This is a genomic window from Pseudoxanthomonas sp. (assembly GCF_002863005.1).
Classification (GTDB): domain Bacteria; phylum Pseudomonadota; class Gammaproteobacteria; order Xanthomonadales; family Xanthomonadaceae; genus Pseudoxanthomonas_A.
Genome location: NZ_PKDG01000015.1, coordinates 57,672 through 173,014 on the forward strand (window position 1 = coordinate 57,672; position 115,343 = coordinate 173,014).

Here is a 115,343-nt window from a genome sequence, read left to right on the forward strand (position 1 = left end):
GAAGAAGGAGGGCGCTCTCGTTGAATTGCCGGAAGAGCTTCTGCCGCATGCCGAGCAGGTATTTCAGCTGATCGACAGCGTGTTTACGGAAGGCCAGATTCCCACGCCGGAGAATGGGCGCAACCTGAAGCAGCTATCGCCCAACCAGAACTTCGAGAAGCAGGAGTTCAAGGCGCTCTGGCAGCGCATCAATCGCAAAGCAGCCTATAGCGTGCACTTCAACGGCGACGAGCTGGTTCGCAAAGCCGTGGACATAATCAACCACAAGGACGAAGGCCTGCGGGTCACGCCCTTGCAGTACGTCATCCAGGCGGGCGAACAGGAAGACGAAATCACCTACGACAAGCTGGACGATGGAAAGAGCTTCCGCATCTCCGAGAACAAGACGGAGAACCACCGCAGTTCAATTCACTCAGCCGTGCCCTACGACCTGATCGGCAAGATCGCAGAGGGTACGCAGCTCACCCGTCGCACGGTAGCGGAGATCATCAAAGGGATGAACGTGGCGGTATTCGCCCAGTTCAGGACCAACCCGGAGAGCTTCATCGCCGAGGCTGTTCGTCTTATCAACGAGCAAAAGGCCGCGGTGATCGTCGAACACCTCGCCTACGACCCGGTGGATGACAGCTACGACTTGGACATCTTCACTGCCGGGCAGACAAAGCAGGACTTGAGCAAGGCCGGCGACAAGCTCCAGCACCACATCTACGACTACGTCCTGACCGACTCCAATATTGAGCGTCAATTCGTCAAGGAGCTGGACGCTAGCACCGACGTGGTGGTCTATGCCAAGTTGCCGAAGGGATTCTTCATCCCCACCCCAGTCGGCAACTACAACCCCGACTGGGCGATCAGCTTCAAGGAAGGGCAGGTCAAGCATATCTATTTCGTCGCCGAGACCAAGGGATCCATGTCCTCAATGGACCTGCGGGAGATCGAGAAGACCAAGATCACATGCGCTCGTAAGTTCTTTGCAGACATGAACGAGCGGCTTGCCCCGAGCAATGTTCGGTACGACGTCGTGGACAGTTTTGGAAAGATGATGGAAGTGGTGAAATAGAGAACTATGCGTCCGTCGAGTGGTTTGAATTGCCCCATCGGGGGGGTGCGGTGTCATCTAGACCGAGCTTACTAACTTCGTCATTGAATTAGATTTCCGCTCTTTGAGCTGACTCCAATATCAGCTCGAATGCCGGAGTTGAACTCAAGGAAGTCACTCTCGACGCCATCACTAAAGATCACCCCATAGTCTGGCATCGCTGATGTCAGCTGCAGCGATGTCCCTCTTTCGATTCGCCCGAACACGAGTTCTGCTTGCGAGCTACGGCTCGGAAACGGCTCTCGAACAGTGAAGTACAAGTGGTTCGATTCCCAAGGGAACCCGGCGTGCTGGAGGAGCTTGAGCTCCTCCGAGCTGGCAGGTCCGGCCATTGCCAGGGCGCCGGTCAGAAGGCTGCGGAACCAACCGGTCGAACCCATGCCGGTGGAGACGATGATGCCGCTGGATGAGTGGGCTTCCCGCCGGCCGTCCATCTCTATCGTGTAACGCGCGGACACGTGCGATCGCGGACCGATGAACAGGTCATTGACCGCGTGCAGCTCCTGGCCATCACTGAGTCTGACGCGCGCCATGGTGACGGAGCGGGTAGGTCGCTTGCCTGATTGCGCTTCCGGGATCAGCGCCTTCAGGTCCTGAACCTTGAACGGAAGAAGCACGCCGTCCCAACGTTGGGGTTCGGGATTCACCCCGATGACGGGTTGGCCGTTGAGGTACTTCAGCGTGTTGGCCACCAGGCCGTCCTGCCCAATCACCACGACCAGGCAGTCCGGCGGGAACAGGAAGTTCGGTACCAGGCCGCGTTCCAACCGCTGGACGCGGCCATACAGGCGGAGCGTGGACTCTGCCGACTCCACGGCGCGGTGGTAGACGGCATGTTCGGTTTCGTAGTCGGAGAAGTCGGCACCCAAGTGTTCGACATAGAACTTGGCTTGCTCGACGGTGTTCAGTCGAGCAACCAGATCCTCAAGCCGTGTGCGCCGCGTCACCAGGATGATCCGGTTCTGCAGGGCGTCCATGGCTTACTTCCTCGCAGTGTGGGCTGCCGGGTGGGTGAGCTGCTGCAACAGGTCTGGCGAGATGTTCAGCTCGCCAATCTTGCCGGCGTTCTGAGCCAGTTCTTGGAAGGCCGCCGCGATGATCGTGCCGGGCTCGGCACTTCCCAGCGCCAACGCCTGCAGCACCTTCGGATCGACGGCGCTGACCGTCTTGACCAAGGCGCCCATCGCATAGGCTTTGGCATCGGCCTCGCGGCGGGCATTGGCGGCGCGTAGTTCGGTGAGCGTCTCGTTCTCCTTCTCGTGCGAGATCTGGCCCTGCATCTCCTGGGCCTGGATCTGCTGGCGCTTGTCCAGCAGGGCACGTTCGGCTTCCATCTGGGTTTCCCGAATCTGCCGCTTCTTGGCTTCCACGGCGATCTCGGTGTTGAGCTCGTTCTCCTTGACTGCGCGCTCCTGCTCGATCGCAGCATTGCGACGGACATACAAAGCATCGTCAGCGTCCTTGAGGATCTGTTCCCGGACGGTAGCTTCCAGCGCTCGCGCCGTATCTGGCGTCGGCTTGATGGCCAGAACGGCCAAGCTGACCAATTCCAGGCCCAGGCTGGGCAGCCCATCGGGTTGGCGCAGGCCGTCGCGCACGGCTTGTACCAGCCCCTCGGACTCGCGCAGCAGTGCCTGCAGGTTCTGGCCTTGCAGGGCGGCGCGCAGCTGGACCTGGACGGCATTGACCACACGCTGGGGCAGCTTGCCCGGATCCTCCGATACGTACTCGTTGCCGTTGGCCTTGAGCGTGAAGTTCATCAGCGATGCCAACAGCTTCGGATCGGCCACGCGGTAGGTGACCTGCCCTTGGACCGTGACCTCCTGAAAGTCCGCACTGACCTCGCGGAACATGAAGGGCACGTCCACGCTTTCCATGGGAATGGAGACCAGCGAGGCACTGGGGGCAAAGTAGAAGAAGGCTAGGCCCGTGCCTTCGCGGACCGGCTGACCGTTGCGGTACTGGATCAGGTAGGTGGTGGGGCTGACCTTGGCGTAGCGGATACCAAACATGATGTGCTCCTCGGAAGGTCCTTCCAGGGGTGACGGATCCGGTCTTTCCGGTTCCGGCGCGGAGGGTCGCGACCGCGCAACGCGTGTTGCCTAGAGCGTGCCGATGAAGCGCTCGATGATGTAGAAGTGGTCTTCGTAGATCTGCGACTCCATGGCTCGCAATTCTGATAGCGGGAACCAGCGAGCCTTAGCCGCGTCGTCTCCACCCTTTACGGGGGGGAGTTCGCCTGCCTGGAACTCGAAATGGAATGCGTGGGTGATCGTGCGGCCGCGCAACGAGCGCTCGGGATGGTCGAAGGCTTCCTGGGCGCGGAGCGATCCCCGCAAGACCGGTGCCGGCAGCTTCAGCCGGGTCTCTTCGCGAAGTTCACGTATGACGGCATCGAGCAGACGCTCGTCGCCTCGTACGAAGCCTCCGGGAAGTGCCCATTGCCCCTTGCCCGGCTGGGCGCCGCGCTCGACCAGTAACACATGGCCGGAATGGACGACGACGCCGTCGACCGTCACGAAGGTGGGGGGATAGGGAGAAGACTCCCAGCCTTGGCGGTAGCGCTCTACGAAGCGTCGCTCTTCTACCAGGCTGCGATACGCCGGTGTCTCTCGGAAGCTGGTCAGTAGATCGGCGACGGCCGTAGGGATGTGGGCGCGGATCATGGCCATGCCTTCGGCCGAGTCCTCCAGGAAGCTGTCGAGCAGTTCGCCGGCCCGTGGGCCGTCGACAAAGGGGGCTTCCTCGCGGGGCCACTGCGGAAAGGCGCGCAGGTAGTCCACACCTGCGTTCTCTGGGCCGCCGATCAGACCAATGCGCTGGGATCCCGAACCGTCGGCACCTAGGGCATCCCGGGCAGCCGACTGGACGGCAGCGATCCAGGCGTTCTCGTTATAGAGGTGATCCCGAAGCGGACGGACCAGAATGCGGGCCGACTCGGTCGGCAGCGCGGAGCGGATCATCTGCTCGCGCTCGGCGGCGGTCCATGGGTGGCGGCTGTTCCGGGCGCGTCCAGCGGACCCTATCAGGACGATGGCGCGATCAGCGCGCTCAAGCGCGCGGCGGAGCAAGGCGATATGGCCGTTGTGCAACGGCGCGAACTGTCCTATCAGGACCAGGCTATCAAGACGCATGAGGCTCCCTCATGGCAGTGGCTGTGTCGGTCTTTCCGGCACAGGTAAAGCCTACGCCTGCCAATCCAGGTCTTCAAGGGGAGGGTGTCAATCCTCTCCGGGCCATCTGAGCCTTGTGGAGTGCCGTAAAGGAGTGAAGTCCCGATCGGCTTCTTCAAGCAGGGCGTTCTCTGGTGACGCCATCCCAATGCTAAGAACCGAATCGCGTAGGGACCCGACTATCCAGGCGACGTCCTCGATCGTTGGGAAATGCCTGGCAATCGTCACGGCCCTTCGCCGAAGAGACAGCGGAAGGGACTGGTCTTGGGCGATGTCGATAAGGAAGCTTCCCGCCCAAAGCAAAGCCCTGGTTCTCTCGTCTGGCATGGTCATGACTGATCCCCGTTCTGGACTGCTCCGAAGACAATCTCTCATCCTTGTCGCGCAAGCTGAGACTGCTAAACGCCAACCGGTTGGGCAGTGATTGCCGAACACGCCGGACACTCCCGCGACCCATTCTGGGCAGCGGCGCCAAAAGAACTGGTCACAGGGACCCGCCTTTGGAGCATCTTCCAGTTAGTGGACCGCATCCGATGCAAAACGCATAGCTGGGCAGGCTTCAAGCCACTTCATCACTGAAGTCATGTGGCTATGGTAGGAGTTGATGTCAGCTTCCGGTCTATTCCGTTGAAAAACTCGGTGGTTCCGGAAATGCCTCGGCGAATGAGCCACGAGAGCAGGATATACACAGGATCAGAGCTACAAGCCGTACTGAAACCCAGCAGCTTTCGACTTGGTTGGAAGCAGTAAAGAGTTTTTCAACAGAATAGACCTGGGTTCTACCCCGCTAACACGGACACTTCAGTTAAGCCCCATGATGGGGCAGGAGGAGTGTCATGCAGCAGAGAAAGCGTTACAGCGAGGAGTTCAAGCGTGAGGCTGTCGGCCTAGCCCGCTTGCCAGGCGCGAACGTATCGCAGATCGCCCGGGACTTGGGCATCCGTGCTAACCAGATCCACCGATGGCGCCGTGATCTTGAGACAGGCGGCAAGAAGGCGTTCCCGGGTAATGGCGTGGCCCGCGATCAGGAGTTGCTCGCGCTCAAGCTCGAACTGGCGCGGGTGAAGAAGGAGCGGGATTTTTTGCGCGATGCGGCGGCGTTCTTCGCCAAGGAATCGTCTTGAGGTACGAGGCGATCCGACGCCACCGCGACCAGTACCCGATCCGCCTCATGTGTCGTTGCCTGAAGGTCTCGCCCAGCGGTTTCCATGGCTGGGCGTCGCGTTCGCCCAGTGCCCGCGATCAGGACAATGCCCGGTTGCTTGTGAAGATCCGCGAGCATCATGTGGCCAGCGACGGCGTGTTGGGCGCACCGCGCATGCACGAAGTGCTGGGCTACGAGGGCGAGACAGCCAGCCTCAACCGGATCGCCAGGTTGATGGCCGGTGCCGACCTGTCGGGCGTGCCGCAGAAGCGGCGCTGGCGGCACAAGCGCTCGGGCGTGCGCCCGACCTTCGTGCGTAACCATCTGGCCCGCGACTTCACCGCCAACGAGCCCAACACCAAGTGGGTCGTGGACATCACCTACATCCGCACAGGGGAAGGCTGGCTATACCTGTGCGCCGTGCTGGATCTGTACTCCGGCAAGGTCGTCGGCTGGTCGATGGCACCGGTGCAGGATCGGCACTTGGTGCTCAAGGCGGTGATGATGGCGAGCTGGCAGCGATCGGATCGCAACTCGGTGATCCTGCACTCCGACCGCGGTACGCAGTTCACCAGTGCTGAGTACCAGCAGTTCCTGAAGGACCACCACATCATCAGCAGCATGAGCGAGGTGGGTCACTGTGGGGACAACGCGGCGGCTGAAGGCTTCTTCGGCAAGCTCAAGCGCGAACGGGTTCACCGCCGGCGCTACCTGACCTTGGCAGAGGCCAGGAGCGATGTGTTCGACTACATCGAGCGGTTCCACAATCCGCTCATCCAGCGAAGGCTCGACGCCAAGGATCAGGCCTTTAGACTCTTAACCCAACAGTCCGTGGAGACGGGGTAGAACCCCTATGCATTGGCTTGCCAGGCTAACCTAGTGACCCTAAGATCGAGCTTTCTCAAGGGGATAGCCCACTACATGATGGGCTGTGGATAAGCCACATAGCCGGGCCTAGTGTTCGGCCACTAGGTAGTTGAAGGTCACTATGGAAGGTAACTCGGAATACTTGGAAGAACTGGTGCGCCTCACGGCTAAGATCGGCAGCCTTCAATTGGCGCGAGCCAAGATTGTGGCAGCGTTAGACTCCTCTTATCAGACCAATCTCTTGAGTATTCTCAAGCCGCTTGATGAGACTATTCAGCTTTTGGACAAGCAGGCGGATGCTGCTGAGTCAGCTGCAAAGCTTTCCACGGCTTTGCAAATGCCATATACGGGCCGCAAGCGACCTCGGCTGTGACGGGTGGCCAAACTTGCCCGGACTGCACCGGCCAAACTATCTTGGATCGCGCACCTTGTCGTGCCTCGCATGCCGAAGCAGGGCTTCGCCTCTGGTGGGTCGTGACGACCGTCGTGACAGCGAACTTCCTTCGCGGGAAGGCGTCGACGTCGACAACCCGGTACGCGTGCGCAGTCCGGGTACGGTGTGCGGCAGCGTCGGCGAGATCCGGGCCGGCCGTGTTTGCAGTGAATCCCTTTCCCTTGGATCGAACATGCGCCTGCTGGCCGGATGCGAATTGACCGTCGAATGCCTCGAAGACTGCGCGGTGGTCGCGATGCTGCGGCCGCGCAGCGGCGAGTCGCAGTGGTTGGTCAGCGAATCCTATTCCTTCGATCCCCATGTTCGGCCGACGGAGTACGTCGATGTGTTCGGCAATCTGTGCCAGCGCTTCGTGGTGCCGCGCGGGCGCATGCGGATACGCGCGGAGCTCGAGGTCGAGACCGAGCGGGACATCGCCATCGCGCCTTGGGTGGCGCCGACACCTGCGGCACGGCTGCCCGATCACGCGCTGCAATACCTGCTGCCGAGCCGCTACTGCCCGAGCGATCGTGCGTTCGAGCAGGCGCAGGCCATTGTGGACGCAGCGGACCCGCGCAACGGCCAGGTCGGGGCCATCGTGGAATGGATCCGCACCCATATCGCCTACCGGTACGGGGTCAGCGATGCCACCACGGATGCGCTCGGCACGCTCGAGGCGGGTGCCGGCGTCTGCCGCGACTACGCGCATGTCGGGATCACCTTGTGCAGGAGCCTGCGAATTCCGGCCCGCATGGTGGTGGGCTATCTGCATGGCCTGGAGCCCATGGACCTGCACGCGTGGTTCGAGGCGTTCCTGGATGGCCGTTGGTACACGTTCGACCCGACCCAGTCCGCCCCCCGCGGTGGCCGGATCGTGGTCGCGCACGGGCGCGACGCCGCCGACGTGGCGTTCCTGACGAACTACGGTTGGCTGCAGACCGTGGACATGCAGGTGTGGGTGGGTGAGCGGATGGGCGAGGCGCCTGCTTCGTCGTCGAGCGGATAGCGTTCGGTCGCCGTCCACCTGCTTCCGCGGAGTGGTAGGGCTTCTGGTCTCTGATGCACGCGCGCTGTCGACCGATCGCCGCAACCGTGTGTCGGTGCCGCGCTTCCCATGACTCCTGGCGTCGCGTTGACCATGCCTGCACATGCGATCGGACAGCATGCGCGCTCGCCGCGGCCGCTGCGGAACGCCGGAGGCGCATGCTGTGATGTTTCGCCGTGCCGGGCGGCACCCGCGCCGGCTCGTATAGACTGCGCCGAGGCTGCGGGACGCTCGGTCCCGTCCCGGGTTCGCCCACCGTTTGCCGGTCCGTCCCGAGGAACCCTCCGATGCCGCATCGATCCCCCGATCTTTCTCTGGACACCCTGGACAGCGAGCGCGTCCGCGTTGCGTTGGCCGCAGGCGCCATCATCGGAACCTGGTTCTGGGACGTGCAGTCCGACACCGTGACGGTGGATCCGGCCCTGGAGCGCAGCTTCGGCCTGGAACCGTCGGGAGACCGATGGAAGCTGCACGACCTGATCCAGTCCGTCCATCCCGAGGATCAGGGCGGCCTGGAAGCCGCCATCGGCGACGCGATGGCTCGGGGCGGCCAGTACCTGCACCGGTATCGGACCCGCGGTGGCGAGGAGGGGTGGCGGTGGGTGGAGGCGCGGGGCTGGGTGGATCTCGACGCGCACGGCGCCGCCGTCCGCTTCCCCGGCGTGCTGATCGACATCAGCGAGGCGCGCCGCGTCGAGGACGCGCGCGACCGCGCGGAGAGCCTGCTCAACACGTTCGTGGAGGCGGTGCCGGGCGTCGTCTACGCCAAGGACAGGCAGGGTCGATTGCTGATCGGCAACCGCGGCACGACCGAGCTGATCGGCAGGCCGCCCGAAGAGTACCTGGGCCGCACGGATGCCGAACTGCTGGATGACCCGGCGCAGGCCGCCGCGATCATGGCGGCGGACGCGCGCATCATGGCCTCCGGCAGGATCGAGCAGCTGGAAGAGGAAGTGAGCTACCCCGACGGCCGGCGCGCGTTCTGGCTGTCGACCAAGGCGCCGTTGCGGGACGCGCAAGGCGAGATCGTCGGCCTGATCGGTGCCTCGCTCGACATCACCGACCGGAAGGCGGTCGAAGCCAGCCATCGGGAGATCGAGGAGCGCTACCGCCTTGCCGCGCTTGCCACCAGCGACGCCATCTGGGACTGGCGGATGGTGGACGGGCATGTGATCTGGAACGAAGCGCTGGCGACGCTGTTCGGCCACGATCGGCTGGAGAGCAGTGCGCAATGGTGGCTGGACAACATCCATCCCGACGATCGCGAGCGGGTCAGCGAGGGCATCCATGCGGTGATCGATCACGGCGGCGATGCATGGACGGATGAGTACCGGTTCCGTCGGGCCGATGGCGGGTACGCCGACATTCTCGACCGCGGCACGGTGCTGCGCGGATCCGCCGGCGAGCCGGTACGCATGATCGGCGCGATGCTGGATCTCAGCGCCCGCAAGGCCGCCCAGGCCGCGCTCGCGGAGAGCGAAGAGCGGCTTCGCCTTGCCACCGAGGCATCCGACATCGGCTTCTGGGATGTGGACCTGGTCAACGACCTGCTCATCTGGCCGCCGCGGACGAAGGCCATGTTCGGCATTTCGCCGCACGTGCCTTGTTCGCTGGAGGACTTCTACGCAGGCCTGCATCCGGAAGACCTGGAACGGACCAGCGTGGCCTTCGCCGCCGCGGCCGATCCCGCGCAGCGGGCGCTCTACGACGTCGAGTACCGCACGGTCGGCAAGGAGGACGGGGTGACGCGCTGGGTGGCCGCGAAGGGCCGGGGCCTGTTCGATGGCGACCGTTGCACGCGGGTGGTGGGCGTGGCGATCGACGTCACGGGCCGCAAAGCCGCCGAAACGCAACTCAGGGAACTCAACGAACGACTCGAGAGCCGCGTCGCCGAGGAAGTGGCCGAGCGCACGCGCGTGGAGGATGCCCTGCGCCAGAGCCAGAAGATGGAGGCGGTGGGCCAGCTGACCGGCGGCATCGCCCACGACTTCAACAACATGCTGGCGGCGATCATCGGCCCGCTCGATCTGCTTGCCGGCCGGCTCGATCCGGAGGATGCGCGTGCCAGGCGCTACGTGGACATCGCGATGGAAGCGGCGCGTCGTGCGGCCCAGCTGACCCAGCGGTTGCTCGCGTTCTCGCGTCAGCAGCCCCTGCAACCCGAGTCGCTGGACGCGAACAAGCTGGTGGCCGGCATGTCGGATCTGCTGACCCATTCGCTGGGGGGCGACGTGCAGCTGGAAACCGTGCTCGCCGGCGGTCTCTGGCGAACCCACGCCGATCCCAACCAGCTGGAAAACGTGATCCTCAATCTCGCCGTGAATGCGCGCGACGCGATGCCGGAAGGCGGCCGCGTCACGGTGGAGACCGCCAACTGCTACCTCGACCATGGGTACGTGGAAGCGAACCCCGGTATCGCGCCGGGTCAGTACGTGCTGGTCGCGGTATCCGATACGGGCGGCGGCATGCCGGCCGACGTCATCGCGAAGGCCTTCGATCCATTCTTCACGACCAAGGAGGTGGGGCGTGGCACCGGTCTGGGCCTGTCCCAGGTCTATGGCTTCGTGAAGCAGTCCGGCGGACACGTGAAGATCTATTCGGAAGTCGGCAGCGGCACCACCGTCAAGGTGTACCTGCCGCGCCAGCTCGGCGCGCATGCGGTGACAGAGAGCGTGCCGAGCGCGCACCCGATGCCCCGCGGCGAGTTGCAGGAGGTCATCCTGGTCGTGGAGGACGAACCGGCGGTACGGCAGTTCTCCGTCGATGCGTTGACCGAGCTGGGGTACCGCGTCTTCTCCGCAGACAGCGCCGCGGCGGCACTGCGCATCCTCGAAGCGGAGCCGTCCATCAGCCTCCTGTTCACCGACGTGGTGATGCCGGAGACCAACGGACGCAAACTGGCGAACGAAGCCTGCAGGCGCTGGCCGCACCTGAAGGTCCTCTTCACCACCGGCTACAGCCGCAACGCCGTCGTCCACAACGGCGTGCTGGACCCCGGCGTCAACCTGATCGGAAAGCCCTTCACGCTGCAGGAGCTCGCGGCACGCGTGCGCGAGGTACTGGAGAAGCCGGCCTAGGGATCCACCAGGCGGCGTGGTCGCAGGAGCTCGCGACCGCCACGCGCGCGATCACCACCACGGTCGGCCACGCGCGGGGCACGCCGTGCTTCCGCGGGCTAGGCGGCGGCGCCCTGGCTCACGCCGGCGCTGCCGGCAGACTTGCGGGGAGGCGACATGTCCGCCATGCGGTAACCGGCGCTCTGGACGGTATGGAGCAGCGGATTGTCGAAACCGCGATCGATGACCCGCCGCAGGTTGTACAGATGGCTGCGCAGGGAGTCGGAATCGGGGAGGTCGTCTCCCCACAACTCGCGTTCGATTTCCCGCCGGCTCACGACGCGCGGCGACTCGCGCATCAGGATGTTGAGCAGCTTCGTGGCGACGGGCGACACCTCGATCTCCTTGCCGGCGCGATGGATGCGATGGCAGGCGGGATCGAAGGACAGATCGCCGACCTTCAGCACTTCGCGCCCCAGTTCCCGGCGGTTGCGGCGGATCACGGCGCGAAGGCGCGCCTCGAGCTCCGGCGTGGCGAAGGGCTTGGTCAGGTAATCGTCGACCCCGCGTTCGAGCCCGGTGATCTTGTCCTCCAGGCGGTCGCGTCCGGTGACCATGATGATCGGCGTCGAGAGGCGCGCCTCGGTGCGGAGCCTGTTGACGATGTCCAGCCCATCCAGTCGGGGAAGATGCCCGTCCAGCACGATGGCGTCGTATCGCGTCTCGGTGGCCAGGCGATAGCCTTCCGCGCCGTCGTGGGCGTAGTCGACCTCCATGCCTCGTGCTTCCAGGTAGGCACCGACCGATTCCGCGATGAGCCTGTCGTCCTCGATGATGAGAACAAGTGCATTCGTAGGCATGGCTGCATTCCGTGTCATGACGTCATCGTGATGAAGGGTGCGCCGTCCATCGTCATGGTGCCGTGAAGCCGGCAAGGCGGCGCGCGTTATCACCGTCCGGACCGTTGCGCATTCGAGTCCGCGGTCCGCCTGCATCGTCGCGCGCAGCAGGAACCCGCGGCCATGCGGGCCTTCACGCGTCGCGGGTGGGGCCGGGTGAGACGATGCCGGCATTCCTGCCCCCACAGGTTCTTCATGACCAACTTCAGGCGCACCTTCGGACGCTGGCTACGCCTGCGCCGGCGGCTCAAGCGATTCCGCCGTACCCGCTTCCCCGTCGATCCCGTCGCCAAGGGCGAAGAGCCCCTCCGGGCGCAACTGCTCAGCGTCGAGCAGATGGAGGCGTACGGCCGGTCGCTTGCGCATGCGCACAAGGTGAAGATGGAGCCGACGGAAGAGCGGCTGTTGGCGCGGCTGCAGTCGAACCAGAAATTGCTCGGCGAGGCGAACGACCTGCTCAACGATCTCGTTCGCGAGGAACTGAGGATCTCGCCGGCCGGCGAATGGCTGCTGGACAACTACCACGTCATCGAAGAGCAGATCCAGCTGGCGCGGCGCCACCTGCCCACGGGTTACAGCCGCCAGCTGCCTTCGCTGTCGCAGGGCGCCCTGCGCGGCCTGCCGCGGGTGTATGCGCTGACGATCGAGGCGGTCTCCCACGGTGACGGACGCATCGATGGAGAGACGCTGCGTCGCTTCATCGCAGGCTACCAAATCGTTGCGCCCCTCAAGATGGGGGAACTATGGGCCGTGCCCATCATGCTGCGCCTCGCGCTGATCGAGAACCTGCGCCGCATGGCCTCGCATGTGATGCGCGACGGCGCGCATCGTCGTTTGGCCAGTACGTGGGCAAGGCGGCTGAACCGGGCGGCGATCGACGCGCCCGGTGACGTGGTGCTGATCGTGGCGGACATGGCGCGTTCCACGCCGCCGCTGACGGGCGCATTCGTCGCCGAGCTGATCCGCCGGCTCGATAGCCGCACCGGGCCGCTGGCGCTGCCGGGCGCCTGGCTCGAACAATGGGTCGCAGCCGCGGGCTACCGGATCGATGAGCTGGTCACTGCCGAAAGCCAGCAGCAGGCCGCCGACCAGGTGTCCATCGGCAACAGCATCGGCAGCCTGCGCTTCCTCGCCACGATGGACTGGAAACGCTTCGTGGAAGACATGAGCGTCGTGGACCGGCGCCTGCAGGAAGACCCGGCAGGCATCTACGGCCTGATGGATTTCGGCACGCGCGACGCCTACCGGCACGTGATCGAGAAGATCGCACGTTCCAGTGGTGCGTCCGAGGAGGACGTGGCCGGCGTGGTGGTCACGCTCGCGCGCGACCATGCCGGGCCCGATGGGCCGGACATGCCTGACATGCCGCGCCCGCAGACCGGGCATGTGGGGTACTGGCTGCTGGACGACGGACTGGATCGCACCCGCGAGGTCGTGGCCAGGGCAGCGCCGGGCTACCGTCGCGCGCGACTCCGCCCACGGCACTATCCGCTGCTGGCGTATCTGATCCCGATCGCCGCGATCATCGCGCTGGCGACGTGGGCGCTCGTGGCCAGCGGCTATGGCGATGTTCCCCTGTGGATCGTCGTGGCGCTGTCCATCGTGGTCTTCAGCGAGCTGGGCATCGCGCTGGTCAACTGGCTGGCGACGCTGCTCGTCGCGCCCCGTCCGCTGCCACGGATGGACTTCAGCACCGGCATACCGGACACCTGTCGCTCCGTCGTCGCCGTGCCGACCATGCTGTCGAGCGAAAAAGGCATCGACAGCCTGGTCGAAGGGATGGAGGTGCGCTTCCTCGCCAATCGCGATGCGCAGCTCAGGTTCGTGTTGCTCACGGATTTCCTGGATGCGCCCAGCCAGTCGATGCCCGGCGATGAGGCGCTCGTCGCGTACGCGGCAGCGCAGATCGAACGGCTCAACCGGCGGTACGCCCCCGAGACGCTGGACCGGTTCTTCCTGCTGCACAGGCCGCGGCAATGGAACGCCTCCGAAGGCGTCTGGATGGGGTATGAGCGCAAGCGCGGGAAACTGTCCGCGCTCAACGCGCTGATCCTGGAAGGGGAGCAGGCGCCCTTCATGCGCATCGTGGGCGATGCCTCGGCGCTCCGGCACGCGAAATACGTCATCACGCTCGATACCGACACCCGGTTGCCGCGGGACGCAGCCCGGGAATTCGTGGCGACGCTGGCGCATCCGCTCAACCGTCCCGTGATCGATCCGCGACGCAACGTGGTGATCCGCGGCTACGGCATCCTGCAACCCAGTGTCGGCAGCAGCCTGAGCGGGCGCAGGCCGTCGCGCTTCGCCACGGTCTTCGGCAGCGAGCCGGGCATCGATCCGTACACGCGGACGGTCTCGGACGTCTACCAGGACCTGTTCGGCGAGGGCTCTTTCGTGGGCAAGGGCATCTACGACGTGGCGGCCTTCGAGCACGTGCTGGCGGAACGCCTGCCGGAGAACCGCATCCTCAGCCATGACCTGCTCGAAGGCTGCTTCGCCCGCGCGGGCCTGGTGAGCGACGTACGCCTGTACGAGGACTATCCGGACCGCTATGCGGCCGACACCAAGCGGCGGGCACGCTGGATGCGCGGCGACTGGCAGCTGCTGCCGTGGCTGCTGCCGCGCATCCCGACCGCCGACGGGACGTGGGAACGCAATCCGCTCAGCTGGCTCTCGCGCGGCAAGCTGCTGGACAACCTCCGGCGCAGCCTGGTGTCGATGGCGGCACTGGCGCTGTTCGTCATCGGATGGGTCCACGCGCCCCAGCCGCTGGCGTGGACGCTCATCGTGCTCGCGCTGTGGTTCGCGCCGGTGATCCTCTCGGCGCTGAAGGACGGGATGACATTGCCCGACGACACGCCGGCGGAGTCGCACTGGGTGCAGGTCGGGCGCGCGACGGCGCGTTCCCTCCAGCGCGCCGCGCTCAACGTGGCGTGCCTCGCCCATGAAGCGTGGCTGGCCGGCGGCGCCATCGTGCGCACGCTGTGGCGGCTCGGCATCAGCCGCCGCCACCTGCTGCAATGGAACCCCTCCAGCGAAGTGGAGCGATCGCTGGCCGGCGACCGGAGCGCCGACTGGCGCGGCATGTTGCCGGGCTCGGTGATCGCGGTCGGCATCGCATTCCTGCTGCTGTGGCTGCGGCCCGACGTGCTGGCGATCGCGGGACCGTTGCTGCTCGCATGGATGTGGGCCCCTGCCGTGATGACCTGGCTGAGCCATCCGCCAGAACGCGAGGATGCGGCACTCAGTCCGCCCCAGCGCGCTTTCCTTGGAAAGCTGTCGCGCCGCACGTGGTCGTTCTTCGAGACGTGGATCCGGCAAGAGGACCATTGGCTGCCGCCCGACAACATCCAGGAACATCCCTCGCTGGTCGTGGCCCGGCGCACGTCGCCGACGAACATCGGCTTGTCCCTGCTCGCGAATCTCGCCGCCTGGGACTTCGGCTACCTGCAGGCGGGCGCAGTCGCGGAGCGCACGCGGAACGTCTTCGACACGCTGGAGCAGCTGCCCCGGCACCGCGGTCACTTCCTCAACTGGTACGACACCTCGAACCTGCAGCCGCTTCCGCCGCGTTACGTTTCCACGGTGGACAGCGGCAACCTGGCCGGGCATCTGCTGACGTTGAGGCAGGGACTGCTGGCGATGGTCGATGCGCCGATCCTGGCGCCCACGACGTTCGGCGGCATCGCGGATACCTTCGGTATCGTCGAGGAAGAAGCGGCTTCGCTGCCTGCGCGGAGCGCCGCCGTCACCCTCGAACTGGCGGCCTTCAGGGGCGGCCTTGCAGCCATCGACACGGATAGCACCCTCTCGTTGGAGCAGGCGATGTCCTCGCTCACCGGCCTGCAGACGCATGCCGCGAATCTGCTGGCCGCCTGGCCGGCCCCATCCGACATGGCGCCCGGCGATCGCCACTGGCCGCAGGCGTTGAGCGATGCCTGCACCGGTGCTGTGGAGGCGCTGGCGCTCTTCTTTCCGGACGCGGCCCTGCCGCGCACCGGCGCGTCGCCCGGCCGGACCATCCCGAGCCTGCGGCAACTCGCCACCTCGGGCGAGGATGCGAGGGCGTCGCGGCTGGCGCGGGAACGCATCCGTGAGCTGGAGCGGCTTGCGCACCTGGCCGGGCAGTTCTCGTTGATGGAATACGGCTTCCTGTACGACCGCTCGAGGAACCTCCTGGCGATCGGCTTCAACGTGGACGATCACCGCCTGGACAACAGCTTCTACGACCTGCTCGCGTCGGAAGTGCGCCTGGGCGTGTTCGTCGCCATTGCGCAGGGGCAGCTGCCCCAGGAGAGCTGGTTCGCGCTCGGTCGCCTGCTGACCGAAGTCAATGGAATGCCCGCGCTGCTTTCCTGGAGCGGCTCGATGTTCGAGTACCTGATGCCGCAACTGGTGATGCCGGATTACCCGGACACGTTGCTCGACCAGACCATGCACAACGCGGTGGAGGCGCACATCCAGCATGGCAGGAACGTGGGACTGCCGTGGGGTGTGTCGGAGTCGGGATACAACGCGGTCGATACGCGCATGAACTACCAGTATCGGGCGTTCGGCGTGCCCGGCCTCGGCCTCAAGCGCGGACTGAGCCAGGACAGCGTGGTCGCGCCGTACGCCAGCATGATGGCGCTGATGGTCAACCCCGAAGCGGCCTGCGAGAACCTGCAGCGCCTGCAGGCGCTGGGATTTTCCGGACGCTTCGGCCTGTACGAGGCGATCGACTACACGCCGTCGCGCGTGCCGCCGGGGCAGGAGTGCGTCCTGCTGCGCTCGTTCATGGCGCATCACCAGGGCATGGGCTTCCTGTCGCTGGTGCACCTGCTCGGCAACCAGCCGATGCAACGGCGTTTCGTCGCCGATGCGGAGTTCCAGGCGACCTTGCTCCTGCTGCAGGAACGCATTCCGCGCGTGGGCGTGTTCCATCCCCACGAGGTGGAAACGCTGGAGACCCGGACGCCGGTGGGCGAGGGCGAAGCGGTGCTGCGGGTCATCCGCGATCCGGAAGGCCCGCGTCCTGAAGTGCAACTCCTGTCCAACGGACGCTATCACGGACTTCTGAGCCATGCGGGGGGTGGTTACAGCCGCCACCACGACATGGCGACCACGCGCTGGCGCGAGGACGGCACCACCGATGCCTGGGGCACCTTCTGCTATCTGCGCGACATCGAGAGCGGGGAATTCTGGTCGGCGGCGCACCAGCCGACCTGCGTGCAGGTGGACCAGTACGAAGCCATCTTCTCCGATGCCAAGGCCGAATTCCGGGGCCGCAAGCACGGCTACGAAAGCCACCTCGAAATCGCTATCTCGCCCGAGGACGACATGGAGCTTAGGCGGCTGAAGATCGCCAATCGCAGCCGCCGCGCGCGCACCATCGAGATCACTACCTACGCGGAAGTCGTGCTTGCGCCGCCCGCGTCGGACGACGCGCACCCGGCGTTCAGCAACCTCTTCGTGCAGACCGAGATCGTGCGCGAGAAGCAGGCGCTGTTGTGCACGCGGCGGCCGCGCGCGCACGATGAAGTGCCGCCGTGGCTGGTTCACCTGGTCGCCGTGCACGATGCCGACGTCGCCACGATCTCCTACGAGACGGACCGGTCGGCATTCCTCGGTCGCGGCAATACCCCGCGTGCGCCGAAGGCCTTGACGGGCGCAGTGGCGCTGTCCGACAGCGAAGGTTCCGTCCTGGACCCGATCGTGGCGATCCGCGTGCGGGTGACGCTGGAACCGGAGCAGGTGGTGCAGGTCGACATGGTCTACGGCGTGGCGGCGAGTCGCGAGGCCAGCGAGACGCTGATCGACCGCTATCGCGACCGTCGCTTGGCCGACCGCGTCTTCGATCTCGCATGGACGCACAGCCAGGTCGTGCGTCGCCAGATCAACGCCACCGTCGCCGAGGCGCAGTTGTACGAGCGGCTCGCCAGCCTGGTGGTCTACGCCAATCCGCATCTGCGTGCGCCCGCGGATGTCCTGCAGCAGAACCAGCGCGGCCAGTCGGGGCTGTGGGGGCATGCGATTTCCGGCGACCTGCCGATCGTGCTGCTCAAGGTTCACGACGCCGACAACATCGAGGTGGTGCGGCAACTGGTGCAGGCGCATGCGTACTGGCGGCTCAAGGGACTGCGCGCCGATCTGGTCATCTGGAACGACAGCAAGGCCGGTTATCGGCAGCAGTTGCAGGACCAGATCCTGGGTATGATCTCGGCCGACGCGGAGGCCTCCGTCCTCGATCGGCCGGGCGGCATCTTCGTGCGGCCCGCGCAGAACATGTCGCAGGAAGATCGGACGCTGCTGCAGGCGGTCGCCCGCGTGCTCATCGACGATCGGGAAGGCACGTTGGCCGCGCAGCTCGGACGGCTGGTCCCGCCGAAGCCCTGGCCGGCCGCATTCGCGCCGCGACCGGCTGCCGACGATGCGTCGAGCATCCCTGCGTCGGACGCGGGCGACGAGAACGAAGGGGTCGATCCGCGCAGCGGGCTTCCCGCGCCATGGGAAGGCGACGAAGAGCAGCGGGAAGCGCTGTGGCCGTTCCTTCCGGTGGAAGCGGAGCGCATGTTCGACAACGGGATCGGCGCGTTCACCGGCGACGGCCGCGAGTACGTCGTGGTGTCGCGCGAAGGCATGCCGACGCCTGCCCCCTGGTGCAACGTGCTGGCCAACGACGCGTTCGGCTGCGTCGTCAGCGAGAGTTCGCCGGGCTACACTTGGTTCGAGAACGCGCACGAGTACCGCCTGAGTCCCTGGCACAACGACCCCGTCTCCGATCTGGGCGGCGAGGCGTTCTACCTGCGCGACGATGCAAGTGGCGAGATCTGGTCGCCCACGCCGCTTCCTTGCCGGGGCAGCGGCGACTACCGGACGCGCCACGGGTTCGGCTATACCGTCTACGAACACCAGGAACGCGGCATCCACACCGAGTTGTGGATCTATGTGGGGGTCGACGAGGCGGTCAAGCACTCGATGCTCCGCATCCGCAACGTGTCGGGCCGCATGCGCACGCTGTCGGCGTTCGGTTACGTCGAATGGGTGCTGGGCGACCTCCGCCACAAGTCCAGGATGCACGTGGTGACCGAAGTGGATCCGGTCAGCGGTGCGTTGATGGCGCACAATCCTTTCAACACCGAGTTCGCCGGCAGGACGGTGTTCTTCGACACCGACGCCAGCGGCTGCAGCTGGACGTCCGACCGCATCGAATTCGTGGGGCGCAACGGAGGTCTGCACCGTCCCGCCGCCCTGAGCCGCGAACGGTTGAGCGGACGTGTCGGCGTCGGGCTCGATCCCTGCGCCGCGATACAGGTGCCGATGACGCTGGGCCCGGGCGAGGAACGCGAGGTGGCTTTCCGGCTGGGCGCGGCGAAGGACCGCGACAGCGCGCTGGCGATGGCGCGTCGCCCGCAGGGCATGCACGACGCGCACGATGCACTGGACGCGGCGCGCATCCATTGGCGGGGCCTGCTGGACTCGGTCCAGGTCCGTACGCCGGATGCCGCCTTCGACGCGCTCGCCAATGGCTGGCTGCTCTACCAGACGCTGGGATGCCGCTATCTGGCGCGCAGCGGCTATTACCAGTCCGGAGGCGCGTTCGGCTTCCGGGACCAGCTGCAGGACACGATGGCGACCATCCATGCGCGTCCCGACCTGAGCCGCCGGCACCTGCTCACCAGCGCTGCGCACCAGTTCCCGCAGGGCGACGTCATGCACTGGTGGCATCCGCCGCAGGGACGCGGTGTCAGGACGCGCTGCTCGGACGACTATCTCTGGTTGCCGCTGGCCACCAGCCGCTACCTCGACGTGACCGCGGACCGTACCGTGCTCGACGAGATCGTCGGTTTCGTCGAGGGCAGGGAGGTCAATCCCGATGAGGAAGGCTATTACGACATGCCGGCAGCCTCTGCACTCCGGAAGACGCTCTACGACCATTGCGTCCTGGCGTTGCGGCGCGGCTGCCGTCTGCTGGGCGAGCGCGGGCTGCCGTTGATCGCCACGGGCGACTGGAACGACGGCATGAATCGCGTGGGCGAAGGCGGGCGCGGCGAGAGCGTCTGGCTGGGTTTCTTCCTGGTGGACACGCTGCGGAAATTCATTCCCGTGGCCGAGGCGCGCGGCGATGCGGAGGTCGCGCGCTGGTGCGCCGAGCAGGCGGATGCGCTCGGCGTCGCGCTGGAGACGCACGCCTGGGATGGCGAGTGGTATCGCCGTGCATGGTTCGACGATGGCACCCCGATCGGTTCGTCCAGCAGCGACGAGTGCAGGATCGATTCGATCTCGCAGAGCTGGTCGGTGCTCTCCGGCGTGGCCGACGCCACGCGTGGCCAGCGTGCCCTCGATGCGCTCTACACGAAGCTGGTGAAGCGCGAGGCCGGCCTGGTGCAGCTTCTCGATCCGCCTTTCGACCGGACGACGCATGATCCGGGCTACATCCGCGGCTATGTCCCGGGGGTGCGCGAGAATGGTGGGCAGTACACGCATGCGGCGGTATGGGCGGCGATGGCGTTCGCGCATGCCGGCGACCCCGAGCGTGCGTGGGAACTGGCCCGCATGATCAATCCCGTCAACCACGCGCTGGATGCCGACGCCGTCCAGGTATACAAGGCGGAGCCGTACGTCATGGCCGCCGATGTCTACGCGGTGGCGCCCCACACCGGCCGCGGCGGCTGGACCTGGTACACCGGATCCGCCGGCTGGATGTATCGGTTGATGATCGAATCGGTGCTGGGCGTGCGACGCAAGGGCGATGTCCTGACGCTGGATCCGCGTACGCCGTCGGCATGGGAGGCATTCGAAGTGCGATACCGCTTCGGCAGCGCGACCTACCGTATCAGCGTCACCCGGGGAACGTCGGGTGACCCGACGGTGATGCTGGATGGCATAGCGCGCGACGCTCTCGACATCCCACTGGTAGACGATGGAAAGCTGCATCGTGTCGTCTACACGACGTGAGACCAGGCATGGAACTACGACCCACCACCGAAGCGAAGTGGCGCAACCTGGTCGACGCGCTTCCCGAGTGGACGAGCCGCGTGCGTCATCCAGCGCAGTTCTGGCCCCAGTTCCACGCGCTGGTCCAAGAAATGGAGCGCGAATGCGGTCCGCGCGAATTGGCGGAGCTGCGCGATCGGGTAAGGGCGCTTGTTGCCAGCCTTGGTGAGGCGGAATGATGGGTGGCTGCTGGTCGACATCCGACACGCCAGTCCCATGGTTTGACTAAGCGCGTGTACCTCTACAGCCTGCCTGCTACGCATGCGGATCATCGAAGGTGGGCAGCGTGAAAAGCATCGTCAAAGCGTCATCGACACGATCGGCTTGCCGACGTGCGTTGTGCCTTCTGTTCTGCACCGCATTCACGGTCGCCGCGGCACCCGCACCTGCGCCGGCAGCAGCGCTAGCACCCACCGCTGCCATGATGCCGACGGCCGATCGCCTCGAGATCGAGCGGCAGCTGACCGAAGAGGTGCAGGCGCGAGTCAACCGGCAGAAGCGGATCGAGGGACAGGGCAAGGACGTATCCGTGCATGTTGAATTCGACCGCGCCAGCAGCAGAGTGATCGTGGATCTGGGTCGCGGCTATGTCCCCAGGTATGCCGGAGGCGAACTGGAAGACCTGGAAGCGCAACTGAGGACCGTCGTCGAGGAACTGCTGATGGGCCTGGTGGACTTCAGCGGCGTCCAGTTCCGCTACGACGGAAAATCGATCCAGCACTTCCATCCCGATCCGCCGTGGCCGACGTTCCGCTCATCCACCCAGAGCCCAATGGGGTCCCCGCACTGAGACGGTATCCCGTCGGCACGTCCGCCTTCGATCGGAAGCGGACGTCGGCGGATAGCGACGTGCTTTCGCGCAGCCATGGAATGGAATCCACGTCGGAACAGTAGGCCTGCATCGGCCTATTCCCGGTTTCGTCGCCTGTCGGTGTGCGCTGCGCCTGGTGGATGCCAGGATCGCCGCGTCTCAAGTGTGGCGGGGAGCAGGGCTTGCGCGTATTGACGGAGGACTTGCCCGTTCGAGAAGAACGGACCGGTACTGAAGGTGTCGCGCTTCCGGCGGGTCAGTTGCCTGCTCGCCGTGCCGGCTGCGCGGGCACTGGAGAGATCCTCGTGCTACCCAGTGGCGTGCAGCTGGCGCGACTTGTACCTACGATCCCCGCCAGAGAGTTGCCCAGGCATTCGCACGAAGAGGCGCACTTGGTTCTGGTGTTGAGCGGGAAGTACATCACGTCCGCCCAGCGTGGTCCTTCTGCCTGTCCGGAAGGCGCTCTCATCTACAACGCGCCCGGTACCACCCATCGCGACAGGTTTCATGACCTGGAGGGTGAGTTCGTCACGATGATGATCCCGGAGTCATTGAGGTTGCAGTGGGGGGATCGCCTGGATCGTGGCGCGCGCCATGTCGGCCGAACGGGCCAGGCGCTGGCTTCGGGAATTGCCACCGCCATGATGTCGTGGCAGGACGACGATGTCAGCCTGGCCCAGGTCCTGCTGGACGAACTGCTGGCCGGGATCAGTGGACCGGAGGACGACGTGCGGCGCACGCCAGGATGGATGCTCTTGGCAGAGGCCTACCTGCGGGATCTGCACGACAGGCCTGCCGACATGGCCCGGCTCGCCAGTATCTGCGATGTCCATCCCGTCCATCTCGCTCGTGTGTTCCGGATGCGGCACGGATGCACGCCTGTCGAATACTCGAGGAAACTTCGCCTTGAGCGCGCCGCCGCAGAACTGCTCCGAGGCAGTGACTCCATCGCGGAGGTCGCGTCGGCCTTCGGGTTCTCCGACCAGAGCCACTTCCATCGTCTCTTCAAGCGCGCATACGGCCGCTCCCCCTCCCTCTATCGACGGTTTGGCTGAATAGCCATGTTGTCGCCGTGCAAGCCATGCGGCACTGAGCAGACCATCATCCACCCAGTCCCTTCGGCCCTACCTTCAGGATTTCCGCATGTACGCACGCCTTTGTAGCGCAGTCATTCTTCTCGCCCTTCCCATGGTAGTCATCGCCAAGGACAACACGTCGCAGGACTGGCCCATGGCCGATCCGGCCAAGGCCGGCCTGGATCCGACCGCGCTTGCCGAACTGGAGCGCGCGGTCGGCGCCGGTGAGTTCAAGCAGATCACGAGCATCCTCGTCGCCAGGGATGGAGCCTTGGTCTACGAACGCTACTTCGACGAAGGTGGGCGCGATGCGAGACGCAACACGCGTTCCGCCACCAAGACGGTGGCCGGCATCCTGGCAGGCATTGCGATCGCCGAAGGAAAGATGGCCGGGCCCGATGCTCCTGTACTTCCGATACTGAACCGAGCACCTCCCGCCAATCCAGATGCGCGCAAGCAGGCGATTACGGTCGGAGACCTGATGACCATGTCGTCGCTGCTCGAGTGCGACGACTGGAACCAGTGGTCGCGCGGCAATGAGGAGCGCATGTACCTGATAGAGGACTGGGTAGGGTTCTACCTGGACTTGCCCATGCAGGGGTTTGCCGCCTGGATGACGCCTCCCGAACGGGCGCCCTACGGTCGTAGCTTCCGCTACTGCACCGCCGGCGTCACGACATTGGGTGCCGCCATTCAGGGCGCTACCGGCATCCCGCTTCAGGACTATGCAAAAGACAGGTTGTTCGGTCCCTTGGGCATCGATGCGCCCGAGTGGCAGTTCTCGCCTTTGGGTCTGGCCCAGGCGGGCGGCGGCCTCGGCTTGCGCAGCCGAGACCTCCTGAAACTGGGCGAGCTTTATCGTCGCGGAGGGCAGTGGGAGGGCCGTCAACTCGTGCCCGCCAATTGGGTGGCGGAATCCTTAAGGCCGCATGCACGCATCGAAGAAGGGATCGACTATGGATACCTTTGGTGGCTCCATCATGAGACCAGCGCCGGCCGGTCGTTCGACTCCTATGCCATGAATGGCACGGGAGGAAACACGGTGCGCGTATTCCCGAAGGAGCGGATGGTCGTGGTCATCACGACGACCAACTATCAGGTGCAGAACGCACCGAGGCTCACATTCCAGCTTCTCAACCAGAAGCTCTTGCCCGCGATAAGGTAGAGGTGACGTCCGCTCCTGGCCGGAAACGGACATCCGCGAGATGGGACTGGCACAGCAGATAAGGGATCACCGCGACCCAGTCAACGTGTGCCCACACCAGAATGAGACCAATGAAGTCCTCAAGCAGCCGCCGCTACCGTCCGACGGCCTGTGCGCCCATTGAGATCAATGTAAAGAAATAGCCATCGGCATCCAGTATCGAGCGTAGCCTCTGCTCCACTGGGATCCGGTTGAAGTCATATCTTGCCCACAGGCCGTAACTGGGGCGAATCGCGTAACCGGCATCGTTCTGCGTCCGGCGGCTGACGCCAACGTCTGGCGAGTCGCAAGCCGTAGCCCATATCGACCTCAGTGCGAGCGGGCCAATTGACTGGCCAAGGCCAAGACGAAGAACGAAGACCTGCCTTCTTTCGTTCTGAGCCTTCGTTCGATAGGCACGTAGTGGCATGAGTCCTGATCGCTCCTATGACAACTAATGGAACATTCCAGGCCACAGAGAATGGTGTGTAGATGCATGCCACTGCTCTGCGCGGGAAAGGGCCTCTGGCTTCGTCAGGTCGGCCTTGGCGAAGAAGAACCAGCAGGCGTCCCCGCCATGATTTCTCTGCTCATGAACGAGGCGAAATGAATTCAATCGGGAATCCATCTCCGGATCGAGGCGCCCTTCAATGCACTCAACGCTCTGCAACGAAATAACCAACGAGATGCTATCCATGACTGCGATGCTGTGTGCCCGAGGTCACGAGCGCCAAGCCGCGTCGCGTGCTCGGTCCTATACGACGAGGCGCAGGCGTTCTCCAAGACCAGAAGAACGCTTCCTCTTCGATAGACTGGTCGCGTGGCCGCGCGATGCGTTGAGCAAGATTGGACTGGGCTACTACGAAAGAGGGTTCGATCACGTCATCAAGGACGGGCCATCCCTCATTCTCGGCACACTGCAACGCGCAATCCCTCAACGCATGAGTGACGCTCTGGAAAGGGGATTCGGTCGATACGACACGATGTCGTTTGATAGTCATGGCAGCTCCGGCACATTGTGCGAACCGGCACACTGCGGGCGCGAAAGCTAACCAAGCATCGGAATTCCGCGTCGCATGACGCTACCACGTTTCTTCACGTGGCGGCAGACTATTCCTGCCAGCGTCACGCCAGACTAACAACCAAAGGCGCAGGGTGCAAAGGTTGCGGTGCAATACCGTATCGGCTGCTCAGCCGCGTTCCACCCCTCCTACTCTCCGCATTGAGCTCGTGCCTGGCATTTCGCCTGGCCACGGCTTTGGCCGTCCGCTTGACCCTGATACGGGTCCACTTCGTAGGAAATTCCCATGGAAATGCAACAGAAAGAAGGCCTCGCCCAGCAGAACCTTTTGGGCACGCTGAAGACCAACAAATCCTTCTCGACCTTTATCAATGCCGTCGACAAGGCAGGCCTTACGGCCTCGCTGGCAGGTGATGAGCAATACACGCTCTTCGCCCCCACCGACGAAGCGTTCTCTGGCCTGCCGGCAGGCGCGCTTGACCGGTTGCTCGAGCCTGCCAACAAGGATGAGTTGGCTTCATTGATCAACTATCACCTGGTCAGTGGCCGTAAGACGACGACCGACGTCGGGAAGTGGCAATCGGCCCGCACGGTGCAAGGCCAGGCTGCGCCGATCAAGGTCACTGAAGGCAAGCTCAGCATTGGCGCCGCTCGCGTCACGCTTCCGGACATTCTTGCCAAGAACGGCGTGATCCACGGTATCGACAAGGTCAACCTTCCGGAATCCAAACCCAACTAAGGTGCGGATGCAAAGGACTGCTTGCGGCGGGAGGAAATTCCCGCCGCATCGCTTCTTCGGCGACAGAACTTCCCATGGGCCCACCCATCAAACCCCACGCATCAACCTCGATCGGCGTCGGTACGGACCGGCCCAAGGCGGCTGCCGCCCTTATGAACAAGATCGCATATCAGCTGAGACCGGCAAGCAAGACGACCATGTCGCCCTGCGTGCGATGCTGTAGGCCAAGTCCAGGCGGCCAGCCTTGTGCGAAGTGTCTGACAGACGAGTTGGGCACCCTCATCAACAATTTTGGTGCGGCGTCGCGCTGGCTCGAATCGACCAAACAAGCAAGCCAGGACGAAGGTACGGTACTCCGCTATGCGGGACTCGCAGAAGCGAACTGATTGCCTCGAGTCCTCGTGCAGAGTCCTGTCCGGTTTCCAGTCATTCGGAAATGTTTCTGCGTCATACGGGGAAGTGGGATCTACCGCGACGTCGCTGCATGCGAACAACTCCTGATCCCCGGAATGCCGGTTAGCACGAGGCTGCGCCAACCGATGAAACTCTCTGCAGAATCACGCCGGTGTACTGCCTCCGATTTCGGAGCACTCCCGGTGCGCGACAGCCATCGTACTAACCGGAGGTTATGGAGATGCGAACAGTTTCCGAACTCAGCACTATTCTAAGCGAGAGCATGGCAAGGCTTCGCGACGGCCAAGTAGGGCCTGACGCACGAGAGTTCGTACGGAAATTGCGTATCCAATTGCGTGATGACGCTTCCCAAGATGCGCGACTGACCGTGTTCGTGAGTCTCGTCGCAATGGAAACAATGCTGGACAAGAGAGAGGCAGCGTTGCGCCACTCTGCAACGAGAGCTACGCCCGCCGTGGTCTAAGCGCTTTGGCATCAATCCACATGCGCCTCTTTATAGATCCTCTTCCTGCGCGTCATCTGCAACACTCCCGCTGCCTATGCAGTTATCCGTGTGTTGCATCGATCATATGAATCCGCGACCTAAACCGGACATCCTGCAGTGGCAGTAGTTGCGGTCAGTTCACCCGATGAGGTTAGCTTGAGAGGAGGTCGAATGAGGCATCGCCCGCTCGCTCCACGTCATCGGGTCGCTTGTCAGCCCACCCCAGTCGCCTCAAGGTCAAATCGTGCCAGTCCATCGTGCTACCGGGTGGTACCAGGGGGAATGCCTGCGGGTCCATTCGGAAGCGTAGATGAGGATGGGGTCGCCATGATTGGCATCCTGCTGGATGGGTCGGTAGCGTATGGCGACCGGCTGGACTGCGCCAATCACCTGGGTGAATACATCGATGATGATGTAGAGAGCGCGCTGTGTCATATCGCATGTAATCTAGCGGAGGATGAGGATCTGGTTGAACACTGTGGCGAGGCTTTGGCAAGTATTCGGTTGAAGAGAGGTCGTGTTAATCACGAGCTTCTTTCCAGGCTTCCCCGTCGCGTGCAATTGATGGCGCAAGCCGTACTGGATTCTTAGAAGAGTTCGGTAGTTGGAGGGGCTACAACCAGGGCCATCGAGGAATACGCCCAGCGTGTTTTTTCTTATGCGGCTTCTGAGATGCCCGTTTTTGGCCGGAAGCGGTCGCTATCCGCGGGCACCTGTCCAGCGCATGTGCTTCCGTAAGGTTCAGTACTTTCGTTTACTGAGAATATTCCGATGTGCGGCTGCCTGTTTCACCCACCAGTACCGTTAGAACCCGCAAAGTGCTCGCCTGAGTGAGTGCCGGAGAGGGAGTGCGTGGCGGACATTCGACTGCTGGATGGTGGCCACGCACGGCGGCTGGAGCTGTTGACGGGCATTGCGGATGATCTGGACCGATCGGTCGCCAGCGTCGATCGGGTTCTCGGCGGTGGCCCCAAAGAGGATCTGGAGTTGGCGTGGACGGATGCGCTTGTCCGCTACGGACGGTGCTTCGGGAAGGGTGTGCCCGCATGGGGTGCGTCCCGGATACTCGGAGGTCTGACCGAGATACTCCTTGTCCGGCACCGTCACTTCCGGCGTCTGAGAGATACGCTCGTCAGCCACCCTGGTGGGATTGGACGCACTTACAGAAGCGAAGCGCTGCTGGATGCGGGCGATGTTCCGCACGTACGCTGCGAGCCGATCCCCATGTTCGTACTGGGGCAGCTGGAAGCCATGGACTTTGCAGAGCTGTTGTCCACGGTTCGCGAGCTGGTCGGACGACTGCGGTCCGAAGTCGAGAACGAGCTTCGCTTCGACCTGGCAGAGATGTCCGACGAACAGTTCCGACAACTGCCTTTGCCGGCTCGCTTGGACGGCAATCAAGGATAGTGTTGGTGGGAATCTATCGGGTTCCAACCCTGAGCGGATGTTCGCATGAGTGCGCTCGCCCACTTGCCGGACAGGATTTGTGGCTCGTCATTCCTCAGCAACCAGTGCTCGGGTCCACGCCGTAGCACAGGGCACAGTGGTGCACGAACGCTGGGTGGTTCTCCCGCCGTATCGGCGCCATCTATGGCGTGCCTTCCGATGCACGTCCGGATAGCCCTTCTCCGGATCCGGGCGTCCGCTGCGCGGCGGCTTTGGGCTATTCGATTCTTCGCTGTGCACGTCACAGTTGCGGTACTTGTCGTGGGTACTGGCATCCTGAGCATCGCTGCCGGGATTCAGTGGGGACACGGATTGCCTGTCGGGATCGCCGTGGTCTTGTGATCGGCTCGATGGCAGGCATGCGTGGTGATGGAAGCGTGATGTGGCGGCCTCGACATTCACCCGATGCTCACCGGCTGCGCGAACAATCCGTCATGGATCGACACGAGGCACATGCATGACTACCGCCCCCCTACCGCCGAGCGAGGGCAAGCTTTCCCGTCGCGCGGCCATCCTGCATTTCCTGTTCCGTTACCGGAAATCCGGCGTCTTCCACGGACTGACGCTTGAGCCGGCGATGCTGGAAGCCGACGCGGTGGAAGAGGGCAGTCCGGAACGCTTCGCCGACGAACTTGAAGCATTGGGACCTACGTTCGTGAAGCTGGGCCAGATGCTGTCCACGCGTCCGGACCTGGTGCCGCCCGCGTACGCGTCCGCACTGGAGCGGATGCAGGAGAAAGTGTCGCCGGTGCCGTTCGAGGTGATCCGTGAACAGGTAGAGGAATCGCTGGGCGTGCGCATCAGCAAGGCCTACGCCAGCTTCGACGAAACCCCGCTGGTATGCGCCTCGCTGGCGCAGGTGCATCGCGCCACGCTGCGCGACGGCCGCGAGGTGGCGGTGAAGGTGCAACGGCCCGGCGTGGCGCAGCAGCTGATGAGCGATCTCGAGCTGCTGCGCGGCATCACCGATACGGCGGACCGATTCACCAGCGTCGGCCGCAACGTGCGCTTCTCCGAATGGCTGGGCGAGTTCTCCCGCTCGCTGACCGCCGAACTCGATTACGTGGCAGAAGCCGAGAACCTGGACCGCTTCAGGCTGCATCTGGCGCCATTCCGACAACTCTGGGTGCCCGCGCCGATCTGGGACTACACGGGCAAGCGCGTGCTGACGATGGAGCTGGCCGATGGCCGCCGCGTGGATGAAATCTCCGGACTGCGCCGGACCGAGCAGGGCATGACGCCGCTGGCCGAGGATCTGCTGCGCGGCTATCTGGACCAGATTTTCGTACATGGCGAGATCCATGCCGATCCGCATCCCGGCAATCTGCGCGTCACCGAAGACGGGCGGTTGGCGATCTTCGATCTGGGCATGGTGGCCAACCTGCCGCCGCGCCAGCGCGACCGCCTGCTGAAGCTTCTGTTCGCCGCAGTGGACGGTCGCGGGGAACAGGTGGCGGAGGAGTGCATCGCACTCGGCATCCGCCTGGAAGACTACGATGAGCCGCGCTTCCTGCGCGAAGTGGGACAACTGGTGGCCCGCTACGGTGCGCACCAGACGTCGATGTCGGAAGGTCGGGTGGTGCTGGAGCTGGTACGCATTGCGACCCATTGCGGCCTGCGGCCCCCGCCCGAGCTGAGCCTGCTCGGGAAGACGTTGTTGAACCTCGATGCGGTCTGCCACCTTCTGTCGCCCGAACTCGACACCCAGGGCGTGGTGGAGGACCAGCTGCAGCACGTCATGCGTGCCCGCCTGCGCAAGTCGCTTTCCTCGCCCAACGTGGCCAGCGAGATGATGGAAGTACAGGCCTTGCTGCGCGACGGTCCACGCAAGCTGTCGGACATCCTGTCGCTGGTGGCCGAGAACCGGTTCCAGCTTCGGGTCACCGGGCTGGAAGAGTCGCGGCTGATGGAAAACCTGCAGAAGATCGCCAACCGCATTGCGGTAGGGGTGATCACAGCCTCGCTGATCCTGGCGTCGGCGATGATGATGCGGGTGTCGTCGACGCACACGTTGTGGGGATATCCGGTCGTGGCGCTGGTCCTGTTCCTGCTCGGCGTGGCGCTGGGTGCCGGCATCATCGTCAGTTCGCTGATGAGCGACCACCGCGCGCGTTCGCGGGAGGAGCGCGGCCCGCGCTGATGCGTCCCGCCTCCGCGTTGCCTCCGTCATCACGAAGCCGGCGCTAGGCTCGACCCATAGACGACGGAGCACGCCCATGGCGAAGAAGACGGCGAGTAAGGTCACAAAGACAGTGGTTAACGAAGCCGACGCGACCTCGTCGCGCCAGCGTGCCCTGCAGCGAGAGGCATTGAAGAAGGCAGCCGCCGTGCCCAAGCCGAAGAGGAAGGCAGTGCAGGCTGGCGTACGCGCGCAGCCCAAGCCGCCGCTGCCGAAACAGCACCTCGACAAGCCGGGCAACGAGGGCGACCTGCAGCTGCAACCGAAATTCCTGGCGCCCGATTATGCCGGCAGCGGCAAGCTGCAGGGCATGACCGCGATCGTGACGGGCGGCGATTCCGGCATAGGGCGTGCAGTCGCGGTGCTGTTCGCCCGTGAAGGCGCCGACGTTGCCGTGCTGTATCTGGACGAACACGAAGATGCGCGTGTCACCGCCGGGCGTGTCGAGGCCGAGGGGCGCCGTTGTCTGGTGATCGCCGGCGATGTCCGCGATCCCGGGTTCTGCGAGACGGCCGTGGCGAAGACGCTGGAGGCATTCGGGCGACTCGACGTGCTGGTCAACAACGCCGCATTCCAGCAGCACGCGATGCGGCTGGAGGACATCAGCGATGCCCAGCTCCAGGAAACGCTGCAGACCAACATCGGTGGCTACTTCAACATGGCGCGCGCCGCGCTACCGCACATGCAGGAAGGCGGTTGCATCATCAATTCAGGCTCCGAAACCGGCATCTTCGGTAGCCAACACCTGCTCGACTACTCGGCGACGAAGGGCGCAATCCATGCGTTCACCCAATCGCTGGCCAGCAACCTGCTCCCGCGCGGCATCCGCGTGAATGCGGTGGCGCCGGGCCCGGTGTGGACGCCGCTGAATCCCGCCGACAAGAAAGCAGAGGATGTGGCAACGTTCGGAAAGGACAGCGACATGGGGCGCCCCGCGCAGCCGGAAGAAATCTCGCCAGCCTATGTGTTCCTCGCTTCGCCGATCACCGCGTCGTATGTCAACGGCGTGATCCTGCCCGTGATGGGTGGCCCACGCGGCTGAACCAGCGGGTTCTCCCTGCGGCCTTCGATGCAGGGCGATGCCGGTCCAGGATCCTCCGGTGCAGGCGGAAACCGGACCGGGACAGCGTGGTCCAAGCGGTTGCTGTGCGACCCTCTTCACTTCGGGTGTTGGCGCAGTTCCGCGTTTTCGCAGAAGCTGGCACAACGCGATCCCTCAGGTCCGATGCTTCGCCTGGATGATCTCCGTCGTCCGCTCACCGAAGACGACGCGCGGCGCTCGTGTTGCCTCTGGGCACGTCGGCATGATCGATGCGTCCGCGTTACGCAGTTGCTCGACGCCATAGACCTGCACGTTGCTGGTGACGTCGTAGATCAGGTCTTGCCCCCTCTTTGGGGTGCATGCCGGATGCCAGAAGGTCACCGGCGGCAGGAACATGGCGGGATCTCCATGCGCACATCCGTGGCACCGTCGCCGACGCTCGTGCGTCATGCTGTCCGCTTTCGGTCGCGACACGCGCGGCTCGCTGGCACACGCAGCTATGCCGGCGCCTACGACGACGCATGGTGCGGGTCAATCAGCGTCGCGCAACACGTTGGCGCTGCGCGTGGACTTCTGCCCGGCAGGCGGCGTCGCCGCTGGCAGAATTCAGCTACGACGATCCGGGCCTCCTGTTCGAGCCGACGAAACAGGAAGGGAATCTGGAGTGCGGATGCCGCTAGTGATATGTCGAGAGATTACGCAACCCTTTCCGCGTTCTTCCTCTTGACGATGACCACGCCCGTGTCAGTGCGACAGCGATCCCAGCAACAGTCCTGCCCCGAACAGCGTCCAGTCATTGAGCACATGCGCGCCGGTCGACACCCACAGATTCCGCGAGAACAGGTACGCCAGACTCAGTACCAGCCGGGCGCTGCCGATGATCACCAGGCACTGCACCAGGTCCCACTGGTAGGTAGGCAGGTGCGCCAGCGCGAATGGGATGGCCGACAGTAGCCACGCCAGCACCAAGGCAGTGCGTCGCGCCAGCCTCATGCGGGTATGCAGCCACCACAGCAGTGCGAGCAAGGGCAGGATGGTCAGCAGCTCCTCGCCCAACAGCTGCGGCACCATCGCCGCGAACGCCATGACACGGGTGGCCGTATCCGCTTCGCCCATCGATTTGAACGCGGGATTGGCCGACCCATGGTCCAGGCCGTTCAGCAGCAGCCCGATCAGCAGGGTGACCACCAGGTTCAAAGCGGCGATGCCGACCATCAGCAACAGGTCGCGGCCGCTGGGGCGATGGAACAAGGCCGTCCAGGCGCGACCGACAACGAGGGCCAGGGCGCACAGCGGCACGCCGCAGAAAAGCAGCACGGGAATCCACATGCCCCATGGCTGGGGAGGGCGTGTCCACGGTGCCACCAGCAGCCAGAACGCCAGCGCCACGCTCGCCATCACGACAAGCCATTGCGGACCGGAAAGGCTGACGGGCCTGCCGGCGTAAAAAGGAAAGTCGGGGCGATGCTGCAGACCGGGAGAATGCACGGGCGACTCCGGGAGTGAACGGCTGCATTTAAGCATGGGTCCATGCAATATGTGACACCACCTGATGCTCGTGCCATCTCGACAAGGACACCGCGATGATCCGGACCACACTGATCGCATGGCTGGGGCTCCTGCTGCTTCCCCTCTGTGCGCATGCCGTGCCGTCATGGGGGGCGAAGACTTCCAGCCCTGCCGGCACACCGCCGGCCGCACTCAAGCCCGGCGAATGGGTCTGGGGCGGCGATGCCAAGGACATGGGGCCTATGGCGGTGGTGGTCAGCCTGACCGAACAGCGCGCCTACGTGTACCGCAATGGCCTGTTGGTCGCGGTGTCGACGGTCAGCAGCGGCAAGCCCGGACATGAGACGCCGACCGGGGTGTTCACCATCCTGCAGAAGGACAAGGATCATCACTCCAGCAAGTACAACGATGCCCCCATGCCCTATCAGGAGCGCCTGACATGGGATGGCGTGGCGCTGCATGCCGGCGGCTTGCCGGGCTATCCCGAGTCGCACGGCTGCGTGCATCTTCCCACCGAGTTCGCACGACTGCTGTTCGACGCCACCAGCATGGGGATGGTCGTGGTGATCGCGAAGGAAGGGATGGCCCCTGAAGATCTCGTGCATCCTCCCGTCGCCAGCCCGATCGATCCCAGGACGGGGGCGGAGAACGCCGCCCCGCTGCTGGGCGCGGCCGAATCCTTCCGCTGGGAGCCACAGAAATCGCCGACCGGTCCGCTGTCGATGGTGATGAGTACCGCGGACCGCCGCCTGTTCGTCTTCCGTAACGGCATCGAGATCGGACGCGCGCGTGTGGATTTCCGGGATGGTCCCGCGCCGCAAGGTACACACGCTTACCTCGTATCCGGTGCCACGCCGGGTCAGGCGCCGACATGGCGCCGCATCGGCATTCCCGGCCGTGAGGACGAGGCCGGCCAGGAGGTCGCCGAGAAGGATGCGGCACGCATCGTGGTGCCGGCGGCTTTCACCGCCGCGGTCTCGCCGCTGCTGCGGCCGGGCGTCGTGCTGTTGCAGACCGACCTGCATGTGCTGCCGGAGACCACCGGCGCGACGGTACAGGTGCTCAATGGGGATGTGCCGACCCTGTAGCCGCGCGTTCGGAGATGGGTCTTCACGCTGCCGTGGTAATCAGGAGGTGATGCTCGACCACGGTGGACGGCGAGCCTCGCACCCGCTGCCCAGCTGGTGTGGCGCATCGACGGGGACACGCACGTCAGGTGCGCCGCACGCAAGGAAACACAACTCTGGCACGACCGTTGATCCAGGCATGTATATCCCGAAGTCGAACCCCCTCAGGAGAATCGCCATGCGTAGTCGCCTTTCGCGTTCCGTCACTCTCTTCACCCTGCTGGCAGCGCCTTTCGTCGTATCCGCGCAGACGCCGCCCGATGTGGAAGACCTGGTCGGCGCGCGCGGTGCCGGCGGCGAAACCCAGCTGCAGTCGCGGGGCTATGAGCAGCGCGATTCCAACACCGTGCGCGACCAGCGTTTTACCTTCTGGTGGAACGCGAAGCGCAGCCAGTGCATCTCCGTCTCCACCATGGATGGCCGCTATGCCTCGATCCAGTCCGTGCCGGCCGCCAACTGTGGTGCGTCCGGGAGTGGATCAGGCGGCGCATCGTCACGTCCGTATCCGTCCAGCGAGCGCGATCCCAATTCGCTCGTGCTGGTCTGCTACGGCGCCGGCACGCGTCCGACGGTGACCAGCGAGCCGAACTACAGCTGGGACGACAAGCGCAACAAGTGGCACGAAGCCGATACCGTGCGCGCTACCACCGAAGGCTTCAGCAGCGACGTGCAGATCGAACTGTATGGCGACCACGGCCGGATCCACCTGGGTGCGCCGCTGATTCCGCCGATCAACTCGCACGGCGATCATGGCTGGTGGGATCTCGACAACCTGCAGGTCGGTTCCGACCGCATCACCGCGAGCTATCGCCTCAATGGCATGAACAAGCCGCGCCTGACCGTCGACCGCCGTTCCGGCCGCATCAACATCGAGGGTGGCACGACGTTCTCGGGCCAGTGCGACATCGGCAACTATGGGGGGGGTCAACGCCGGTTCTGAATGAGCTCGACATGGCGGCGCCAAGGGAGTGGCGTTCGGTGCCGACACCGGCTGGCACTGGAACCACGTCGTGAGGTGTCAGCAGCACGTGCTGCGGTCGCTGTTGATCGGGATTGAAAAAGAGGAGTGCGAGAAAGGGGGGATGCAACCCGCATCGCCCTCTCGCGTGAGAATGACGGAAGCCAGGCAGGGCCTGCATCTGCCGCGTGAGGCCATGCGTATGTACGGCAGCCCTCACGGAACGACGCAATGCGTGCCGATGCGACACGTTTGATCCTCAATCTGCTCGGAAACCAGGTGGTGTGGTTCGTTGCCGTGATCGCCGCCGGGCGGGGACAGGCATGGCCCGGGGTGCTCGCGGCGCTCGCCTTTGTCGCGTTGCATCTGCGAAGCGCACCGCGGCCCGGGGACGAGATTCGCCTGGTGGTACTCGCGGTGCTGTGCGGGGTGGTCGTCGACGGCGTGGCGGCGTGGCAGGGTTGGGTCGTCTATCGCGCCGCCACCTTCGGTAGCGCGATGGCGCCACCGTGGATCCTGGCGCTGTGGGCATCGCTGGCGGTCACGGCCCATACGGGCATGCGGTCGCTGCAACCGCGTCCTTGGGCCGCCGCGCTGCTGGGGGGTATCGGCGGTCCCTTGGCCTACCTGGCAGCGGCCCGCGGATGGGACGCCGCGCAGTTCCCCGTGCCTGCGTGGCGGGGCGTGTGCTGGCTCGCCATTGCGTGGGCGATGGCACTGCCTTTGTTGCTGGGTGTCGCGAGACGGCAGGTGACGCGCAGCGCGCTGCGTTGAGCGGCACGGGCCCGCGCGGTCAGCGTTCGGCTTTCTCCCGCAAGCCGTCTTCGTTCTTGTCAGTCGCGTATCCCGAAGGTCAGGCAGCTGCTGCCCTGCCACTGGATCTCGAGAGGCTCGCCGGCGTCTTCAACGGTTTCGACGGAAGGATCCTTGCCGCTGCCCAGGTTGAGTTGGCGGTCGGCTTGCTTGCTCACGCCGATCGTCACCACCAGCCGGCTGCCGGCGGCCAGCTTGCGTCCGATCACGCGCGTGTCCTTCACGACAAGGCGTTGGAGCTCGCCCGGCTGCAACAGGCGCCGCTGCCGCCGGTCTTCGCTGTAGCTCGCGCGTTGTAGCCACCATGCAAGATCGAGGTATTCGCCGTCGGCATTCCGTTCGTAGACGCCGATGGTCAGGTCGACATCTCGCTTGTTGACGGTGAAGTCGAGCACGCCACCGAACGGGCCCGCGAGTTCGATCTCCTGCATCACGGCGTCGCCCACGAATGCCAGGCCCAGGTGCGGATCCAGTCCGGTCGTGACAACCTGCTGCGGCGGTGCCCAGTCCGCGTCTCGGCGGTCGCTGAAGTCAACGCGTTGCGACGCCACAACGCCTGGACGCGATCGCGGGGAAAGCGTGTAGGTGTCGATCGTCGCGCCAGGCGCCAGACACCACGACTGCGTGCGTGTGGCCATCGTCTCCAGCGTGTCAGCATGGCGCCACGCATCGGCACCCATGACCTGCCAATTCACGCGGCCGGCGAGCAGGTCGGGTTTCGGTGCACCTTTGAAGACATGATCGAACCAGGCTAACCGCAGGGCCTGGAGGTTGATGCGCGCAGCGGCATCCGGTGCATAGCCCTGCACGCTCGGAGGCACGCCCGCCTGCATGGTGATGTGTTCGTAGGGACCGATGACCAGCGTGTGGTCGGCGTCCGCGCGGTGGCGCAGGTGCTGGCGGAAATAGTGCAGAACGCCCGCCTGCGCACCATCGAAGTAGCCCGTCGTCGCCAACACCGGGACCCCGATACGGGCGTACTCCTCGCCCTGGGGGATCATCGACTGCCAATACGCGTCGTAATCCGGATGCTGCAGCCATTCCAGGAACAACGGATTCGCGCTGCCATCGACCTGTGGCCGATCCCGGTACGCGAGACCGCGGGCATAGGCCTCGCGGTCGAGCTTGAGCCAGCGTTCGCCATCGCCATACCGTGCGTTGTCCAGCCAACGGTTGCTCGCGGTGTACAGCGGCCAGGGATACATGAAGTTGAGGAAGACGTTGCCTTCCATGGGAATGTCGATGCCGGGCGCCGCCGAGGCGGACGTGGCGATGGCCTTCAATGCCGGCGGCAGGTGCTTCAGTGCCGCCCACTGCGCGAAGCTGTTGTAGCTGCCGCCGAACATGCCCACGCGTCCATCGCTCCAGGGCTGTGTTGCGATCCAGCCGATGACCGCGGCGGCATCGGTTCCGTCGTGCTTGAACGGGGCGATGGCATCCGGACTGCGGCCCTTGCCGCGACTGTACGCCACCGCGCCGACATAACCGTGCGCGGCCATCGTCTTGGCATCGCCCCAAGCCACGTCATCGTCGGCGTAGACGGTGAACTGCAGCAAGGTGGGCAGTCGAGGGGCCGCCGCCGGGCGTACGACGAGGGTGGCGATGCGTGCGCCGTCCGGCGTGGGCACCAGGACATCACGATCAATGCGGTAGCGAAGGGCGTCGTCTTCCCGCAGCGCATCCGCGAACAGCGGTTGCAGCGCCACGTAGACCCGATGGACTTGGTACGCACGGATGAGGTCGATAGCGTCCGGCAGCGGCACGCGTCGTTTCCCCGCGATCTTCGCCAGTGCCGCATCCAGATCGCCGCGGACGCGCGTCACCGATGTTCCGAAGGCGAACTCCGCCTGCAGGGCTCTCCTGTCGTCGAGCGCACCGAACCGTTGCGCGAACGCCTGGCGCCACGCGTTCGTGAAAGACATTCCCTGCTGCGCCTGCAGGACGTTCGCGCGCGCGTGGATCTCGTACTGGAGGAAGACCGGCGGCTGCGACGGCGGATCGTTGCGCAGCAGGCGGAGTGCATCGATGCTTTCGATCGCCTGCGCGTACTGGCCGGCGACCATCTGCAGCCGGAATTGCGTGCCGAGATAGCGCGCCCGGTCCTCCTCCTGGTGCAGGCTGAGTACGTCCCGCGCAAGGCCGGGCATCGCTTGGTCGATGTCGCCACCTTGGAGTCCTGCAGGAACCGGCACTTCCGGTACCTGTGCGAACGACGGCAGACAGAGGATCGTAAGGATAAGTCCCAGCAGTCGTTTCATATCGGCCGGAGTCAGGCATACAGGCATGCAGCTTGGCATGCTGCCCTTGCAGCAGGGAAGTGACCAAGGCATGCCGGCGCGAGGCGATGCATCTCGTAACCTAGTGCGGTGCCGACCCAGTGCCTCCGGCATACTGATGGCCTACCGCCCGGATAGCGAAGCATGACGGTGTTGAGCAGAAGCATGGACATTGAAGTGCAGGCGATGGGAGGGTGCCGTGCAGCCAGCGGCGCTGTCGCCCCGGATCTGATTCGTACTGTTTCGCAGGAAGAGCGCGCTGGCAGCGGACCGTCGACCAGCCGTGCACTCGTCGTCAGTGTTGGAAGGCAACGCCGCGTAGACGTGCCTCGCCCGGGATTCGGAACGATGCGCGCATGCCGTTGAAGTCGCGCTTCTGGCCGCTGGTGTGCGCCGCCTTGTGGGCACGGGCCGCGGGGGCTGAGCCGGCCGAACAGCCCGTCTTGCCGGCGGAAACGCTCGATCGTGTCGTCGTGACCGCGACACGGCTGGAGTCGGTCACCGCCTTCGACACGCCCGCATCCGCCGGTGTCGTGGCACTGGGCGATGGCGGTGCGCGTCCGCAGGCAGCGTTGTCGGAGGTGCTCGAGGGCATTCCCGGCGTATTCGCGCGCGAACGGCAGAACCTCGCCCAGGACACGCAGTTGTCGATTCGTGGATTCGGCGCGCGGTCGACGTTCGGTGTGCGCGGCTTGCGCCTGTATGCGGACGGCGTGCCGGCGACGATGCCGGACGGGCAAGGCCAGGTGTCGCACTTCAACCTGCTGGGCGCGGATCGCGTGGAGGTGTTGCGCGGGCCCTTTTCCGCCCTGCATGGCAACTCGTCCGGTGGCGTGATCCAGTTGTGGAGCGACATTCCTGACGACGGGCGCGAAGCGCGTGCGCAGGCCAGCGTCGGCAGCCACGACAGCACCGTGATCGGTGCGCGCGTGCGCGGCGCGGGCGACGTGCTCGGCTACTCGCTGTCGGCTTCCGTACTGGATACGCAGGGCTATCGGGACCACAGCGCCGCACGGCGGGAATCGCTCAATGCCCGACTGCGCTTGAAGCCGGGCGACGGCACGCTGGATCTGTTGCTCAACCATTTCGACGCGCCCGACGCCCAGGACCCACTGGGCCTGACGCGGGCGCAGGCATGGCAGGCACCGCGCCAGGCGGCGCCCGTCGCAGTGCAGTACGACACGCGGAAGTCCGTGCGCCAGGATCAACTGGGCGCGGTCTACGAACGGCCCCTCGCCGCCGGCCACCGGTTGCGCGCGATGGCCTACGGCGGCCGTCGCGATGTCGAGCAGTACCTCGCGCTGCCGATCGCGGCGCAGGGCAATCCGCTCAATTCGGGGGGTGTGATCGACCTGGCCAACGATTACGGCGGGGCCGATCTCCGCTGGTCATGGACAGGCGACCTGGCGGGCCGACCGTTCGAGCTGGCGGCCGGTATCAACGCGGACCGCCAGCGCCAGCATCGGCGTGGCTACGAGAACTTCATCGGCACCTCGCTGGGCGTGCGCGGTACGCTGCGGCGGGACGAACGCAACCAGGTCGGCAACGCGGACCAGTATGCACAGGCGTGGTGGCGCCTGGCGCCGCGCTGGTCGCTGCTGGTCGGTGTCCGCCACAGCCGTGTCGACTTCCGTTCCGACGACGCTTACGTCACGGCCACCAATCCTGACGACAGCGGTCGCGTGGTGTACGAACGGACCATGCCCGTCGCGGGCGTGGTGTTCGCGCCCACCGATGCCTTCCGCGTATATGCGTCCACGGGGCGCGGCTTCGAGACGCCGACCTTCAACGAGGTCGGCTACCGTGCCGACGGCGGTGCGGGCCTTGCGTTCGACCTGCGCCCGGCGACCAGCCGCAACACCGAACTGGGCGTGAAGTGGCGGGGCAGGCAAGGCGCGCGCGTCGAGGCGGCGGTGTTCCGCGCCGACACCGACGACGAGCTCGCGGTCGCGCGCAATGTCGGCGGGCGCAGCAGCTTCCGCAATGTCGGCGCCGCGCGTCGCGAAGGTGTCGAGCTCCAGGCGGACCTGCCACTCCATGATGCGTGGCAGCTGCAACTCGCCTATACGTGGCTGGATGCGACATTCCGCGACAGCTTCCCCATCTGCACCGCGAGCGGTTGCACCTCGCCTGTCGTGCAGGTCGTGGCCGGCACCCGCATTCCCGGCATCGCCCGCCAGCAGGCATCGGCACGCTTGCGTTGGCAGGGTGCGCAATGGAGCGTCGCTGCCCAGCTGTCGGCGATCGGCAACGTCACGGTGAACGATACCGGCAGCGAACGCGCGCCGGGCTACAGCGTGCTGAACCTGGAACTGGTGCGCGACTGGACGCTGCGGCAGGGCCGGCTGCAGGCATTCGCGCGCGTCGACAACGCACTGGACCGGTTCCATATCGGTTCGGTCATCGTCAACGAAGGCAATGGACGCTTCTACGAACCGGGCACCGACCGCACGTTCACACTCGGGCTGCGCTGGCTGTGGGCGGAGAACTGATGCGTTGGATGTCAGCGCGTCGGCGTGGGTGCACCTGATCGGTGGGAGGCGACGTATTTCATGATGTCGATGAAGGGCGCCACCCAGTAGTCGTCGGGGTGCGCGGCGAGATAGCGCAGCAGTTGTTCGTGCGCTTCGCGCGACACGGCAAGGTGATCGCCGCCGATGCCGTGGAAGGTGAAGCTGACCATGGTGCCCTGGCGCGCCGCCTGCTCGACGCGTGCGATCAGCTGGTCGCCGGTGACGCCTGCAGGTACATCCACCGGCACGGCGGCCAGGTCGATCGCCGCCATGTCGTCGATGACGCCCCCTTGCCCGAGCTTGATCGCGACGAACTCCGATGCGACGGCATCGACGTAGTTGCCATCGCTCGCCTGCGTATCGCCGCACGGGACGGTCATCGTCCGCTCGGTCCTGCCATCGAGCATGGCCAGCATCGCGTTGGCCAGCCGCACCTGGTCGACCATCTGGGCGATCGTGGTGGTATCCAGATTGCGATGCGGGACGACCCAGCCGCGATCGGGCAGCGACGCCGAGCACGCATGGAACAGCGTGTGGTTGCCGAGCTCGTGTCCGTTGCGCGCAGCGGCCGCCCATTCGCGCTTGCGCGTGCGGAGCGTGTCCGACGCCAGGGTCAGATAGAAGCTCCCCTTCAGGCCGTAGCGATCGAGCGCCGGAATGGCGTGGTCGAGCTGCGAAGGGACGGCATCGTCGTAGGCCAGGCTCACCGCCGCCTTGCGTCCGCCGGGCCAGGGATACGGTTCGCCGGCCTGCGCGGCAGTGGCGGCCCCCGCCAGCGCCAGCAGGGCGAGCCGGGCGATCCCCCGCCGGAACGCGGACATCCCTACTGCACCAGCGTCTGGATCGCGCGCGCGGGAATCGTCACCACGCCCGAGGCCTGGCCGACGTAGAAGTTGTATGCGATGTCCTTGTCGGTCGGATTCATCACCACCGTCGCCAGGCGTCCGTCCGGGTTCACGAAGGACGTCGCCAGCAGCGTGCTGCGGCTGGTGGCGGTGCTGACGCGGCGCGCGTCGGGCCGGATGAACTTCGAGAAGTGGCCGATGTAGTAGTAGCTGGGCGTGTAAATGAGTTCCCCCGTGCGGGTGTCGGCGTGCAGCGGCGCGAAGCAGTAGTTGCCCACGTGGTTGGGGCCGCCTTTCTCGTCGAGCAGCATGTTCCAGTCGGTCCAGCCCACGGCGCCGTTGTTGAAGTCGTTGATCATCGACGTGCCGTAGCGTTCGGCGTTCGGCCAGTGCTGGTAGCGCGCAGGGTCGAACTTCTCCACGGCGGCTTCGGTCAGCAGCACCGGCTTGTCGGGGAAGGCTTCCGTCACCGCGGCCACGTTGCGGAACATGGGATCGAAGCCGGCCCATGTCTCGTACCAGTGGAAGCCCAGTCCCCATGCGTACTTCGCCGCTTCCGGGTCGCCCAGGATCACCTGCGCGCGGTACAGCATCATGTCGCGGTTGTGGTCCCACACGATGATCTTCTTGTCGGCGTAGCCCGCCGCGTGCATCGTCGGGCCCAGGTGCAGCTTGAGGAAGTCGCGCTCCTCTTCGGCCGTGTACAGCATCGATTCCCATGTCTGGGTGGCCATCGGCTCGTTCTGCACCGTGATGCCCCAGACCGGAATCCCTTCCTTCTCGTAGGCCTGGATGAACTTCACGTAGTAGTTCGCCCACGCCTGCCGGTACTCGGGCAGCAGCGCGCCCCCCTTGAGCATGTGCCCGTTGGTCTTCATGAAGGCCGGTGCGCTCCACGGGCTGGCGTACAGCGGCAACGCGCCACCCGCGGCGGCGATCGCCTGCTTGATCATCGGGATGCGCGCCTTCCGGTCATGGTCGACGGAGAACGTCGCCAGCGCCTTGTCGCCCTCCTCGATGTACGTGTAACTGGCGGAGCTGAAGTCGGAACTGTGGATGGTGGTGCGCGCCAGCGAGTAGCCGATGCCGTCCTTCCCGTCGTAGTACGCGCGCATGAACTCGGCCTGCTTCGCCGGCGACAGCGTCGCGTAGACCTCGGCCGTGGAATCGGTGATGGCACCCCCGATCCCCAGCAGGGGCTGGAATGTCTTCGTGGGATCGACGAAGACCGAGTTCTCGACCTCCGTCAGTCGGTGCCCCGCCGTCAGGGTGACGGTCCCGGTCTGGCTCAACCGGTGCGCGGTGCCCTGCGCCGTCGTGTAGAGGGTCACGGTGGCAGGTCGCATGGGCGTCTCCTTGGGTTCGGCGGCGCTGGCGCCTGTCCATGTGGCGGCGAGTGCCATGCCGATCGCGGCAGCGGAAGAGAGTCGCGTGTAGCGCATGCAGGAACCTCGCAGGGGTGGGAACGGTCCGATCCCGCGTCGCCGCGTCGGACGCGTGGTAGTTGACAGCGCTGTCATACCGTTGCTACATCTCGCTGTCAATCGATGGCTCGGGGTAGCGCGGGAAGCGTGCGTGCGCCGTGCTTTCCGTGCGCGTCGTACGCAGGCGCGTGTTGCCGTGCAGCACGTGTTTGCGTGCAAGGCGCCGAGGGTCGAGTCGCCGGTCGGATGGCGTCGATGGCGAAGGGTGATGGGGGGCGGCGATGTGTATCCAAGCGATGGTCATCGCTGTCAGAATCCGGCGTCGTGCCGGGAGGGTGGTCGGAATGGAGTGGGAGCAACCCCATGCGTAGTCGGATCGAGGACGTGGCCGCCGCCGCCGGCGTGTCCATGAAGACCGTGTCGCGGGTGCTCAACAACGAACCCAACGTGCGCGAGGAAATGCGCCAGCGGGTGATGAAGGCGGTCGAGAAGCTGCAGTACCGGCCCAACCTCTCCGCGCGGAGCCTCGCCGGCCAGCGCTCTTACGTGGTCGCCCTGGTATACAACAATCCATCGCGCAACTACCTGATGGAAATCCAGAGCGGCATGCTGGATGCCTGCCGGGACCACCACTACAACCTGGTGCTGGCGCCGGTCGCTTCACCGAAGCAGCGCAAGGCCGACGACCTGAAGGTGGTGTTCGAGCATTTCGCGCCGGATGGCGTGGTGCTCATTCCCCCGCTGACCGACGACCCGGTGGTACTCGCGTTCCTCGAAGAACACCAGGTGCCCTATGCCAGCATCGCGCCCAAGCATCCGGAAGGCAGGATCGGCGTGATGATGGACGAAACCGCGGCGGTACTCGAACTGATGGCCGGCCTGGTGGCGCAGGGTCACCGCCGCATCGCGCACATCAAGGGTCCGCCCGCGCATGGTGCCTGCCAGTGGCGCTACAAGGGCTATCGCGACGCGTTGAAGCAGGCCGGCCTGGCCTACGACGCGGATCTGGTCGTGCAGGGCGCGTTCTCGTTCGAGTCGGGCATCGAGGCGGGCAATGCGCTGCTCGATCTCCAGCAGCCGCCCACGGCGATCTTCGCCGCGAACGACGACATGGCGGCCGGCGTGATCCGCGCCGCCTGCGAGCGCGGCCTGGTGGTGCCGCGCGACATATCCGTCTGCGGCTTCGATGACACGCCCATCGCACGGCACATCTATCCCGCCCTCACCACCGTGCGCCAGCCCACCTCCGAGATGGGCAAGCTCGCGACGCTGCAGTTGCTTTCGCGCATCCGCACGGCCGGTGGCGGCGGCATGGTGCACGTCGAGCACGAAGTGCTGTTCCGCGAGTCGACGCAAAGCCCCGCCAGGCGCTGATCCCCGCGTGCCCGTCGCCGTGGCGTGGCTGGGTCGCGGCTCATGCTGCGTGCGTGCGATGGTTGGCGCACATGCCATACCAATAGAAAACCTTACGTACGTTCCGGTTGAAATTCTTTCGCCGATCAATGGATGTGTGAGTTTCGAGAAAACGATTTCAGCTGCGTCGCACCATCAATTTCGTAGCTGAAAACAAGGGGTTTTCTTTAAAACGAAAGCGGATTTCCGGAAAGTTGACAACGCTGTCAATCGCGCGTCCAATGCGCCCCAATGTAGGGGGAGGCGACAACCCGCGTTCCAGTCCAAAACATCGTTCGTGAATTTCCGGAGAGGGGAAAGTCCATGAAGCAAGTGCAATCCGTTCCAAGAAAGCGGGTGCTGACATCCGCATTGCTGTTGGTCATCGCAGGTCCCGCGTGGGCCCAGCAGTCCGAGCCGCAAGGCACCGCCACGCCGGCGCCGGCCACCGCCGAGCCCACCGAACTCGACACCATCGTTGTCACCGGCATCCGCGCCAGTCTCGAATCGTCGATGAACCTCAAGCGCGATGCGCAGGGCGTCGTCGATGGCATCGTGGCCGAGGACATCGGCAAGTTCCCCGATACCAACCTGGCAGAATCCCTGCAGCGCATCAGTGGCGTGTCGATCGATCGCACGCCCAGCGGCGAGGGCTCGAAGGTCACGGTGCGCGGCATCGGTCCCGATCACAACCTGGTGCTCCTCAACGGCCGCCAGATGCCCGGCGCGCTGTTGAACGGGTTCTCGGCATCCAATTCGCGTGCATTCGATTTCGCGAACCTGGCGTCCGAAGCGGTATCGGCCATCGAGGTCTACAAGACCGGCCTGGCCTCCAATCCGACCGGCGGCATCGGTGCGACGATCAACATCAAGACGGCCCGGCCGCTGGAAAGCGCACCGCTCCTGAACCTGGGCGTCAAGACCGTCCACGACACGTCCAACGGCAACCTGCCCAAGATCATGCAGGGCGACGACTGGACCGGCGAGATGTCGGGCATCTTCAGCCAGACCTTCGCCGACGGAAAGTTCGGCATCGCCGTCAACGGCAGCTACCAGGAACGCGACAGCGGCTTCAGCCAGGTCGGCGTGACCGCCGGCTGGCGTACCCATTTCGGTGGCGAAGGCGGTTGGGGCGCGATCGCACCCGGCACGCCGGGCAACGACAACCTGCCGGGCCCGACCGATCTGTACTCGGTACCGCAGAACCTCAACTACAGCGTCAACGGCATCCAGCGCCAGCGCACCAACGGACAGGTCACGCTGCAGTGGGCGCCGTCGGATCGCGTCACCACGACGCTGGACTACACGTACTCCGAAAACAAGATCCAGCAGCGCCGCAACGAGATGTCGGTGTGGTTCAACTTCGTCGGCCAGGAAAGCGCCTGGACCGACGGTCCGGCCGCAGGCCCGGTGTTCTACCGCGAACTCATCCCGTGCACCGGCACGCAGAATCCGAACGGCACCTACGAAGGGTGCAGCGACCTGGCGATGGCGGGCGGCATCAGCGCGACCAAGGCGGAGAACGAGTCGGTCGGCTTCAACGTCGAGTGGGCCGTCTCCGACGCGCTGGACCTGGCGTTCGATTACCACCGCTCCACCGCCGAACTCTCGCCGGACAGCGACTGGGGTTCGCAGGGCAACATCGGTACGGCCGCGTGGATCCGTGGCGATACCACCGTCTATTTCGACGGTGAGCTGCCGATCCTGAACTACACGCTGGCGCCGGGCGTCACCGGTGTCGATCCGTCGCAGGCGCGCGTCACCGGCCGCCAGTTCGTCAACGGCTATTCGCGCGGCGAAGTCGACCAGGGCCAGCTGAGCGGCACCTTCAAGTTCGGCGACTACTCCGACCTCAAGTTCGGCGTGGCCAACACGGAGGTCAAGAACCGTACCGCGTGGGGCATCAACGAAGCGGCCGACTGGGGCGGCATCGGGCTCGCGTCGGACTTCGACAACAGCCTGTGGCAGATCGACGACATGGCGCGTTACTTCGACGCGTTCCCGGGTTACAAGGATCCGCGTTTCAGCAGCCAGTTCCTGGTCTTCGACTACGAACGCATGCGCCAGGCCGTGGGCGACTTCACCGGGAGGCCCGACCTGGCCCGCCGCCCGGACGACTTCAATCGCGCCGACCTGCGGACGACCGAAAAGACCCGCAGCGCCTATCTGCAGTACAGCACCAGCTGGCAGACGCGCATCCCGATCAACCTGGCCATGGGCGTGCGCTACGAGAAGACCGAGATCGAATCCGCGGCGCAGGTGGACACGCCGGTGCTCGTGCGCTGGGTGGCGGACAACGAGTTCTTCACCGACATGGGCGAGAAGACGTTCACCACCATGACCGGTGAGTACGACTATTTCCTGCCGAGCATCGACACCAGCTTCGAGATCACCGAGGACATGGTGCTGCGCGCCAGCTATGGCCACTCGCTCGGCCGTCCGGGCTGGCAGGACATCCAGGGCGGACAGACCGTCAGCCCGCTGCTGCGCGTCAACGGCGGCAGCGGCAACTCCGGCAATCCCAACCTGAAGCCGCTGCTCTCCAAGAACATCGACCTGTCGTACGAGTGGTACTACGCCGACGCCAGTTACTTCTCGGTGGGCTACTACCGCAAGAACATCTCGAACTACATCGACAGCGGCGCCGGCTCGTTCCAGGACACGCTCTTCAGCCTGCCCACGCCCGTCGGCGGCGCTTACTGGAACGCGGCGATCGCCGGCGGTTGCGGCAGCGCCGACGTGGGATGCATCCGGCAGTACATCTTCGCCAACTTCGATGGCCAGCCGGGCGTGGACAGCACCGCGGGCTCCAACGGCGAGATCACCGGCGTCCCCGGTGATCCGCTGACGGTGTACAACGTCACCATCCCGGGCAATGCGGGCTCGCACAAGCTCAACGGATTCGAGCTCGCCCTGCAGCACATGTTCGGCGACAGCGGTTTCGGCGTGGCGGCGAACTACACCATCGTCGACAGCGACAGCCTGTCCTACGACAACAATGCGAAGGGCCCGCAGCAGGTGCTCATCGGCCTGAGCGATTCGGCCAACCTGGTGGGCTTCTACGACAAGGGACCGTGGCAGGTGCGCCTGGCGTACAACTGGCGCGACAAGTTCCTCAACGGCCAGTACGACGGCGATGCCGCGGACCCTGCGAAGAACAACCCGGTGTACGTGGAAGCATACGGCCAGTGGGACCTGAGCGTGGGTTACAAGTTCAGCGACCGCTTCACCGTGCAGTTCGAGGGCGTCAACCTGACGGACGAGACCGCGCGGCTCAGCGAGCGCAACGAGAACATCCTGTTCTACGGCACCCAGACCGGCCCGCGCTACATGCTCGGTTTCCGCTACAACTTCCGCTGACGTTCGACGACATGCCCGGGTCCGGCCAGGACCCGGGCAGCATCGCCCAAGCCGCTGGTCTCCAGCGGCTTTGGTTTTGGGGGCGGACCGTCCGGGTTCCGCCCGTCGGTTGCCAAGACGAGGTAGCGGCGTGGATTCTCCTGTCAGACATGTAGTCATTCTCGGCGGCGGTTCGGCCGGCTGGCTCACCGCCGCCGTGCTGGCCGCCGAACACCAGGCCGCGTCGGACGCCGGACTGCGGATCACCTTGATCGAATCGCCCGACGTGGCGACGGTGGGCGTGGGCGAGGGAACATGGCCCACCATGCGCGATACCCTGCGCAGGACGGGCGTCAGCGAAACGGACTTCATCCGTGAGTGCGACGCGGCATTCAAGCAGGGCTCGAAGTTCGTCCGCTGGCGCGAAGAGGTCGAAGGCGACTACTACCACCATCCGTTCGTGCTGCCCCCGGGCTTCCTGGAAACCCATCTGGCCGCCGGCTGGATGGCGCACCGCGACGTGCCCTTCAGCCTGCTGACCTGCTTCCAGGCGCACCTGTGCGAGGCGGGCAAGTCGCCCAAACAGTTTTCCACACCGGAATGGGCGTCCGTGGCCAACTACGCCTACCACCTGGATGCGGCGAAACTGGGCGTCTTCATGCGGCGGCACTGCGTGGAGAAGCTCGGCGTGCGCCATGTGTCCGACCACATGGTCGAGGTGGTGGCGCACGAGAACGGCGACATCGCGGGATTGCTCACGCGCGAGCATGGCCTGATCGAAGGCGACCTGTTCGTGGACTGCAGCGGCATGCGCGCGCTGCTGATCGGCCAGCACTACGGTGTCGGGATCGAGTCGCAGAAGGACGTGCTGTTCAACGACCGGGCCATCGCCACGCGGGTGCCCTATGCCGACCCCACCGTCGAGATCGCCTGCCAGACGATCTCGACGGCGCAGGAGGCAGGCTGGATCTGGGACATCGGCTTGCAGAGCCGTCGCGGTATCGGCCACGTCTACTCCAGCACCCATACCAGCGACGAGGCCGCCGAGGCCGCATTGCGACGCTACATCGTGGCGACCGGTGGCCGCGAGCAGGACATCGACACGCTGCCGAAGATCGTGATCCGACCCGGCTTCCGCCGGGGGGCGTGGCACCGCAACTGCGTGGCGGTCGGACTCTCCAGCGGTTTCATGGAGCCCCTGGAAGCATCTTCGCTGGTGATGGTCGAGCTGGCCGCGGGCCTGCTCGCCGACCAGATGCCCGCCACGCGCGCGGCCATGGACATCGTGGCCAGGCGCTACAACGATACCTTCAGCTACCGCTGGGACCGCATCGTCGATTTCCTGAAACTGCACTACGTACTGAGCAAACGGGACGACAGCGCCTACTGGCGCGACAACCGCCGGCCCGAGACGATACCCGAGCGCCTGCGCGACCTGCTCGCGTTCTGGCGCCACCAGCCCCCGTCGCGCTACGACCTCAACCGGGTCGAAGAGGTGTTCCCCTCCGCGAGCTACCAGTTCATCCTCTACGGCATGGGGTTCACGCCGGAGGCGCGGCCCACCACGCGTCGCATGGACGACGTGCGCCGTTCCGAAGAGTATTTCCGCCAGTCCGCCGACATCGCGAGGAAGATGCTGTCGGCGTTGCCCGGGCATCGCGAGATGCTCGATCATGTGATGACGCGCGGAATGCCGCGCATCTAGGACGAATGCCCGCATGCCACGACACGCCCAGGTCAACAACATCGACCACAGGGACCTGCGAATCGATACCCGGCGCGGCGCGCACCTGGGCGATGACGTCGGTTTCGCAGCCACGTTCCCCGCCGAGTTCCGCGACCTGCAGGCCTGCTATCCCATCGTGTTCCGCAAGGACGCACGGGGTGCGTTCTCGCCCGTCGCCCTGCTGGGGTTCGAGGAGGGACGCAACCTGTTCCTCGACGGCGAACGCTGGGACGCCCACTACCTGCCGCTGGCGATCGAGCGGCAGCCGTTCCTGATCGGCCGCGCCGGCGACGAGATGACGGTGCACATCGACCTCGACCATCCCCGGGTGGGCAGTGCCGACGGCCAGCCGCTGTTCCGCGAACACGGCGGCAACACCGAGTACCTGGACCGCATCGCCTCGGTGCTGCTCACGCTGCACAACGGCCTGGAGCGCGTGCCGGCCTTCGTCGATGCGCTGCTCGCGCTCGACCTGCTGGAATCGTTCGCGCTCGATGTCGAACTGGACGATGGGTCGCTCAACCGCCTGGCCGGCTACTACACCATCAACGAAGACCGCCTCCGCGACCTGGACGCGGCGGCGCTCGGCGGGCTGCATGCCGCCGGCCACCTGGAGCCGGTGTTCATGGCGGTGGCGTCGATCTCGAACTTCCGCGGGCTGATCGACAGGATGAACCGGAGCCGTGCTCGCGGACGCTGAGCCCATCCGGGAGTTCCGCGGCGACGCGCGCGACGCCCTTTCCTTGCCCGCATCGTCGGGACCCGTGGTCCTGCGGGGCCTGGTGGACCACTGGCCGATGGTGGCGGCTGCACGCGAATCCATGCGTGCGGCCGTGGCCTACCTGCATGGCTTCGTGCGCGCGGACGCACCCCCCGTGGTCGCGACGGTCGCGGCCCCCGCGACCGGTGGCCGGGTGTTCTACAACGAGGATCTGAGCGGCATGGACTTCCGCCAGGAGCAGATCCCGTTGCCCACGGTGCTCGACACGCTGGTCAAGTACGCCGACCACGCCGCGCCGCCGATGATCTACGTGGCGTCGACGACCCTCGACACGTGGCTGCCGGGCTTCCGGCGCGACAACGACCTGCCGTTGCCCGGGCGTGATCCGCTCGCGAGCATCTGGATCGGCAATCGCACGCGCATCGCGGCGCACCAGGACGTGCCGGACAACCTCGCCTGCGTGGTGGCCGGGCGCCGCCGCGTGACGCTGTTTCCCCCCGACCAGCTGCGCAACCTGTACATCGGTCCGCTCGACTTCACGCCGGCGGGGCAGGCGATCAGCCTGGTCGATTTCGCCGCGCCGGACCTGGTGCGCTTCCCGCGCTTCGCCGAGGCGATGCGGCATGCGCAGGTGGCCGACCTCGGGCCCGGCGACGCCGTGCTGATCCCCAGCCTGTGGTGGCACCACATGGAGGGTCTGGAGCCGTTCAACGTTCTGGTCAACTACTGGTGGCGCGACGTGCCCGACTGGATGGACACGCCGATGAACGCCCTGATGTACGCGCTGATGACGGTGCGCGACCTTCCGCGGCACGAGCGCGACGCGTGGAAGGACGTCTTCCGCCACTACGTGTTCGAGGCCGACGACGACACCGCCGCCCATATTCCCGAGCAGGCCCGCCGCCTGCTGTCCCCGCTGGACGAGGCACGTGCGCGCGAACTGCGCGCACGCCTGCTCAAGCGCATCAACCGCTGACCGCAATCCCAGGAACCTGCCCGTGAGCAACGAGATCCACGATTCCAGCAACCGACCCGTGAAGCGCGTGGTCATCGCCGGCGGCGGCACGGCCGGATGGATGGCCGCGGCGGCGATATCGCGCGTACTGGGCAAGACGCTGGACATCACGCTGGTCGAGTCCGAGGAAATCGGCACCGTGGGGGTGGGCGAAGCCACCATCCCCACCTTGCTGAGCTTCCACCGGATGATCGACATCAACGAGCAGGCGTACATGTCGGCGGTGCAGGGCACCATCAAGCTCGGCATATCGTTCGAGAACTGGCTGGACAACGGGCACCGCTACATCCACTCCTTCGGCTTCAGCGGCAAGGAGCGCGGAACCACGGGGTTCCAGCACTTCTGGCTGCGTGGCCGCCAGGAAGGCATGGCCAGCGGCTACGAGGACTACTGCCTCGAGCTGAAGGCGGCCCTCGGCGATCGCTTCGCGCATCTCCCCCATGGGGGGCTGCACTATGCGTACCACATGGATGCCAGCCTGTACGCGAAATTCCTGCGGGAATTCAGCGAGCGCCACGGCGCCCGGCGCGTGGAGGGCAAGATCGCCGAGGTGCTGACCGAGGCCGGCTCGGGTTTCGTCACCGCGCTGAAGATGGAGAACGGCGACATCCTCGAAGGCGATCTCTTCATCGACTGCACCGGCTTCCGTGCACTGCTGATCGGCAAGACGCTGGGCGTGGGCTTCACCGACTGGTCGCACTGGCTGTTCAACGACAGCGCCCTGGCCACCCAGACCACGGCGGTGCGCGACGCGGTCCCCTACACCCGTGCCATCGCCGGCAAGGCCGGATGGCAGTGGCGCATTCCGTTGCAGCACCGGGTGGGCAACGGCATCGTCTATTCCAGCCGGCACATGAGCGACGACGAGGCGCGCGAAGAGTTCCTCGGCAGTGTCGAGGGCGAGGTCATCAAGCAGCCGTGGCCGATCCGCTTCCGGCCCGGGCAACGGCAGCAGTGCTGGTCGAAGAACTGCGTGGCGCTCGGCCTGGCCGGCAGCTTCATCGAGCCGCTGGAATCGACCACGATCCACCTGATCCAGCGCGGCATCGTGCACCTGCTGCAGAACTTCCCGCAGGTGGTCACCCAGCCGGCGATCGATGAGTACAACGCGCGCCTGGACGAGGAGCTGCAACACGTCCGCGACTTCGTGGTGATGCATTACCATCTCACCGACCGGCGTGATTCGCCGTACTGGCGGGAGATCGCGGAGATGGACATCCCCGCCACGCTGCGCCACCGCATCGAGCTGTTCCGCGAGACCGGCACCGTCTTCCACGTGCCGGGCGAACTGTTCGGCGAGAACTCCTGGATCCAGGTGATGATGGGCCAGGGTATCGTGCCCAAGCGCTACCACCCGACGGCGGACGCGATCCCGCCGGACGAGCTGCGCAGCTTCCTCGACGACATCCGCAGCCGCGTGGTGGGCACTGCCCAGCGGATGCCGGCGCACATGGATTACCTGCGCAGCTACTGCCCCGCGCCCCGGCCCTGAGCACGCCAGCCTGCGCATCGCCTATGCTGCGGGCATGAGCGATACGCGACTCGAGGATTTCGTGGCGGCGCACCGCCGGCTGTTCGTCCTGACAGGGGCGGGGTGCAGCACCGCGTCCGGCATTCCCGACTATCGGGACGAGCAGGGCGCGTGGAAGCGCACGCCGCCGGTGACCTACCAGGCCTTCACCGGCGACACCGCCACGCGCCATCGCTACTGGGCGCGCAGCATGATCGGCTGGCCGCGCGTGGCGACGGCACGGCCGAACGATGCGCATCGCGCGCTGGCGTCGCTGGAAGCCCAGGGGCGCTGCGAAGTACTGCTGACGCAGAACGTCGATGGCCTGCACCAGGCCGCCGGCAGCCACGCGGTGATCGACCTGCACGGGCGGCTCGATGGCGTCGTCTGCCTCGCCTGCGGCGAGGTGACGCCGCGCGCCGCACTGCAGGCCCGGTTGATGCAGGCCAATCCCGGATGGATCGACCTGCAGGCGGGCACGGCACCCGACGGCGATGCCGACCTGGAGGAAAAGGATTTCGAGCGCTTCCACGTGCCTGCATGCGAAGCGTGCGGAGGCATGCTGAAGCCGCACGTGGTGTTCTTCGGCGAGAACGTGCCGCGCCCGCGCGTGGAAACGGCGATGGCCCACGTCGACCGGGCCGATGCGCTGCTGGTGGTCGGTTCGTCGCTGATGGTCTATTCGGGGCTGCGCTTCGTGCACGCGGCCGTGCGCAGGCGGATCCCGGTGGTGGCAGTCAGCCTGGGCCGTACGCGCGCCGACGATCTGCTGCAGTTCCGCATCGCCGCGCCCTGTGGGGACGCGCTCGCCTTCCTGCTCGAACGCGAGGGCGGCGCAGCGGTCAGGCCTCCGGTGGTTGCAGGCTGACCCAACGTTCCAGCGAGTGCGGTGAAAGCGGGCGCGAGACGTAGTAGCCCTGCAGCAGATCGCAATTGAGCGAAGCCAGCACCGCGCGCTGCGCCGCATTCTCCACGCCCTCCGCCACCACCTTCAACGACAGGCTGTCGCCTATGCGCAGGATGGACGTCGTCAGCGCGCGTGCGGACTCGCTGTGCTCCAGGTCGCGCACGAAGCTCATGTCCAGCTTCAGTTCGCTGATCGGAAGGCGATGCAAATGGCTGAGGCTGGAGTAGCCGGTGCCGAAGTCGTCGATGGACAGGCTGACGCCCATCCGGTGGATCGCATCGATGTTGGCCAGCACTTCCGGCTTCTCCGCCAGCATCACGCTCTCGGTCACTTCCACCATCAGTTCGTCCGGCGACAGTCCGCACTTTCCCAGCACGTTGCCGATGAAGGCCGGCAGGTCCTGCTGCTCGAAATTGATCGCCGACAGGTTGACCGAAACGCGCGGTACCGGCACGCCGCGACGGCGCCAGTCCGCCATCTGCGTGCAGGCCTCCTCCAGCGTCCACCGGCCCAGTTCGTCGATCAGTCCGCACTCCTCGGCCATCGGAACGAAGGTGGCGGGCGATATCTCGCCGATCTCCGGGTGTCGCCACCGCAGCAGGGCCTCCACGCCATGCAGGGTCGCGTCCTCGTCGAGTGCGACCTGCGGCTGGTAGTGCAGGCGCAGCTGGCCGCTGCGGACCGCCTCGCGCAGCGCATTTTCCAGCGCCAGGCGCTCCTGCATGGCCTGGTTCATTTCCAGGCTGTAGAACACGATGCGCGCGCCGCCTTCGGACTTGGCGCGGTACATCGCGATATCGGCGTGCCGCACGAGCGAATCGACGTCCCACCCGTCGGCGGGAAACATCGCCACGCCCACGCTGGCCTGCGGCGTCAGCATCATCCGCCCTGCGTTGAGCGGCTCGGACAGGCGCGCCATCAGCCGGTCCGCGAGATTGGCGGCTTCCTCGGCCGTGCGACCGGGGACGGCCAGGACGAATTCATCGCCCGCCAGCCGGGCCACCACGTCGCCGTCGCGGAGTTCGCCGCCGAGCCGTTTCGCCAGCTCGCGCAGCAGGGTGTCGCCGGCCGTATGGCCCTGGGTGTCGTTGACGATCTTGAAGCGGTCGATGTCGACGAACAGCAACGCCACGGGACTGTCGCTGCGTGCCGCGGCCAGCAGCATCTGCTCGACCTTGCTGTTGAACAGCGCGCGGTTGGGCAGGCCGGTCAGTGCGTCGAAGAAGGACAGCTGGTGCATGCGTACGCGGGCGCGCTCGCGTTCCATCGCCAGCGCGCACAGGTGCAGGCACACGTCGACCACGCGCTGGTGGAAGTCGTCCGGCGCGCGGTTTTCCCAGTAGTAGAGGGCGAACGTGCCCAGGACGCGTCCGTCGTTGCCCTTGATGGGGCTGGACCAGCAGGCGCGGATGCCGACGGCGAGGAAGGGCGCGTTGTAGGCCTGCCAGCGCGGGTCGCGTTCGATGTCGCTGCATTCGACCGGTTGTCCGCTCCAGGCCGCCGATCCGCAGGCACCGACCATCGGCCCGGCGAGTTCGCCATCGATCATCGCCCCGATGGTCTCGGGCAGGCTGGGTGCCGCCAGCGGACGCAGGCGGCCGTAGTCGTCCAGGCCGATCACCGAGGCCACCGCTTCCGGCATGACCTTCTCGACCTCGCGGCAGACCAGGGTCAGCACGTCGTGCACGGGCTGTTCGCGGACGATCGCCCCCAGCACCTTGCGGTGCAGTTCCTCGTGCAGCTTGCTGTGGGTGATGTCGGTGTAGACGCCGAGCAGATAGCGGCTGTCGCGGTCCGCATCGAACACCGGGTTCACCACCGCGGAAATCCACAAGGGCACGCCGTTCTTGGCGTACACCAGCAGTTCGGTGCGGTAGCCCTGCTGCGTGTGCAGCTGCCCGCGGACCCATTCGACCGTTTCGGGGTCGGTGTGCGGCCCTGCGAGGAAGTCGCTCGGGCGCCTTCCCACGACTTCTTCCTGCGTGTAGCCGAGCATGCGCGTGAAGCCCTGGTTGATCCAGGTGATGCGCGCGCTGTCGTCGCACACGACGATGGCGTTGTCGCTGTGGTCGATGACCCAGGACACATCGGGCTCGCCATCGGCGAGACGGGACGGCATGGCGATGGCAGTGGGCCTCACGGTCGGTTCTTCCCCAAGAACGGTTGCCGCCTGATGGACCGGGTTCGCCACCGTATTCCCTGTGCAGTCGTTCCCGAGAGGGACGATATACCGCGTTATCGGCCCGAGATCGCCGCACTTTACCTGAAGTCCCGCGTGCTGCGGACCGCGGCGGCGCGTGCAAACGGTTCCAGCGATGGCCCGGCATCGGGCAGCCCGGCAATGACCTCTCCGTGCACCCCTTTTCCGTCAGGGTCCCGGAGCAGGACGCAGGGTGCGGGCACGGCTGACGCACCCCGGTCATGAACGCCACCTAGGCTTGCCGGCCGCGAAAGGGGGATGCGCATGAGAACGAGCTGGGTGTGGATCGGAATGGGAGCCGTGCTGTGCATGACGGCGTGCCGGGAGGTCTCGCCGCCCCCGGCGGTCCTTCCGGCGGGAGCCTCATCCGCGGGGATCGTGGCGGTGGATGCCGGGGACGTGTCCACGGATCCCTACGCGCGCGCCACGCGCGCACTGTCCGAGCACCGGATGCTGTCGCCTGCCGGCAACAATGCCGTGGAGCACTATCTCGCGGCCCGCGCGGCGGCGACGGACCAGGCGCGCGCGGATGCCGCGCTGGCCGAGCTGCAGCCGTACGTGCTGATCGCGGCCGAGCAGGCGATCGCGCGCGGCGACAGCGTAGAAGCCGTGCGCTTGCGGAACCTGATCGAACGCATCGATGCGCGGGCACCCGCGCTGCCACGCTTGCGCGCGGCAATGGCGACCCTCGCCCGCGCGCAGGCCGCCCAGGCGACGGTCGCCGTGCAGACCTCGACCATCGACGCTGCTGCGCCCGCCCGCTCCACGGCGTCGGCCGCTGTCGCGCCTGCAACCACGGTCTTGCCGTCGAGGGACGTCGAATCCTCGCCGACATCGCCGCCGCCCGCGTCCACGCAAACAACCCAGGCGACGCAGGGAACGCCGCAGCTGCCCGCTCCACCCGACGCGACGCCTCGCATCGTCCAGGCGCCGCGCGTGCCGCGGCTGGTGCAGGACGCGCAACCCCGGTATCCGCTGCCCGCCCTGCGCGCCCGCATCGAGGGGCAGGCCGACGTGGCCTTCACCATCCAGCCGGATGGCAGCGTGCGCGACGTGCGCCTGGTGTCGTCGACGCCGTCCGGCATGTTCGACGCGTCGGCGCTGGCCGTCGCGCAGCGCTGGCGCTTCGAAGCCACCGGCCAGGCCCATGCCTCGAGCCGCACCGTGCGGTTCCGGCTGCCGGACGCGGAGAAAGGCGGCGGCTGAGTGGTGTCCGTGCGCCTCTGCGGCGAGAATGGCGGCATGACGACCTCTTCCGCCTCCCCCATCCTCGATGCTGTCGAACAGGAAACCGGCCCCGCGCCTTCATGGTCGGTGCTGTGGCTGCATGGCCTCGGCGCCGATGGCCACGACTTCGCACCGCTCATGCCTGAGCTGGTACGGCCGGGCTGGCCGGCGTTGCGGTTCGTGTTCCCGCATGCGCCCGTGCGCGCCGTGACCATCAACAATGGCGTGCGCATGCGCGCCTGGTACGACATCGTGGGCATGGACTTCCCGACGCGCGCGGACAGTGCCGGCATCGAGGAATCCATCGCCCACGTGGATGCGCTTATCGAGCGCGAGCAGGCACGTGGCATCGCGCCGGACCGCCTGCTGCTGGCGGGGTTCTCGCAGGGCGGCGCGATCACGCTGGCCGCCGGGCTTCGGCGGCAGGTGCCGCTGGCCGGGCTGATCGCGCTGTCGACCTATCTGCCGGGTGCCGCGCAGGCCGCAGGTCACCTGGCCCAGGCGGCGACGGCGCAACCGGTGTTCATGGCGCACGGTGCCGCAGACCCGGTGATTCCGCTGGTCCACGCGGAACAGAGCGCGCGGGTGCTCGGCGACCTGGGCTTTGCGGTGCAGTGGCACCGCTACCCGATGGCGCATCAGGTCTGCGCAGACGAGATCCGTGACCTCGGTGACTGGATGGCGCGGCGGTTTGCGTTGTAATTCCCCCGCGTCCCCGGAAGGATGACGCAGGGCGCGGCGATGGGTAACCTAGGCCGCGGGGGATCACGCCAACGTTCATCGAGGACGCCTTTGCCGTGAAAGTGGTCATTGCCGACGACGAGTCCCTCGCCCGCGAGCGCCTGCGCGCGTTGCTGGCCGAGCACCCGGGCATCGAAGTGGTCGCCGAGGCGGAGAACGGCCTGGACGCCTTGCAGGCCTGCTCGCAGCATCGCCCCGACATGGTGTTGCTCGACATCGCCATGCCCGGCGTGGACGGACTGGAGGCCGCCCGCCACCTGGCGGCGTTCGACCCGCGGCCGGCCGTGGTGTTCTGCACCGCCTACGACGAGCACGCGCTGTCGGCGTTCGAGGCCGCGGCCATCGACTACCTGATGAAGCCGATCCGTCCCGAGCGCCTGGCCGCCGCGGTCGAGCGCGCGCGTACCTTCATCGCCGGACGCGAAAGCCAGCCGCCCGCCGCCTCGAACAGCCAGCCGCGCACGCACCTGTGCGCACGCCTGCGCGGCAGCCTGCGCCTGATTCCGGTGGACGAAGTGCACTACCTGCAGGCCGAGGAGAAGTACGTGGTGGTGCACCACGCGCGCGGCGAGGACCTGATCGAAGAGTCGCTGAAGTCGCTGGAAGAGGAGTTCGGCGGCCGCTTCGTGCGCATCCACCGCAATTGCCTGGTCGCGCGCCACGAACTGGTCGAGATCAAGCGCATCGGCGATGGCCATGTCCAGGCCATCCTGCGCCACGGCAAGGCCCCGTTGGAAGTGAGCCGCCGCTGCGTGGCCGGCCTGCGCGAGACGGTCAAGGCGCTCTGATCGCCGCCGCGATGGCGGCATGCGGGATAATGGCCGCATGACCACCCTGCGCATCGCCACCCGAAAGAGCCCGCTCGCCCTCTGGCAGAGCGAACACGTCGCCGACCGCCTGCGTGACGCGCATCCGGGGCTGGCGGTCGAGCTGGTGCCGATGAGCACGCGTGGCGACGAGGTGCTCGACCGCTCGCTGGCCGCGATCGGAGGCAAGGGGCTGTTCCTGAAGGAGCTCGAACTGGCGATGCTGCGCGGCGACGCCGACTGCGCCGTGCATTCGCTCAAGGACGTGCCGATGGAGCTGGAAGGGCCGTTCGCGCTGCCCGCCATCCTGGCGCGAGCGGATCACGCCGACGCTTTCGTATCGAACCTGCATGCCGGCATCGACGCGTTGCCGCACGGCGCGCGCGTGGGCACATCTTCGCTGCGGCGGCAGGCGCAGCTGCGTGCGCAGCGGCCGGACCTGGCACTGGTCGACCTGCGCGGCAACGTCAATACGCGCCTGGCCAAGCTCGACGCCGGCGAGTACGACGCGATCATCCTGGCGTGCGCCGGCCTGGAACGGCTCGGGTTCGCCGCGCGCATCCGCGCGCGCCTGGACGCGCCGCACTGGTTGCCGGCGCCGGCCCAGGGCGCCGTCGCGGTCGAGTGCCGTGCCGACGATCCCGCGATGCACGCCCTGTTCGCCGCGCTCGAAGACACCCCCACACGCATTTGCGTGGAGGCGGAGCGGGCGATGAATCGCGCCCTGCACGGCAGCTGCCACGTGCCCGTAGCGGCCTTCGCGCGGCGCGAAGGCGACGACCTGGTGCTGTCCGGGCTGGTCGGATCTGCGCAGGACGGCCAGGTCCTGCGTGCCGAGGCCCATGGCCCGCTCGCCGATCCCGACGCGCTCGGTCGCCGCGTCGCCGCTCGGTTGCTGGAGCAGGGCGCAGGCGCGTTCCTCGCCTGAGCGTCGTGCGGCGCGCTTACTTGAAGCGGTAGACCACGTTCATGGTGGTCAGCGTGTCGGTGCGCTTGCGGTCCGGCGCCACGTCGCTGTTGTGGCGCGCCTGCCAGCCGGCTTTCAGCGCCAGGTGGGAGTTCATCGTCACCGACACGCCCAGGTCATTCTGCGCGAAGGTGTTGTAGTCGCCCGACTCCACCAGCAGTTTGTTGACGATCTCGGTGTTCTCGCTCAGTGCGTAGCGCACGTCGATCAGGCCACGACCGATGAAACCGGCTTCCGTGCGCGCATCCAGCGTGTCGTAGGCACGGCGGTAGCCCGGCCCGACCTGCAGGTCCAGGTGCGCGCGTTCGTTTTCGATCACGCGGTTGCCGTAGCTCAGGCTGACCGACTGCTGCCGGCTGTAGGTGCCGAAATCGTCTTTCTCATGGCGCACCGAAGTGTTCAGCGTGCCGCGATCGTCCATCAGGTAGGCGCTGTTGGCGGTCACCGTGTAGCGATTGGCCGTGGTGCGCGTGTCGCGGACGGCACTGCCGTCTTCCTGCGTGCGCATGTATTCCGAACGCGAGTGCAGGCCGAACAGGCTGCCGCTGTGGCGCCATGCGCCGCCATCGGTGTAGGTCAGGTCCAGCCGTCCGTTGAAACTCTCGTTGTTGCTGTTGCCGCTGGCGGCGGCGAAGCCGAGTTCGCCCCCGCCGGTGAGCTTGGGGGTCGGCGGAGGAGGGGCGGCGGGTGTCGGGGGGGTCTCGGGGATGGGACGGACCGCCATCGAGACCACCGGAAGCGCCATGCCCTCCTGCTTGCCGAAACCCTTGCCCGCCTTGGGCGCGTCGACCTTTTCGTTGCGGGGCAGCAGCACATCGGTCGCGTGCGCCTGCAGTACACCGCTTGCCGACAGTGCAAGGGCGAGCAGGGTAAGGGGCATCCGGGGGGGCATGGCGGATCTCGGAGAGAGGAGTGACTGAAACCGGTTACATGGTAGGCAGGGCAGACGTCGGCCACAACCCAAGTGCTTGTTCCGATTCAGGTTCGCGGCCTGGATTCTGCCACGCCCGACGGCCTGTTCCCGGAACCCCGTCACGGTCGGCACCGGTCCCGGTATTCCCGCAGTTCCCACGCCAGCCGCCGGCGCCCCTCATCGCTGGTGTCGGTCAGCAGACCATGGACGTTGTCGTGCATGCGCGGACAGGGGTCGGTGGTGTAGTCAGGCCCGGCCAGCATCCTGCCGATCGCCTGCAATGTCCTTTGCGGCGATGGTGGCTCTCGCATGTGGAAGCGGCCGCCGGAAGCACCGCCAGGTAGCCTCGGAACACGGCTGGCCATCAGTCCGGGCTGGAAATCGGTCGCCGGCGCGCTTTCCGCCGCCCAGACGGCGCCTTGCGCCAGATAGTCGGGTTTCGATGCGGAGATCGCCACATCCGGAGGCCGCTGCGTGGGATCCAGCGACCTCGCCACACGACCCGGGTCAGGTGATGGTGCGGAAGGATCGGCCGAGGGCGCAGGCGTCGCATGCGCATCGGGCGGCGATGTCGGCAGGGCAGGCTGTGCGTGTTCGATCCACCGCACTCGCAGCACGGGTGACGGGGAACTCTTCCCGACAAGCCACCCCGGGGGGCGTACCAGTACCCATGTCACCGCTCCGTGGATCAGCACCACGATCACGGCCGCCACGGCGCGGCTCCGGCCTTCTGCTGACATCCTGTCACCCCCGCATCGCGTTGGCGGAGTCTGTGGCATCCAAAATGAACTGCCCGTCATCCGCTCGGCACGGCGACCGGACGGGAGGCGGCGTCGACACAGTGGCGACGAAGCGTGGTGTATCCCACCGCGACAGCGCCTTCGGTCCGTGCGTTGAGGGTGCCGCGACGGCGAGGACACGCCGCATCACCAGGCACCGCACGGGCCGAAGCCGCCGCCGGCGTTCGCCCCTTCACCGTCTCCAACGGCAGGCAGGCGACGAAAACGGCCACCCGTCGGTGATAATCCTCGAACGCCCCCTGCCGTGCCGACCATGGACAAGATCGAACGCATCACCGCCCTTCACCGCATCCTGAAGGCCGCGCGCTATCCGGTCACCGTGAAGCGGCTGCAGGAGGAACTGGGTTGCTCGCGCGCCACGGCGTATCGCGACCTGGCGTACCTGCGCGATGCGTTGATGGCGCCGATCGAGGGCGACGGCGAAGCGGGTTTCCGTTACCACGCGGCCGAAAGCGAACGCTTCGAGCTGCCTGGCCTGTGGCTGAGTTCGGAAGAGCTGTACGCCCTGCTCGCCGCTCAGCAGCTGCTGGTGCGCACGGGCGGCGGCGTGCTGTCCGGTGCGCTGGCGCCGCTGCAGAAGCGCATCGAGGGCCTGCTGGCCGACCACGCCGGCGTCGACCAGTGGCCGGTCGACCGCGTACGCGTCATCCCGCATCGCGGCCGCACGCTGGACGAAGCCAGCTTCCGCACCGTCGCCTCGGCCGTGCTGGAGCGCAAGCAGCTGCACTTCGAATACCGGGCACGCTCCACCGACGAGCGCACGCGCCGCACGGTGTCGCCGCAGCGCATCACCCACTACCGCGACAACTGGTACCTGGATGCGTGGGACCATGAGCGCAACGCGCTGCGCAGCTTCGCGGTGGACCGCGTGGGCAATGCGAGGATGGTCGATGAACCCGCCCGTGACCTTCCCAACGACGAACTCAACCAGCACCTGGCGTCGAGCTACGGCATCTTCTCCGGCGAACCGAAAGGCTGGGCGACGATCCTGTTCAGTGCCAAGGCCGCGCGCTGGGTTGCCGACGAGCAGTGGCACTCGAAGCAACAGGGCCGGCACCTGCCGGATGGCCGTTACGAACTGAAGATCCCCTACAGCGTCTCGCGCGAGCTGCTGATGGATATCCTGCATTACGGCGCCGATGCCGAGATCGTCGAGCCTGCCGTGCTGCGCGAGCAGGCGAAGGCACTGCTGGAGCTGGCACTGTCGAACTACGAGAAGAAGTAACGCTGCAGGTGATACGGGCGTGGGAGCGAAGCAAGTCGCGACCACCTTCCGGATGGACTGAAAAACTTCGCGACTTGCGTTGCTCGCACGTGAGCGGTTTCCCTCGATCCGCTCGTCACGGCTCCTTCGGCGCTCCGAACCCCGGCGTCCCCACCTGATCCGGCACCTGCGGCACGCGTACCAGCTGGCGCGCATTGATGCCATGGTCACGCGCTTTCCTGACCAGCTCCTGGTAGGTGGCATCATCCATGGTGGCGTCCCGCGCGAGGATCCAGCCCATGTCGCGGCCCGGATAGTCCGCCATCACCCAGGAGTAGTCCGGCGCCACCTCGACGATGCGCCACTTGGCCGGCACGACGCCGACGAACCAGAGGGTCCATTCGCGGTTGCCGCTGTCTTTCTTCACCGATGCACGTGCATCGCGCTGTTGCTGGGGCGCGTCGAAGCTTTCCCGGTAGTGGTAGGCCACGGCGACCTTGTCCGTGTCGCGCAGTGCGTACTCGTACCGCGCCGCCACGTGGCCACGCTCGGCAAAGTACGGGATATGCGCGATCACGCGCCACGTACCCATGAGGCGCGGCAGGTCGATGGCCGCGGGATCCTCCCTGACTGCGCCACGATGCCCGCAACCGGCGACCACGAATAGCAGGCACGCGGACAGGACAAAGCGGGCGACACGGGAAAACAAAAGCATGGGCATGTGGAACTCCGTTCTCCCCGTCATACGGACACGCTAGCCATCAGGATGCGATGGAGATGTTAACCGCTGATGTCGCAACCCGTGAGATGGACCTGCGCGACTGTGACGTCCAGCCGACATCACGTCACAGGAGTTCATCGCCATGTCCTTCGTTTCCTCCGTCTCTCCCGTCGCGGCATCGTCCGACCGTCCCGATGCGGCGCTGGATCGCATGCTGCGCAGGCTGGTCCTGACCGGCGTGGCGCTGGTACTGCTGCTGCCGCTGGCGCGCGCCAGCACCGACGCGCTGGGTTGGCTGCCGCTGTGGCTGGTGGGGATGCCCGCCGTGGCATGGTGGGCCCTGCACCGGTTCAGGATGCCGGGGCTTGCTGCCGTCGCAGCGGCATCGCGGCGGCGTCGCGGTCCGCAGGCGCGCCGGCTGCGGTCCGCGCCGGCGCGTCTGTCCCGGGCGGCCTGACCTTCGGCAGGGGGTGGCCTCCGGGCCTTGTGCTAGCGTGACATGTTCATGAACTGCACCTCCGGAGCCACCCCTCATGCCCAGACTCACCCACGCCTGCCTGGCCGCCGGCCTCGCTGTAGCGGGCGCCCTGTCCGCCCCCGCGCACGCCAAGGAGGCTGACGTGTCCAACGACCCGTACGCCTGGCTGGAAGACGTCGAGGGCCAGAAACAGCTCGACTGGGTGAAGGGCGTCAACGCCAAGGCCGAAGCCGAGATCGCCTCGACCCCGGCCTTCAAGCAGCTGGAAGCGGACATCCGCGCCATCCTCGATTCCGACGCCAAGATCCCGGGCGTGCAGAAGATCGGCGACTACTACTACAACTTCTGGAAGGACCAGCAGCACGAGCGCGGCCTGTGGCGGCGCACCACCCTGGCCGAGTACCGCAAGGCCCAGCCGCAGTGGGAGACCGTGCTCGACCTGGACGCGCTGAACAAGGCCGAGGGCAAGAACTGGGTCTGGCACGGCGCCGACTGCCGCAAGCCCGACTACGCGCGCTGCCTGATCGCGCTGTCGCGCGGCGGGGCCGATGCCGATGAGACCCGCGAGTTCGACCTGACCAACAAGAAATTCCTGGCCGACGGGTTCTACCGTCCCGAAGCCAAGGGCGCGCTGGGCTGGAAGGACGCCGACACCGTCTACGTCTACACCGACTTCGGTGCGGGCAGCATGACCAGCTCGGGCTACCCGCGCATCGTCAAGGAGTGGAAGCGCGGCACGCCGCTGGACAGCGCGAAGGTCGTCTACGAAGGCAAGCCGGACGACATGTACATCGCCGCGTACCACGACGACACGCCGGGCTTCCAGCGCGATTTCGTCAGCCGCACGCTGGCGTTCTACAACGACGAGCTCTACCTCCGTCGCGCCGACGGCACGCTGGCCAAGGTCGACGCGCCGAACTCCGCCAACAAGGGCGTGTTCCGCGAGTGGCTGACGCTGGAACTGCGCGAGCCGTGGACCGTCGGTGGCAAGACCTATGCGGCAGGCTCGCTGCTGGCAGCGAAGTTCGACGACTTCATGGCCGGCAAGCGCACGTTCGACGTGCTCTTCGAACCGACCCCGACGACCTCGCTCGCCGGCATGTCGGTCACCAGGAACCACGTGGTGCTGAACGTGCTGGACGACGTCAAGAACAAGCTCAGCATCCTGACGCCGTCGGCGACGGGCTGGAAGACCAGCGCCTTCACCGGCGCGCCGGGCTTCGGCACCATCAGTGTCAGTGCGGTCGACAGCGACGACAGCGATGCGGTGTGGATGACCGTCACCGACTACCTGACCCCGACCACGCTGTCGCTGGTCGAACTGGGCCAGCAGCCGGAACAGCTGAAGTCGATGCCGGCCTTCTTCGATGCCTCGGGCAAGAAGATCGAGCAGCACTTCGCCACGTCCAAGGACGGCACCAAGATTCCGTACTTCCTCGTGCGCCCGGACAACCTGAAGTACGACGGCAGCACGCCGACGCTGCTGTACGGTTACGGCGGCTTCGAGATCTCGATGACCCCGGGTTACTCCGGCGGTGTCGGCAAGGGCTGGCTGGAGAAGGGCGGCGTGTACGCGGTCGCCAACATCCGTGGCGGTGGCGAGTACGGTCCGCGCTGGCACCAGGCGGCGCTGAAGGCCAATCGCCACAAGGCCTATGAGGACTTCGCGGCGGTCGCGCAGGACCTGATCGCCCGCAAGATCACCTCGCCGAAGCACCTGGGCATCCAGGGCGGCAGCAACGGCGGCCTGCTGACCGGCAACATGCTCACGCAATACCCGGAACTGTTCGGTGCGGTGGTGGTGCAGGTCCCGCTGCTGGACATGAAGCGCTACAGCCACCTGCTGGCCGGTGCGTCGTGGATGGCCGAGTACGGCAATCCCGACACGTCCGACTGGGAGTTCATCAAGACCTTCTCGCCGTACCACCTGTTCGACGCGAGGAAGGACTATCCGCCCACCCTGTTCATGACCTCGACGCGCGATGACCGCGTGCATCCCGGCCATGCCCGCAAGATGGCGGCCATGATGCTGGACGCCGGCAAGGACGTGCGCTACTACGAAAACATCGAGGGTGGCCATGGCGGCGCGGCGAACAACGCCCAGGCCGCGCACATGAGCGCGTTGGCCTACACCTTCCTCTGGCAACAACTGTCCAAGTAAGTGCCTGGCGCCCCTCCCTCGCGGAGGGGCGCTGCCATTGCAACCCGCAATCCCGGACCCCATCCATGAAGCCGACTTCCTTCCTGCTTGCCGCGACCGTCCTGATGAGCACACCGATCACCTCCGCGCTTGGCGCCAGCGCCACCCCGCCCGACGTGGCCAAGAAGCCGCACGTGGTGAAGGCGCCCCACGGTGCCGAGCGCAACGACGAGTATTACTGGCTGCGCGACGACAAGCGCGAGAACAAGGAGATGCTGGCGTACCTCAACGCCGAGAACGCCTACACCGACGCGGTGATGGCGCCGTTGAAGCCGCTGGAGGACAAGCTGTACGACGAGGTCGTCGCCCGCATCAAGCAGGACGATGCGAGCGTGCCATACCGCGAGCGCGGCTGGTGGTATTACGCGCGCTTCGTGACCGGCAAGGACTATCCGGTGCATGCGCGCCGCAAGGACGCCCCGGGCATGGATGCGGTCTCCATCCAGAAGGCCAACGAGGCCGGCGATTTCGCCGGCGAGCAGGTGCTGCTGGACGTCAATGCGCTGGGCGCCGGCAAGGACTACTACAACGTCGGCGACTACGAGGTCAGCCAGGACAACCGCCTGCTTGCCTACGCCGACGATACCAATGGCCGCCGCCAGTACACGATCCGCTTCAAGAACCTGGACACCGGTGAACTCCTGCCGGATACGGTCACCAACGCCGAACCGAACCTGGTGTGGTCGGATGACGGCCGCACGCTGTTCTACGTCGACAAGGACCTCGAGACCCTGCTCAGCAAGCGGGTGAAGTCGCATGTGCTGGGCACGCCGGCCAGCCAGGACACGCTGGTCTACGAAGAAGAAGACGACAGCTTCTACATGGGCATCGGCCGCAGCCGCGACGACAAGTTCATCTGCATCAGCGTCGAGAGCACCGTGTCGTCCGAGATGCGCTGCACGCCGGCCGCGAGCCCGGGCGTGTTCACCGTGCTGGCCCCGCGCGAGCGCGATGTGGAATACCAGGCCGACCACCTCGGCGACCGTTGGGTTATCCGCACGAATGCCGATGGCGCGACCAACTTCAAGATCGTGACCGCGCCGACCGATTCGACCTCGCGCAAGGACTGGAAGGACTGGATCGCGCACCGCAATGACGTGTTCGTCGAGGGCTTCGAACTGTTCGACGGTTTCAGCGTGGTGGCCGAACGCGCCAATGCGCTGGAGAGCCTGCGCGTGATCAAGGCAGACGGCAGCAGCGACTACGTCAAGGCCGACGAGCCGGCGTACTCGATGGGGCTGTCGGCCAATCCGGAAACCGGCACCGACTGGCTGCGTTACAGCTACACGTCGATGACCACGCCGGCGACGACCTACGAGATCAACACCAAGACCGGCGAGCGCCGCCAGCTGAAGCAGCAGCCCGTGCCCGGCTACGACGCCTCGAAGTACGTGACCGAGCGCGTGTGGGCACCGGCCCGCGACGGCAAGACGAAAATCCCGGTGACGCTGGTGTACCGCAAGGACGTCGCCCGCGACGGCAAGGCGCCGATGCTGCAGTACGCCTACGGCAGCTATGGCGCGTCGATGGATCCGAACTTCAGCATCACCAACGTCAGCCTGCTGGACCGGGGCGTGGTCTACGCGCTTGCCCATATCCGCGGCGGCCAGGAAATGGGCCGCGCGTGGTACGACGACGGCAAGCTCTACAACAAGGTCAACACCTTCACCGATTTCATCGATGTCACCGACTACCTGGTGAAGGAAGGCTATGCCGCCAAGGACCGCGTGGCCGCGATGGGCGGCAGCGCCGGTGGCCTGCTGATGGGCGCGGTGTCGAACATGGCGCCCGAGAAGTACAAGGTCATCCTGACCTTGGTGCCGTTCGTCGACGTCGTCACGACGATGCTGGACCCCACCATTCCGCTGACCACCAATGAGTACGACGAGTGGGGCAATCCGGAAGAGAAGGGCTACTACGACTACATCCTCACGTATTCGCCCTACGACAACCTGCAGGCCAAGGCCTATCCGGCGATGTTCGTCGGCACCGGCCTGTGGGATTCGCAGGTGCAGTACTGGGAGCCGGCCAAGTACGTCGCCCGCCTGCGCGACCTGAACACCAGCAAGAATACGGTCGTGTTCCGCACCAACATGGAAGCCGGCCACGGCGGCAAGTCCGGCCGTTTCCGCCAGTATCGCGAGCGCGCGGAGATGTACGCCTTCATGCTCGACCAGCTGGGCGTGGCGTCGAAGTAAGCCGCCATGCGAGCACGAAGAAAGCCGGGGCAACCCGGCTTTTTTCTTTTTCACGGCCAGCCGATGAGCGGCGCTCCAGTGTTGCGGCCCTCCCGCCGATAACCCGGGGAGAACAGCAGCGGAACGGAGAGGTGGGCCATGGCGAGGTGGGGCGCGGTCGTCCGCTGCGCGCACGTCGTGTTCGCGCCATCGGCGGCGGATTTGGGGTACAAGGGCGCGGTGCCCGATACGTCTTCCCCCAGACCCCGCGATATGCCCGATCCCAAGCCCGCCCGGTTCCGCTGGGCGTGGTGGCTGCTGGCGTACGCCAGCCTGGGCATGGGCATCCTCGGCGTGTTCGTGCCCGGGTTGCCGACGACGGTCTTCATCCTGATCGCGGCCTATGCGGCCTCGCGCGGTTCGGACCGGTTGCATCGTTACCTGGTCACGCACCCGCGTTTCGGCCCGATGATCCACGACTGGTACCTGCATCGCGCGGTGTCGCGGCGCGCCAAGTGGGCGGCGACGTGGGCGATGCTCGCCTGTGCCGCCCTCCTGGTCGCGCTGATGCTGTGGACCGGATCGCACCGGTGGTGGATGGTCGCGCTTCCCCTTGCGTGCATGGCCACGGTCGATGCATGGCTGTGGCGGCGTCCCGAGCCGCCACGCCCCGACTGAGCGCCCACCGCATTCATCGGGCTGTGGCTATACTCGCGCCATGAACCGGAATGCCCGCCTTGTCCTTGCCGCCGCCGTGATGGCGGTCCTCTCCGCCTGCGGTGCCAAGGGCCCGCTGTTCATGCCGGAGAAGCCGGTCGAAGAAGCGCCCGTGGCCCCCGCCGACGCCGTGCCGCCTGCGACCGATGGCGCCCCCGCCGACCCGCCGATCGACCCCGCGACGGTGCCCGCCACCGACGGGAATGGCTGAGTCGACGCACGCGCGGAGCACGTCGATGCGTTTCACCAAGATGCATGGGGCCGGCAACGACTTCGTCGTGCTGGACCTGCGCGACGGCCTGCCGCCCCCGGATGCCGCGCTGGCCGCATCGCTCGCCGATCGTCACCGCGGCGTGGGCTGCGACCAGATCCTGACCATCGAACCCCCTCGCAGCGCCGGCGCGGTCGCGGCCTACCGCATCTGGAATGCGGACGGCTCGCCTTCCCAGCAATGCGGCAACGGGGCGCGCTGCGTGGCGGCATGGCTGGTGCGCGATGGCGCTGCAGGTGACGTGGTCTTCCAGGTCGACAGCCCCGTGGCAGCGCACGCGGTGGAGCGCCTCGCCGATGATCGCTATGCGGTTGCGATGGGCGTCCCCGAGTTCGTGCCGGCGCGCATTCCCCTCCGCGGCTTCGACGACGCGCGCGCCGAGTACGACGCGGATGTGGACGAAGGCGTGCGGCTGCGCTTCGGCGCGGTGTCGATGGGCAACCCGCACGCGGTGATCGAGGTCCCGTCCGTCGATGCCGCCCCGGTGCTGCACTACGGCCCCTTGCTGCAACGCTCGTGGCACTTCCCGGAATCGGTCAACGTCGGGTTCGCCGAAGTGGTCGGGCGCGACCGCGTTCGCCTGCGCGTCTACGAGCGCGGCGTCGGCGAAACGCTCGCCTGCGGCAGCGGCGCCTGTGCGGCCGCGGCCGTGCTGATCCGTCGAGGTCGCGTGGATCGCGACGTCGCCATCGTGCTGCCGGGTGGCGAACTCCGCATCCGCTGGCCGTCCGACGACGCGCCGGTCATCATGTCCGGGCCGGCGGCATTCGTATTCGAAGGGGAATGGAAAGCATGAGCGAGACACTCGACAAACTGGGCGCCCACGAGGTCGCAGCGTGGCTGCGTCGCCACCCGACCTTCCTGAAGCAGTTCCCCGACCTCGCGCTGAGCATGGTGGTACCGCGCGACGAAGGCCCCACGGCGTCGCTGGCCAGCTATCAGCTGGAAGTCTTGCGCGACAAGAACCGCGAGTTGTCCAAGCGCCTCGGCGACCTGTTCGCCAATGCACAGGAAAACGAGCGCCTGGCCGTGCGCACGCACCAGCTGGCGCTCACGCTCATGAAACAGAACACCGCGGCCGACACCGTGCGCGCGATGGCGGCGTCGCTGGCCGAAGACTTCAACGGCGACCGCGTCAGCATCGTGCTGCTGCAGCCAGTGGCTGGGCTGGACGAAGGCGAGTGGCTGCAGGTCATCCCGGCCGACAACCCGCACATGGCCCCTTTCCGCGACTGCCTGCGCGACGGTGAGCCGATCTGCGGGCGCCTGCAACCTGAGAAGCATGTGCTGCTGTATGGCGCGCGCGCGGAAGAAGTGGCGTCCTCGGCGCTGCTGCCCTTGCCCGGCATCGGCCTGGTCGCCGTCGGCAGCCGCGATGGCAATCGTTTCTACCCCGGCATGGGCACGCTGTTCCTGCGCATGATGGGCGAGACGCTGGTGACGGCGCTGAAGCGGTTCGATGGTTGAGCGCGCGCTGACGCCCGTTGCTGGAATGACGGACCACCGGAATGTACGCAGTCGCCGACTTCCTTGCCCATCTCGAGGTCGAGCGCCGCGTCTCTGCGCATACGTTGGACGCGTACCGGCGTGACCTCGCCGCGTTGACGGAATGGGCACAGGCCCAGGGCATTGCCCACCTCGTTGAGGTACATGCGGAGCAGCTGCGCACGTTCGTCGCCAGCGAGCACCGTCGTGGGTTGTCGCCGAAAAGCCTGCAGCGGCGGCTCTCGGCGTGTCGCAGCTACTACCAGTGGCTGTTGAAACATGGCCGCGTGGCCGCGAGTCCCGCCGCTGCGCTGCGCGCGCCCAAGGCGCCGCGCAAGCTGCCGCAGGTGCTCGATGCCGACGAGGCCGTCCGGTTGGTCGAGGTGCCGACCGATGCACCCCTGGGCAAGCGCGACCGCGCACTGCTCGAACTCTTCTATTCGTCCGGCTTGCGCTTGAGCGAGCTGTGCGCCCTGCGGTGGCGCGACCTGGACATGGCCGGTGGCATGGTCACCGTGCTGGGCAAGGGCAGCAAGGAGCGCAAGGTGCCGGTCGGCTCGCATGCGCGCAACGCGCTGGCCGAATGGCGACAGGAGCGACCGTCCGGCAACGAGGGCTTCGTCTTCCCCGGCCGTGCCGAGGGTCCCCTTTCGCAACGCGCCGTGCAGATCCGCATCAAGCAGCTGGCGCAGCGGCAAGGCCTGTTCAAGCACGTACACCCGCACATGCTGCGTCACAGTTTCGCCAGCCACATCCTCGAATCCTCGGGTGACCTGCGTGGCGTGCAGGAGCTGCTGGGCCACGCCGACATCGCGACCACGCAGATCTACACGCACCTGGACTTCCAGCACCTGGCCAAGGTCTACGACGCTGCGCATCCGCGGGCCAAGCGCAAGAAATAGGAAAGCCGTAGAGCCGTAGGCTGGGATGGAGCAACGCGTAATCCCAGCGCGTGCCTCCGACATCGCCGGGTTGCTGGGATTGCGCTTCGCTCCATCCCAGCCTACGGCCCCGGGTTGCTTCCAAAGGCCATGCTTGAACCGCGGAGCGGCGTCCCCACCTCTGGGGGAACACCCCGGAGGCCTCCATGGACCCCAGCCAGAATCCGAACGTCTTCCACGCCACCACCATCCTGTCCGTGCGCCGCAACGGGCATGTCGCCGTCGCGGGCGATGGCCAGGTGACGCTGGGCCACACGGTCATGAAAGGCAACGCGCGCAAGGTGCGCCGGCTCGGTCGCGATGGCCAGGTGCTGGCGGGTTTCGCCGGCGCCGCGGCGGATGCGTTCACGCTGTTCGAACTGTTCGAGGCCAAGCTGGAGAAGCACGGCCAGCTGACACGCGCGGCCGTGGAATTGGCGAAGGACTGGCGTACCGAGCGCCGCCTGGGCAAGCTCGAAGCGCTGCTCGCCGTCGCCGACAAGGAAACCTCGCTGATCATCAGTGGCACCGGCGACGTCATCGAGCCGGAGGACGGCATCATCGCCATCGGCTCGGGCGGTTCCTACGCGTTGTCCGCCGCGCGCGCGCTGCTCGCCCACACCGAGCTCGATGCGAAGTCCATCGCCGTCGAGTCGCTGAACATCGCCGGCGACATCTGCATCTACACCAACCGCAACGTGGTGGTCGAAGAGCTCTGAGCTCCGACGCCCGCTCGCATCCCAACGACTACATCGCCATGACAGAAAACACTTCATCCACGATGACCCCGCGCGAGATCGTGCAGGAACTCGACCGTCATATCGTCGGCCAGCACGCGGCCAAGCGCGCGGTGGCCATCGCGCTGCGAAACCGCTGGCGCCGCATGCAGCTGGACACCAGCCTGCGCAACGAGGTGATGCCGAAGAACATCCTGCTGATCGGCCCCACCGGCGTCGGCAAGACCGAGATCGCGCGGCGCCTGGCGACGCTGGCGAATGCGCCATTCGTGAAGGTGGAAGCCACACGCTTCACCGAAGTCGGTTACGTGGGCAAGGACGTCGAGCAGATCGTCCGCGACCTCGCCGATACCGCGGTGAAGATGTACCGCGAGCAGGCCAAGGCGCGCATGCGCACCCAGGCCGAGGAGCGTGCGGAAGACCGCATCCTCGACGCGCTGCTGCCGCGTCGCGAGGGCGCCGGCGGCGGGTTCGGCTTCGGCGCGAACACCGCTACCACCACCGTCGACATCGGCGCGGAACCGTCGTCGAAGGAATCCGAGACCCGGCAGAAGCTGCGCCGCCAGCTGCGCAATGGCGACCTGGACGAGCGCGAGATCGAACTCGAGCTCTCCGCCAACGTCGGCGTCGACATCATGACCCCGCCGGGCATGGAGGAGATGGGCCAGCAACTGCGCCAGATGTTCTCCAACCTGGGCGGCAGCAAGACCCACAAGCGCACCGTGACGATCAAGGCGGCGCGCCCGCAGCTGGTCGAAGAGGAAGCCGGCAAGCTGGTCAACGAGGACGACATCCGTGCGGCCGCGATCGAGGCCTGCGAGCAGCACGGCATCGTCTTCATCGACGAAATCGACAAGGTCGCCAAGCGCAGCGGCAACGTCGGCGGCGCCGATGTCAGCCGCGAGGGCGTGCAGCGCGACCTGCTGCCGCTGGTGGAAGGCAGCAACGTGTCGACCAAATACGGCACGGTGAAGACGGACCACATCCTGTTCATCGCGTCCGGCGCGTTCCACCTGGCCAAGCCGAGCGACCTGATCCCGGAGCTGCAGGGTCGTTTCCCGATCCGCGTCGAGCTGTCGGCACTGAGCAAGGACGACTTCATCCGCATCCTCACCGAGCCGAAGGCGGCGCTCAGCAAGCAGTACGTGGAGCTGATGAAGACCGAAGGCGTCGCGTTGCGTTTCAGCGATGATGCGATCGACCGTCTCGCCGAGATCGCCGCGCTGGTCAACGACCGCCAGGAGAACATCGGCGCGCGCCGCCTGCATACGGTGCTGGAGCGTTTGCTCGATACCCTCAGCTACGAAGCCCCCGATCGCGATGGGCAGAGTGTGGTCATCGACCGTGCCTACGTCGACGCGCACCTCGGCGAACTGGTGCAGGACCCCGACCTGAGCCGCTACATCCTGTAACAACGTAGCGTGCGCCCTGCGCACGACCGCATGAACCCCTCGATACGCGGTCGTGCGCGCAGCGCACGCTACGCATGCGACAATCGCGGCCGTATCCACTTCCCGATCCCCCATGTCGACGCTGCCGCCGTGCCCCCAATGCCAGTCCGAGTACAGCTACGAGGACGGCGGCCACCTGGTGTGCCCGGAGTGCGGCCACGAATGGTCTGCCGATGCCGCCGCCGCCGGCGATGAAGCGCGTGTCATCAAGGACGCGAATGGCACCCTGCTGCAGGACGGCGACACCGTCACCGTCATCAAGGACCTGAAGGTGAAGGGTTCGTCGCTGGTGGTGAAGGTCGGCACCAAGGTCAAGAACATCCGCCTGGTCGACGGCGACCACGACATCGACTGCAAGATCGATGGCATCGGCGCGATGAAGCTCAAGTCGGAGTTCGTGCGCAAGGCCTGACACCCGCGTTTCACATCATCCTCGACGGACACGGAACGACCGCATGCAAATCCCTTCGCAGGCATCTCCGGACGGCAAGGTACGAACGGTGCTGGTGGTGGGTGGTGCGGGGTTCATCGGTGGCTACTTGGTGGCGGCGCTGCGCCGCCATGGCTGGCGCGTCCTGCGGGCCGTGCGGCCGAAGGGAAATCGGCTCGCAGATGACGAACGCCCTTGCGACCTGCAGGCGATGCGGCTGCCGGAGGATTGGGTGCCGCTGCTGGACGGCGTGGAGGCGGTGGTCAACGCCGCAGGCATTCTCCGCGAGGAAGCGGGGCAGACCTTCGAGGTCGTGCACGTGGCCGCGCCGCTGGCGCTTGCGAAGGCCTGCGTGGCGCGCGGCATCAGGCGCTTCGTGCAGGTATCCGCCCTGGGCCTGCCCGAGGATGGGCCGTTCATTGCCTCCAAACATCGTTTCGACGAACAACTCGGCGGGCTCGCGCTGTCGTCCGTCGTGCTGCGTCCGTCGGTGGTCTATTCGGTAAGCGGCTCCTACGGCGGAACCTCGCTGTTGCGTGCATTGGCGGGCTTTCCCGGCGCGCAATGGCTGCCGGGCGACGGTCGATGGCAGGTGCAGCCCGTTGCGGCGGAGGATCTGGGCGAACTGGTCGCGCGCGCGGCCGACGACACGGTCAGTGGGATTTACGAAGTGGGCGGCCCCACGCCGATGTCGTTGCGCGACTACCAGCAGCAATGGCGACGTTGGCTGCGCATTCCCGGAGAGCGCGTGGTGGCCGTGCCCGAGGCCTGCGTGTCGCTTGCCGTGGCGACGATGGAGGCGGTGGGCCGCGGACCGGTGGGACGGACGATGTGGCGCATGCTGCGAAAGGGCAATACCACCGCGCCGGATGCGACAGAGCGGCTGGAGGCCACTTTCGGCCTGCGGCCTCGCGCGCTCGCCGAGGCGCTGGGCCAGGCGCCCAGCCAGGTGCAGGATCGTTGGCAGGCGCAGCTCTACTTCCTCGCGCCCGCCTTGCGTTGGGCCGTGGTGGGCTTGTGGCTGCTGTCGGCGCTGGCCGGCTTCATCACGCCGGCGGCAGACATCCTGCGCCTCGCGGCGGATACGCCGCTGGCGGCCTGGGATCCGGTGATGCTGGCGCGCGTGGGTGGGGCGGCCGACCTGGTGCTCGGCCTCTGGTTGGCGAGTGGTTGGCGATCGCGGACCGCTGTCGGCGCGATGCTGCTCTTGTTGCTCGCCTACACGCTGGTGCTGGGCGGCTTGGTGCCTGCCTCGTGGTGGGACCCGCTGGGTGGCATGGCGAAGAATCTGGTGCTGCTGCCTTCGTTGGCGGTGCTGTGGGTCCTGACGGAGCGGCGCTGAGATGACCTACCTGTGGGTGAAATGGATCCATATCCTCGCTTCGACGCTGCTGTTCGGCACCGGGCTGGGTATCGCGTTCTTCATGTGGCTCGCGCACCTGCGTGGCGATGCGCGCGTGATCGCCGCGACGGCGCGGACGGTGGTGATCGCCGACGCCTGCTTCACCGCGCCGGCGGTCGTCGTGCAACTGGCCACGGGCGTCTGGCTGACGCATCTGCTCGGCCTGCCGCTGGACGTCTTCTGGGTGAAAGCGGCGCTGATGCTGTTCTTCGTGATCGGCGCGTGCTGGTTGCCCGTGCTGTGGCTGCAGGTCCGCGCGCGCAACCTCGCCCAACGTGCCGTTGCGGATGGCGCGCCGCTGCCGCCTGCGTATCACCGCGCCATGCGGTGGTGGTTCTGGCTGGGTTGGCCGGCCTTCCTCAGCGTCATCACCATCTTCTGGCTGATGGTGATGAAACCCAGCTGATCCAGCACCCGGCGAGCTCAGTCCTCGCCGATGTCCTCGTTCCACACCTCGGGATTGGCGCGGATGTAGTCGCCCAGCATGGTGATGCATTCCTCACTCTGCAGGTCGATGACGGTGACGCCCGACTCGCGCAGCCAGTTGATGCCGCCCTGGAACGTCACCGATTCCCCCACGACCACCGTGCCGATGTTGAACTGGCGCACCAGTCCGCTGCAGTACCAGCAAGGGGCCAGCGTGGTGACCATGATCGTGTCGCGGTAGCGGCGCTGGCGGCCGGACTTTCGGAAGGCATCGGTTTCGCCGTGCACGGAGGGATCGCCTTCCTGGACGCGGCGGTTGTGGCCGCAGCCCAGCAGTCGGCCGTCCTGGTGGTAGAGCGCCGCGCCGATCGGGATGCCGCCTTCGGCCAGGCCCTGGCGGGCTTCGGCGATGGCGGTCTCGAGTAGGGCGCGATAGTCGGGCGTCGTGCTCATGGCGGCGTCGATCGGGGTGGTCGGGCGCGCAGCATCACATGGTGGAGAGTGTGATGCCACTCACGGCGTGCGTGCGCCGGACTGGTTAGAACACTCGACGTGCCGCGTGACGCGCACGGTGACCAGGGGAGTCGGGAGCGTGAAAAGGGGATTCAAGGACGTATCGCGCCGTACCGCCGGGTTGGCGGTGGGGTTCCTGCTGGGGTTGTCGCAGGCAGCGGGTGTGCAGGCGCAGACGATCGAGCAGGGGTTGTTGCAACTGGAGTGGGGCGACCCGCCGCGCGCTGCTGCAGGACAACCCCGGCTCGCGCCCCGCTTCAATGCCTCGTTGCTCAGGGACGACGGCAGCCGCATCGCGCTCGATCCCGCGCAGGCGAAGCTGGCCGCCGGCGATCTCTACGTGCTGGCCAATCGCCGCGTCGCCGTGGCGTTCGCGCCGCAGGGTCGCGTGATGTCGTCCGCGCCCGCGATCCAGGCCATCGTGCCGGCGGACCGCGTCACCCAGTCCGCGCCGGTGCAGGGCGCCAGCGCGCGGGTGATGGCGGCCGCTCCCATCAGCGGGACCACGCGCTGGGTGACGTTGATGTGCAAGTTCAGCGACGTGGCAGAGGAGCAGAAGGACCAGGCGTTCTTCCAGTCGCAGTACGGCGAGGGCGTGGGCCAACTCGGGCACTACTGGCGCGAGGTGTCCTACAACAAGATCAACCTGACCGGCAGCACGGCACATGGTTGGTACGTGCTGCCGAGCCCGCGCTCGACCTACGTCACCATGGTCGACGGCAAGGAGAAGGCGGATCTGAACAAGCTGTTCGCCGACTGCGCGTCCGCGGCGCCGGCGACGCTCGACCTGAGTACGCCGGTCGGCATCAACATGATGTTCAATGGCCTGCTCGATGGTTATGCGTGGGGCGGACAGAGCTGCGCGACGGTGCGTGGCGTGCGCCTGTGCAAGCGGGTCACCTGGAACCCCCCCTGGTCCTTCGGCAACCTGGCGCCGCTGGCGCACGAAATGGGGCATGGCTACGGTTTGCCGCACTCGGACAATTCCGATGGGGACGACGACACCTACGACAATCCGTGGGACGTCATGAGCGATGGCTGGTCCAACGCGGTGGGCGATGCGACCTATGGCACGCGCCCCAAGCACATCAACATCTTCCAGCGAAACCGGTTGAGCTGGGTCGATGCGCCGCGCCAGCGGGTCGTCATGCTCGGCGACCTGGCCACCCGCGACATCACGCTGGACTATGCGCACCTGGCGGCGTCGGCGAACGTGCAGATGCTGGTGCTTTCGCTGTCGCCCCAGCCCGATCCCTATGCGACGGTGGTCTACACGCTGGAAGCTCGCAAACGCGAGGGCACGTACGAGGGCAGGCTCGCCGGCGATGCGGTGATCATCCACAAGATCGAACGTTCCGGTACCGCCTACAGTGTCGATGCCGACGCGCCGCCGGCCAACCGCTCGAACAACGAAGGCTCGATGTTCAAGGTGGGCGAGCGCTGGGTCACGCCCGATGCTTCCTACGCGGTCATGATCAAGGCGCAGACCGCCACCGGCTTCGTGGTGACCGTCGGCCCCGCGCGGGTATCGGGCGGGCCATTGCCCGCGCTGGTCAAGCCCGCCACGGTGTCGGCGTCGTCGACACCCGCGTCCACCACCACGCCACCGGGGCGCGATGCCGCCGGGCGTGACGTGGCGCCCTCGCGATGCAGCGCGCGGCAGGGTGGAAGAACTGCCAACTGCAGCGTGCGCGAGCGCTGACGCGTAGGGGTTTCCCCTACGTGATGCGGATATCCCCGACGCGGCGCGCGACGGCGCCGATCGACGAAAAGCGAAGGCGGTTCGCGCGCGAATGCTGACCTGCATCGCAGTTCGGAACATCCGCGCGAAAAACATGCGTTCGTGCGGTTCCGCGCCCTCAAGACCTCGTGATTCCCGCCGACACCCGACCATGGCGGCGTCATTTCGACCCGCTTCCATGAATGGGGTCGCGCGTGGTCACACACGGATCGGGCGACATCCGGCGAACGCGTTGCCGCGCACTGTTCGCCGTCGGAATGTCGATCATTGGATGCATCGTTCCGCATCTTCCGCTGCGTGCGGAGACGGTGGTGCAGGGTACGCTGCAGCTGCAGTGGGCGGATCCGCCGCGTGCATTGCCCGGTCGCGTCCAGGCGGCGCCGCACCTCGATGCGTGGCTCGACATGGGGCCAGGGCAGCGCCTGCGCCTGGACGTGGGGCAGGCCAAGCGTGCGGCGGGCGACCTCTACGCCCTGGCCAACCGCCGCGTAGCGGTGTCGTACGCCGCGCACGGCGACGTGGCTGCCGGCGCCAAGGTGATGGCGTCGGCCGGCGTCGCGCCGTCGATCAGCGCCATCGTGCCCACCGACACCCTGAAACCGCGAGCGCTCGCAGCCGGAGCCGACGGCCGCGTCATGGCGTCCGCGCCGATCCTGGGCGCAACGCGCTGGATCACGCTGATGTGCAAGTTCGCCGACATCGACGCCGAGCAGAAACCGCGCAGCTATTTCCAGGAACAGTACGGCACCGCGCCGGGCCAGCTGGGCCATTACTGGTCCGAAGTGTCGTACGGCCAGGTCAGCCTTGCCGGCAGTTCCGCGCATGGCTGGTACACGCTGCCGAAGCCGCGCTCCGCGTACCTGGCCGATGTCAATGGCAAGCAGAAGGCGCAGTTGTCCGAACTGTTCGCCGACTGTGCCGCGGCGGCCGATGCCGAGGTCGGGTTCGCGGGCATCCAGGGTGTCAACCTGATGTTCAACGGCGAGCTGGACGGCAATGCGTGGGGCGGCGGTGCCTGCACCACGCTGGACGGCGTCTACACGTGCACGCGCGTGACGTGGAGTCCGCCGTGGTCGTTCGCCAATCTCGCGCCGCTGGCACACGAGATGGGGCACGGCTACGGACTGCCGCATTCCAACAATTCCGACGGCGACAGCGACACCTACGACAATCCCTGGGACGTGATGAGCGACGCGTGGCGCAATGCGACCAGCGACGCCACGTACGGGTTGCTGCCCAAGCACCCGAACATGTACCAGCGCGAGCGCCTCGGCTGGCTGCCCGCCGCGCGCAAGCGCGTCGTGGCTGCCGACAATCGCGACACGATGGAGTTCGTGCTGGATGCCGGCAGCTTGCTGAAGACGGCCAACACGCAGCTGGTGGTGCTAGCCCTGCCTGCGCAGCCCGACCCCTACAGAACGGTCATCTACACACTGGAGGCGCGCCGCCGTACCGGCACGTACGAGGCCAAGCTGGCGGGCGATGCCGTGATCATCCACAAGCTGGAAGACTACGGCATCGCCTACAGCGTCGATCGCGATACGCCGGCGGCCAACTATTCCAGCAACGAAGGATCGATGCTGAAGGTCGGTGGACGCTGGAATACGCCCGATGAACTGCACTGGGTGGAAGTGGTCTCCGCCACGGCCGACGGCTTCGTCGTGCGGATCGGGCCGAAGCCGCGCTCGATGAGTTCGCCGGCGCCGGTGCTGGTGCGTCCCGCGACGGTCGCAGCGTCCTCGCCGCCGGCGTCGCGTCCGGCACCGTCGGTCCCCACCCCGGCCGCGCGCGCGGCGACCCCGCCTCGCCGGCGCGCCTGCGACGCGCTGCCGTCGTTGTTGCGCGTGGCGCCCCTGTGCACCTGGATGGAACGCTGAGCCACGCGCGATCGCGCAACCGGGTGGGGCGCGCTGCACCGCCGCGTCGTGCGTGGGCGGCCGACGGCGGGTAGTGCGATAATCCGGCCATGAGCGAATCCCCCTACGAACGCGGTACCACCCATTTCGGCTTCCGCGACGTCGCCGCCAAGGACAAGCAGAAGCTGGTGGGCGAAGTCTTCACGTCGGTCGCCGGCAAGTACGACCTGATGAACGACCTGATGAGCCTCGGCATCCATCGGGTGTGGAAGCGCTACTTCGTCAGCACCTGCCAGGTGAAGCGTGGCGACCGCGTGCTCGACCTTGCGGGTGGCACGGGCGACATCGCGGCGTTGCTGAAGGATCGGGTGGGCGATACCGGCCAGATCATCCTGGGCGACATCAACGCCGGCATGTTGTCGGTGGGCCGCGACCGCATGACCGATCGCGGCGTGGTGCAGGGGCTGGAGTACGTGCAGTGCAACGCGGAAGCGCTGCCTTTCCCCGATGCGAGTTTCGACCTGGTCACCATCGCCTTCGGGCTGCGCAACGTGACCGACAAGGAAGCGGCGCTGCGCGACATGTACCGCGTGCTGAAGATCGGCGGGCAGGCGCGGGTGCTCGAGTTCTCCGAAGTCACCGTCGACTGGTTCAAGCCGGTCTACGATTTCCACTCGTTCAAGGTGCTGCCGAAGCTGGGGCAGTTGTTCGCGCAGGACGCCGGCAGTTACCAGTACCTCGCCGAGAGCATCCGCAAGCACCCGCCGCAGGCCGAACTGCAGGGCATGATGGATGCGGCCGGCTTCGCGCGGACCGGTTACAAGAACCTGTCCGCAGGCATCGTGGCCATCCATACCGGCTACAAGGTCTGAAAAAGGGGCCGAGCGCTCTGCAGAAGCGCCGCATGGGCGCGATGCTTTTCCGTCACCCCGATCGAGGGCATCGCGGGCATGGCCCGCTCCTGCAAGGCGCCACGGAGCAGGCGCCCGACGGCCAACGGCAAGGCAGCCCCGGCCCGGCGCGGTAAACTAGGCACTTCCCCCGTATCGCTGGAAGTCCCCTGATGCGTTCTCTGGCTTTGCTGTTGTCCTGCGCCGCCGTGCTGGCGGCCGGTTGTTCCAAGGAACCCGAACCCGCCCCCGTGGCCGCCACGCCCAAGCCCGCCGCCGCTGCGCCCGTCGACCACGACGAGCACTCCTACGCCGAGCCGCAGAAAGTGGCCATCGACGACCTGGCGCTGGACATCGCGGTCGATTTCGACGCCAAGACCATCGGCGGGACCGCCACCTACACGCTGGACTGGAAGGACAAGGCCGCTACCCGCCTGGTGCTGGACACGCGCGACCTGACCATCGCGAAGGTCGAGGGCGAGGCCAATGGCGCCTGGGCGCCGCTGCAGTACGCCCTGGCCCCGAAGGACGCGGTGCTGGGCAGCAAGCTGACCATCGAAACGCCGGCACGCAACGCCAAGGTCCGCGTCACCTACACCAGTTCGCCGGAGGCCTCGGGCCTGCAGTGGCTGACGCCGGAGATGACCGAAGGCAAGCAACTGCCCTTCATGTTCAGCCAGTCGCAGCAGATCCATGCACGCAGCTGGGTGCCGCTGCAGGACACGCCGCAGGTGCGCTACACCTACAGCGCGCACGTGACCTCGCGCCCGGACGTGATGGTGCTGATGAGCGCTGACAACGATCCGGCCGCGGCGCGTGATGGCGACTACACCTTCAAGATGCCGCAGAAGATCCCGTCGTACCTGATGGCGATCGCCGCCGGCGACCTGGTCTTCAAGCCGATCTCCGCGCGCAGCGGCGTGTGGGCCGAGCCGGCGATGGTCGACAAGGCCACGAAGGAGTTCGAAGACACCGAGAAGATGATCGCCGCCACCGAGCAGCTGTACGGCCCCTACCGCTGGGACCGCTACGACATGCTGGTGCTGCCGCCGTCGTTCCCGTACGGCGGCATGGAAAACCCGCGCCTGAGCTTCATCACCCCGACCGTGATCGTCGGCGACAAGACGCTGGTCTCGCTGATCGCGCACGAGCTGGCGCACAGCTGGTCGGGCAACCTGGTGACGTTCTCCAGCGCCAAGCATGGCTGGCTCAACGAAGGCTTCACTAGCTACGTCGAGAACCGCATCGTCGAAGCGCTCTACGGCAAGGAGACGTCCAGCATGGAGTACTCCATCGCCCGCAACAGCCTGAAGAAGGAAATCGGCACGATGCCGGAGGCGACGCAGTCGCTGGCGGTCAAGCCGGGCACGACGCTGGATGCGGATGATGCGCTCAGCGCGGTCTCGTACGACAAGGGCGCCTGGTTCCTGCAGTTCCTCGAGGAGCGCTTCGGTCGCCAGGAGTTCGACGCCTTCCTGCGCGGCTACTTCGACCACTTCGCATTCCAGAGCATCACCACCGAACAGTTCCTCGACTACGCGAAGAAGAACCTGTTCGACAAGCATCCCAACCTGGTCACCGATGCCGAAATCCAGGCGTGGGTATACGGCACGGGCATTCCGGCCAACGCACCGCAGGTGCAGTCGCGCGGCTTCTCCAACACCGATACCGCGCGCATCGCCTGGCAGGGCAGCGGCCAACTGCCCAATCCCCAGCTGACCGGCGGATGGGTCACCCAGCAATGGGTGCATTTCCTCGAAGGCATGGGCGAGAAGCTGACCGTCGAACAGCTCAAGCAGTTGGACGACGCCTACCACTTCACCGGCACCGCCAACGGCGAGATCGCGATGCGCTGGTACCCGCTGACCATCCGCAGCGGCTACGTCGAGGCGCGTCCGGAGATCGCCCGGTTCATCGAGCGCGTGGGACGTCGCAAGCTGATCATGCCGATCTACGAGGAACTGGTGAAGACGCCCGAAGGCTTGGCGCTGGCCAAGGAGAGCTTCGCGCGTGCCAGGCCGGGGTACCACCCGATCACGACCGGGTCGGTCGAGGCCTTGCTGGCGAAGGCATCCGCGGCGCCCTGACGCATGAGGCGTCGCGTGCCCCGCGCATGGACGGCCGCCCTGGGGGTGGCCGTTCTTGTTTGCGCGCTGGCGCTGTGGACGTGGCGCGATCCGATGGCACCGCTGCGCGTGGGCATGGCCGCGGAGGGATGGTGGATCGGGCTGTCCGAGCATCGCGTCGTGGTCGGCGACCACCGCTGGGCGTACGACGAACGGGAGGCGAAGGCACCTGCAGCGCCCACCGTGGTGATGGTGCATGGGTTCACCGGCAGCAAGGAGAACTGGTATCCGCTGGCGGAGCGGTTGGGCGGGCACTACCGCCTGGTCATTCCCGATCTGCCGGGGTGGGGCGAAAGCCAGCGACGGGATGGTGCCGATTACGGCTTCAAGGCGCAGGCCGCGCGACTGGCGGCATTCCTGCGGGAGATCCGCCGCGATGGCAGTCCGATCGTGCTGCTGGGGCATTCGATGGGCGGTGGCATCGTCGCGATCACCGCGGCCGATCATCCTGACCTCGTGGCGCGGGTCGGCCTGATCGACGCGGCGGGCGTGCGGTTCAAGGACAACACGTTCGGTATCGACGTGCTGGCGGGCGGGAATCCTTTCGCGGTCCACGATGCGGCATCGCTGCAGCGCTATCTGGACACGGTCTTCCACGACCGCACGACGCAACCCGCCATTCCCTGGCCCGCCTCGCAGGCGGTGATCGACTGGCGCATCGCACAGGCGCCGTTCGAACAGCGCGTGCTCGACCGCATCGGGCGCAGCGACGAGCGCTTCGTGCCCGGCGAGCGTGCGGCGCTGATCCGCCAGCCCGCCCTGTTGCTGTGGTGCCGGCAGGACCGCGTGATCGATCCCAGCGCGATGGTCCTTTACGCCGCAAAGATGCCGCAGGCGATCCAGGTTTCACTGGACGGTTGCGGCCATATGTCCATCATGGAAAAACCCGACGACGTGGCGGCCGCGGTCGCCCTGTTGATCCAGCGAGGCATCTCCCGATGAAGAAGAACACGACATCCCTCCTGTTGCTGGCCCTCACGTGTGCGCTGGCGACGTCCGGTTGCGGCGACCGCGAGGCCGAACGCGCCGCCGCGGCGGCGGCCGAGGCCGCCGCCGTCGAGCAGCAGGCGGACGAACTGGCGAAGAAGTACGACAGTGCCGTGGCCGCCAGCGACTGGGACATGGCGCGCATCCACGGCGTCGCACTCGTCGACCAGTATCCGCAGAGCGCCGCCGCCGCACGCATCGGGCCCTCGCTGGCCGAGGTGAAAGCCAAGGCCGAGGGCGCGCGCGAGCAGCGGCGGATGGAGATGCTGTGGGACTACTCGCAGGTCGCGGCCGACGGCGGCACCCAGCGCTCCGCTTCCATCCTGAGCAAGGAGCCCGTCGACGTGGACGGCAGCGGCGCCAAGCCGGTGCAACTGGTGTTCCGCGACCATCCCAAGTGGAAGCGCAGCAGCTACCTGGTGCTGCAGGCCAGCGACTTCGCCAAGGCGTGCTACGGCCGCTGCCAGGTCACGGTGATCGCGGATGCCGCCGCACCGAAGCGGATGTCGGCCAATCGGCCCGACACCGACGAAGCCATCGCGATGTTCATCGACGACAACAAGGCGCTGTGGCGCCTCGCGCGCAAGACCCGGGTCCTTGAGATCGAGTTTCCCGTGAAGGATGGCAGCACGCGCAAGGCCGTGTTCGAGACCGGCGGGCTGGATGGCAGCCAGATGCCCGGGTGGGACTGAGGGATCGGGAGGGCGGCCATCGTCGGAGCCGCCGGACGCGATCGCGACGCGCCGAGCTTCGCGGCCGTCGCCAGGCAGGCGCGCTGTCCGCTAGGCGACCACCCGGTTCCTTCCCATCGCTTTCGCGCGATACAGCGCGACATCGGCCTGGCTGAGCAGTTGTTCCAGTCCCGCGATGCGTGCTGGCCCCGAGGCGACGCCGACGCTGACGGTGATGTCGAGAAGGCGGCCATCCTCGAGCGGAATGGGATCGCTCGCCAGCCGGCGCAGGCGTTCGGCGACGACGCACGCGGCCGTGGCGTCCACGCCCGGCAATAGCACGGCGAATTCCTCGCCGCCGAATCGTCCGAACAGACCGTCCTCGCGCAGGTGGTCGCGCATCCGGGCGGCGAACGTCCTCAGCACCGCGTCCCCCGCCGCGTGGCCGTGGCGATCGTTGACCGATTTGAAGTGGTCGATGTCCAGCATCATCGCGACGACCGTGCCGCCGCTCTGCTGCACCTGTTCCGCCAGTTCCAGGCCTCGTCGCAGGAAGGCGCTGCGGTTGAGCACGCCGGTCAACGCGTCGTGGTCGGCGGCATGGTTCAGCGTGGCCAGCAAGCGGTTGCGCGCCGCGTTCACGCTGGCCACGGTGAGCGGCGCCACCGCCAGCAGCGCCATGCCCATGCGCAGCGAGATGACCGGCTGCACGCTGGCATCCTGCAGCTGCAGGTCGATCCAGCCGGTGGCGATGGCGATCAGCGTCCACATGCACAGCAACGCCGTGACGAGCGCGGTGGTGAACAGCCGGTAGGCCAGGGCGCACCACAGCAGTGCGGGGACGGGAAAGGCGATCGCGCCGGGGCCGCCGACGGCTACGCCCAGCACCAGCGCCAGTGCCAGCGCGGCGAGGGGCAGGAGCAGCCGGGGGTGTGACCGCGCGCGGACCAGCGCGGCACGCAGTTCGCGCCAGGCGCCCGCAGGCGAGGGCGCCAGCAGGATCACCGGCAACAGCGCCACGTAGCTGACCAGTTCGGCGGAAAACCAGAACCCGCTGGCCGTCAGGAACCCCATCCGCATCATCGCGTGCGAGCCCAGGCTGCCCGCCAGGCTCGCGCCCAGCGCCGCCACGGCCGAGACCGCCAGTACCCACAGCATCGACAGCGGATGCCGCAGCTGACGGTCGTCGTGGCGCACATGCCGGAGCAGCAGGTAGCCGGCCAGCACGCCGGCCAGATTGGCCGCGGTCAGTCGCAGCGTGGTGGGCAGGGAGGTGCCGGTCAGCAGGTCCGCCGCCACGTAGCCCAGCGCGGCGGCCGCCCAGCCGGCGGGCGACGCCAGCGCGGGCCGTCGCGCGAACAGCCCCAGCAGCAGGGCATTGGTCGGCCAGAAGGTGGCGAGCTGCTGTTCGGGCCGGGTCAGGATGCCCAGGCCACTGGCCAGGAAGACCACGCTCGCCACGAGCAGCGCCTGTGATGCGAGGCGGCGGAAAGTGAGCCATGCAGGCACATGGACGTCATGCGGATCCGGTTGCCGATGCTGCGCGACCATGCTGCCCCTGCCCGTTGCCGACTGCGCGGGGCATGGCCGTGCGACCCCGTCCCCGGCCTTACCTTACGTCACAAACGTGGGGGCGTGGCGACCCCGGGGTCCAGGCCAGCGTTTCCCGCCTTGGCGCGCTGACGGAAGGCCGGACGCGCGGCGCGTGCATGCCCGGCGACGGTGGGCGGTCCCGCCCTCCGCCCGGCGTTCCGGCTTACAGCGCGTAACCGAACTGCTGCTTGAACTGTTCGTTGAATTCGTCGAAGTCGAAGCGCTGGTTCTGCGTGCCCGGGTGCTCGACCTTCAGCGCGCCCATCAGGTTGCCCATGCGGCCGATGGTCAGCCAGTCGTATCCCTTCTCGATGCCGAAGATCAGGCCGGCGCGGAAGGCGTCGCCGCATCCGGTCGGGTCCGTCACCCGTCGCTCGTGCGCGGGCGGGATGTCGTAGGTCTTGTCGGGCGTGTGGATCTGCGAGCCGTGCGGACCGCGCGTGGTGATGTAGGCCTTCACGCGCTTGACGATCTCCGCCTCGTCCCAGCCCGTGCGTTCCTGCAGCAGGTTCGACTCGTAGTCGTTGACCGTGACGTAATCGGCCAGCTCGATGAAGTGGCGCAGCTCCTCGCCGTTGAACAGCGGCATGGCCTGGCCGGGGTCGAAGATGAAGGGGATGCCGCCTTCGGCGAACTCGGCCGCATTCTGGATCATGCCCTCGCGCCCGTCCGGGCTGACGATGCCGAAGGTCACACCAGGCACGTCCTTCACGTGGTTCTCGTAGCTGCGCATCATCGCGCCCGGGTGGAACGCGGTGATCTGGTTGTTGTCGTGGTCGGTGGTGATGAACGCCTGCGGGGTGAACAATTCATCGATCACCTTCACCTGCGACAGGTTGATGCCCTGCTCGACGAAATGCTCGCGATAGGGGCCGAAGTCCTGGCCCACCGTGGCCATCGGGATCGGGTCGCCGCCCAGCAGCTTCAGGTTGTAGGCGATGTTGCCGGCGCAGCCGCCGAACTCGCGGCGCATGCGCGGCACCAGGAACGACACGTTAAGGATGTGCACCTTGTCCGGCAGGATGTGGTTCTTGAACTGGTCCGGGAACACCATGATGGTGTCGTAAGCAAGGGAACCACAGATCAATGCGGACATCGGCAGACTCGGCTGGAGGCGGGCGCGGCCGCCCCGGGCCGCTGGAAAAGCGGGACGTGCGCCCCATTCCCGGCGCGCCGGTGCGAAGGTTACCGGCTGGGCCGTCCTGCGACCAGCCTTGATCGCGGCGGCCGCAACGCCGGCCGGCGGTGCCGGTGGCTCGGCGAAGCGCGTTTTTCCCCGTGGATTCACGAGATTTTTCCTTGCCCGCTCCATGCCGGATTGTTAGGCTAGCCGACTTCGTTTTTGCCCAAAAAATCGCCATTCCCGCGCGATTTTCCGGCCTCCAGCAGGAACCCGTCCCCCGATGTTCAAGAAGCTCCGCGGCATGTTCTCCAATGACCTGTCCATCGACCTGGGCACGGCCAACACCCTGATCTACGTGCGCGGGCAGGGCATCGTCCTCAACGAACCCTCGGTCGTGGCGGTACGCCAGGACCGTGCCATCGGCGGCTCGCGCTCGGTCGCGGCGGTCGGCGCCGAGGCCAAGCAGATGCTGGGACGCACCCCGGGCCACATCACCACCATCCGCCCGATGAAGGACGGCGTGATCGCCGACTTCACCTACACCGAGGCGATGCTGAAGTACTTCATCAAGAAGGTGCACAAGTCGCGCTTCCTGCGTCCGAGCCCGCGCGTGCTGGTCTGCGTGCCGGCCGGCTCCACCCAGGTGGAGCGCCGCGCCATCAAGGAATCGGCCGAGGAGGCCGGCGCGCGCGACGTCTACCTGATCGAGGAGCCCATGGCGGCCGCGATCGGCGCCGGCATGCCGGTGACCGAAGCCCGCGGCTCGATGGTCATCGACATCGGCGGCGGCACCACCGAGGTGGCCGTGATCTCGCTGAACGGCATCGTCTACTCGCAGTCGGTCCGCATCGGCGGCGACCGCTTCGACGAGTTCATCACCAACTACGTGCGCCGCAACCACGGCATGCTGATCGGCGAGGCCACGGCCGAGCGCATCAAGCTGGAGATCGGCTGCGCCTACCCGCAGGCCGACGTGCAGGAGATGGAGATCTCCGGCCGCAACCTCGCCGAGGGCGTGCCGAAGATGATCAAGATCAACTCCAACGAAGTGCTGGAAGCGCTGCATGAGCCGCTGTCCGGCATCGTCAGCGCGGTCAAGCTGGCGCTGGAGCAGACCCCGCCCGAGCTGTGCGCCGACGTGGCCGAGCGCGGCATCGTGCTGACCGGCGGCGGTGCGCTGCTGCGCGACCTGGACCGGCTGATCAGCGAGGAGACCGGCCTGCACGTGCAGGTCGCCGACGATCCGCTGACCTGCGTGGCCCGCGGTGGCGGTCGTGCGCTGGAGCTGGTCGACATGCACGGCAATGAGTTCTTCGCGCCGGAATGATGAAGCAGTGACGAGCGGAGAGGAGTGAGAAGTGAGTGGAAGAGACTCGCCTGCCGCCGTTCGTTTCGCCCCGTTCACTCCTCACTTCTCACTCCCCTCGACCCGTCTCTAGCCCGTGCCTTCCTACGCCGGTCCTCCCGTCGCCACCCGCGGTGAAGTCGCCAGCACGCTGCGGCTGTTGGGCTATCTCGCGCTGACCATCGCGCTGGTGATCCTGGACCACCGGGGTGGGTGGCTGTCGCACGTGCGCGCGCAGGCCAACGTGGTGGCACAGCCGCTGTGGTGGCTGGCGGGCCTGCCGGGTCGCGTGACCACCCGTGTCCAGGACGATGCCGCCACCCGGACGGGCCTGATCGAAGAGAACCGTCGCCTGCGCAACGAAGCGCTGGTGGCCAGTGCCCGGCTCGCGCGGCTGCAGACCGCTGCCGCCGACAACGCCCAGCTGCGTGCGTTGCTGGGCGTGAAGACCTCGCGCGGCCTGGATGTGCAGCTCGCGCCGATCCTCGACATCGACCTCGCGCCCGGCCGCCAGCGGCTGGTGCTGGATGCCGGCAGTCGCGCCGGTGCCACGGTGGGGCAGTCGGTCATCGATGCCGGCGGGCTGATGGGGCAGATCATCGAAACGACGCCCGCCCATTCCACCGTCCTGCTGCTGACCGATCCCGACCATGCCGTGCCCGTGGTGATCGCACGCAACGGCGTACGCCTGATCGTCTATGGCCGCGGTCGCAGCGACCTGCTGGAACTGGCCGACGTGCCGCTCAACAGTGGCGTGAAGGTGGGCGACCTGCTGGTCACGTCGGGCCTGGGCGGCCGGTTCCCCGCGGGCTTTCCCGTCGGCACGGTCGCCGCGCTGAGGCCGGACGACAGCCATGCGTTCCTGGTCGGCGACGTCACGCCGGCGGCGCAGCTGGACAGGGGGCGCGATGTGTTGCTGCTGAAGTCCGGGCCGCCGCAGCCGCTGCCCACGCCGGATCCGACGCGGTTCCTGCCGGACACGGCTTCGCCAGCGGCAGGCTCAGCCGGTCCGGCGGAAATGGGGTCGTCCACGTCCGCGACCCAAAGCCCCTCTCCCACCGGGAGAGGGGGTGGGGTGAGTGGCAACGAAGGAAGTGCTGGTACAGGCACGCAGTCTGCGTCCACGCCCGCGACGACGTCCCCGCAAGCGCCGCGCCCTGCGAACGTCCCGACCCTCACCCCAACCCCTCTTCCTAGGGAAGAGGGGCCAAAAGCGCCGGCCTCGAACCCTCCGACAACGGAGCCGCAGCGATGAATCGCGCGCGTACCGGCTGGCTGATGCCGTTGAGCATCGTCCTGGCGCTGCTGCTGGGCCTGCTGCCGCTGCCCGACGTGATGCAGCCGTTGCGCCCCTACTGGCTGGCGCTGGTGGTGGCGTACTGGGTGATCGAAGCGCCGGACAGCGCGGGCCTGGGTTTCGCTGTCATCGTCGGCCTGGTCGCCGACCTGATGTTCGGCACGCTGCTGGGCGAACAGGCGCTGCGCCTGCTGATCATGGCCTTCATCCTGCAGCGCTTCCGCGCGCGGCTGCGCTTCTTCCCGATGTCGCAGCAGGCGCTCGCCATCGGCGGCCTGCTGCTCAACGATCGCATCGTGACCACCGTGGTGCACCTGGCGCTGGGCGAGCCGACGCTGCCGTGGCAGTACTGGTGGGCGCCGTTGCTGGGCATGGTGTTCTGGCCGCCGCTGTTCGTGCTGATGGACGCGCTGCGGCTCGGTCGCCGCAGGCGGGGCTGAGCCATGCTCGGGCCCCGCCGTCGCGGCAAGAATCCGCACGCCGAAGCCGACCAGTTCCGTCGCCGCGCGGTGACCGGTTTCGTGGTGGTCGCGCTGTGCCTGCTGGGCCTGGGCGCGTGGTACTTCAAGCTGCAGGTCATCGACCACGCCGACTACGCCACGCGCTCGGAAGCGAACCGCATCCGCCCGCGGCCGGTCGTGCCCGGCCGCGGCACCATCTATGACCGCAACGGCCTGCTCCTGGCGGAGAACGTGCCCGCGTTCCGCCTCGACGTGACGCCCGACAAGGTCAAGGAGCCGGCCAAGCTGATCGCCGAACTGGCGAAGATCATCGATCTCGACCCCGAGGACATCGCGCGCTTCGAGGCCACGCGCAAGGCGACGCGCGGGTTCCGCCCGATCACGCTGAAGCTGCGCGTGAGCGAAGAGGAGATGGCGCGTTTCGCGGTCGACCGCTGGCGCTATCCCGGGGTTGAGCTGGTTCCCTATCTCACGCGGCGCTATCCCTACGGCGAACTGTTCGCGCACATCGTCGGCTACGTCGGGCGCGTGGACGAGAAAGACCTGGCGTCGCTGGGCGAGATCAATGCCGCGCTGACCCACATCGGCAAGACCGGCCTGGAGCGCTATTACGACGAGCAGTTGCGCGGGAAGATCGGGTACGAAAAAGTCGAAACGAACGTGGAAGGCCGCGCGCTGCGCGTGGTCGGCCGCGTGCCGGCGCAGGCGGGCACCGACCTGCGCCTGAGCGTGGACGCGAAACTGCAGCAGGCGATCGTCGATTCCTTCGGCGAACTGGAGGGTTCGGCGATCGCGGTCGATCCGCGCACCGGTGAGATCCTGGCGATGGTCAGCCTGCCCAGTTACGACCCGAACCTGTTCGTCAACGGGATTTCCAGCACGGATTTCAAGCGGCTCAACGACAACCCGTCACGGCCGCAGTTCAACCGCCTGGTGCTGGGTGGCGTGGCGCCGGGCTCGACGCTGAAGCCGTTGATCGCGCTCGCCGGCCTGGACAGCGGCAAGCGCAAGCCGGAGGACACGGTGGTGTCGACCGGCATGTTCTACCTGCCCGGCACGAGCCGCGGCTGGGGCGACGCCAGCCGCCGCGGCCATGGCGTGACCAACCTGCGCAAGTCGATCTCGCAATCGGTGAACACGTACTACTACCGGCTGGCGCTCGATCTCGGCATCGCGCAGTTCGACGACTACATGGAGCACTACGGGTTCGGGCAGCCGACCGGCGTCGACCTGAGGGGCGAGATCGGCGGCATCCTGCCGTCGCCGGCGGCCAAGCTGAAATCGCGCAAGGAGCGCTGGTATCCGGGCGACACCGTCAATGTCGCGATCGGGCAGGGCGACTGGAAAGTCACGCCCCTGCAGTTGGTGCGCGCCACCGCCGGCATCGCCAGCGGGCAGTTGCGGCGCCCGCACCTGGTCCGGGAATCGCGCGTCGGTTTCGACCGTCCCTGGGAGCCGATGCCGCAACCGGCGCCCATCGCGATCAGCCCGAATCCCGCGAACGTGGAGGTGGTGCGACTGGGCATGCAGGACACCATGCAGCCCGGCGGCACCGGTTGGCGCGTCGCCCTGAACGCCCCCTACCTGATGGCGGGCAAGACCGGCACCGCGCAGGTGATCAGCCGCCGTGGCACCGCAGCGGTCGATCCGCGCAGCCTGCCCATGCACCTGCGCCACCGTTCCCTGTTCGTCGGTTTCGCGCCGGCCGACAACCCGACGATCGCCATCGCCATCGCGGTGGAAGGCGGCGGCTACGGCGGCAGCACCGCCGGGCCGATGGCGCGCAAGATCTTCGATGCCTACCTGCTGGGGAAGATGCCGGAGAAGGAGGGCGAGGAGGCCGTGCCCGTCGGCACTACGCCAGCGACACCGCCCGCTGCGCCGACACCGGCCGCACCGACGACGACACCGCCTGCGAATCCGGCGCCGGGCACAAGTCCGAGCCAGGGCACTAGCCCCTCTCCCACCGGGAGAGGGATTGGGGTGAGGGGCAGCGAAGGTCGTGTGGGTGCGAACTCCAGTAACTCGACCGCGCTCGCGCCGCGCTCCTCTTCTATCCCCGGCATCGCGCCTGCCCCGACCCTCACCCCAACCCCTCTCCCGGGAGAAGAGGGGCTCGCAACCGCCTCCGCTTGGAGGGCTTCGGCATGACCGATCTCCTTCGCTGGGGTTTCGACCTGCTGCGGCACGTGCTGCGCACGCTGGACTGGCCTTTGCTCGGCGCCCTGGTGGCGCTGATGGGGATCGGCCTGGCCGTGCTGTACAGCGCCGGTGGCGAAGCGCTGGGGTCGCGGCTGGTGCTGGCGCAGGGCGTGCGCTTCGGCGTCGGCCTGGTGGCGATGTGGGCACTATCCCGGGTGACGCCGGTGCGCCTGCGCGCCTGGACGCCGGGCGTGTTCGCCGTGGCGTTGCTGCCGCTGGTGCTGGTGCTGTTCATCGGCACCGGCAAGCACGGCGCGCACTGGATCGACCTGAAGTTCTTCTACCTGCAGCCGTCGGAACTGCTGAAGATCGCGTTGCCGATGATGCTGGCGTGGTACCTGCATCGCGAGCCGCTGCCGCCGGGCTGGCGCACCACGCTCGTGGCGGCGCTGCTGATCGGCCTGCCGACCGGGTTGATCCTGCTGCAGCCGGACTTCGGCACGGCGATGCTGGTCGCGGCCAGCGGGGTGTTCGGCCTCTACCTCGCCGGCCTGTCGTGGTGGTGGTTCATCACGGCCGGCGTGCTGGGCGGTACCGCCGTGGGACTGGTGATGTTCGCGCCGATCTCGTGGTTCTCGTTCCTGCGCGAGTATCAGCAGAACCGCATCCTGACGTTCCGCGATCCGGAAAACGATCCACTCGGCGCGGGCTGGAACATCCTGCAGTCGAAGATCGCCATCGGCGGCGGCGGCTGGAACGGCAAGGGTTGGGGCCAGGGGTCGCAGTCCCACCTGGATTACCTGCCGGAGCATACGACCGACTTCATCTTCTCGGTGCTGTCGGAAGAATTCGGCTGGATCGGCGTGGCGGTGACGCTGTCGCTGTACCTGTTCGTCGTCGGACGCTGCCTGTGGATCGCGATGGACGCGCGCGATACGTATTCGCGCCTGCTCGCCGGCACGCTGGGCATGGCACTGTTCGTCTATGTCATCGTCAACGGCGGCATGGTCTCGGGCCTGCTGCCGGTGGTCGGCGTGCCGATGCCCCTGCTGAGTTACGGCGGCACCTCGGCGGTGTCGCTGCTCGCCGGCCTGGGGCTGGTGATGGCGGTGCGTGCGCATCGTCCCGTGCATGGGTATTGAGTAGTGCGTGGAGAGGAGTGAGGCGTGAGTAGAAGCAGGTGTTGCTGTTCCTCGCTCCGCTCCACTCACTGCCGCGTCCCAACGTTCACGATTTCCCGCACCCTGCATGCTACCCTCGCCCCGATGATGCGAAACGCACTTTCCTGCCTTCTGGTGCTGGGCCTGGCGTCCTGCGCCACACCGCAACCGCCGCCGCCGGCGGCTTCGACGACGCCTTCCGCTGCCGCTCCGGCGACGCCCGCCGAGACGTCGGTCGAGCGTGTGGCCGAGGTGCCGCCGGAAGCGCTGAAGCCGGTCGATTTCCTCACCGCGCGTGCGCAGTTCGTGCGCGATACCTCCGCGAAGTACGGCATCGCACCCGCCGAGATCGAGGCGACGCTGGCCAAGGCGCAGTTCCTCGACAGCGTGGTCGCGGCGATGTCGCGACCGGCGGAACGGGTCAAGCCGTGGAGCGAATACCGGGTCGGCTTCCTGACCCAGACCCGCATCGACGGGGGCCGCGCATTCATGGCGCAGCACCGCGACGAGCTGACCCGCGTCGAGCAGCAGTACGGTGTGCCGGCCGAGGTGATCGTGTCGATCATCGGCGTGGAGACCAACTATGGCGGCTTCACCGGTCGCCACAAGGTGCTGGATGCGCTGTACACGCTCGCGTTCCGCTATCCGCGCACCGGCAATCCGGAGCGTGCGGCTTACGAATACCGTCGCGAGCAGTTCTTCCGCGACGAACTGGCGCAGCTGTTCGCGCTGGGACGGGAAGAGAAGCTCGACATCGCCTCGCTGACCGGCAGCTATGCCGGCGCGATGGGGCTGGGCCAGTTCATGCCATCGAGCTACCGCGAGTTCGCAGTGGACGGCAACGGCGACGGTCGCCGTGATCTGTTCGCCACGTATCCGGACATCTTCGCCTCGATCGCCAATTACTTCCGCAAGAAGGGTGGCGAACGCGGCGGCTGGGTGCCGGGCGGCGCGGTCGTCGCGCGCGCCCAGCTGCAGGACGGGTTCGCCGAGTTCAACCCGGAGACCTGGACACCCGACTACTCGCTCGCGCAACTGGCCGAGAAGGGCTACCGGCCGCTCGACCCGGTCGCGCCGGACGCGATGGCCACGCTGGTGCAACTGGATGGCGCGGACGGCAAGCAGTACTGGCTGGGCTTCCAGAACTACTACGCGATCACCCGGTACAACAATTCCAAGATGTACGCGATGGCGGTCTACCAGCTGTCGCAGGCGATCGCCGGCCGCGAGATTCCGCCGGCATGAAGTGGCTGGCCCTGCCGCTGCTGGCGGTGGCCCTGGCCGCGTGCAGCACGGCGCCGAAGAAGCCACCGGCGCCCTCCGCGGGCGGCACCGTGCGGCCGGCGCCGGCGACGCCCTCGCCGGCCATCGCGGGCAAGGACTGCTCGCGCTATGCGCCGGCGCAGGAAGACCTGTCCACGCGTGGCGACTACACCGCCGGTGGTCTGTACAAGCCCGGCGTGTCGGACACCACGCCCGACCACGTGCCCGACCTGGATTGCATCCGCGAACCCGTGGTCACCGCCGAGGCGCGATCGCGGGTCGGCAACAAGTCGCCGTATTCGGTGCTCGGCAAGCAGTACCGCGTCCTCGACCGCGTCGACGGCTACGTGGAGCAGGGCACCGCCTCGTACTACGGCAACAAGTTCCATGGCCGTCGAACCTCCAACCAGGAGGTGTACGACATGTACGCCTACAGTGCCGCGCACAAATCGCTGCCCTTGCCCAGCTTCGCGCGCGTGACCAACCTGGACAACGGCAAGTCGGTGGTCGTGCGGGTGAACGATCGTGGTCCTTTCCACGAGGGCCGCGTGATCGACCTGAGTTATGCCGCCGCGGTGCGCCTGGGCATCACCCAGCGCGGGACGGGTCGCGTGGAAGTGCGCGCGCTGACGCCGGAAGGCGCCACGCTCGCGGCCACGCCCGCGACGGATTCGCCTCCCTCGGCGATGGACCAGCTCGTCGGGACGTTGCCTGCAGAGGCGGTCCGCTACCACGTGCCAGCCAAGCCGGGCGATGTGCCCAGTGCCGCCGGCTTCGAGGCGTGGATGAAAGCCAACGGGGTACGTGTCGCGTCCGGCAAGCCGGGCGCCCCTGTGGTCACCAGCCCTGCCGCGAGTGTGCCGCTTGCCGCCGTGCCGGCGAAGGCCCCTCCGCCGGCCGCGGCGACGCCATCCACCGTGCAGCTGCAGGTCGCCAGTTTCTCCAGTCGCGACAATGCCGACCGCGCACTCGCGCGCCTGACCGCCGCCGGCATCGCCGATGCGCGGCTCAGCGATGTGCCCGGCGCGGACCGTCCGCTGTGGCGATTGCGCGTGGGGGCCGCCGATGCCGCGTCGGCCGAAGCATTGGCGGGCAGGATCGCGAGTCTGGGTTTCGGACGCCCGCAGATCGTTCGCGACTAGCGTCGACGTCCGGCTGCCGGTTTTTTACGTCTTTCCAACCCACGCGGTAGCCGGCCTCCCTACAATGTTCGCCTTGCACCGTCAGGCCCAGGGCCTTGCCAGGAGTTTTCCGCCGATGAAGTTCCGTTTCGTTCTCGCCGCGCTCGCGACCACCGCCATGGGTCTGGCCATCGCCCAGACCCCCGCGCCGGCCACGCCGCCCGCCGCCGCCGCGGCTCCCGTCGCCATCCCGCCCGCGCCCACGCCGACGGCGACCGCATGGGTGCTGATGGACTACATCACCGGGCAGGTACTGGCGGGCGAGAACTACAACGAGCGTGTCGAGCCGGCCAGCATCACCAAGGTGATGACGTCGTACGTGCTGGCCGCCGAGCAGAAGAACGGCAAGATCAAGCCGACCGACCAGGTGATGATGAGCGAGCGCGCCTGGCGCGAGGGCGGCGCCGGCACCGACGGCAGCTACAGCGGTTTCGCCGTCAACAAGACCGCGCCGCTGCTGGACATGGAAACCGGCATGGCCGTGCAGTCCGGCAACGACGCCGCCATCGCCCTGGCCGAGCACGCCGCCGGCAGCCAGGAAGCCTTCGCGTCGCTGATGAACAACTACGCCGCGCAGATCGGCATGAAGGGCTCGCACTTCGTCAACGCGCATGGCCTGTCGGCGCCGGAGCATTACTCCACCGCGTACGACCTGGCGTTGCTGGGCCGCGCCCTGATCCGCGAGTATCCGGAGCAGTACGCCTTCAACAAGATCAAGGAATTCACGGTCGGCACCATCACCCAGCCGAACCGCAACCTGCTGCTGTGGCGCGATCCGAGCGTGGACGGCATCAAGACCGGCCACCATTCCGCCGCGGGCTACTGCCTGATGAGCTCGGCCAAGCGCGGCGACCAGCGCCTGATCGCGGTGGTGATGGGATCCACCTCGGAGAAGCAGCGCGCCGACGACAGCCTGGCATTGTTGAACTGGGGCTTCCGCTTCTACGAAACCCACCGCCTCTACGAGCCGGGCAAGGCCATCGCCACGCAGCGCGTTTGGAAGGGCAAGACCAAGGATGTGCAGCTGGGCGTGGCCCAGCCGATGCTGGTCAGCGTGCCGCGGGGCCGCTACGACGACCTGAAGCCGACGATGGACGTGCCGAAGACGCTGGTGGCGCCGATCACCGCAGGCCAGGCCATCGGGATGGTGAAGGTCACGCTGGACGGCAAGGTCGTCGCGCAGTCGCCGCTGGTGGCGATCACGCCGATCGAGGAAGCCGGCTTCTTCAAGCGCCTGTGGGACGCATTCTGGATGTGGTGGGAGTCGGAGTGATCCGGCGCACCGCACGATGAGGAAAGGCCGGCGCATGCCGGCCTTTTTCTTGCCTGCCTACAGGCCGGCCGCGATCACCGCGATGGCGAGGATCGCGAGCGGAATCGCCAGCAGGGTGGTGCGGCTCAGCCGCTCGCGGAACAGCCACGTGCCGGCCAGCGTGCCCAGGACCACCACGCCGATGTTCATCGTCGAGAACACCACCGCCGGATGGTCGGGCAGCGCGCGGTGGGCCTTCACGTAGAACAGGATGTTGCCGAAGTTCAGCGCCCCGAGCAGCAGGCCCGTGCCGAGCGCGGGCAGCGTGAGCGCCGGGCCGCCACGCAGGCGCCGTGCGCCCTGCACGCCCAGCATCACGATGAAGGCGGCGACGAAGGCGACCTGCAGCGAGGCCGCGAACGGCGTGCCGGCTGCAGCGATGTGCTTCAACAGCACGTCCACGCTGGCGTAGCCGACCAGCACCACCAGCGGCAATGCCCAGCCGGTCCAGCCGCCCTCGGCCCCGGCCGACGCGGTGCGCGGGCGCAGCGCCAGCAACACGATGGCGACCAGGCCCACTGCGAGACCGGCGAGACGCAGCGCATTGGCCTGTTCACCGAACCAAAGGAAGGCGGCCAGCAGCGACAGTACCAGCGACATGCGCTGTGCGATGTCGGTGCGCACGATGCCGGCCGCCTTCACCGAGGCCGACAGCGCCAGGAAGATGCCCGGCAGCAGGACCGCCAGCAGCGCGAGCGCGGGCCACGGAGCATGCGCAGCGGCCAGTGCCGACAGCGGCGGATCCAGCAGGGTGAAGCACAGCAGGGAGGCGGCCAGGTAGTTCCAGGCGATGCCTTGGGCCGTGTCGATGCCGCGCCGCTGCATGAGCTTCAGCAGGACCGACACGAGCACGCTGCAGACGACGCTGGAGAGCAGATAGGGCACGGCGGACCTCGCGGGAAGGGCGGGCATTATCGCGGTATCGCCTCCCCGCCTTGCCCGATGGCCTTTGGATGTCACTCTTTTCGTGTGTAGCCAGCGAAACCGCATTCTTCGCCTATCATCGCGGTCGGGCGACCCGGCACGCGAACGCAGGCCACGCCCGCAATGGAAGGTCCGCGGGGTGCGGGCACCATCATTCTCAAGGAGAAGCACGCGTGAACAGGGGAACCTGCAAGAAGATGACGATGACGGCCTGCCTGCTGATGGCGGCCGCTGCGACGACACCCGCCTGGGCGCAGCGCCAGAGCGCGCAGGACCAGCGCAAGCAGCAGACCGCGGAGATCCCGACCTGCAGCAAGCCGCTGGGTACCATCTCGGTGATCGAGCCCGAGGACGGCGTGAACTGGTGGAGCGGCCAGCAGCTGCCGGCACCGTCGAAGCTGATCAAGGTGTTCGTCAACAAGTCGCGCTGCTTCACGCTGGTGGACCGTGGCGTGGGCATGGGTGCGGCGATGGCCGAGCGCGATCTGGCCGCCAGTGGCGAGCTGCGCAACCGCTCCAACATCGGCAAGGGCCAGATCCGTGCCGCCGATTACGTGCTGGTGCCCGACCTGATCTCGCAGAACAGCAATGCCGGCGGCAATGCCATCAGCGGCCTGCTGGGCGGACTGATGGGTGGCAACGTCGGTCGAGTGGTGGGCGGACTGGACTTCAAGAAGAAGACCGCCGACGTCGTCCTGACCGTCACCGACGTGCGTTCTTCCGAGCAGGTCGCCATGGCCGAAGGCAGCGCCAAGAAGACCGACATCGGCTGGGGCGCGGGCGGCAGCCTGTTCACCGGCAGCCACTGGGGCGGTGGCGGTGCCAGCGGCTACGCCAACACCGAGATCGGCCAGGTCATCACGCTGGCCTACTTGCAGGCCTACACCAACCTGGTCAGCGAGCTGGGCGGCCTGTCCGGCAATGCCTCGGCATCCAATGCCCAGCAGGCGGTGGAGATGACCAAGCCCGGCCGCCTGTTCGCCAACCCGAAGGGTACCGGCAAGGCCGTGCGCGACCTGGACCCCGGCATGATGCTGTACCCCACCGGCAACAAGGACGGGGTGATGTGGGAAGTCGAGGACGAACTCGGCAACAAGGGCTGGGTCTCGTCCAGCCTGGTGCAGCTGGCGCGCTGAACCGCCGCGCCGGGTGAAGACGAAGGGCCGCGCACGCGGCCCTTCGTCGTTCCCGGATGGCGCGGCTTGGCTTTCGCTGCCCGCATCCCAATAATCCGGGCATGGAAATCAAATCCGACAACCCCGAACACGGCTTCCAGTTTCCCGGCACCTTCGAGCTCAGCGCCATGGGCTCGGCCGGCACCGGCCTGGAGACCGAGCTGCCCAGCCTGCTGGAATCGAAAGGCGTCGAGGTGCTGCACGAAGACATCAGCTGGAAGCATTCCACCAACGGCAAGTACGTGTCCGTGCGCATCCGCTTCCAGGCCAACGACCGCGCGCAGTACGACGCGGCGCATGAAGCCCTGCGCGACCACCCGGAAGTGAAGTGGACGCTGTGACCTCGCCCTGCGCTGTCCGCGAGCTCGGCCGCCAGGCCTACGAGCCGGTCTGGCGCGCCATGCAACGCTTCACCGATGCGCGTACCGACGCGACCGGCGACGAACTGTGGCTGGTGGAGCACGACCCGGTGTTCACCCTCGGCCAGGCCGGCAAGCCCGAGCACGTGCTTGCGGCGGGCGACATCCCGGTCGTCCATGTCGACCGTGGCGGACAGGTGACGTACCACGGCCCCGGCCAGATCGTTGCGTATCCGCTGTTCGACCTGAAGCGCCTGAAGGTCGGCGTGCGCGACTACGTCTGCAGGATCGAGCAGGCGATGATCGATACGCTGGCAGAGTGGAACGTGCATGCCGAACGCAAGGACGGCGCTCCCGGCGTCTACGTGGCCGGCGCCAAGATCGGCGCGCTCGGCATCCGCGTGCGGCGCGGCTGCACCTTCCATGGCCTCGCGTTCAACATCGCGATGGATCTCGAACCGTTCCACCGCATCAATCCGTGCGGCTATCAGGGCCTGCAGGTCGTTTCGCTGGCGGACCTCGGCGGTCCCTCCGGTATGGATCAGGTGAAGCCGGTGCTGCTTAAGCACATGGCGGAGCAGTTCGGCCTGTCGCTGCGACACGAGGCCGTGCTGCCGGATCTTTCGCAGGCGGCCTGATCCCGCTGTCGTAGGAGCGACGTCAGTCGCGACCGCACGACGGGGCAGCCCAGGTGCGCAGGGAGACGGTCGGAGCGAATTCTTGGTGGTTCGCCATCACCGTGGTCTGACGAACTCCGGTCGCGACTGACGTCGCTCCTACAACAGCCGCGGCGCATGCCAGAATCGCCGCCATGAACGATGCGACCTCGTCCCTGGACACGGAACGCGATGCACTGATCGAACGCGGCCTGGCGCGACTGCGCGCCGTGTCCGCCGACATGGAGGGACTGCTCGCAGACACCGGCCACGTCGATCGTGTGTCGAGCGTGATCGCCACGAGCGACCTCGCGCTCGAAACCCTGCGCCGCCAGCCCGATCTGCTGACCGTACTGCTGCGCGACGATGGCGCCGCGCCGTGGCCGGTGCACGCACTGACGATCGACAATATTGCCCAGTGGCCCGAGCTGCTCCGCCGCTACCGGACCGCCGAGTCGACTCGGCTGGTGTGGCGCGACGTGCATGGCCTGGACACGGTCGACGACACGCTGGCCGGCACCACGCGCCTGGCCGAGGTCTGCCTGCAGACCGCGCTCGACGCGCTGGAAGCCGAGTTCGCGCAACGCCATGGCGTCGTGCGTGCACCCGACGGTAGTGTGCAGCGCCTGGTGGTGTTCGGCCTGGGCAAGCTGGGCGGCGGTGAACTGAATTTCTCTTCCGATATCGACCTGGTCTATGCGTATCCGCAAGGGGGCGAATCCGATGGCGCGCGATCGCTCGCCGCCGAGGACTACTTCATGCGGCTGGGCCAGCGTCTGGCGAAACTCCTGGATGAGCCGACCGTCGACGGCTTCTGCCATCGCGTCGACCTTCGCCTGCGCCCTTTCGGCAATGCGGGTCGCCTTGCGTTGTCGTTCGCCGGCATGGACCTGTACTTCCAGCGCGAAGGCCGCGACTGGGAACGCTATGCATGGTTGAAGGCGCGCGCGGTCGCCGGCGACATCGAGGCGGGGGAGCGCTGGCTGGAGTCATTGCGGCCGTTCGTCTATCGCCGGTACCTGGACTACACCGCCCTCGATGGCCTGCGCGAAATGAAGGCCGCCATCGCCGCCGAGGTCGCGCGCCGCGAACTGGCCGACGACATCAAGCGCGGCCCGGGCGGCATCCGCGAAATCGAATTCCTGGTGCAGGCCTTGCAGCTCATCCGCGGGGGGCGCGAAGCGACCCTGCGCGAACGGCGCCTGCGCGTGGCGCTGCCGGCGCTGGTGGCGGCACGCCAGGTGTCGCCGGAGGAAGGCGAGGCGCTGATACAGGCCTACCGTTTCCTGCGCCGGCTGGAGAACCGCCTGCAGATGCTGCGCGATGCACAGACGCACGCACTGCCCGAGGATCCGCTGGAGCGTCACCGCATCGCACGGGGTCTCGACCATCCGGATTGGGAAGCGCTGCGTGCGGCCCTGGATGTGCAGCGCGCACGCGTGTCCGCCGAGTTCGCCGAACTGCTGGCGCCGCGCCAGCGCGATGCCGCGCCGGGTGCGCTGGCGCTGTACTGGCGCGCATTGCCCGACGGGGGCGATGCGCAGGTGCTGGCGTCGTCCGGATTCGCCGATGCCGGCAGCGCGGATGGCGCACTGCGCGAATTCGTGCAGTTCAGTGGCGTGCGCGCGTTGTCCGATGCCGCGCGCGCGCGCCTGGATCGCGTGGTGCCCGCCTTGCTCGATGCCTGCGCGCGTTCGTTGCAGCCGGATGCCGCGCTGCGCCGCGTGCTGTCGCTGCTGCAGGCCATCCTGCGGCGCGCAAGCTATCTGGCCCTGCTCGATGAGCAACCCAGCGCGTTGGGGCGGCTGGTCGACGTCCTGGCACGCAGCGCACTGTTGTCCGAACGGCTGGCCCAGTACCCGTTGTTGCTGGACGAACTGCTGGACACGCGCGTCTCCGGCCCGATGCCCGACCGCGACGAACTGCGCGCGGAGTGCGAGGCCGCGCTGCTCGAAGACGATCCGGAGACGTGCCTGCGCGTATTGAACGAGCGCCGCCTGGCCCTTAGCTTCCGCGTGGCGCTGGCCGCGCTGGACGGACGCCAGTCGGCGCGCGACAGCGTGCGCCAGCTGGCATGGCTGGCGGACGAAGTCGTTGGGGTCGTGGTGCAGGTCGCCACGCGCGACGTCGCCGCCTCGCACGGCGTGGTCGGGTCGGGCCGGTTCGCGGTGGTGGGTTACGGCAGCCTCGGCGGCGAAGAACTCGGCTTCGGCTCCGATCTCGACCTCGTGTTCCTGTTCGATGCGCCGCCGGAGGCGGACTCCGATGGGCTGCGGCCGATGGAAGCGGGTCGCTGGTATGCGCGGTTGGCGCAGAAGATCGTGGCATTGCTCGGCGCGGTCACGGCAGCGGGCCGACTCTACGACGTGGATGTGCGCCTGCGCCCGGACGGCGCGAAAGGCCTGCTGGTGTCGTCGCTGGCCAGTTTCACGGAGTACCAGCGCGAGCGCGCATGGACGTGGGAACACCAGGCGCTGGTCCGCGCGCGCGCCATCGCCGGCGATGCCACGCTGCGGCAGGCGTTCGAAGACGTGCGGACGGCCACGCTGGCGCGCGCGCGCGACGCCGGCGCACTGCGCGATGACGTGATCAGGATGCGTGCGCGCATGCGCAGCGAGCTGGACCGCAGCGATGCCGCCCGCTTCGACCTGAAGCAGGGGGCGGGAGGCCTGGTCGACCTCGAGTTCCTGGTGCAGTACCTGGTACTGCGTGACGCAGCGGCGCAACCGGCCCTGCTGTCGCCCCGCGATACGCCCGGCCTTGTCGCGACGCTGGCGGCGCAAGGGGCACTGTCGACGGACGAGGCCGACGCCCTCGATGCCGTGCATGCGACCTTCGTCGCCGAAGGTCTGGGCTGCACGCTCGACCGGCGTCCGCGGCTGGTGGTCGAGAACGCGGCACTGGCGACGGCCCGCGCGGTGGTGCAGCGGACCACGGCGGCGCACGGACTTGCCTTCGATCCAGCGTAGCCCTTCGTTCTTTGTAGGAGCGGGCCATGCCCCTCCCTCACCCGATTCCTTGCAGGAGCGGGCCGCGCCCCCGATGCTCTTGATTCGGCATCCGGTGCGAACAGCATCGCGGTCAGGACCCGCTTCTACAAAGAATTGCTTGTATGTCCCTTCCAGCCAGGGAGGTCCAGGCGGGCGCGCACGTCGGCGGCGATGCGGGCGGTTTCGCGCAAGGGTTCACCGTCGAAGGCAGGCGACGCGTCGGCGAGATCGCGGATGCGTCCGCGCGCGACCAGCGTGTCCAGGAAGCGGCGGGGACGTCCGCCAACGCGATCCGGCTCGAAGACCTGCACGGGCACGCGCGTGCCGCAGGCTTCCGACACCATGTTGACCGATTCCGGCGTGCAGACGATGCGGTCGGCCCAGGCCAGCAGCCCTGCGTAGGGATTGGGACCGTCGCTCGCATCGCACCAGAGCACGGTGTGCGGACGCGCGGCGTAGCGTTGGCGAACGCGCTGCACGATGTCGCGGGAGGTGCGTCGCGACGTCGTGATCATCAGGCTGCCTGCGCCCGTCGTGTCGTCGAGCGCCGTGGCGAGGCGTGCGAACGCAGCGTCGTCGAAGGCATAGTGCGTGCTGCCGCCGCCGATCAGCAGTGCCGTGCGTGGCGAGGGCAGGGCAGCCAACGCCGCGAACGCGCCGCGCGCAGCGGACAGCCAGGCGTCGTCGACCGGATTCAGGCTGCCGAGCAGGGTGAGCACGTTCGCGCCGGCCAGTCCGTCGTGCGCTGGGGCGATCACCAGATCCCAATGCGACGGATCGATGCGAGGGTCGAGGATCTGGACGACGCGGCTGCAGCGATCGCGCAGCAGCCGCGTCGCCAGCGCCGCCTGGCGTCCGCAGCCGATGGCCAGCGCGGGCGGTGCGTTCCACATGGCGCGGAAGGCAGGTCCGAACGCGCTCGGCGCGCCGGGTAGCGAACGCGGCGCCACCCAGCGCCAGGGCGCGCGCGCCGCCAGCGTGATCTCGTCCGCGTGCAGGCCCAGGGCGCGCGCCAGCGCCGCAGCCTGCCGCACATTGCCGGCATGGCCGTCGCTCAGCGTGCAGAGGCGGGGCGCATCGGCCATCACAGGACTTTTTCGTTCCACTGGTTAAAACAATCCGTTCCGGGGCGATTGGATGTGGCCATAGTCAGGACACTCTACACTCCCCCGCATTCGCTGGCCCGGCACCTCGGGCTTCCCTCCCTTCCGCTGCAGGTTGCCCATGTCCCACGCCCTCGACGCCGCTTCGCTCGACCAGTTGTTCCGCACTGCGCGCACCTACAACGCCTTTAGTGGCGAGGTCAGCGACGACACGCTGCGCCAGTTGTACGACCTGCTGAAGTTCGGCCCCACGCAGGCCAACACCACGCCGGCGCGCTTCGTGTTCGTGAAGTCGGCCGAGGCCAAGGCCAAGCTGGGTCCGACGCTGGACGAGGGCAACTATGCCAAGACGATGGCGGCACCGGTGACGGTGATCATCGGGCGCGACGAGGACTTCCACGAGAAGCTGCCGTTCCTGTTCCCGCACACCGATGCCAAGGCCTGGTTCGAGGGGCCGCGCGAGAACCGGTTCAAGCCGGCGCTGCGCAATGCGAGCCTGCAGGCGGCCTACCTGATCCTCGCCGCGCGCGCGCTCGGCCTGGACGCCGGCCCCATGACCGGCTTCAATGCCGGCAAGGTCGACGAGGCTTTCTTCGCCGGCACCGCGATCAAGTCCGACATCCTGGTCAACCTCGGCCATGGCGATCCGTCCAGCATCTTCCCGCGTTCCCCGCGCCTGGGCTTCGACGAAGCCGCGCGCATCCTCTGATACCCCACCCACCGGAGATTTCCCCATGCGCAAGACCCTGCTCGTTGCCGCCCTGTTCGCCTTCGCCGGTGCCGCGTTCGCCGCGCCGGTGACCTACAAGCTCGATCCCGGCCATACCAATGTGCTGGCCAGCTGGAACCACTTCGGCTACTCGAACCCGAGCGCCAACTTCGGCCAGGCCGACGGCACCCTCGTGTACGACGCCGACAAGGTTTCGGCCTCCAGCGTGCAGGTCACCCTGCCGCTGACCGGCCTGAGCGCGCTGGCCGACCAGTTCTACGACCACCTGACCAGCGACAAGTGGTTCGACGCCGCCAAGTACCCCAGCGCCACCTTCAAGAGCACGAAGGTCGAGGCTGCCGGCGAAGGCAAGCTGAAGGTCACCGGCGACCTGACCATCAAGGGCGTCACCAAGCCGGTGGTGCTGGACGTGACCCTCAACAAGGCCGGCGAGCACCCGATGAAGAAGGTGCCGGCGATCGGCTTCGACGCCACCGCCACCGTGAAGCGCAGCGACTTCGGCCTGGGTGCCTATGCGCCGATGGTCAGCGACGAAGTCACGCTGAAGATCACCACCGAAGCGACGGCCGACGCCAAGAAGTAAGCCGGTTCCCTCGCCGACGTTATCCCGAACGCCGCCCCCAGGGGCGGCGTTCTTCGTTGCCGGCACCGCGCCTTGGGACGGTCCGGGGCGGCTGTTAGACTGGGCACCCCCTGTTCCGCGATTCGCCACCGCCATGAGCCAGACCGCCACCGCGCCCGCCAACGCCGAGAAGCGCTACACCGTGTCGCGGAGCGACCTGCCGCTGAGCTGCCCGCTGCCGTCCATGGCGCTGTGGAATTCGCATCCGCGCGTCTACCTGCCCATCGAGGACGCGCCCGGGGGCGACGTGCAGTGCCCGTACTGCGGGTCGCACTTCGTCCTGGCCGACTGACCGGACGATGCCGGCCTTCCGCATGGCCCGCCGACCATGCGCCGACTGACCGTCGTCCAGTTGCTGCCGGCGCTGGAATCCGGCGGTGTCGAACGCTCCACCCTGGAGGTCGCCGATGCACTGGTGCGCGCCGGCCATCGCGCCGTGGTCGTCTCGGCCGGCGGACGCCTTGAACCCGCCCTGCGCAGCAGTGGCGCCGAACACATCACCCTCGCCATCGGCCGCAAGTCGCTGCTGACGCTGCGCCATGTGGCCGCACTGCGGCAGCTGTTCGCGCAGGTCGGTGCCGACATCGTGCATGCGCGCTCGCGCCTGCCGGCGTGGCTGGGCCTGTGGGCGCTGCGCGGCATGCCGGCGACGTCGCGGCCCCGTTTCGTCACCACCATGCACGGGCTCAATTCGCCGAGCCGCTACAGCGCCGTGATGACCCATGGCGAACGCGTGATCTGCGTGTCGGACACGGTGCGTCGCTACCTGCTGCAGCACTACCCGCGCACGGATCCGCGCAAGCTGGTGGTGATCCTGCGTGGCATCGACCCGGCGCAGTTCCCGCGCGCCGCCCATCCTGATGCCAGTGCGCGTGCATGGGCAGCCGATCAACATCCCGCACTGGCGGGCGACGGTCCACTGCTGCTGTTGCCGGGTCGTGGCACGCGCCTGAAAGGACACCAGGAGGCGCTGACACTGCTGGGCAAGCTGCGTGATCAGGGTATCGACGCGCGCCTGTGGATGCCCGGTACGCGCGAACACGGGCGCGAGCAGTACGTGATCGATCTGGAAACCGAGGCACGACGCGCTGGATTCGCCGATGCCCTCGCCATCACGCCGCCGACAGCGGAGATCGCGCGCGCCTACGCCGCCAGCGATCTGGTGCTGCAGCTGTCGCGTAAACCGGAAGCCTTCGGCCGTACCGTCATCGAAAGCCTGTCGGTGGGACGTCCCGTGGTTGGATGGGCTCACGGCGGCGTGGGAGAACTGCTGGAGGAACTGCAGCCCGGCGGCGCGGTGCCTGCGTTCGATGCGCGTCGCCTGCACGACACCGTGATGGCGTTCCTCGCGCATCCGCCGCCGGCATTGGCTACGATGGAGTCCTACACCCTGCGCGCGATGCAGGACGCCACGCTCGCCCTCTACCACGATCTCGCCGATGACCGCCGACTCGCCATCGATCCCTGATACGTCCGCCCATCGTGCACCGCACGGCTGGCGCTGGGCGCCTGCCTGGGTGCTGACGTTCGTCGCCCTGTGGCCGGCGCCGGGGTATGCGGAAGGCGTGATGGTGCTGGGTGCCCTGGCGGCGATCATCCGCCTGTTGCTCGGCCGTTTCCGGGGCAGCGCGCGCCTGCTCAGCGGGGCGGCGTGGGCGCTGACCAGCGCCCTGTTCGCTGCGTACTGGTTGCCCCAGGCGATCTCCGCGATCGATGCGGTCGATGCGCCCCGCGCATTGCGCGAGGCGGCGGTGGACCTGCGCTACCTGCCGTTCCTCTGGCTGGTGGCGGCCTCCGTCGCGAACGCGCGCGCGCGGCACACCACGTTCACCGGGCTGGCCGTCATCGTGGCCGTCTGGACGATCGACGCGCTGGCGCAGGCGCTGTTCGGCACCAGCCCGTTGTTCTGGGGCCTGGACCAGCTCAAGCACCTGATCAGCGGACGCCCGATGTGCACGGCGGAGCAGATGGCCGGCATCGACCGCCTCAGCGGCTTCCTCGGTCCCTGCAACCGCAAGCTTGGCGTGGTGATGGCGAGCCTGTCGCCGTTCCTGCTGTTCGCCGCTGCCCGACGCCTGCAGGTCGCGGGCTGGCTGCTGGCCTCGGCGGCGATCGGTGTCGTGGTGCTGCTGGCGGGCGCGCGCGCTGCCTGGATCACCTATGCACTGGTGCTGGTGTTCTCGGGCTGGAAGCTGCTGGGCTGGAAGCGGCTGCTGGCCGTGTTCGCCTTCGGCGCCGTGCTGCTGGCGGTGCTGACCGTAGCGTCGCCGCAGGTGCGCGAGCGCATCCTGCTCACCACCCATGCCCTGACCGCCAGCGAGGCGGGCGTGGACACGGCATTGTCCGGACGTGGCCAGATCTGGTCGGCGGCAGGCTGCATGATCGCGCGCCATCCGGTGAACGGAGTCGGCGCGCGGGGCTTCCGCGAAGCGTTTCCCGCCTGCGATGCCAGCGCCGATGGACGACCGGCGTGGGGACAGGGCCCCGCGTACCACGCCCACCAGATCGTACTCGAGGTGCTCAGCGAGACCGGCATCATCGGTCTGCTGCTGTGGCTGGCGGGCGCGGCGCTGGCATGGCGCGCGTGGCGCTATGCCAGGCCGCAGGCCAAGGACCGGGCGCGGCCCGCCATGCTGGCGCTGGCGGTCACGGTATTTCCTTTCAACACCCACCTGGCGTTCTATTCGACGTTCTGGGGTGGCCTGACCCTGATGCTCGCGGCGCTATACGCAGGCAGCCTGCTCGCGCGCGATGACGAATGAGCGTTCGCCCGGCCGGCGCTGCTGGTTCATAGCGCCCGCCAACCTGCTGGCCCATGGCGTCGCACGCCTGCCGCAGGCGGTGCTGCTGGCGATGGGGCGTCTGGCCACCTTCCTGCTGTGGCCCCTGCTGGCCAAGCGCCGGCGGCATGCGGCCACCAACATCGCACTGTGTTTTCCCGAGCGCGACGCGCAGGCGCAGGCACGTCTGCTGCGCGACACCGTCCGTGCCACGGTGACCGGGGCGCTCGAACTCATCCGCGGCTGGTACGCCCCCGCCCATGCGCTGCGCGGGCTTGCCGACGTGCAAGGGCTGGAACACGTGCGCGCCGCGCAGGCGCGGGGACGCGGCATCCTGCTGTTCGGCGGACACATCCCGCATTCGGAACTGTGCGCGCGACTGCTCGGCGAGGCACTGGGCGAACGCGTGACCATCGTCGCGCGGCGCAACAACGATCCCTGCGTCGAGCGCCTGCTGGACGGCGCGCGGCGTCGCGTGTTCGCCGACGTGATCGCCAAGAAGGACGTGCGCGGCCTGCTGCGCGCATTGTCGCGCGGCGGCATCGTGGCGTATTCGGCCGACCAGGATTTCAACTACCAGAATGCGTTCGTGCCGTTCTTCGGGGTGCCGGCCGCCACGCTGACCGCCACGCCGGATCTCGCGCGCCGCGGCAATGCGGTGGTATTGCCGTTCTGGTTCCATCGCGACGATGACGGTCGCTACCAGCTGCGCGTCGAGCCCACCTGGCGCGGATGGCCGAGTGGCGACCCGGTGCAGGACGCCGCCCGCTACATGGCCGAGCTGGAGGCGGTCGTGCGCCAGCATCCTGAGCAGTATCTGTGGGTGCACCGGCGGTTCAAGACACGGCCACCCGGCGAGCCGAACCTCTATCGGTAGAGTTCGCCGCGCCCGTCGGGCTGGCGCTTGAAGCGGCGATGGATCCACAGGTACTGCGTCGGCGCCTGGCGCACCATGGCTTCGATGGCGGCGATCACGCGTGCCGTGTCGGCGGTGGCGTCCGTCGACGGGAAATCCTCGAACGCGGGCGACAGGGTGAGCGTGTAGCCACCGTCGTCGCGCCGGACATGGGAGAACGCCATCACCGCCGCACCGGACAGGCGGGCGAGTTGGTGCGTCGACGTCAGGCTGTAGGCGGGATGCCCGAAGAACGGAACGAACACGCTGTCGCCGCGGCGGGTGTCCTGGTCCGGCGCGAACCACAGCAGGCCGCCCTGCTTCAGGTGCTTCAGCGCCGGGCGCAGTTCGTCGCGGGTGAACATGGCGGTGGCATAGCGCAGCCGGCCGCGCTTGACCGCCCACTCCATCGCCCCCTGGTTGTGGGGACGGTACATGCCGGCCAGTGGCGCGTAATCGCACATCAGGCGCGCCGATATCTCCAGCGTGGTGAAGTGGCCGGACACCACGATGACGCCGCGGCCACCCGCGCGCGCAGCGGCCAGATGCTCCAGTCCTTCGACCCGCAGGCCTTTCCGCATCGGCGCGACGCTGCCCCACCAGGCGCGCGCGAACTCGAACAGTCCGATGCCCAGTTCGCCGAAACCGGCGCGCGCCAGCGCTTCCTGGGCCTGCGCATCGAGTTCCGGAAAGCACAGGGCGATATTGCGCCGCGCCACATGCCGGCGTTCCCGCAGCACGCGGTACAGCAGGGCGCCCACGGCGCGTCCGAGCGGGCGCTGCACGGCCCACGGCAGCCGGGCGACCAGCCATGCCAGCCCGATGCCCAGCCACGACGGCCACTGCCGCGGCCCGAGGGGTGGACGTTCGCCGGGGTCGGAGGATCGCTTCTCGGAGTCGGCCATGACGCATTGTAGCGGTGGCCGCGGGTATCCTTGTCGCCCATGTCGAACCGCACCGCCGAACGCCTGTTGCGCGCCCTCTATTCGGTGGTGCTGTACATCCTGACGCCCGTCACGGTGTACCACCTGATCTGGCGCGGCTTCCGCTACCCGGAATACTTCCAGCGCTGGAACGAACGCTACGGCAGCTACGACATGCCGGGCGGCGTCGTCGATGTCTGGCTGCATGCCGTGTCGGTCGGCGAGGTGAACGCGGCGGCGCCGGTCGTCGATGCGCTGCTGAAGCGGCACCGCGGGCTGCGCCTGCTCATCACCACCATCACGCCGACCGGCTCGCAGCGCGTGCAGGCGCTGTGGGGCGAGCGCGTGCTGCACGTCTACTCGCCGTACGACCTGCCGGGCGCGGTGGCGCGCTTCCTCGGCCACTTCCGTCCGCGACTCGCACTGATCATGGAAACCGAACTGTGGCCCAGCCTGCTGTTCGGCTGCCACGACCGTCGCGTGCCGGTCTACATCCTCAATGCACGCCTGTCGGCGCGCTCGCTGCGCGGCTACAGCGTGTTGCGGCCGCTGATCGCGCGCACCCTGCGCACGGTACGCAGGGTGGCCGCGCAATCCGGCGACGACGCGGGTCGCTTCGTGCAACTGGGCGCGCTGCCGGAGCAGGTGCGCGATGTGGGCAACCTCAAGTTCGACATTCCCGTTCCGGACAACGTGCGCGACGTGGTCGCGGATTTCCGCCAGCACCTCGCCGGCGGGCGACGCGTTTGGATCGCCGCCAGTACGCACGAAGACGAGGAGGCGCCCGTGCTCGCCCTGCACGCGCGCCTGCGCCGGCGGTGGCCGGACCTGCTGCTGTTGTGGGCGCCACGGCATCCGGAGCGATTCCCGCGCGTCGCCGAGGCGGCACGCGAGGCTGGCTGGCATGTCGGTACGCGGCGTGGCGAGCGCTGGCCCTCCGTGGGCAACGAGGTCTTCGTGCTCGACACGCTGGGCGAGCTGATGGCGTTCTATGCCTGCGCGGACGTGGCCTTCGTGGGCGGCAGCCTGCAGGCGATCGGCGGACACAACCTGCTGGAACCGGCCGCCGTCGGCACGCCCGTGGTGACGGGGCCGCACCTGCACAACTTCAGCGAGATCTCCCGCCGCCTGGTGGAAGCCGATGCGCTGGTGATCGCTCCCGATGCCGCCGGCGTGGGCGATGCGATCGAAGCCCTGCTTGCCGACGACGGCCGCCGTCGCGAGGTCGCCGATCGCGGCCGCGCGCTGGTCGAACACGGCCGGGGTGCACTCGCGCGCACGCTGGCGATGATCGCGCCGCACCTGCCGGCCCCGGTGGCATGAACCCGGCGGTGCCCCGCGCCCTGGCCGGCGTCCGCGTCCTGGACCTGACCCGCGTCCTTGCCGGTCCGTGGTGCACGCAGGTCCTCGCGGACCTCGGTGCCGATGTCGTCAAGGTGGAACGTCCCGGCAGCGGCGACGATACGCGTGGCTGGGGGCCTCCCTTCCTGCGCGATGCCGATGGCAATGAAACCGGCGAGTCCGCCTACTACCTGTGCGCGAACCGCAACAAGCGCTCGCTGGCGGTCGACATCGCCACCGAGGAGGGGCAGGCCGTCATCCGCCGCCTGGCGTCGGAAAGCGACGTGCTGGTGGAAAATTTCAAGGTCGGCGACATGGCGCGCTATCGCCTGGACGCATCCACCTTGCGCGCCGCCAATCCGCGCCTGGTCTACTGCTCGATCACTGGCTTCGGGCAGGATGGACCCTATGCGCGCCGCGCCGGCTACGACTTCGCCATCCAGGGCCTGGGTGGCCTGATGGGCGTTACCGGCGCCGCGAACGGCGAGCCGCAGAAGGTGGGCGTGGCGGTCGCCGACCTGTTCACCGGCATGTATGCCACCGTCGCCATCCTCGCCGCGCTGCGCCACCGCGATGCCACGGGCGAAGGCCAGGTGATCGACATGGCGCTGCTGGATGCGCAGGTCGCGATGCTGGCCAATCTCGGCAGCCACTATCTGGTGGGTGGCGAGGTGCCGCCCCGGCAGGGCAACGCCCACGCGAACATCGTGCCGTACCAGGTCTTCGCCGTCGCCGATGGGCACATCATCGTGGCGGTCGGCAACGACCGGCAGTTCGTGCGTCTGTGCGAAATGCTGGATCTCGCGGCGCTGGCCGGCGATCCGCGCTACGCGACCAACGCCGCGCGCGTGCGCCATCGCGATGCGTTGGTCCCCCTGCTGCAGGACGCGTTTCATGCCCGCGAGCGGCACGGCTGGCTTGCCTTGCTGGAAGCGGCAGGCATCCCCTGCGGACCGGTCAACGACATCGCCGACGTGTTCGCCGATCCGCAGGTGAAGGCGCGCGGCATGGTCACGCGCATCGAACATCCGCATGCCGGCGCGGTGCCACTCGTTGCGAGTCCTCTCAAGCTGTCGGCGACGCCGGTCGATCTGCGGCATGCGCCGCCGCTGCTCGGACAGCATACCGACGAGGTGTTGCGCGAGGCTGGCTACGACGAGGCGGAGATCGCCTCGCTGCGTGCGCTCGGTGCGATCTGAACCGGAAGTAGGTGAGCTGGCCGTGGGAGCGACGTGAGTCGCGAGCGCTTGGGCGGCCAGGCACCGCCTGCATCGCGACTGACGTCGCTGCCACGACAGCGTGGCACTCCGGAAACGACGACGGCGGGCCGAAGCCCGCCGTCGTCATCGCGCACGGGACGCGAGGTGCTTACTGCGACACCGGCTGCGACGACAGGCGCGCTTCGGCGTCGGCGGTCAGCAGACGGTTGACATCCTGCACGTCGGCGCCGTCGAGGGTACCGGCGGCCTGTTCCAGCAGCAGGCGGTTCTGCAGGAAGTTGTAGCGTGCCTGCGCGTATTCCACCTGCGCCTGGAACAGCGTGCGCTGGTTCTGCAGCACGTCCAGCACGGTACGGGTACCGACCTCCAGGCCGACCTGCGAGGCGTCCAGTGCGCTCTGCGCGGAGAACACGGCCAGGCGGCGGGCCTCCACTTCGGTCACGCCGGCGACCAGCGCCTGGTAGGCGTTGCTGGTGTTGCGGATCAAAGCGCGGCGGGTCTGCTCCATGCCGTCGGCCGCGCGGTCGCGCTGGGCCAGGGCCTGGCGCACGCCGGACTGGGTGGCGCCGCCGGAGAAGATCGGCACGGTCAGCGTCACGCCCCAGTTGTAGCCCTCGCCATCGCGCGACAGCGTGCCCGGCACGCTGTCCCAGTCGGTGCCATTGGAATAGCCGCCGCGGAAGTTCAGCGTGGGATAGTGGCCCGCGCGCGCGCTGGATACGCCATGCCGTGCCGATTCCAGCACGTACTCGGCCGACTTCAGGTCCGGGTTCTGCTCGAGCGCGCGATCCACCCACGCCTGCGCGTTCTGCTCGGGCGGCAGTTCCGGACGGAAGTCGTCCGGCAGGCCCTTCAGGCCGCTGATCGGCTGGCCGGTGATCTCGGCCAGCGCGCGGTAGCTGTCGTCCAGCGCGTTGCGCGCGAGGATGGTGTTGGCGCGCGCGCTGTCGTACTGCGCACGGGCTTCGTGCACGTCGGTGATCGGCGCCAGGCCGACATCGAGGCGCTTCTGCGCGTAATCGAACTGCTTCTTCGACGCGGCCTCGTTGGTCTCGGCGGCGGCCAGCGACTCGATGCCGATCAGCACGTTGAAGTAGGCGGCCGACGTGCGCGTGATCAGCAGGTTGTTCGCCGACGCCAGATCGTAGTCGGCGGCCTGGCTGATGGCGCGCTGGCCGCGCAGGTTGGCGATGCGGCTCCAGTCGAAGATCGTCTGGCTGACCGAGGCGCCATAGCTGCGGCTCTTGCCGTCGCCGGTGGGATCGCCCGGACGGCTGCTGTGGGTCAGCTCATAGCCGGCGCTGCCGGTGATCTGCGGCAGCAGGACAGCGCGCGCCTGCACGGCGCCTTCCTTGTCGATCAGGCGGGTGGACTCCGCGATGGAGAGCTGGGGGTCGCCGGTGCGCGCCAGTTCATAGGTCTGCATCAGGTCGGTGGCGTTCGCCGCGACCGGCAAGGCCAGTGCGAGCGCGAGTACGAGGGGGCGACGGCTCATGCGGGTTCCTTTGTGTATTTCTTCAGAAGACGAACTGGGGCGCCGGCGCGGCGCCGACCAGATAGGCGAGGTCGGTTTCGAACAACGAGTCGATGCGGGGGCCGTTGACATCGTTGACGTGCAGCACGGCTTCCATCACCGGCGACACGCCCTGCACGACGAACAGGCGTCCGCCCGGACGCAGCCACTGCAGGAAGCGCGCGGGCACGGTGGCGACGGCGCCGGTCACACAGACAACATCGAAACGACGGTCGGTGTCCCAGGCCAGCGCATCGGCGGTCTCGATGCGCACGTTGCTGCCGAGTCCGGCGGTCTCGAGGCGCGCGCGCGCGGCGTCGGCGAGGTCGGGGTGGATCTCCAGGCTGACGACGTCCCGCGCCAGGTGCGCCAGGCACGCGGTCAGGTAGCCGCTGCCGGTCCCGATCTCCAGCACGTCCTCATCGGCCTGCGGCTTCAGCGCCTGCAGGGTGCGTCCCTCGATGACGGGCTTGGCCATCGCCTGGCCATGCCCGAGCGGCAGTTCCAGGTCCGCGTAGGCCAGCGCGCGGTGCGCGTCGGCCACGAAGCTCTCGCGCGGCAGCGCGGCCAGCGTCTCCAGCACGCGCGCATCCAGCACGTCCCAGGGACGTACCTGCTGCTCGACCATGTTTTCGCGGGCCTGGGTGTAATCGATCGTCATGGGGGTGGTCATCCGACGCGGAGGGCTGGGCCGGGCATTTTACCGGGCTGGCATCGTCCGCGCTGGGCAAGGATCGCGGCAGGTCCGGCCGGGGGCGCAGTGCCGGAAGTCACCGCAACCTCCGTCGCGCGGGGTGGCGCTTCAGCTTCAGCGGCGGCCATAGGCCCTCAGGAACATGTCCACGGTGGCGTCGATGTGGCGACGGGTATCGAGCGGTCCCGGTTGGCTGCAAAGGCCGCAGGTCATGCGCGCATGCACCTCGCCCTTGATCAAGGTGAAGAACTGCACCGAGGCCGTGCCCACATCCGGGATGTCCAGTTCGCCCTTGGCCACCAGCGCCTGCAGCAGCGTGGCG

General features: G+C 67.1%; 93 protein-coding genes and 1 pseudogene (2 of these 94 cut by a window edge). 69 read left to right on the forward strand and 25 right to left on the reverse strand.

Going from position 1 to position 115,343, the window contains the following annotated elements:
- Window positions 1-1,060 carry the 3' end of a DEAD/DEAH box helicase family protein gene (locus CYU89_RS05295; RefSeq protein ID WP_296279187.1) on the forward strand. Its footprint begins 2,042 nt before the window's first position, so only the last 1,060 of its 3,102 coding nucleotides appear in the window; the start codon falls outside the window, past its left edge; it ends in the stop codon at window positions 1,058-1,060.
- An 80-nt stretch (window positions 1,061-1,140) separates the two neighbouring features.
- Here CYU89_RS05295 and CYU89_RS05300 read toward each other — a convergent pair whose 3' ends face one another.
- From CYU89_RS05300 to CYU89_RS05315, 4 genes are all read right to left on the reverse strand, one after another.
- Window positions 1,141-2,076, reverse strand: coding sequence for a sugar kinase (locus CYU89_RS05300; protein ID WP_296279188.1), 936 nt, complete (start codon window positions 2,074-2,076; stop codon window positions 1,141-1,143).
- 3 nt (window positions 2,077-2,079) lie between these two features.
- Window positions 2,080-3,111, reverse strand: coding sequence for an SPFH domain-containing protein (locus CYU89_RS05305; RefSeq protein ID WP_271250823.1), 1,032 nt, complete (start codon window positions 3,109-3,111; stop codon window positions 2,080-2,082).
- A gap of 90 nt (window positions 3,112-3,201) precedes the next feature.
- On the reverse strand, window positions 3,202-4,233 hold the full coding sequence (locus CYU89_RS05310) for a bifunctional nicotinamide-nucleotide adenylyltransferase/Nudix hydroxylase (protein ID WP_296279189.1): 1,032 nt from the start codon (window positions 4,231-4,233) through the stop codon (window positions 3,202-3,204).
- 87 nt (window positions 4,234-4,320) lie between these two features.
- Window positions 4,321-4,647 (reverse strand): BPSL0761 family protein, encoded by a 327-nt coding sequence (locus tag CYU89_RS05315; protein WP_343125243.1) that lies wholly within the window; start codon window positions 4,645-4,647, stop codon window positions 4,321-4,323.
- Between the two features lie 461 nt (window positions 4,648-5,108).
- On the opposite strand from CYU89_RS05315, the gene CYU89_RS05320 reads away from it, so the two are divergent.
- The 4 genes from CYU89_RS05320 to CYU89_RS05335 all read left to right on the forward strand — a co-directional run bounded on the left by CYU89_RS05320 (window position 5,109) and on the right by CYU89_RS05335 (window position 10,838).
- A protein-coding gene (locus CYU89_RS05320; RefSeq protein WP_296279190.1) for an IS3 family transposase occupies window positions 5,109-6,262 on the forward strand; the annotation gives its coding sequence in 2 pieces (ribosomal slippage) (window positions 5,109-5,349 and window positions 5,349-6,262; 1,155 coding nt in all).
- A 142-nt stretch (window positions 6,263-6,404) separates the two neighbouring features.
- The gene (locus tag CYU89_RS05325; protein ID WP_296279191.1) at window positions 6,405-6,656 is read left to right on the forward strand and encodes a hypothetical protein; all 252 of its coding nucleotides are present in this window, start codon (window positions 6,405-6,407) and stop codon (window positions 6,654-6,656) included.
- 94 nt (window positions 6,657-6,750) lie between these two features.
- Window positions 6,751-7,722 carry a transglutaminase family protein gene (locus CYU89_RS05330; protein WP_296279192.1) on the forward strand — a complete coding sequence of 324 codons (972 nt, stop codon included), beginning with the start codon at window positions 6,751-6,753 and terminating at the stop codon, window positions 7,720-7,722.
- A 326-nt stretch (window positions 7,723-8,048) separates the two neighbouring features.
- Window positions 8,049-10,838 (forward strand): PAS domain-containing protein, encoded by a 2,790-nt coding sequence (locus tag CYU89_RS05335; RefSeq protein WP_296279193.1) that lies wholly within the window; start codon window positions 8,049-8,051, stop codon window positions 10,836-10,838.
- Between the two features lie 98 nt (window positions 10,839-10,936).
- On the opposite strand, the gene CYU89_RS05340 is transcribed toward CYU89_RS05335, so the two are convergent.
- Window positions 10,937-11,677, reverse strand: a complete 741-nt coding sequence (locus tag CYU89_RS05340; RefSeq protein WP_296279194.1) for a response regulator transcription factor — start codon at window positions 11,675-11,677, stop codon at window positions 10,937-10,939.
- 234 nt (window positions 11,678-11,911) lie between these two features.
- Between CYU89_RS05340 and CYU89_RS05345 the strand changes: the two genes are divergently transcribed.
- From CYU89_RS05345 to CYU89_RS05365, 5 genes are all read left to right on the forward strand, one after another.
- Window positions 11,912-20,653, forward strand: coding sequence for a glycoside hydrolase family 94 protein (locus tag CYU89_RS05345; protein ID WP_296279195.1), 8,742 nt, complete (start codon window positions 11,912-11,914; stop codon window positions 20,651-20,653).
- 8 nt (window positions 20,654-20,661) lie between these two features.
- Window positions 20,662-20,871 (forward strand): hypothetical protein, encoded by a 210-nt coding sequence (locus CYU89_RS05350; protein WP_296279196.1) that lies wholly within the window; start codon window positions 20,662-20,664, stop codon window positions 20,869-20,871.
- A 242-nt stretch (window positions 20,872-21,113) separates the two neighbouring features.
- Window positions 21,114-21,482, forward strand: coding sequence for a hypothetical protein (locus CYU89_RS05355; protein WP_296279197.1), 369 nt, complete (start codon window positions 21,114-21,116; stop codon window positions 21,480-21,482).
- 161 nt (window positions 21,483-21,643) lie between these two features.
- Entirely contained in the window at window positions 21,644-22,558 is a 915-nt protein-coding gene (locus CYU89_RS05360; protein ID WP_296279198.1) for an AraC family transcriptional regulator, read from the forward strand.
- A gap of 88 nt (window positions 22,559-22,646) precedes the next feature.
- On the forward strand, window positions 22,647-23,744 hold the full coding sequence (locus CYU89_RS05365) for a serine hydrolase (RefSeq protein WP_296279199.1): 1,098 nt from the start codon (window positions 22,647-22,649) through the stop codon (window positions 23,742-23,744).
- Between the two features lie 472 nt (window positions 23,745-24,216).
- On the opposite strand, the gene CYU89_RS05370 is transcribed toward CYU89_RS05365, so the two are convergent.
- Entirely contained in the window at window positions 24,217-24,459 is a 243-nt protein-coding gene (locus tag CYU89_RS05370; protein ID WP_296279200.1) for a hypothetical protein, read from the reverse strand.
- A gap of 610 nt (window positions 24,460-25,069) precedes the next feature.
- Between CYU89_RS05370 and CYU89_RS05375 the strand changes: the two genes are divergently transcribed.
- A complete protein-coding gene (locus CYU89_RS05375) occupies window positions 25,070-25,522 on the forward strand; it encodes a fasciclin domain-containing protein (protein ID WP_296279201.1) in 453 nt (150 codons plus the stop codon).
- A 1,225-nt stretch (window positions 25,523-26,747) separates the two neighbouring features.
- Window positions 26,748-27,011: a hypothetical protein gene (locus tag CYU89_RS05380; RefSeq protein WP_296279202.1), complete on the forward strand. Its 264-nt coding sequence runs from the start codon at window positions 26,748-26,750 to the stop codon at window positions 27,009-27,011.
- A 213-nt stretch (window positions 27,012-27,224) separates the two neighbouring features.
- On the opposite strand, the gene CYU89_RS05385 is transcribed toward CYU89_RS05380, so the two are convergent.
- A complete protein-coding gene (locus CYU89_RS05385; RefSeq protein ID WP_296279203.1) occupies window positions 27,225-27,821 on the reverse strand; it encodes a hypothetical protein in 597 nt (198 codons plus the stop codon).
- 502 nt (window positions 27,822-28,323) lie between these two features.
- Here CYU89_RS05385 and CYU89_RS05390 point away from each other — a divergent pair.
- Entirely contained in the window at window positions 28,324-30,006 is a 1,683-nt protein-coding gene (locus tag CYU89_RS05390) for an AarF/UbiB family protein (protein WP_296279204.1), read from the forward strand.
- A gap of 76 nt (window positions 30,007-30,082) precedes the next feature.
- Window positions 30,083-31,087, forward strand: a complete 1,005-nt coding sequence (locus CYU89_RS05395; RefSeq protein ID WP_296279205.1) for an SDR family oxidoreductase — start codon at window positions 30,083-30,085, stop codon at window positions 31,085-31,087.
- Window positions 31,088-31,261: 174 nt separating this feature from the next.
- Here CYU89_RS05395 and CYU89_RS05400 read toward each other — a convergent pair whose 3' ends face one another.
- Both CYU89_RS05400 and CYU89_RS05405 read right to left on the reverse strand, forming a co-directional pair.
- Window positions 31,262-31,483 (reverse strand): GMC oxidoreductase, encoded by a 222-nt coding sequence (locus tag CYU89_RS05400; protein ID WP_296279206.1) that lies wholly within the window; start codon window positions 31,481-31,483, stop codon window positions 31,262-31,264.
- A 348-nt stretch (window positions 31,484-31,831) separates the two neighbouring features.
- Entirely contained in the window at window positions 31,832-32,575 is a 744-nt protein-coding gene (locus CYU89_RS05405; RefSeq protein ID WP_296279207.1) for a CPBP family intramembrane glutamic endopeptidase, read from the reverse strand.
- A gap of 95 nt (window positions 32,576-32,670) precedes the next feature.
- Between CYU89_RS05405 and CYU89_RS05410 the strand changes: the two genes are divergently transcribed.
- From CYU89_RS05410 to CYU89_RS05420, 3 genes are all read left to right on the forward strand, one after another.
- Window positions 32,671-33,684, forward strand: coding sequence for a L,D-transpeptidase (locus CYU89_RS05410; RefSeq protein WP_296279208.1), 1,014 nt, complete (start codon window positions 32,671-32,673; stop codon window positions 33,682-33,684).
- Between the two features lie 217 nt (window positions 33,685-33,901).
- Window positions 33,902-34,663 carry a hypothetical protein gene (locus CYU89_RS05415; RefSeq protein ID WP_296279209.1) on the forward strand — a complete coding sequence of 254 codons (762 nt, stop codon included), beginning with the start codon at window positions 33,902-33,904 and terminating at the stop codon, window positions 34,661-34,663.
- 249 nt (window positions 34,664-34,912) lie between these two features.
- Entirely contained in the window at window positions 34,913-35,455 is a 543-nt protein-coding gene (locus CYU89_RS05420) for a DUF2878 domain-containing protein (RefSeq protein WP_296279210.1), read from the forward strand.
- 59 nt (window positions 35,456-35,514) lie between these two features.
- Here the strand turns inward: CYU89_RS05420 and CYU89_RS05425 are convergent, their stop codons facing one another.
- Window positions 35,515-37,641 (reverse strand): CocE/NonD family hydrolase, encoded by a 2,127-nt coding sequence (locus CYU89_RS05425; protein WP_296279211.1) that lies wholly within the window; start codon window positions 37,639-37,641, stop codon window positions 35,515-35,517.
- Window positions 37,642-38,126: 485 nt separating this feature from the next.
- Here CYU89_RS05425 and CYU89_RS05430 point away from each other — a divergent pair, with 485 nt between their 5' ends.
- Window positions 38,127-40,262: a TonB-dependent receptor gene (locus tag CYU89_RS05430; RefSeq protein WP_296279212.1), complete on the forward strand. Its 2,136-nt coding sequence runs from the start codon at window positions 38,127-38,129 to the stop codon at window positions 40,260-40,262.
- Window positions 40,263-40,273: 11 nt separating this feature from the next.
- Here the strand turns inward: CYU89_RS05430 and CYU89_RS05435 are convergent, their stop codons facing one another.
- Complete coding sequence (locus CYU89_RS05435) at window positions 40,274-41,104, reverse strand: polysaccharide deacetylase family protein (RefSeq protein WP_296279213.1); 831 nt, start codon at window positions 41,102-41,104, stop codon at window positions 40,274-40,276.
- 2 nt (window positions 41,105-41,106) lie between these two features.
- A complete protein-coding gene (locus tag CYU89_RS05440) occupies window positions 41,107-42,474 on the reverse strand; it encodes a glycoside hydrolase family 30 protein (RefSeq protein WP_296279214.1) in 1,368 nt (455 codons plus the stop codon).
- Between the two features lie 441 nt (window positions 42,475-42,915).
- Between CYU89_RS05440 and CYU89_RS05445 the strand changes: the two genes are divergently transcribed.
- The 7 genes from CYU89_RS05445 (at window position 42,916) to CYU89_RS05475 (ending at window position 53,123) form a co-directional block, all read left to right on the forward strand.
- On the forward strand, window positions 42,916-43,926 hold the full coding sequence (locus tag CYU89_RS05445) for a LacI family DNA-binding transcriptional regulator (RefSeq protein WP_296279215.1): 1,011 nt from the start codon (window positions 42,916-42,918) through the stop codon (window positions 43,924-43,926).
- 342 nt (window positions 43,927-44,268) lie between these two features.
- On the forward strand, window positions 44,269-47,304 hold the full coding sequence (locus tag CYU89_RS05450) for a TonB-dependent receptor (RefSeq protein WP_296279216.1): 3,036 nt from the start codon (window positions 44,269-44,271) through the stop codon (window positions 47,302-47,304).
- 130 nt (window positions 47,305-47,434) lie between these two features.
- Window positions 47,435-48,988 carry a tryptophan halogenase family protein gene (locus CYU89_RS05455; RefSeq protein WP_296279217.1) on the forward strand — a complete coding sequence of 518 codons (1,554 nt, stop codon included), beginning with the start codon at window positions 47,435-47,437 and terminating at the stop codon, window positions 48,986-48,988.
- 13 nt (window positions 48,989-49,001) lie between these two features.
- On the forward strand, window positions 49,002-49,709 hold the full coding sequence (locus CYU89_RS05460) for a SapC family protein (protein ID WP_296279218.1): 708 nt from the start codon (window positions 49,002-49,004) through the stop codon (window positions 49,707-49,709).
- Between the two features lie 4 nt (window positions 49,710-49,713).
- Window positions 49,714-50,706, forward strand: a complete 993-nt coding sequence (locus CYU89_RS05465; RefSeq protein WP_343125244.1) for a cupin-like domain-containing protein — start codon at window positions 49,714-49,716, stop codon at window positions 50,704-50,706.
- A gap of 22 nt (window positions 50,707-50,728) precedes the next feature.
- Window positions 50,729-52,237, forward strand: a complete 1,509-nt coding sequence (locus tag CYU89_RS05470) for a tryptophan halogenase family protein (RefSeq protein ID WP_296279219.1) — start codon at window positions 50,729-50,731, stop codon at window positions 52,235-52,237.
- Between the two features lie 34 nt (window positions 52,238-52,271).
- Window positions 52,272-53,123 (forward strand): NAD-dependent protein deacetylase, encoded by an 852-nt coding sequence (locus CYU89_RS05475; RefSeq protein ID WP_296279220.1) that lies wholly within the window; start codon window positions 52,272-52,274, stop codon window positions 53,121-53,123.
- Here the strand turns inward: CYU89_RS05475 and CYU89_RS05480 are convergent.
- Complete coding sequence (locus tag CYU89_RS05480) at window positions 53,098-55,281, reverse strand: EAL domain-containing protein (RefSeq protein ID WP_296279221.1); 2,184 nt, start codon at window positions 55,279-55,281, stop codon at window positions 53,098-53,100. The genes CYU89_RS05475 and CYU89_RS05480 overlap by 26 nt on opposite strands.
- Before the next feature lie 480 nt (window positions 55,282-55,761).
- Here CYU89_RS05480 and CYU89_RS05485 point away from each other — a divergent pair, with 480 nt between their 5' ends.
- From CYU89_RS05485 to hemC, 4 genes are all read left to right on the forward strand, one after another.
- Window positions 55,762-56,568: an energy transducer TonB gene (locus CYU89_RS05485; protein WP_296279222.1), complete on the forward strand. Its 807-nt coding sequence runs from the start codon at window positions 55,762-55,764 to the stop codon at window positions 56,566-56,568.
- 36 nt (window positions 56,569-56,604) lie between these two features.
- Window positions 56,605-57,291, forward strand: a complete 687-nt coding sequence (locus CYU89_RS05490) for an alpha/beta hydrolase (RefSeq protein ID WP_296279223.1) — start codon at window positions 56,605-56,607, stop codon at window positions 57,289-57,291.
- Window positions 57,292-57,386: 95 nt separating this feature from the next.
- Window positions 57,387-58,118 carry a LytTR family DNA-binding domain-containing protein gene (locus CYU89_RS05495; RefSeq protein WP_296279224.1) on the forward strand — a complete coding sequence of 244 codons (732 nt, stop codon included), beginning with the start codon at window positions 57,387-57,389 and terminating at the stop codon, window positions 58,116-58,118.
- Window positions 58,119-58,155: 37 nt separating this feature from the next.
- Window positions 58,156-59,064, forward strand: coding sequence for a hydroxymethylbilane synthase (gene hemC / locus CYU89_RS05500; RefSeq protein ID WP_296279225.1), 909 nt, complete (start codon window positions 58,156-58,158; stop codon window positions 59,062-59,064).
- 16 nt (window positions 59,065-59,080) lie between these two features.
- Here the strand turns inward: hemC and CYU89_RS05505 are convergent, their stop codons facing one another.
- On the reverse strand, window positions 59,081-59,983 hold the full coding sequence (locus tag CYU89_RS05505) for a DUF481 domain-containing protein (RefSeq protein WP_296279226.1): 903 nt from the start codon (window positions 59,981-59,983) through the stop codon (window positions 59,081-59,083).
- A 152-nt stretch (window positions 59,984-60,135) separates the two neighbouring features.
- Window positions 60,136-60,474, reverse strand: coding sequence for a hypothetical protein (locus CYU89_RS05510; RefSeq protein ID WP_296279227.1), 339 nt, complete (start codon window positions 60,472-60,474; stop codon window positions 60,136-60,138).
- Window positions 60,475-61,069: 595 nt separating this feature from the next.
- On the opposite strand from CYU89_RS05510, the gene CYU89_RS05515 reads away from it, so the two are divergent.
- Window positions 61,070-62,041 (forward strand): YafY family protein, encoded by a 972-nt coding sequence (locus CYU89_RS05515; RefSeq protein ID WP_296279228.1) that lies wholly within the window; start codon window positions 61,070-61,072, stop codon window positions 62,039-62,041.
- Between the two features lie 115 nt (window positions 62,042-62,156).
- Here the strand turns inward: CYU89_RS05515 and CYU89_RS05520 are convergent, their stop codons facing one another.
- Entirely contained in the window at window positions 62,157-62,741 is a 585-nt protein-coding gene (locus tag CYU89_RS05520; RefSeq protein WP_296279229.1) for a lipocalin family protein, read from the reverse strand.
- Between the two features lie 142 nt (window positions 62,742-62,883).
- Between CYU89_RS05520 and CYU89_RS05525 the strand changes: the two genes are divergently transcribed.
- The 13 genes from CYU89_RS05525 (at window position 62,884) to CYU89_RS05585 (ending at window position 75,415) form a co-directional block, all read left to right on the forward strand.
- The gene (locus CYU89_RS05525) at window positions 62,884-63,198 is read left to right on the forward strand and encodes a hypothetical protein (protein ID WP_296279230.1); all 315 of its coding nucleotides are present in this window, start codon (window positions 62,884-62,886) and stop codon (window positions 63,196-63,198) included.
- Window positions 63,199-63,274: 76 nt separating this feature from the next.
- On the forward strand, window positions 63,275-65,380 hold the full coding sequence (locus tag CYU89_RS05530) for a prolyl oligopeptidase family serine peptidase (protein WP_296279231.1): 2,106 nt from the start codon (window positions 63,275-63,277) through the stop codon (window positions 65,378-65,380).
- A 65-nt stretch (window positions 65,381-65,445) separates the two neighbouring features.
- Entirely contained in the window at window positions 65,446-67,617 is a 2,172-nt protein-coding gene (locus CYU89_RS05535) for a S9 family peptidase (RefSeq protein WP_296279232.1), read from the forward strand.
- Window positions 67,618-67,869: 252 nt separating this feature from the next.
- The gene (locus CYU89_RS05540; RefSeq protein WP_296279233.1) at window positions 67,870-68,274 is read left to right on the forward strand and encodes a YbaN family protein; all 405 of its coding nucleotides are present in this window, start codon (window positions 67,870-67,872) and stop codon (window positions 68,272-68,274) included.
- A gap of 40 nt (window positions 68,275-68,314) precedes the next feature.
- Window positions 68,315-68,524 carry a lipoprotein gene (locus tag CYU89_RS05545; RefSeq protein WP_296279234.1) on the forward strand — a complete coding sequence of 70 codons (210 nt, stop codon included), beginning with the start codon at window positions 68,315-68,317 and terminating at the stop codon, window positions 68,522-68,524.
- A 25-nt stretch (window positions 68,525-68,549) separates the two neighbouring features.
- Window positions 68,550-69,380, forward strand: a complete 831-nt coding sequence (gene dapF, locus CYU89_RS05550) for a diaminopimelate epimerase (RefSeq protein WP_296279235.1) — start codon at window positions 68,550-68,552, stop codon at window positions 69,378-69,380.
- A complete protein-coding gene (locus CYU89_RS05555; RefSeq protein WP_296279236.1) occupies window positions 69,377-70,051 on the forward strand; it encodes a DUF484 family protein in 675 nt (224 codons plus the stop codon). The genes dapF and CYU89_RS05555 overlap by 4 nt, the downstream gene beginning before the upstream one ends.
- Before the next feature lie 41 nt (window positions 70,052-70,092).
- Complete coding sequence (gene xerC / locus CYU89_RS05560) at window positions 70,093-70,971, forward strand: tyrosine recombinase XerC (RefSeq protein WP_296279237.1); 879 nt, start codon at window positions 70,093-70,095, stop codon at window positions 70,969-70,971.
- A gap of 185 nt (window positions 70,972-71,156) precedes the next feature.
- The gene (gene hslV, locus CYU89_RS05565) at window positions 71,157-71,708 is read left to right on the forward strand and encodes an ATP-dependent protease subunit HslV (RefSeq protein WP_056879246.1); all 552 of its coding nucleotides are present in this window, start codon (window positions 71,157-71,159) and stop codon (window positions 71,706-71,708) included.
- A gap of 38 nt (window positions 71,709-71,746) precedes the next feature.
- Window positions 71,747-73,138, forward strand: coding sequence for an ATP-dependent protease ATPase subunit HslU (hslU, locus tag CYU89_RS05570; RefSeq protein ID WP_296279238.1), 1,392 nt, complete (start codon window positions 71,747-71,749; stop codon window positions 73,136-73,138).
- Window positions 73,139-73,250: 112 nt separating this feature from the next.
- Window positions 73,251-73,589: a zinc ribbon domain-containing protein YjdM gene (locus CYU89_RS05575; protein WP_296279239.1), complete on the forward strand. Its 339-nt coding sequence runs from the start codon at window positions 73,251-73,253 to the stop codon at window positions 73,587-73,589.
- A gap of 43 nt (window positions 73,590-73,632) precedes the next feature.
- Window positions 73,633-74,949, forward strand: a complete 1,317-nt coding sequence (locus tag CYU89_RS05580; RefSeq protein ID WP_296279240.1) for a DoxX-like family protein — start codon at window positions 73,633-73,635, stop codon at window positions 74,947-74,949.
- 1 nt (window position 74,950) lies between these two features.
- Window positions 74,951-75,415, forward strand: coding sequence for a DUF2269 domain-containing protein (locus tag CYU89_RS05585; protein ID WP_296279241.1), 465 nt, complete (start codon window positions 74,951-74,953; stop codon window positions 75,413-75,415).
- 17 nt (window positions 75,416-75,432) lie between these two features.
- Here the strand turns inward: CYU89_RS05585 and CYU89_RS05590 are convergent, their stop codons facing one another.
- On the reverse strand, window positions 75,433-75,888 hold the full coding sequence (locus tag CYU89_RS05590; RefSeq protein WP_296279242.1) for a nucleoside deaminase: 456 nt from the start codon (window positions 75,886-75,888) through the stop codon (window positions 75,433-75,435).
- 139 nt (window positions 75,889-76,027) lie between these two features.
- Here CYU89_RS05590 and CYU89_RS05595 point away from each other — a divergent pair, with 139 nt between their 5' ends.
- From CYU89_RS05595 to CYU89_RS05620, 6 genes are all read left to right on the forward strand, one after another.
- Entirely contained in the window at window positions 76,028-77,650 is a 1,623-nt protein-coding gene (locus CYU89_RS05595; RefSeq protein WP_296279243.1) for a hypothetical protein, read from the forward strand.
- Between the two features lie 296 nt (window positions 77,651-77,946).
- Complete coding sequence (locus CYU89_RS05600) at window positions 77,947-79,566, forward strand: hypothetical protein (RefSeq protein WP_296279244.1); 1,620 nt, start codon at window positions 77,947-77,949, stop codon at window positions 79,564-79,566.
- A gap of 89 nt (window positions 79,567-79,655) precedes the next feature.
- On the forward strand, window positions 79,656-80,417 hold the full coding sequence (gene ubiE, locus CYU89_RS05605) for a bifunctional demethylmenaquinone methyltransferase/2-methoxy-6-polyprenyl-1,4-benzoquinol methylase UbiE (RefSeq protein ID WP_296279245.1): 762 nt from the start codon (window positions 79,656-79,658) through the stop codon (window positions 80,415-80,417).
- 191 nt (window positions 80,418-80,608) lie between these two features.
- Window positions 80,609-82,522 carry a M1 family metallopeptidase gene (locus tag CYU89_RS05610; RefSeq protein ID WP_296279246.1) on the forward strand — a complete coding sequence of 638 codons (1,914 nt, stop codon included), beginning with the start codon at window positions 80,609-80,611 and terminating at the stop codon, window positions 82,520-82,522.
- Window positions 82,523-82,537: 15 nt separating this feature from the next.
- Window positions 82,538-83,503, forward strand: coding sequence for an alpha/beta hydrolase (locus CYU89_RS05615; protein WP_296279247.1), 966 nt, complete (start codon window positions 82,538-82,540; stop codon window positions 83,501-83,503).
- Window positions 83,500-84,240, forward strand: coding sequence for a hypothetical protein (locus CYU89_RS05620; RefSeq protein ID WP_296279248.1), 741 nt, complete (start codon window positions 83,500-83,502; stop codon window positions 84,238-84,240). Before CYU89_RS05615 ends, CYU89_RS05620 begins: the two co-directional genes overlap by 4 nt.
- Window positions 84,241-84,330: 90 nt before the next feature.
- Here CYU89_RS05620 and CYU89_RS05625 read toward each other — a convergent pair whose 3' ends face one another.
- Together CYU89_RS05625 and CYU89_RS05630 are read right to left on the reverse strand one after the other, a co-directional pair.
- The gene (locus tag CYU89_RS05625; RefSeq protein WP_296279249.1) at window positions 84,331-85,770 is read right to left on the reverse strand and encodes a sensor domain-containing diguanylate cyclase; all 1,440 of its coding nucleotides are present in this window, start codon (window positions 85,768-85,770) and stop codon (window positions 84,331-84,333) included.
- Window positions 85,771-85,975: 205 nt separating this feature from the next.
- Window positions 85,976-86,908, reverse strand: coding sequence for a carbohydrate kinase family protein (locus CYU89_RS05630; protein WP_296279250.1), 933 nt, complete (start codon window positions 86,906-86,908; stop codon window positions 85,976-85,978).
- Window positions 86,909-87,215: 307 nt separating this feature from the next.
- Between CYU89_RS05630 and CYU89_RS05635 the strand changes: the two genes are divergently transcribed.
- The 8 genes and pseudogenes from CYU89_RS05635 (at window position 87,216) to CYU89_RS05670 (ending at window position 97,057) form a co-directional block, all read left to right on the forward strand.
- On the forward strand, window positions 87,216-88,262 hold the full coding sequence (locus CYU89_RS05635) for a rod shape-determining protein (protein ID WP_192270868.1): 1,047 nt from the start codon (window positions 87,216-87,218) through the stop codon (window positions 88,260-88,262).
- Window positions 88,263-88,377: 115 nt separating this feature from the next.
- Window positions 88,378-89,535, forward strand: a complete 1,158-nt coding sequence (gene mreC / locus CYU89_RS05640) for a rod shape-determining protein MreC (protein WP_296279251.1) — start codon at window positions 88,378-88,380, stop codon at window positions 89,533-89,535.
- Window positions 89,532-90,017, forward strand: a complete 486-nt coding sequence (gene mreD, locus CYU89_RS05645) for a rod shape-determining protein MreD (RefSeq protein WP_296279252.1) — start codon at window positions 89,532-89,534, stop codon at window positions 90,015-90,017. The genes mreC and mreD overlap by 4 nt, the downstream gene beginning before the upstream one ends.
- Window positions 90,018-90,020: 3 nt before the next feature.
- A pseudogene (gene mrdA / locus CYU89_RS05650) lies at window positions 90,021-91,859 on the forward strand (penicillin-binding protein 2); the annotation flags it as partial.
- Between the two features lie 326 nt (window positions 91,860-92,185).
- Window positions 92,186-93,322, forward strand: coding sequence for a rod shape-determining protein RodA (gene rodA / locus CYU89_RS05655; RefSeq protein ID WP_296279254.1), 1,137 nt, complete (start codon window positions 92,186-92,188; stop codon window positions 93,320-93,322).
- Between the two features lie 123 nt (window positions 93,323-93,445).
- Entirely contained in the window at window positions 93,446-94,585 is a 1,140-nt protein-coding gene (mltB, locus tag CYU89_RS05660) for a lytic murein transglycosylase B (protein WP_296279255.1), read from the forward strand.
- Complete coding sequence (locus tag CYU89_RS05665) at window positions 94,582-95,745, forward strand: septal ring lytic transglycosylase RlpA family protein (protein WP_296279256.1); 1,164 nt, start codon at window positions 94,582-94,584, stop codon at window positions 95,743-95,745. The genes mltB and CYU89_RS05665 overlap by 4 nt, the downstream gene beginning before the upstream one ends.
- A 115-nt stretch (window positions 95,746-95,860) precedes the next feature.
- Window positions 95,861-97,057 carry a D-alanyl-D-alanine carboxypeptidase family protein gene (locus CYU89_RS05670; protein WP_296279257.1) on the forward strand — a complete coding sequence of 399 codons (1,197 nt, stop codon included), beginning with the start codon at window positions 95,861-95,863 and terminating at the stop codon, window positions 97,055-97,057.
- Window positions 97,058-97,114: 57 nt separating this feature from the next.
- Here the strand turns inward: CYU89_RS05670 and CYU89_RS05675 are convergent, their stop codons facing one another.
- Window positions 97,115-97,981, reverse strand: a complete 867-nt coding sequence (locus CYU89_RS05675; protein ID WP_296279817.1) for an EamA/RhaT family transporter — start codon at window positions 97,979-97,981, stop codon at window positions 97,115-97,117.
- A 242-nt stretch (window positions 97,982-98,223) separates the two neighbouring features.
- Here CYU89_RS05675 and CYU89_RS05680 point away from each other — a divergent pair, with 242 nt between their 5' ends.
- The 4 genes from CYU89_RS05680 (at window position 98,224) to glnE (ending at window position 103,179) form a co-directional block, all read left to right on the forward strand.
- Complete coding sequence (locus tag CYU89_RS05680; RefSeq protein ID WP_296279818.1) at window positions 98,224-99,156, forward strand: CsgG/HfaB family protein; 933 nt, start codon at window positions 98,224-98,226, stop codon at window positions 99,154-99,156.
- Between the two features lie 101 nt (window positions 99,157-99,257).
- Complete coding sequence (locus CYU89_RS05685; RefSeq protein WP_296279258.1) at window positions 99,258-99,536, forward strand: DUF493 family protein; 279 nt, start codon at window positions 99,258-99,260, stop codon at window positions 99,534-99,536.
- Window positions 99,524-100,192: a lipoyl(octanoyl) transferase LipB gene (gene lipB, locus CYU89_RS05690; RefSeq protein WP_296279260.1), complete on the forward strand. Its 669-nt coding sequence runs from the start codon at window positions 99,524-99,526 to the stop codon at window positions 100,190-100,192. The genes CYU89_RS05685 and lipB overlap by 13 nt, the downstream gene beginning before the upstream one ends.
- A gap of 173 nt (window positions 100,193-100,365) precedes the next feature.
- On the forward strand, window positions 100,366-103,179 hold the full coding sequence (gene glnE / locus CYU89_RS05695) for a bifunctional [glutamate--ammonia ligase]-adenylyl-L-tyrosine phosphorylase/[glutamate--ammonia-ligase] adenylyltransferase (protein ID WP_296279262.1): 2,814 nt from the start codon (window positions 100,366-100,368) through the stop codon (window positions 103,177-103,179).
- A gap of 125 nt (window positions 103,180-103,304) precedes the next feature.
- Here the strand turns inward: glnE and CYU89_RS05700 are convergent, their stop codons facing one another.
- Window positions 103,305-104,285 (reverse strand): mitochondrial fission ELM1 family protein, encoded by a 981-nt coding sequence (locus tag CYU89_RS05700; protein WP_296279264.1) that lies wholly within the window; start codon window positions 104,283-104,285, stop codon window positions 103,305-103,307.
- 139 nt (window positions 104,286-104,424) lie between these two features.
- On the opposite strand from CYU89_RS05700, the gene CYU89_RS05705 reads away from it, so the two are divergent.
- The 6 genes from CYU89_RS05705 (at window position 104,425) to CYU89_RS05730 (ending at window position 109,312) form a co-directional block, all read left to right on the forward strand.
- Window positions 104,425-105,012 carry a malonic semialdehyde reductase gene (locus tag CYU89_RS05705; RefSeq protein WP_296279266.1) on the forward strand — a complete coding sequence of 196 codons (588 nt, stop codon included), beginning with the start codon at window positions 104,425-104,427 and terminating at the stop codon, window positions 105,010-105,012.
- Between the two features lie 25 nt (window positions 105,013-105,037).
- Complete coding sequence (locus CYU89_RS05710) at window positions 105,038-105,616, forward strand: YceI family protein (protein WP_296279267.1); 579 nt, start codon at window positions 105,038-105,040, stop codon at window positions 105,614-105,616.
- Between the two features lie 133 nt (window positions 105,617-105,749).
- The gene (locus tag CYU89_RS05715) at window positions 105,750-105,947 is read left to right on the forward strand and encodes a zinc-finger domain-containing protein (RefSeq protein WP_296279269.1); all 198 of its coding nucleotides are present in this window, start codon (window positions 105,750-105,752) and stop codon (window positions 105,945-105,947) included.
- Window positions 105,948-105,983: 36 nt separating this feature from the next.
- Window positions 105,984-107,123 carry a glycosyltransferase gene (locus CYU89_RS05720; RefSeq protein ID WP_296279271.1) on the forward strand — a complete coding sequence of 380 codons (1,140 nt, stop codon included), beginning with the start codon at window positions 105,984-105,986 and terminating at the stop codon, window positions 107,121-107,123.
- Entirely contained in the window at window positions 107,095-108,417 is a 1,323-nt protein-coding gene (locus CYU89_RS05725) for an O-antigen ligase family protein (protein WP_296279272.1), read from the forward strand. The genes CYU89_RS05720 and CYU89_RS05725 overlap by 29 nt, the downstream gene beginning before the upstream one ends.
- Complete coding sequence (locus tag CYU89_RS05730; RefSeq protein WP_296279274.1) at window positions 108,407-109,312, forward strand: lysophospholipid acyltransferase family protein; 906 nt, start codon at window positions 108,407-108,409, stop codon at window positions 109,310-109,312. The genes CYU89_RS05725 and CYU89_RS05730 overlap by 11 nt, the downstream gene beginning before the upstream one ends.
- Here the strand turns inward: CYU89_RS05730 and lpxL are convergent.
- Window positions 109,303-110,235 (reverse strand): LpxL/LpxP family Kdo(2)-lipid IV(A) lauroyl/palmitoleoyl acyltransferase, encoded by a 933-nt coding sequence (lpxL, locus tag CYU89_RS05735; protein WP_296279276.1) that lies wholly within the window; start codon window positions 110,233-110,235, stop codon window positions 109,303-109,305. The two genes, CYU89_RS05730 and lpxL, sit on opposite strands and share 10 nt — an antisense overlap.
- A 39-nt stretch (window positions 110,236-110,274) precedes the next feature.
- Between lpxL and waaA the strand changes: the two genes are divergently transcribed.
- Both waaA and CYU89_RS05745 read left to right on the forward strand, forming a co-directional pair.
- Window positions 110,275-111,576 (forward strand): lipid IV(A) 3-deoxy-D-manno-octulosonic acid transferase, encoded by a 1,302-nt coding sequence (gene waaA / locus CYU89_RS05740; protein ID WP_296279277.1) that lies wholly within the window; start codon window positions 110,275-110,277, stop codon window positions 111,574-111,576.
- Between the two features lie 8 nt (window positions 111,577-111,584).
- Window positions 111,585-112,793, forward strand: a complete 1,209-nt coding sequence (locus tag CYU89_RS05745; RefSeq protein ID WP_296279279.1) for a CaiB/BaiF CoA-transferase family protein — start codon at window positions 111,585-111,587, stop codon at window positions 112,791-112,793.
- Between the two features lie 169 nt (window positions 112,794-112,962).
- Here CYU89_RS05745 and CYU89_RS05750 read toward each other — a convergent pair whose 3' ends face one another.
- The 3 genes from CYU89_RS05750 to CYU89_RS05760 form a co-directional block, all read right to left on the reverse strand.
- Window positions 112,963-114,309, reverse strand: coding sequence for a TolC family outer membrane protein (locus CYU89_RS05750; protein WP_296279281.1), 1,347 nt, complete (start codon window positions 114,307-114,309; stop codon window positions 112,963-112,965).
- Between the two features lie 22 nt (window positions 114,310-114,331).
- Window positions 114,332-114,988, reverse strand: coding sequence for a protein-L-isoaspartate O-methyltransferase (locus tag CYU89_RS05755; RefSeq protein ID WP_296279283.1), 657 nt, complete (start codon window positions 114,986-114,988; stop codon window positions 114,332-114,334).
- A 147-nt stretch (window positions 114,989-115,135) separates the two neighbouring features.
- On the reverse strand, window positions 115,136-115,343 hold the end of the coding sequence (locus CYU89_RS05760) for a TetR/AcrR family transcriptional regulator (RefSeq protein ID WP_296279285.1). The gene runs 464 nt beyond the window's last position; the window shows 208 of its 672 coding nt (coding positions 465-672); its start codon lies beyond the right edge, outside the window; it ends in the stop codon at window positions 115,136-115,138.

What these genes read in the sequence shown, in the direction of transcription:
- CYU89_RS05445 (WP_296279215.1), top strand. Translation starts at nt 42,916, where the DNA reads ATGCGTAGTCGGATCGAGGACGTGGCCGCCGCCGCCGGCGTGTCCATG.
- CYU89_RS05525 (WP_296279230.1), top strand. Translation starts at nt 62,884, where the DNA reads ATGTCCTTCGTTTCCTCCGTCTCTCCCGTCGCGGCATCGTCCGACCGT.
- CYU89_RS05440 (WP_296279214.1), bottom strand. Translation starts at nt 42,474, where the DNA reads ATGCGACCTGCCACCGTGACCCTCTACACGACGGCGCAGGGCACCGCG.
- hslU (WP_296279238.1), top strand. Translation starts at nt 71,747, where the DNA reads ATGACAGAAAACACTTCATCCACGATGACCCCGCGCGAGATCGTGCAG.
- CYU89_RS05535 (WP_296279232.1), top strand. Translation starts at nt 65,446, where the DNA reads ATGAAGCCGACTTCCTTCCTGCTTGCCGCGACCGTCCTGATGAGCACA.
- CYU89_RS05720 (WP_296279271.1), top strand. Translation starts at nt 105,984, where the DNA reads ATGCGCCGACTGACCGTCGTCCAGTTGCTGCCGGCGCTGGAATCCGGC.
- CYU89_RS05335 (WP_296279193.1), top strand. Translation starts at nt 8,049, where the DNA reads ATGCCGCATCGATCCCCCGATCTTTCTCTGGACACCCTGGACAGCGAG.
- CYU89_RS05685 (WP_296279258.1), top strand. Translation starts at nt 99,258, where the DNA reads ATGGAAATCAAATCCGACAACCCCGAACACGGCTTCCAGTTTCCCGGC.
- CYU89_RS05360 (WP_296279198.1), top strand. Translation starts at nt 21,644, where the DNA reads ATGCCAGGATCGCCGCGTCTCAAGTGTGGCGGGGAGCAGGGCTTGCGC.
- CYU89_RS05630 (WP_296279250.1), bottom strand. Translation starts at nt 86,908, where the DNA reads ATGTCCGCATTGATCTGTGGTTCCCTTGCTTACGACACCATCATGGTG.
- CYU89_RS05730 (WP_296279274.1), top strand. Translation starts at nt 108,407, where the DNA reads ATGACGAATGAGCGTTCGCCCGGCCGGCGCTGCTGGTTCATAGCGCCC.
- CYU89_RS05715 (WP_296279269.1), top strand. Translation starts at nt 105,750, where the DNA reads ATGAGCCAGACCGCCACCGCGCCCGCCAACGCCGAGAAGCGCTACACC.
- CYU89_RS05665 (WP_296279256.1), top strand. Translation starts at nt 94,582, where the DNA reads ATGAAGTGGCTGGCCCTGCCGCTGCTGGCGGTGGCCCTGGCCGCGTGC.
- CYU89_RS05395 (WP_296279205.1), top strand. Translation starts at nt 30,083, where the DNA reads ATGGCGAAGAAGACGGCGAGTAAGGTCACAAAGACAGTGGTTAACGAA.
- CYU89_RS05610 (WP_296279246.1), top strand. Translation starts at nt 80,609, where the DNA reads ATGCGTTCTCTGGCTTTGCTGTTGTCCTGCGCCGCCGTGCTGGCGGCC.
- CYU89_RS05590 (WP_296279242.1), bottom strand. Translation starts at nt 75,888, where the DNA reads ATGAGCACGACGCCCGACTATCGCGCCCTACTCGAGACCGCCATCGCC.
- CYU89_RS05390 (WP_296279204.1), top strand. Translation starts at nt 28,324, where the DNA reads ATGACTACCGCCCCCCTACCGCCGAGCGAGGGCAAGCTTTCCCGTCGC.
- CYU89_RS05480 (WP_296279221.1), bottom strand. Translation starts at nt 55,281, where the DNA reads ATGCCGTCCCGTCTCGCCGATGGCGAGCCCGATGTGTCCTGGGTCATC.
- CYU89_RS05625 (WP_296279249.1), bottom strand. Translation starts at nt 85,770, where the DNA reads ATGGTCGCGCAGCATCGGCAACCGGATCCGCATGACGTCCATGTGCCT.
- lpxL (WP_296279276.1), bottom strand. Translation starts at nt 110,235, where the DNA reads ATGGCCGACTCCGAGAAGCGATCCTCCGACCCCGGCGAACGTCCACCC.
- CYU89_RS05670 (WP_296279257.1), top strand. Translation starts at nt 95,861, where the DNA reads ATGAAGTTCCGTTTCGTTCTCGCCGCGCTCGCGACCACCGCCATGGGT.
- CYU89_RS05310 (WP_296279189.1), bottom strand. Translation starts at nt 4,233, where the DNA reads ATGCGTCTTGATAGCCTGGTCCTGATAGGACAGTTCGCGCCGTTGCAC.
- xerC (WP_296279237.1), top strand. Translation starts at nt 70,093, where the DNA reads ATGTACGCAGTCGCCGACTTCCTTGCCCATCTCGAGGTCGAGCGCCGC.
- CYU89_RS05575 (WP_296279239.1), top strand. Translation starts at nt 73,251, where the DNA reads ATGTCGACGCTGCCGCCGTGCCCCCAATGCCAGTCCGAGTACAGCTAC.
- mreD (WP_296279252.1), top strand. Translation starts at nt 89,532, where the DNA reads ATGAATCGCGCGCGTACCGGCTGGCTGATGCCGTTGAGCATCGTCCTG.
- CYU89_RS05710 (WP_296279267.1), top strand. Translation starts at nt 105,038, where the DNA reads ATGCGCAAGACCCTGCTCGTTGCCGCCCTGTTCGCCTTCGCCGGTGCC.
- CYU89_RS05555 (WP_296279236.1), top strand. Translation starts at nt 69,377, where the DNA reads ATGAGCGAGACACTCGACAAACTGGGCGCCCACGAGGTCGCAGCGTGG.
- CYU89_RS05375 (WP_296279201.1), top strand. Translation starts at nt 25,070, where the DNA reads ATGGAAATGCAACAGAAAGAAGGCCTCGCCCAGCAGAACCTTTTGGGC.
- CYU89_RS05430 (WP_296279212.1), top strand. Translation starts at nt 38,127, where the DNA reads ATGCCGTTGAAGTCGCGCTTCTGGCCGCTGGTGTGCGCCGCCTTGTGG.
- CYU89_RS05750 (WP_296279281.1), bottom strand. Translation starts at nt 114,309, where the DNA reads ATGAGCCGTCGCCCCCTCGTACTCGCGCTCGCACTGGCCTTGCCGGTC.
- CYU89_RS05580 (WP_296279240.1), top strand. Translation starts at nt 73,633, where the DNA reads ATGCAAATCCCTTCGCAGGCATCTCCGGACGGCAAGGTACGAACGGTG.
- CYU89_RS05305 (WP_271250823.1), bottom strand. Translation starts at nt 3,111, where the DNA reads ATGTTTGGTATCCGCTACGCCAAGGTCAGCCCCACCACCTACCTGATC.
- CYU89_RS05345 (WP_296279195.1), top strand. Translation starts at nt 11,912, where the DNA reads ATGACCAACTTCAGGCGCACCTTCGGACGCTGGCTACGCCTGCGCCGG.
- rodA (WP_296279254.1), top strand. Translation starts at nt 92,186, where the DNA reads ATGACCGATCTCCTTCGCTGGGGTTTCGACCTGCTGCGGCACGTGCTG.
- CYU89_RS05315 (WP_343125243.1), bottom strand. Translation starts at nt 4,647, where the DNA reads ATGAGAGATTGTCTTCGGAGCAGTCCAGAACGGGGATCAGTCATGACC.
- dapF (WP_296279235.1), top strand. Translation starts at nt 68,550, where the DNA reads ATGCGTTTCACCAAGATGCATGGGGCCGGCAACGACTTCGTCGTGCTG.
- CYU89_RS05620 (WP_296279248.1), top strand. Translation starts at nt 83,500, where the DNA reads ATGAAGAAGAACACGACATCCCTCCTGTTGCTGGCCCTCACGTGTGCG.
- CYU89_RS05520 (WP_296279229.1), bottom strand. Translation starts at nt 62,741, where the DNA reads ATGCCCATGCTTTTGTTTTCCCGTGTCGCCCGCTTTGTCCTGTCCGCG.
- CYU89_RS05505 (WP_296279226.1), bottom strand. Translation starts at nt 59,983, where the DNA reads ATGCCCCTTACCCTGCTCGCCCTTGCACTGTCGGCAAGCGGTGTACTG.
- CYU89_RS05635 (WP_192270868.1), top strand. Translation starts at nt 87,216, where the DNA reads ATGTTCAAGAAGCTCCGCGGCATGTTCTCCAATGACCTGTCCATCGAC.
- CYU89_RS05380 (WP_296279202.1), top strand. Translation starts at nt 26,748, where the DNA reads ATGATTGGCATCCTGCTGGATGGGTCGGTAGCGTATGGCGACCGGCTG.
- CYU89_RS05340 (WP_296279194.1), bottom strand. Translation starts at nt 11,677, where the DNA reads ATGCCTACGAATGCACTTGTTCTCATCATCGAGGACGACAGGCTCATC.
- CYU89_RS05705 (WP_296279266.1), top strand. Translation starts at nt 104,425, where the DNA reads ATGTCCCACGCCCTCGACGCCGCTTCGCTCGACCAGTTGTTCCGCACT.
- CYU89_RS05600 (WP_296279244.1), top strand. Translation starts at nt 77,947, where the DNA reads ATGTCGATCATTGGATGCATCGTTCCGCATCTTCCGCTGCGTGCGGAG.
- CYU89_RS05680 (WP_296279818.1), top strand. Translation starts at nt 98,224, where the DNA reads ATGACGGCCTGCCTGCTGATGGCGGCCGCTGCGACGACACCCGCCTGG.
- CYU89_RS05370 (WP_296279200.1), bottom strand. Translation starts at nt 24,459, where the DNA reads ATGGATAGCATCTCGTTGGTTATTTCGTTGCAGAGCGTTGAGTGCATT.
- hslV (WP_056879246.1), top strand. Translation starts at nt 71,157, where the DNA reads ATGGACCCCAGCCAGAATCCGAACGTCTTCCACGCCACCACCATCCTG.
- CYU89_RS05460 (WP_296279218.1), top strand. Translation starts at nt 49,002, where the DNA reads ATGCCACGACACGCCCAGGTCAACAACATCGACCACAGGGACCTGCGA.
- CYU89_RS05435 (WP_296279213.1), bottom strand. Translation starts at nt 41,104, where the DNA reads ATGTCCGCGTTCCGGCGGGGGATCGCCCGGCTCGCCCTGCTGGCGCTG.
- CYU89_RS05355 (WP_296279197.1), top strand. Translation starts at nt 21,114, where the DNA reads ATGATGCCGACGGCCGATCGCCTCGAGATCGAGCGGCAGCTGACCGAA.
- CYU89_RS05420 (WP_296279210.1), top strand. Translation starts at nt 34,913, where the DNA reads ATGCGTGCCGATGCGACACGTTTGATCCTCAATCTGCTCGGAAACCAG.
- CYU89_RS05410 (WP_296279208.1), top strand. Translation starts at nt 32,671, where the DNA reads ATGATCCGGACCACACTGATCGCATGGCTGGGGCTCCTGCTGCTTCCC.
- CYU89_RS05490 (WP_296279223.1), top strand. Translation starts at nt 56,605, where the DNA reads ATGACGACCTCTTCCGCCTCCCCCATCCTCGATGCTGTCGAACAGGAA.
- mltB (WP_296279255.1), top strand. Translation starts at nt 93,446, where the DNA reads ATGATGCGAAACGCACTTTCCTGCCTTCTGGTGCTGGGCCTGGCGTCC.
- CYU89_RS05350 (WP_296279196.1), top strand. Translation starts at nt 20,662, where the DNA reads ATGGAACTACGACCCACCACCGAAGCGAAGTGGCGCAACCTGGTCGAC.
- glnE (WP_296279262.1), top strand. Translation starts at nt 100,366, where the DNA reads ATGAACGATGCGACCTCGTCCCTGGACACGGAACGCGATGCACTGATC.
- CYU89_RS05300 (WP_296279188.1), bottom strand. Translation starts at nt 2,076, where the DNA reads ATGGACGCCCTGCAGAACCGGATCATCCTGGTGACGCGGCGCACACGG.
- CYU89_RS05545 (WP_296279234.1), top strand. Translation starts at nt 68,315, where the DNA reads ATGAACCGGAATGCCCGCCTTGTCCTTGCCGCCGCCGTGATGGCGGTC.
- CYU89_RS05450 (WP_296279216.1), top strand. Translation starts at nt 44,269, where the DNA reads ATGAAGCAAGTGCAATCCGTTCCAAGAAAGCGGGTGCTGACATCCGCA.
- CYU89_RS05415 (WP_296279209.1), top strand. Translation starts at nt 33,902, where the DNA reads ATGCGTAGTCGCCTTTCGCGTTCCGTCACTCTCTTCACCCTGCTGGCA.
- CYU89_RS05540 (WP_296279233.1), top strand. Translation starts at nt 67,870, where the DNA reads ATGCCCGATCCCAAGCCCGCCCGGTTCCGCTGGGCGTGGTGGCTGCTG.
- CYU89_RS05700 (WP_296279264.1), bottom strand. Translation starts at nt 104,285, where the DNA reads ATGGCCGATGCGCCCCGCCTCTGCACGCTGAGCGACGGCCATGCCGGC.
- CYU89_RS05530 (WP_296279231.1), top strand. Translation starts at nt 63,275, where the DNA reads ATGCCCAGACTCACCCACGCCTGCCTGGCCGCCGGCCTCGCTGTAGCG.
- CYU89_RS05725 (WP_296279272.1), top strand. Translation starts at nt 107,095, where the DNA reads ATGACCGCCGACTCGCCATCGATCCCTGATACGTCCGCCCATCGTGCA.
- waaA (WP_296279277.1), top strand. Translation starts at nt 110,275, where the DNA reads ATGTCGAACCGCACCGCCGAACGCCTGTTGCGCGCCCTCTATTCGGTG.
- CYU89_RS05475 (WP_296279220.1), top strand. Translation starts at nt 52,272, where the DNA reads ATGAGCGATACGCGACTCGAGGATTTCGTGGCGGCGCACCGCCGGCTG.
- CYU89_RS05325 (WP_296279191.1), top strand. Translation starts at nt 6,405, where the DNA reads ATGGAAGGTAACTCGGAATACTTGGAAGAACTGGTGCGCCTCACGGCT.
- CYU89_RS05515 (WP_296279228.1), top strand. Translation starts at nt 61,070, where the DNA reads ATGGACAAGATCGAACGCATCACCGCCCTTCACCGCATCCTGAAGGCC.
- ubiE (WP_296279245.1), top strand. Translation starts at nt 79,656, where the DNA reads ATGAGCGAATCCCCCTACGAACGCGGTACCACCCATTTCGGCTTCCGC.
- hemC (WP_296279225.1), top strand. Translation starts at nt 58,156, where the DNA reads ATGACCACCCTGCGCATCGCCACCCGAAAGAGCCCGCTCGCCCTCTGG.
- CYU89_RS05585 (WP_296279241.1), top strand. Translation starts at nt 74,951, where the DNA reads ATGACCTACCTGTGGGTGAAATGGATCCATATCCTCGCTTCGACGCTG.
- CYU89_RS05365 (WP_296279199.1), top strand. Translation starts at nt 22,647, where the DNA reads ATGTACGCACGCCTTTGTAGCGCAGTCATTCTTCTCGCCCTTCCCATG.
- CYU89_RS05400 (WP_296279206.1), bottom strand. Translation starts at nt 31,483, where the DNA reads ATGTTCCTGCCGCCGGTGACCTTCTGGCATCCGGCATGCACCCCAAAG.
- CYU89_RS05425 (WP_296279211.1), bottom strand. Translation starts at nt 37,641, where the DNA reads ATGCCCGGCCTTGCGCGGGACGTACTCAGCCTGCACCAGGAGGAGGAC.
- CYU89_RS05755 (WP_296279283.1), bottom strand. Translation starts at nt 114,988, where the DNA reads ATGACGATCGATTACACCCAGGCCCGCGAAAACATGGTCGAGCAGCAG.